This window comes from Paenibacillus xylanilyticus, from assembly GCF_013359935.1.
Taxonomy (GTDB): Bacteria; Bacillota; Bacilli; order Paenibacillales; family Paenibacillaceae; genus Paenibacillus; species Paenibacillus xylanilyticus.
The window spans coordinates 1-115,343 of the sequence record NZ_JABMCB010000202.1 but is presented as its reverse complement, the minus strand read 5'-3'; the positions used below and the strand labels follow the sequence as shown (position 1 = coordinate 115,343).

Here is a 115,343-nt window from a genome sequence, read left to right as displayed (position 1 = left end):
TCCCTGCTAAATTCAATTTACTCAAATCATTTCTACATGATTAAAGTAACGAATTTAAACCAGGGAGTTTACTTTTGAATACATCAGTGATACAGTTATTTCAATATTACTAGAAATAAGAAATAAAGACGAAAGGACAGATCGTTATGGAATATACATCGACTGGAATAGAACAAGCGGTCAAAATTCACAAAGCACTGGGTGAGCAAACGCGATACAAAATCATTCAGATTTTATCTGCTGAAAGCAATCTGTGTCCTGCTGATCTGGAAAATCGACTTGTAACCGTGGCCCTTTCCACGTTGTCTCATCACTTGAAGCAGTTGTCTGATTGTGGTCTGCTTACATCTCAAAAGAAAGGAACCTACATCTACTACAGCTTGAATACAGACACAGTTCAAAAATTTGCTCCCTATCTGCTGAACAGATAAAAATTTTATTCTATATTTCAATAAAACTAGAAATATAGAATAATACAATTAAACAGATATAAGATATAGAGCCTAACCCCTGGTCGATAAAAAATGATTGAAGCTGTTTGTCTCGTCTTTATTTCTATATTTCTAATAATATAAAATTAAAATAGGAAAGAGGTTATTTTCTCATGTCCAACACTTGGAAAATCTATGTACTTGCCTTAGTCAGCTTTCTTGTGGGAACCTCCGAATATGTCATCGCGGGTATTTTGGATCGTATTGCTGATACCATGCATATTTCGTTAATCGCTGCCGGGCAGCTGATCACCATATTTTCACTTGTTTATGCACTTGGCACACCGATTATCATTGCCTTGACTTCCCGCTTCGATCGTCGCAAGCTATTGCTCTACTTCCTTGGTCTGTTTGTTGCAGCCAATGTTCTCGCTTATCTCCTGCCAGGGTATGAGCTTTTCGTCGCCGCCCGTGTATTGATGGCTCTAGGGGCCGGAGTTGTTGTAGTAACCGCATTGACGGTTGCTTCCAAAGTTGCTGCTGAAGGCAAACAAGCGAGTGCTATCGCCACGGTCATCACTGGATTCACAGCCTCTCTGATCATTGGTGTACCTTTGGGAAGAGTCGTAGCAACCTCATGGGACTGGAAACTTGTTTTTGCAGGCATTGCCGTACTCGGTGTGATTGCCATGATTGTTATTGCATTATCCATTCCATCATCGGAAGGAGAAGCACCTGTCCCTCTGAAAAAACAGTTATCTCTGCTGAAGCAACCTCGAATTGGATTGGCGCTGCTGGTGACGTTTTTCTGGCTTGGTGGTTACTCCATTGCATATACTTACATTTCACCTTATCTGGTCTCTGTCGCAGGCATGAGTGAAGGTGTACTAAGTTCCGCCCTGCTTGCCTTTGGCATTGCAAGTTTGATCGGCTCCAAAGTTGGGGGATACAGCGCGGATCGTATAGGGGTGAAACGTACTCTTTTCATCGGTATGGCATTGCATATTGTCAGTTTGGTGATGCTGAACTTGACGGCCCACGCTTCTGTGACCATTTTCGCCATCCTCATTCTCTGGTCATTTGCAGCGTGGTCTTCCGGCCCAACTCAACAATATAATCTGGTTACCATGGCACCCGAATCATCAGGCATCATGCTGAGTCTGAACAGTTCGGTGATGCAGCTCGCAATGGCTGCCGGTGCTGGAATTGGCGGAATCGCCGTCAACTCAGTTTCGTTGTCATCCATTACCTGGATTGGTGCTGTCGGTGTAGCTATTGCATTGATCATCATGATGCTTTCTTATCGTCCTACCTCACTTAAACCTTCACAAATAGACGCAAATAACGCTGCATGAAAAAAAAGATGTGTAATTGAGTTTGTAGACAACAGCAAAAAGAGAGGGACTGTATACTTACAGGACCTCTCTTTTTCTTACTTATTCAACTATTATTGTGCTGTTACAGCGCCATCGATCGGGTACACGGCACCATTAATATAGGGAGCTTCATCTCCAAGCAGGAAGGCAACCAGGTTAGCGATTTCTTCCGGTTTGCCCAGGCGTCCGGACGGAATGCTGTCCACGGTCGCTTTGAACACTTCCGGATTGTCCTTGCCGAATTGGATGACCATTGGCGTCTCGATCGTTCCTGGCGCAATCGCATTTACCCGAATATTGTCTTTGCCATATTCAATGGCTGCGGTGCGCGTTAAGCCTACCACGCCGTGCTTGGTAGCTGCGTAAGGTGCAACTGCCGGAACACCAACAATACCTGCGGTCGAAGCTGTGTTCAGGATGGCACCGCCACCAGTTTTGAGCATTTCGGTAATCACATATTTCAGTCCATAAAATACACTTCTCAGGTTGATATCGATAATTTTGTCGAATTGTTCAATCGTATGTTCAATGAGCTTGACTCCAGGTCCTGCGATCCCTGCATTGTTGAAGAACATATCAATTCGTCCGAACTCTTCAACTGCTTTTTTCACATAATTCTCAACGTCACTGGCCTTGCTCACATCTGCTTGTACAAAAATAGCTTTGGCTCCGAGCTTCTCAATCTGTTTAACTGTTTCTTGACCGGTCTCTTCGACGAGATCAACAACCACAATGGATGCGCCCTTTTCAGCCAGCTTGAGTGCAGCTGCTTGACCCAATCCACTTCCTGCTCCAGTAATAATGGCTACTTTTCCTGTGTGACTCATTCTGATCTCCTCCATCTGTGTTAGTCATCTTGTCATCGGATCGGCTCATGGATATGAAGCGTAATTCAACAATTTGCGACATATGTAGGTTAAAACTGACATAAATCCTGCCTGACATTACCTATTTTAATAGACTTACGATATAAAAACAAACCAAATCATATGTGTGCATACCATGATATGGATCATATCCCTGCCATCTCGCGAAGGAGAGCTTTGATAATTCAATGAACATCATGCTCTCCATTCATGTGAGATGTATATTTCAAGCTTAAAAACAAACACATCTTTATCTAAGCAAATTGGTTTTCGCAAGTTCGATCAATTCATCGCCACGTCCGTTGAGAACCGCCTTCATCATCCACAAGGTGAAGCCTTCCGCCTGTTTGATGTTAATCTTCGGAGGCAAGGACAGCTCCTGACGATTCACAACCGCATCAATCAGGACAGGACCATCATGCTGAAGGGCACGCTCTACCGCTCCCTCCAGTTCGGCAGGATCTTCAACCCGTATCCCTTCCATGCCCATCGCCTGTGCAACCATGGCAAAGTTGGGATTCACCAGTTCCGTGCCGGATTCGAGGAATCCTGCTGCTTTCATCTCCAGTTCCACAAAGCTCAGTGCTCCGTTGTTGAACACGACAACTTTCACTGGAAGGTTATGCTGTTTCAATGTCAACAGATCCCCCATTAACATCGCAAGGCCACCGTCACCGGACAATGAGATGACTTGTCTTCCCGGATTGGCTACTTGAGCTCCAATCGCCTGTGGAAGTGCATTTGCCATGGTACCATGATTAAATGAACCGAGCAGTCTTCGATTGGGACTCATCTCCAGATACCTTGCCGCCCATACCGTCGGTGTTCCCACATCACATGTGAAAATCGCATTTTCACCTGCTGAATCACTAATGACTTTGGTTAAGTACTGCGGGTGAATAGGCTTCTTCCCCGGTTTTCCTATGGCAAGTTCATCGAGTTCCTTGCGTACTTTCATGTAACGGTCCACACTTTTTCTAAGATGCTTGTCATTGTGCTCGTCCGTCAATAAAGGCAGCACAGCCTCAATGGTCGCTTTGATATCCCCGCATAATCCATAATCCACCTTCGTGCGCCGCCCCAGATGAGAGGACTGGATATCCACTTGTAGCACAATCGCTTTCTCCGGGTAAAATTGACGATAGGGAAAATCCGTTCCCAGCATCAATAACACATCACAGTCCATCATGGCGTGATAACCGGATGAATATCCAATCAATCCAGTCAGTCCTACGGAATACGGATTATCATACTCCAAATGTTCCTTGCCCCGAAGAGCCATGACCATCGGAGATTTCAGTCGATCACACAGCTGCATAAGAGGTTCCCGTGCACCTGCGCATCCTGCCCCGCACAGCAACGTAATTTTTTTATCCTGATTCAGATAATCTGCCAATTTCCGCAGTTCCGGTTCTGAAGGATGCACCACTGGCTTGGTCACGTGAAAGACATGTTCAGGTACAGGCAGATCGGCTGCTTCAAGACCAGCTACATCTCCTGGTAAGACGATGACCGATACCCCGGAACGCGCCACCGCAGTTTGCATCGCCATGGTAACGGAACGAGGCATTTGTTTGGACGTAGTAATGACCTCGCAATAATGACTGCATTCCTGAAAAAGATATTCCGGATGAGTGGATTGGAAGTAATCACTGCCAATCTCATCGCTTGGAATATGAGCAGCAATGGCCAGTACCGGCACCCGGTTTCGGTGGCAGTCATACAAGCCGTTAATTAAATGCATATTTCCTGGCCCACTGCTGCCTGCGCAGACAGCGATACTTCCACTTACCTCGGCATCAGCTCCAGCGGCAAATGCAGCCACTTCTTCATGGCGAACATGAATCCATTCAATTTTGCCGGACCGCCGGATAGAATCCAGCACTGCATTCAGGGAGTCTCCCACGATACCGTATATTCGATTGATCCCTGCATTTAATAATGCCTCGACAAGTACGTCTGCGATTGTTTTTTTCATGCCAGATCTCCTTTAATCGCTTATTTTGAGTTATCCTTCCACCCCGTTAATATACCTATTCTTATACCCCGTTCTTTTGAAAATCGAATCAATTTCATATGTATTTATGGATATATAGACAGAAAAACCACCCCTACCTTCCGTGTACACGGAGCAATGTAGGAGTGGTTTGAGCATTCTATTTGTTTATCCATAATTTCAATATTTAGACCAATTCATTTTGGTTGATTTAAATGGCAGGCATAACGTTACCGCCGCTTACCGGAATGTAGGCACCTGTGATAAAAGAGGACAGATCCGAGGCCAAAAATGCAACTGCATTGGCGATCTCCTGGTCTTCACCCCGACGCTTCAGTGGAACCGATTGAGTGTAAGCTGCATCATGTCCAGGTTCACTATTGCGGTCACGCTCGCTTATTGTCCAGCCTGGGGCGACCTGATTCACGGTAATCTGATATTCACCGACTTCCTTGGCCAGTACCCGATACAACCCGTCCATCCCACGTTTGCCGGCAGTATAAGCTGATTGTGTCGCGAAGTTCTGCATGGCGCATTCCGTGTTGATGCCGATAAATCGACCGCCTTTGGCTTCTTTCATATAAGGAATGAAGGCTTTGGCCAGGTACACACTCTGCATTACGCAGGATTCAAATTGACTGATGTAGTCCTCAGGAGATTGTTCCAACACAGTTTTCCATTCATACTGAATGACTGCATTGGCAACCACAATGTCAACTCCGCCGAGACTGGACTGAATCCGATCACGCATCTGAATAGCAGTTTCCTGTCTCGTGATATCTCCTTGAACGATAACTGCTAGCTTCCCGCCCGCTTCAATCTCCCGTTGAAGTTCAAGTGCTTTCGTTTCATTGTTTATGTAATGCAGCGCGATATTTGCACCACAGTCGGCCAGCGTGCGGGCGATCACTCTCCCGAGTTGTCCAGTGGAGCCAGTCACCAGCGCGGTCTTGCCTGTGAGATCCAATTGCATGTAGACAGCACCTTCCTTGGTTCAAGATCTACCAATATATAAAATTCTTCATGACTAAAACGATTTCGATTATTCCATTTGCTTGCCATAAGGCTATCTTTTATGCCAGATCCTCATGCTGAATCAGATCAATTTCCTGAAAACGGCTAACTTCCTTTTCCCAACGTTCTTCCACATATTTGCGGTGAACCGGGTGATCATTATAAGCATCATAAGCCGCCTGATTGGCGAAAACCATTGAGAAACTGTAGTCAAACTCATTTTTGGAGCTTACCTGGCGCAGTACCTGAAAATTCTCCACACCCGGAATTACTGCAAGCGTATTCGCACTTTCCTTCAAAAAAGCTTCAGCCCCCGGTGTATCCTTGCCATCGTAAAGTGTAAACGTCACCATATGTGTAATACTACTCATCTCTATTTCCTCCTCCAATATGATTTCACTCTATTTCCTAGTTTACCTCTGATTGATATGTAAGCGCAATCCTTAATAAAATGGTTTAGAATTGGATCGTTCATATGCAGTCATATTCCCATTCTTGAAACACAGAAAAACCCCGAGAACAAATTCCCGAGGTTTTTCTTGTCATCTATGGACAGACTAGTTTTTAAGGTTGTATTTACGGTTGAACTTGTCAACACGACCACCGATGTCCACGTTTCTTTGTTTACCAGTGAAGAACGGGTGGGATGCGGAACTAGTGTCCACACGGATTACTGGGTAAGAGTTACCGTCTTCCCATTCCATAGTCTCGTTCGAGAATTTAGTCGAAGAGCTCAGGAATTTGTAATCAGCACTTGCATCGTAAAAAATTACGGTTTGTGTCTTTGGATGGATATCAGCTTTTGGCATAATCTATTTACACTCCTTTAAATGGGTACTTCTTTGAATAGAACTAAATTTTATTATACTCTTTTTTTGGACAAAGTACCAGCAGGATTTGAAGAAACGATAAAATTAATTTATAATACGCCACAATCCACACATGATTTAACTTTACGTTATACCTTTCTCCAGTACATTCAGCATGTACTCCAGAGCCTCCAATTCATCTCTTCCTCTTGTCTGCAATCTGACTACACTGCCGTGACGGATCGGAAGAAGCGCCATACCAAGCAGGCTTTTGACATCTACACGATGCTCATGATCAGACCCCACAAACGACAATGAAATATCCGAGGCAAAACGTGACGCTTGAGAAGATACAGACATCAAATCATCCCGGTGAAAATCAGAGTGAATCGTAAATTCATGTGTTCTCACAATCTTCAGTTCCTTTCGCTAAGTAGCTTACCAACTTGAGTGGTTTGTAATATTTTATATATTAAAATCTCCATGAATTATACCACGTTATGGAAGCTTGTATCATCCTTTATTGGCGAAAAAAAACAAAAAAAGAAGCCCCCAAAATCGGGACTTCCTTCGCACCGACTCACATGCCGTTTGGATATACCATCACTTTCAGACTGCCGCTCTTGTTGTGAAGTGCCCGTTCCATCGCTTGTTGAGTTTCATCCAAAGTGTAGCGGTCAGTGATCAAGGACATCACATCATGCTGACCAGAGCTTAGAAACTCAATACCTGCCGGATACGTGTTGGCATATCGGAAAATACCGTAAATATCAACCTCATTGTCCGCGATAAAAGGGACATTCAGTGCAATTTCGTCCTGTGCCGGCAAGCCTACGATGGCCAGTTTGCCTCCCCGCCTTAATGAATATAATGCAGATTGGAGTGCCTTGGGGTTCCCTGCAGTTTCCCACGCTGTATCAACGCCAACCCCGCTCGTTAACTCACGGATGACTGCGATAGCATCTTCGTTTCGCACATTAACGGTATGCGTGGCTCCCATCCGGCGAGCGGCTTCCAACCTGACCTCTTCCAAGTCCGTAACAATGATCTTGTCGACACCATAAGATTTTGCAGCAGCCACTGCCATCAGTCCGACTGGTCCCATGCCCATAATTGCAAGTGTTGTTCCAGGAGCCAGCTTACTGCGACGTGCTGCATGAATGCCCACTGAAAATGGCTCGTTCATGGCTGCTTCCTCAAAGGACAGATGATCCGGGATCGGAAAAACCATATCTTCTCGAATGGTCATGTACTGAACAAATGCACCATCCACCGGAGGCGTTGCAAGAAATTGTACATCAGGACACAGGTTATATCGTCCTTCCTTACAAGCCGGACAGCGTCCGCAAGTGACGCCTGGTTCAATAGCGACCCGATCCCCAACCTTCAACCGCGTTACGGTAGAGCCTACAGCGGCAACGATACCTGCGCATTTATGCCCGAGAATGATCGGCTCCTCTACTACAAATCTGCCGATTCTTCCATGTTCAAAATAATGTACATCCGACCCGCAGACGCCCACTGCCATGACCTGAATAAGAACTTCGTCCTCTGCAGGCTGTGGTACAACCTGTTCTTCGATGATGATTCGTCCCGGTTCAGTCATTACAGCTGCTTTCATAGTCTCTGGTAATTGATGCTGTCCCATACGTTTCCGCCTCCTTCTGGTTGCCGATAATGTCCCTTATAATTCAAGAATACACGGTATGTGTGCTTCCCGGCTCTATTAATAGATGGTTCGCCCCTGTTCGTCCTCAATGCCGCTCTTGCGATAGAAATACGTATTGATCATGTCCCGCCATTCTTTCGCATGTTCGGCCTGGTCTTCCTGACGCGAAGCGACCTTTTCAAATATTTCAGGATCTACTTTGCCCTCAAGCTTTCTCCATGTTTCTGCCAGAACTTCTGCCTGCTCAGCACCTAAGAAGTGTGTATCATAGATATGTTGAATGACCGTCTTGCCTGAATGCAGCACATGCGTGTAAGGAACATGGTGGAAAAATAATAACAGCTCATCGGGGCACGTTTCTACAGATTCATATCGTTCAGCGTTCTCCCGGTGATACTGCAAAGCATAGCCTGTACCGCTTTTCACGGTTCGATCTACACCAATACCGTGACAATCGGCAAAATGATACGTTCCCCATTTGGAATATTCATATCCATCCACATTGGGACCGTAATGGTGATCCGGATTAACCATCCAGCCTACTCCGAGTGGTGCCGTATAATTCTCATAAATGTCCAAAGAGTTTAAAAGCATGCCGGAGATCTGCCCAACCACCTCTTCATCGTGACCAAATGTAAGTCTGACCCATTCATCGGCGATCTCCTCAGAAGACAGCTCCGGATTCCAGGCAAGTCTGCCATATCCGTACAGATTGGCTTGGGCAAGCGGGTGTCCGGTCCAGCAGGCATCTGCACCAATATTGGATACGGCTGCAAAACCACTGTGAGGCCGGTTATACAGCGATCCATCTGCAATACGTTTAACTTCCGATCCTTGACCTTTGGCATACGTATCAAAATCCAAAACTACTTTCCACTGTGGAATCAGATAACACAAGTGCCGCTGCTGGCCCGTATACTCCTGAGTAATCTGAAATTCAAGGACCTGATTCGTCTTCTCCATCGCTCCAAACAGTGGAGAAACAGCCTCCCGAACCTGAAAATCCATCGGACCATTCTTGATCTGCAAAATGACGTTATCTGCAAATCGTCCATCCAGCGGCTTAAAGTGGTCATATGCAGCTCGCGCACGGTCCGTGGAACGATCACGCCAATCCTGCTTGCAGTTATAGACGAAGCAGCGCCAGATAACCAGCCCTCCAAATGGACGAAGCGCTTCAGCGAGCATGTTCGCTCCATCGGCGTGGTCCCGATTATACGTGAAAGGACCTGGGCGGTTTTCAGAATCTGCTTTGATCAGGTAACCCCCAAAATCTGGGATAGCGGCATATACCTTGGCGGTCTGGATATTCCACCATTCGCGTACCTGTTCATCCAGTGGGTCTGCCGTAAGCAATCCGCCAATCTCCATCGGGCTAGCATAATTGGCACTGAGGAACAGTCGAATGCCATAGTCTCTGAATTCGGATGCCACCCGGGCAACATCACTCAAAAAGCGTTCCGTCAGAAACAGCGTTTCACGCTGATGCACGTTGACATTGTTGATCGATATGGCATTGATACCGGTGGAGGCAAGCAGCCGTGCATAATCGCGAATGCGTCCGATATCACGTGTGAATTCTCCATTTTCATAGAAAATGGATTCGCCGGCATATCCACGTTCAATGCTGCCGTCAACGTTATCCCACTGGTTGATCATTCGCAGTGCATTGCGGGGCTGCTCGGTAATATAGCTCCATTTTTTCGCAGATGGATCTGTTTCACTTGAACGGCCTTGGTCCAGAACCAGCTCCCTAAGCAGATGGAATGTAGCATACAACGCACCTTGAGGTGTCTCTGCACCAACCCAAAGCCTGCCTTGTTCCTCGTCTTCTCGAATGACATACCCTTCGCCTTGAACCGCAGCACGCTCACTTTCACTAAAGGCTTGTGCAACGAATGGATTCTCTGACCATGTGCCAATCCATACACCTGGAGCATTCAAAGCCTGTTCATCCGCTTGGTTGGCAGCTGTTACAGTCTTCGCTTTCACACCAAACAGTTTCTCCAGTCCCTGAGTTAGTTCTCCCAGAGCGGTAGAGATAACTTTGTGATTCTCAATCGCATATATTCGTTCCGCCCAGGCTGGGGCAGCCTTAATGCTAGCCCCTTGACGACTATAATCACCTGAGAGATATCCCAGCCAGGCATCATACTGGGGGCCGGCCAAGCTTTTTTGAATGACTGAACGACTCATTGTACCGCCTCCTTGCTAGCATAGATCTGTTCCAAACGATTGCCCTTGCCTTCAAGCAGCCACAGAATGGATGTGACTCCGCGCGGATAGTATTTGCTGCCCACGGCAACACCGGACAGGATCTGGTCACTCCAGCACCAGTACGACTCTTCCGGATGCAGCAGCCAGTTCACATGCGCCGCATCGGATGCCTGACCTGATTCATCCCACTCCATGCCCAGTAATTCTCTGGTGATAAACTGGGACAGATATATTTTGCTTAACCATGAGTTATTGCTTGTCGAGGAGAGCTTCCATCCCCCATCCTCAAACAGACAAGTACCTGGTACTAGGACGGTTTTGAGGTGAGTTTGGAGTGCTTGCAGGTAAGGACCGAACCGGCCGTTAACATCGAGAGCACCTTCACAACCTGTAAAGTAAGGGAATACCAGACCTTCAATTGCCGGAATTATACGTGAATCGTTATTTTCCGCAATGACGGCTGGGATGTAGCCACCTTCCGTTAATTGGGCTGCAACACTCGCTGCACAGCGGTCAGCCTGACGGCCTGCCTGAAGGGATAGATCCGGGAGCTTCTCAGCGGCAAAGAGTTTTTCCAAAGCCACATATACTGCCCAGCATTTGCCCGCCAGATAAATATTGTTCCGCGATTGTCCAAGCGATACATCAAGGCTGTCATAAGTTGTTATTTCTGCTCCGCCGTTGGTTCGGCTGCTATCCAGTCCCATCAGTCCATTGCGCTGATCCTCATCCGGATGATCCCGGTTCAACATGCTATCGAAGCAATCCCGAATCACAGGAAGCATTTCCTTCACAAATACCTGATCCTTGGTCTGTTCGATGTACACCGTTGCACAGCACAGCCAGTTTACAAGCTCCTCATGGCTCATCTGAGAGAAACAATCGTCAATCCCCACGAGTTCATAAGCTGAATGTCCCGGACGAGAGAATACATTGGCTACACCAATATCATGGGTAAAGGTCAATCCGCCTGGATACTCCTTCTCTTCCCCAGGGAATCGAACCTGATCGGTATAACTGTAACGTTTAACAAACCACTCGAGCTCGTTACGAACCGTCCAAGGGTTCAAAGCGAGTTCGAAGTACAGCTGATCTGCTGTCAGATCAAGGGTATTCATCATCCGGTATTCCCCTTCATTGACGATCCAGAACGGTTCGCCATCCGCATCCAGCAGTTGTGTACTTGCATAGTAACTATGGATGGAATGAGCGAGCATGAATGCCTGATCATCCGACAAGGCAGCCGTTCCCAGACGCTGTTCTGCCTCCACACAAGAAGAGGTCAGTGCATCGAAACGATCCAGCGCATACTGCCCTGCCTCTTGAATATCCGCGAAATAGCGGGTGTACCAATACGTTGTGTCCAAACCCGAAGTGACAATTCCACCGCGATAAAAACATACCGCAAACCGATATGTACGCTTCTCTCCGGCTGGAACCTCCATCAACAGTGCAGCCGTACCACCCAGGCCAAAGGCCAAATTCTCCACGTGTTTTTCCTGTAAAATTTTATCCAATGTGAACCCGAGAGCTGGCCACAGACCGTCATCAGCAGACATAATCGCTGTCAGCCTGCCTTGTCCAACTCCTGTAAGCTTTCCACCTTCAGGTCCACCAATCATGCGCATCGCAGAGTACGGGTCATTACCCTGATAGCCAAAATATGCTTTGCGTGCCTGCTTCCCTTGCGTATTATCAATTGTCATCTCCACGAGCACCGCTGGCACCAAAGCGTCTTTTAATTCTTCGAGATCACCACTCTTCGGTTCGGGTACGGGACGTACAGGCGAATAAATCCGGAAGGTAAGATCTCCTGCTGTCCACGTATCGGTTCCGGACTTGAATTCACGCGTAATTTCATCATCCCGAAAAGTTGAGATCAAGGGACGTTGAGCTCGGGTTGAAGCTGCTGATTGTGACGCTGATCCTGCCTCATCTCCTGAAGCGTTATCCGGATTTTCCAGTTTTTCGACATCGTAACGTACACTCTCATCCTCGGTCGCTTCGAAGAACGGCAGTGCCTCATAATGTCCGCCATCACGGGATTGTAATCCGATATATATATTTTGGTCTGCAGGTTTTCCCAGCTCTAAGCCGAGACCACCTTTGGCACCCTTATATCCAAGTGTAAAACTTGCAAAAGCCCCAATCGGTGAATGATGGGCGTTATAAAAAATCGATTTGGATGTGCTCATGAACGATGACCCCTCTCAAAATGGTTTGCATGCGTTTTCATAGCCTCATCCTACCACGGGCATTCTGCTCTAGACCATGGACAAATCAATCGGATATTTACCCAAATCAAGCTGTTGTATTATAATAAATTAAAGCGATTACATTTTCAAATGTTGGCAAACGATCCGTTAGATCCAGCCTGTCATTTCGATTCATACTATTATAAAGGAGGTTTCCAATGACTTCTACGTACTTGCCTCCCGCTCTTGGTGAAAGTGTGCATGAAGTGTTCTACCCGGATGTGCAAACCACCGTCAATCTGTTCGCCATTCATCTGCGGAGTGTTGGATCGGACTGGAATTACCCGGCGCATGAACACCCCCAATACGAACTGAACTATGTGACAGAGGGTGTGCAGCACATGACGGTTAACGGGCAATTGTATGCACAAAAGGCTGGCGAGCTGCTCCTGATTCCTCCGGGAAGCATTCATTCCAGCCAAAGCCAGAACGGCCAGGGATTTACCTATTTCTGCATGCACTTTGATATCGATGATCAATTATTCCTCTCTTTACTTGCCCGAATCAAGCAGGTTCTCTTTCATTCAGACAGCCCGGTTACGTTAAAAATTGAGCCAGTACTGCAGAAATTAATGAATTCTGCAAATGAAAATACAGCTTCAAATACGATGGTACAGCGCATGCAGCTGCAGTCCGCCGTATTTGAATTGTTCGGCCACCTGTGGGAGGCTGTCTCCCACGAGGCTGCACACCTGTTCACCGAAGGATACGAACGAATTGAACTTGCCCACCAGATTCGCAATCGTCTGCAAGGGCTGGTCAGCCAGCAATTTAAACAAGGCCATGAATCGGACACCCACTATGGGATTGACGACATTGCAGCCGAGCTGGGAATCAGCTCCTCGCATTGTAATCGTGTGTTCAAACAGGTATTCGGTCAGTCTCCGCGTGTAGTGCTATCCGAGATGGTTCTGCATGAAGCGAAGGTTCTGCTTGGAAATCCGAAACTGTCGGTTCAAAGTATCGCAGCCATGCTCGGGTACAGGGATATTGCCCATTTTAGCCGCCAATTCAAGCGTTGGTCAGGCATGTCTCCTTCACGGTACAGACAGGAACAACCTGCCGTGCAGTGAGTCTGATTGTCAGTATCGCGAAGCAGAGGAGCGTGCAATCGTATAGATGAATGTAAACATTTCGATCCATATCATGGAGATTGAAAGCCGCTTATTGGATATATGCGCGAATCTTATTTTAACAGACGTTTAATCGTCTTCAGCTTGCCTTCATAAGGCGGGTACAAAATGGACAAATTCAGTTTCGTGCTTTTTTTAAGCACACTTTTCATGTGAGAGAAGGTTTCGAGGCTATAGCGTCCGTGATAAGAACCGATTCCCGAGTGCCCTACGCCGCCGAACGGTAATAACGGATTGGCGACATGGGTAATGGTATCATTAATACAGCCGCCTCCAAAAGATACTTCACTCAGCACTTTCTCCTGAATTTGTTCATCTGATGTAAACAGGTAAAGAGCCAGCGGCTTGGGACGTTTCAAAATTCCGGCTATCGCTTCATTAATGTGGCCATAACTGATGATCGGCAGAATCGGTCCGAAGATCTCATCCTCCATGCTGGCGGCTTCCCATGACTCGGCATCAATGAATGTGGGTTCAATGAAACGATCCACTTCATCGGAACGGCCGCCATAGATTACTTTGTTCTGATCCCGTTCGATCAGGTTCGTTAATCGTTTAAAATGAACTTGGTTGACGATTCGTCCGTAATCCGGATTGTGCTGAATGTCTGTACCGAAGAACGATTTTACCACTTCTTTCATCTCAGAGATCAGCTGTTCCTTCACCTGTTCATGCACAAGCAGATAGTCTGGTGCGATACAGGTTTGCCCTGTATTAAGCAGCTTGCCCCATATGATGCGCTGGGCAGCCACTTTAATGTCCGCCCTCTCGTCCACGATGACCGGACTTTTGCCACCAAGCTCCAACGTGACGGGAACGAGATTTTTGGCTGCTGCCTCCATGACAATTTTGCCTACCGGCACACTACCAGTAAAAAAGATATAGTCAAATGGCGCGTTAATAAGAGCTGTTGTTGTATCCTTCGCTCCTTCCACCACATGTACGTAGGCTGGTTCGAAAACCGAGGCGATCATTTCGCGAACAACTGCTGAGACGGCTGGCGTGTTTTCTGATGCTTTTAACACTGCGGTATTTCCCGCGGCAATGGCACCTATCAACGGTTCAATCAGAAGCTGAAACGGATAGTTAAACGGACCGATGATCAATACCGAGCCATATGGCTCGGGAATAATGTAGCTTTTGGAGCCAATTAGGGCCATGCGGGTTTTTACTTTGACGGGTTTAACCCATTTCTTCACTTTTCGTATGGTGTGTGTAATGCTGTCCATCATAAACCCGATTTCGGTCGTATATGATTCAAACTCACTTTTACCCAAATCCTGATACAGTGCTTCAGTTAGCCTCGACTCATACTTCTGAATAGCCTGTTTCAGATTAGTTAAACGTGCAGTCCGGGTTTCTGCCGAACGCGTGGCTCCCGAGTGGAAGAACTGATGCTGCTGCTCCAAAATGAGCTTTACCTCATGACTGTCTAGTTCACGCAAGGTACTCATATTTCAACTCTCCTCTACATATTATTGATGAAAGGTTTAAACGAACGAACATATTGACGCGGCTGTGTGCCTGTTTACATGAACGAGTGTAATTACTGGCTACAGACACTCTTTTTCGAGCGCTGCAACTAGTTCTTTCAAGCGCTCGACAGACGGCTTCAAGGAAGCGGAATAATAACGCTGAGTGCCTTTTTGTTCTACCGAGATTAGCCCTTTTTCAAGCAGCAATTTGAGATGGTGGGAAATCGCGGGCCTGGACAGGCTGGATTGTTCGGTGATTTCATTAACGGTCATCTGGCCTCGCTCGGTCAGTGTGAGTAAGATTCCTTGGCGGTGGTTATCACTAAGCACCTGGAACAAAGGAATGCAGGACTGGAAAATGGTTAACGCTTCTTGTCCCATGGTTTCACCTCGATCAGTTCATTATTATATTACTGGCTCTTTCCTAACTGTCAGTTGGTTTAAACATTTAAACGCATATGATTATTGTACCCTCATCGTGAACAAATCTCAATAATTCTACACTTTCGTCTAAAATGACATAAAAGCGCTTCCATACTACCATACTTGTATGGTAGTATGGCAATAAAGGAGTTGAAGTTGTGGAATATCCCCCAAAGTTCTCATCCAAAGCCGGTTTGTCATCTTCCATAAATGGTCTGTCGTCCAAGAGTAAGCAGTCCTCCTCGACACGGGATGTGGTCTATGCCACGTTGAAGCAATTGATTCTAAGTCTCAAGTTGCCTCCGGGAACGGCCATCTCCGAAAAGGAGATATCGCTCGAGTTCCAGGTTAGCCGGACCCCTGTACGGGAGAGTTTTGTAAGGCTTGCTCAAGAAGGTCTGCTTGAAGTGTATCCCCAGCGAGGTACATATGTTTCCCTGATTCAGGTAGATCTCGTAGAGGAAGCACGCTTCATGCGCGAACAGCTTGAACGAGCCGTGATTCGGCTTGCATGCTTGCAGTTTCCAGATCGGGAGATGCAGGCTTTGGAGCAAAACCTTGCTCAGCAGCAGGCATGTTTGCTCAAACCGGATGATGAACGAATGTTCCAACTGGACGAGGAATTTCATAGCACCCTTTTTGCAGGTTGTAACAAAAGCAAGACATGGACCGTGATCCAGCAAATGAACGTGCACCTTAATCGGAGCCGCATGCTTCGTTTGTCATCAGATCACCAGTGGGACCACTTGATCCATCAGCACCGGTCCATGGTGGAGGCCATTCGGCAGCATGATGCCAAGACGGCAGAGCGAATTATGCAGGAGCATCTTCATCTGACTGTCACGGATTTGGCCATCCTGCGGGATACATACCCTTCTTATTTTCAACAATGACAAGTCCTGCTCCTTCTAACTACACTTGATGAGGTGAACGTGATGAAAATGGTTTTTCGCTGGTTTGGCGAAGGCAATGATACGGTGACGCTTGATCATATCCGGCAGATTCCGGGTGTGGAAGGCATCGTATGGGCGCTGCATGATGTACCAGCAGGTGATGAATGGCCGATGGAGAAAATTTTGGCTGTCAAAGTAGCTGCGGATCAGGCAGGATTGCATCTGGATGTGGTGGAAAGTGTCAATATTCATGAAGATATTAAGCTGGGTCTGCCTACACGGGACCAATACATCGCCAATTACAAAAAAACGATGGAAAAGCTCGCTCAGGTTGGGGTAAAAGTCATCTGTTACAATTTCATGCCCATCTTCGACTGGCTGCGTACGGATCTTCATAAGGAAATGGAAGACGGCTCCACAGCCCTCTTCTATGAGAGCAGCAAACTTGCGGATATTGAACCGCTTGAGCTCGTTCGGCGTATTACTGAAAATTCCGCATTAACCATGCCTGGCTGGGAACCTGAACGGCTGCAGTACCTAACAGGTCTCTTTGAAGCCTATAAAAATGTGACAGAGGAAGATATGTGGGATAATGCCCGGTATTTCCTGCAGGAGATTATTCCTACGGCGGAGAGGCTCGGCATTCGAATGGCTATCCACCCGGATGATCCGCCATGGCCTATCTTTGGATTACCGAAAATTATTATCAGCCAGGATAATCTTCGCAAATATCTAAACCTTTATGACAGCCCTTCCAACTGTGTAACTTTATGCAGCGGCTCTCTTGGAGCGAACCCGGCGAACGATATTATCGGCATGATTCATGAGTTCCGGGACCGGATTCCGTTTGCTCATATTCGCAATGTCAAAGTGTATGAAAATGGCGACTTTATTGAAACCTCACACCGCAGCCAGGATGGTAATGTGGATATTGCAGGTGTGGTTGAGGCTTATCACGACATCGGTTTTGAAGGATATGCAAGGCCGGACCACGGACGTCATCTCTGGGGTGAACAGTGCAGACCGGGTTACGGTCTCTACGATCGCGCTCTGGGCATTATGTATCTCTGGGGCGTCTGGGATTCTCTGCAAAGGAGGGCAAAAGCATGAGCAACTATTTATCTGAACCATCTTCCCGTCTGAAAGGCAAAACGGCTGTAATTACAGGTGGTGCCGGTGTGTTGTGCCGTTCCATGGCTGAAGAACTTGCACGACACGGGGCCCGTGTCGCCATTCTCAATCGTACTGTATCTAAAGGCGAAGAAGTTGCTGCAGCAATTGAAGCTTCTGGTGGAATAGCCATTGCCGTTGCTTGTGATGTAACCCAATCGGATAGTGTGAAGGCCGCTGCGGCGACTGTACTGGAACAGCTGGGTCCCTGCGATATTCTGATCAATGGTGCAGGCGGTAATCATGCCAGTGCCAATACCACCAATGAAATTTTCAGAATGGAGGATCTCGAACAGCCTGAGGTTACTACTTTTTTTGACGTCAGTGTGGATGGGTTCCGTCAGGTGATGGATCTCAATTTTGTGGGATCTCTTATTCCTACCCAGATCTTTGCAAGGCAAATGATTGAGCGTGATGTTCCCGCTACTGTCATTAATATTTCGTCCATGAGTGCACCGTCCCCCATGACCAAAGTTCCAGCGTACAGTGCAGCCAAAGCGGCAATCAACAATTTTACGCAGTGGCTTGCCGTGCATCTTGCCGAATCGGGTATTCGAGTAAATGCCATCGCACCAGGATTTTTCCTGACAGAGCAAAACCGCAACCTGCTGCTTCATCCGGATGGCTCTCCTACGGAACGCTCCAGCAAAATCATTGCGCATACGCCAATGCGCCGATTTGGCAAACCGGAAGACCTGCTCGGTACGTTAATGTGGCTGGCAGATGAGAAACAGTCTGCATTCGTCACAGGCACCGTCATCCCTGTCGATGGTGGATTTATGGCATACGCTGGCGTATGAATGCTCTCTTAAACTTTTGAATATAAACGATAAGCTACACTAGCCAAATTTGGCTGATGTATCGCATGTAGACCCGAAACCAGTAGTGCAAACCCGGTTTCGGGTTTTTGCGTATTCAGAATAAGATCATCCAGCCAAGGAAAAGCTTGTATTAGTCCAAAAAAATGCTTGGCGGCCTAGTCGTTTTGAAAGAACAGATGACATGCACCCGTTTGCCAAGCGAAGGAAGGTGATACATACATGATGGAAGAAACATGGGTTGTTGCTGTACGCTCCATTATCGCTTTTTTGACCCTGATCATCTATACAAGAGTGCTTGGCAAACAGCAGATGGGCAACCTGACGTATTTTGATTACATTAACGGCATTACCATCGGCTCCATTGCAGGTACTTTTGCGACCGACTTATCCTCTAAAGCATGGATTCATTTCGTGGCTTTGACCATTTTCACCATAATAACGATCATTTTTCAATTCATTACCTTAAAAAATCGAACCATCTCCAAACTGATGGACTCCGATCCCACTTTAGTGATTCAGAACGGCAAAATCCTGGAACAGAATCTCCATAAAATGCGTGTGAAGTTTGACGAGTTAACCATGATGCTGCGGCAAAAAGATGTGTTTGACATTACGACATTGGATTACGCAATCCTTGAACCGAATGGCAGTCTCTCCGTTGTACTAAAACCTGAGAATCAACCTGTTACTGCCAAAGACATGCATATGCACCCACCCAAAAGTAAGCTGATGACCGAACTGATCATTGATGGTGTCTTGATCAAGCAGAATTTGAAGGAGCGAAACAAGGATATAAATTGGCTAACGGAACAGTTGAAAAAGCAAAATATCACGGTCCAGGACATTGCTTTCGCGGCTATTTTGCCTAACGATAAATTGTATATCGACCTTTTCAAAGATCAATTTCAAGAAAAAACGGATATGGGCGATTACAAGGGACCTTTCTAACGTTCAATATTTGCAAGGAGGCGGCTGAATGAAAACCCGTTTTTGGTTGCTGTATGTGGTTCCAATTTTTTTACTGATTTTGTTTGTGGCTATCATGGTCAGTGGACCCTTTCTCAAAAAGCCCTTTGGCGCAGATGATCGGTTGCTGGAATCCGTACAAACGCTGGAAAAGCAGGTGAAAGGGAAACAGTGGACTGAAGCCAAGTCTCAAATTGATTATGCGATGCAGGCCTGGGATCGAATCGTCAACCGCATTCAGTTCAGCGTGGAGCGTGAAACGATTTATGATATTCTGGGTACACTCTCACGGATTAAAGGTGGGGTTGCCGCCGAAGATGATAAGGCGATTATGGAAGAGCTCCATTATTTCTACGTATTATGGGAAAACCTTGGCGACTAATGGTGAGACAAATTCATTACGTAAAGGAAAAGGCACCTCCTTTATTTTAAAGGAAGTGCCTTTGTCTTGCGTTTAAACGTTTCGCTGACGTAATCCCCGTGAGCGTGGCTTGCGTACCGCACCCTCTTTGCGGAAAAAAAGACTCAGGGCGCCCTTCGCACACCAGAGAGAAAATAACGCAAATAGGGTTCCCCAAAACAGGGCCGGCAGGAAAGTCTGCTGTGCGAGATTGGCTGCATCTCCTGCCCGTGAAGGCTGCGTCCAGGACATCAGTCCGACATACATGGCACTCACCACGGACTCTTCCAGCGTCAGGAAAGCCAGTAACAGATAATAGAACTTCACTATTCTGGCGCCAAAAATCATCATCACGACATTCAGGGCAATGAACCCTGTGAGCCATAACATCCCGAACTCTCCTCTTACGTATAACAAAAGAGATACAAGTGCAACAGCAGTCATGATGCCCAAACCCCAGATGTGCAAGCCTTTGCGATACAAGTAGAATAGCAGCCAGGCAAATAGTGATGCCGTTATATATCCTGCCAGAGACACCAATATGGATCTGCCTGGTGTCAGCATGGATGAATAGGTAACGCCGCTGTGATCCGCGTATAATTCGATACGCAGAACTTTTCCTGATAATAGCAGGGTGACCAACGCATGGCCGAATTCATGAATCATCGTATCCAGATTTCGGAACAACGAAGAAAACGGAATAAAACGTGTGAGAAAAACGGAAGCCACCAGAAACAATATGGTTTTGAGCCATTTATTCAATTCTGTATCCCTCCTTGTCTCCGAGTAACAATTCCCAACGTTTATACTACGCTTCTTAGCTCAACTCGTTTCGTTCCATGAAATGGGCAGCACAATATTCCATCCACCAGCAGAAACTTCGATTGTGTCCTATGAAAAAAGAAGACATATCATACCGTCCCCTCTCTACTTCCAGTGTAACAAGCAGTCGATTTCGCATACGCTTCAGCGCATATTGAACAAATTGATCTGCAGTTTCAGTTTGCACTAGTGTAACATAAGCATACAGCGAATGGTCTACAGGTTCATCAAGCGGACTAACACCTGCACACGAAAACTCGGTCTCTACACCAGCTTGCTGAAGCAAGGATAGTGCCTTGAGCAGCTCCGCATCCACTTCTACTCCGTTCCACACCACTGTTTTCTTCGCTGATATCGTATGTTTTTCACGCTCCGTCCAGTGCATAAGCTCCTGCTTGCGTCTTCTCCAAAGATGGGGTGGCTGCTGACTTAGCAGAATTTCCTGTTCTTCACTTCGTTCCATATGCGTCTTCTCCTCCTGTAACCCCAATCGTTCTCCGGTCCCCTTATACAACGAAAAGAGCACATCACTGTGCTCTCTGCGTGGCAAAAGGCAAAGGAATGGCATCGCCATTCCTCAGCATGTTGTATCATTGTACCTCTTTCGATGACTAGCATCAAATGGATTTATGTTTATTCATTCAGTGCCCGTTCCAGGGCATCCAGATTCTGCTTCATAACACTGATATAGTCCATTCCTGCTGCAATCTCCTCTTCGGTTAATCCTTCAATCGGGTTCAACACAGCCGTTTGGGCACCGACTTCACTGGCGATGGTCTCGGATACTTTGGAAGATACCAGAGTTTCGAAGAAAATCGTTTTGACCTGGTGTTCCTTGGCAAAATCAATAACGGATGCCATCTGTGCTGCAGAAGGCTCTTGTTCTGGAGATAAACCCGCAATCGGCACCTGTTTCAGTCCATACTGCCGGGCAAGATACCCGAACGCTGCATGCTGAGTAATGAAATCTTTTCGTTTGCTGTCTGTCACAGCTGCTTTGAATTCCTGATCCAATGTTTCCAGTTTGGCAATGTACGCATCAGCATTTTGCTTGAACTGTTCAGCATGCTCCGGTGCAGCCTTCGCCAGTCCTGCTTCAATATTCCGCACCTCCTGAATGGCCAGAACAGGCGACAACCACACGTGCGGGTCAAGTCCACCATGATCATGTGTGTGCCCTTCTTCTGCCTCAGTATCATGTTCGTGGTCATGGTCTTCTGTAGCGGCTTCATTGGCATGCTCGTGATCGTGTTCTTCAGTGGCTGCTTCTTCACCATGATCATGATTATGGTCATGCTCTTCTGCAGTTGCTTCATCTGCACTTGACTCCCCATGATGATGGCCATCTTCTACTCCTTCAAGCAGATCAATGCCTTGGCTTGCTTCTACTTGTACAAGCTTGTCATTACTCAGAGTATTCTTCACTTGATCGATCCATGATTCCATACCAGCGCCATTATAGACGAGTACATCTGCTTTCTCGATGCTTGCTATATCCTGGGGTGTTGGCTCCCAGTCATGGGGCTCCATTCCGGCTGGAACGAGTGTATGTACATCAGCCAGATCGCCTGCTATATTTTTGGTGAACTCATACATAGGGTAGAAACTGACTTGTACGTCCAACTTCTTCTCAGTCGCTGCCGGAGCGTTTGCCGAAGCCGCATCCGATTCGGATGCCGTTTTCGTTTGACCGCAGCCGGCTGCAATAAGTGTGAGACTGAACAATAGTCCCAATGTTGATCTTTTACTGAATTTCATGTGGTATATTCTCCCTTGATTGTATGGATATAATTGCGTGCTGCTGCTTTCTTTCCTTGCGATGACGCTTACGGTTGTATTGTTGAATCAGCTTCTGTGCTGATATTCCAGTCAATAGAAAGGCCAGCAGAATGAGGGCGATCGTCCCTCCTGGGGGTGTATTCAAGTGGTAAGATGTTGTCAACCCGCCGAAGATCCCGATTAACCCGGTAAGGACGGCGATCACTATGGCTGCTGCGAAGCTGCGTGAGACTCTCAGAGCCAGCGCAGCCGGCAGCACAATTAGGGCAGATACAAGCAGTACACCGACAATGGGCATGGCTGAAGCAACCGTCAGACCCGTAAGTACTGCAAATGCAAACGATAAACCTTTGACCTGAATGCCTCCGATAGAAGCTGTCTCTTCATCAAACGTCAAATTGTATAAAGGTCTACGTAGTACAATGAAAAAAATCAAACCGGTCACACACACCGCCGCCATCATCCATAGCTGTGTATCGCTAACAGCTACAATGGATCCAAATAAATAGGAACTAAACGTCTTGGACAGACTGGATTTCAGACTCATAAGCACAACAGCTAGCGCCAAGCCTGACGTCATGATGATCGCTACAGGGACCTCACTGTAAGTCAGGTAATTACGCCGCAATTGTTCCACCAGCAGTGCGCCAATGACTGCGATGGCAAAACCACAAATGACTGGATCAAGGTTCAAAACTGAACCAAGTGCAACCCCGGCAAGTGAAACGTGAGACAATGTATCCGCCATTAATACCTGACGCCGAAGCATCAGATAAACACCCAGAATGGGAGCTATGATTCCAATCAGTCCGCCTGCCCAGAAAGCACGCTGCATGAATTCGTACTCAAACACTGCCATTCCTCGCTTTCTTGCCGTTCCAGGACAATGGTTCGATCCAATCGGTTGCCCATCTCTTCCAGACCATGTGTCACCATAATAATCGTCAGCCCATGCACATCTGCATAGTGACGCATCAGATTATGGAATCCTTCCCTGCTGCGGCGGTCCATTCCCGTTGTGGGTTCATCCAGTACAAGCACTTGGGGCTGTCCTGCCAAAGCTCTGGCAATGCATATTCGCTGTTTCTGCCCACCAGACAGTTCACCTATCCGCGTATTCCGGTGTTCCCACATGCCTACCTCTCGGAGACTTCTCTCCACGACAGCTTCCTGTTCAGCTCTGAATCTGCGGAAGAGACCAAGCTTGCGGTAACATCCGGATCGAACCAGTTCAATGATTGTACTGGGAAATCCGCTATTAAACGATGCCACCTGTTGGGGCACATATCCGATCTCCAGTTTGCTGCCACGGATGTTCTGAACATTCATATGTACCGTGCCGCTCCAGGGCTGTAACAGCCCCAGCAGCAACTTCAGCATGGTTGTTTTCGCAGAACCGTTCGGGCCGGTAATGCCTACGAACTCACCCACGTGAATATCCAGCGACAGATGGTCAATGACAGGCTCTTTGCCATAGCCAAAGACCACATCGCGCATGGAGGATAGAATCATGACGTTTCCTCTTTTCGCAAGTATTACGATGTAGAAAAGACAAAAAAATTTTACCTTGTTTCCCGGTGAATGGTCATTTTCTTCAAACGCGGTGAGTATTTTTTCAACTCAATCCGTTCAGGGTGGTTACGCTTGTTCTTCGTTGTCGTATAGTTGCGGTCTCCGCACTCGGTGCAGGCTAAGGTTACAATCACTCTCATGGTAGTGCCTCCTTTGGTTTAATCGTAATATTTACTATTTAATGATATTAATCCATGTTTTTTCTTTTGTCAACTCCATGAAGGGAATGGATCTCTAAGTTCTCTCCAGTTCATGTGCATCTCTTTTTCTGTGAGGTGCTTAAATGAAATGTAACAACTACTCAAGTCATAATAATCTTCTAAAATAATATTTTAATAATTAAAAATAAGCATAGCATCGTTTTTGATACTCAATCTCATAAAAAGTAAAAATTCGGTAAAGTATACTCTTAAAAAAATGAGTTTACTTTACCGAATAATAAATGCAGTGTCTCCGATATGTTTAAATTAATTTTGATGATTGAAATTTTCCCGGATTTAAGTTATAAAGAATGATTGATTTTTTCTCCCTGGCTAGCTGATTGTAACTTATTCCCAAGAATAACCATGTAGTCAGATAGGAAAATTCCGGGACAGAAATCATTAAGGATACATAAATTACAAGCAATGCAACTTTAAGTCCATCATTAAAATAGTTACCCTTTAATTTAAATATCGGATATAAGAAAAAAATACTGAAGAGAATAAAGCCAACAATACCACTATTAACTAATAACGTAGAGAAAAAATCGGTAGACCTAACATACCCAAATCCTACTCCAAACAATTTGTTGAAAAATGGCATATGAGAAAAGTAATCAAGGTGAGTGAACATAGAAGAAGATCTTTGACTTCCTGATTGAGAATCAATTTTACTAAAAAGTAAGAATTCGAGCACACTGGCAACTCTTTTGTAATTAAGGATTACTAATATTGTAGAAAAGTATATTAGTATTTGACAGTATCTATCTCTTAAGTGGTAACGCAAAACCCTATAGATAAAATAAATTAAAATCCCTAAAAATGCGGTCGAAGAGGTAGATAAAATTAATGCTATTAACATAGGTATGTGTAATAAAGGTTTTCGTAAATGTATTGCGAATATCCACAGAGGTAGCACAGTGAGCGCAAATGCACTTGGCTCGCCCGTTAGACTCTTCATTCTGAGGGTGTCTAATCCAAAAGCATCAGTTCTCTGACTCATGCTTCCTAATCTCGGGTCCCCGTTAATATCTAAAGCAAACACTCTGTTACTTAAAAAGTCTCCAGTAGTCCCGAATATTAAATAATAAAACCATTCGTAAAACCCATAAACAAGAAATATAGTCGTGCCTATAAATATGTACTTATTCCACTCCTTCTTATAAAAATACTTAGCGTAAAAGCAAATTATTGACGCAGCAATAAGATATATTGATTGAGTAAATAGGCTGGATCTTAAAAAGATATGCCCATTTTCGTTTACTAAAATAACATTATGAGCAAAATTGTAGTCATAGCCTCCATTCATTTTGAATAGAACAGTTAGTTGTGCTAAACCATTAAACAGGGTCAAAATATAAATAAAAATGATTATGTCTCTATAAAAAAAACTTGTTAACTTTTTGAGTTCGATATTGTTTTTTAATTTTATGCTAATAGCGAACAAAAGCACAAAAGCAACAGATAACAGGGATAGAAGTAGCCCTGGTGTTGTTCCTGGATTAGAGGGCATCAACACCCAAGAATTTATAGGCAATACAACTGCCCAAATTTTAAAGTAATTATTAAATGGATTAGGTTCAGATAAAGCTTTAATAGTTTTCACCTCTCATATTCGTTTGATACAAATTGTATCATGAAGCGAGTTTTGTATCAATGCCAAAGTCTATGTAGTAAATCAGTTTTTATACATATTTATTTTTACCTAAATGAACTTCATTATAAAAAATGACTTATCTTTAAGACCTCATACTTTCTATTATCGTCTTTAATCCGACATGACCCTTCTTTCGTTTGTCAACTTTCTGGTAAAGAGAATTATTAAATCGTAACAATTATGATTAAAATGGCAAAGCGTGTGTATGTTGCTGAATGTACAGGCATATAGTTTATTAAAAGTCCGGTTGTGGAGGTCTGCCTAATGAAGCTTGCGGCCAATCTGAAGCTCCTGTCATTCCTTATTCCCTGTGCCTTTCTTGTTCCCGTGATGATTACAATGGCTCCGGATCTCAAACAGGCATGGAACAGTGAAGCTTTGCAAAATATGAAAACAGTATTCATAGGCATCTTCCTTGAAGCAGTCCCATTTCTACTGATCGGTGTACTGCTGTCTTCGCTCATGCAATGGTTCGTATCCGAAGAAATGGTACGCAAACTCACACCAAAGAATCCTATTGGCGGTGTGCTGGTGGCTGGATTGCTCGGGATCATATTCCCTATCTGTGAATGCGGCATGATTCCAGTAGTACGGCGGTTGATGCATAAAGGAATGCCAGCTTATATCGCGGTAACGTTTATTCTTAGTGGTCCTGTTGTTAATCCGATCGTGTTTACCGCAACTTTACTAGCTTTTCCATCCCATCCCGAAATAACAATCGCCCGCATGGGACTGGCGTTTGCCGTCGCAGCTTCAATTGGGGGGCTGGTCTATCTTTTTGTTCGAAAGAATCCTTTACGTAAGCCAAAGGTTGCCGTGACAGAGGTCAAGACTCATCCTGGATTCAAAATGGCCCAACCCCATACGCATGCCGAAAGGCATGATCATAACCATACCCATGAGAAAAACTGGCGCAGCTTCTTCATTCATGCCGGAGATGAATTTGTAGATATGAGTAAGTACCTGGTCATTGGTGCACTGATTACAGCTTGCATTCTGACGTTTATCAGCCGCAGTGATCTGATTGCACTTGGGAACGGCCCTGTGGCCTCCTATGTATTTATGATGGGATTTGCATATGTATTATCTCTGTGCTCGACCTCTGATGCCTTTGTGGCTTCTGCGTTCTCTCATACTTTTGCGCTGGGACCGCTTTTATCATTTCTTGTTCTCGGGCCCATGCTTGATTTTAAGAGCACACTCATGTTGCTTTCCACCTTCCGCACAAGGTTTGTCATTGGGTTAAGCATGGCCATTATTGTTCTCGTCTTCGCCGGATCGTGGTTGATAAACCTTCTGGTATAGGATAAAAAACAAATTACATTCCGGTATTCATACATCATGAAGCAAGTGGAAAATTAAATTCTGCAGCATATATGTTCACTTCAATAATGATAAGAGGTGATTAGATGACTCATCCTGCATCCTTTCAAATCCATACTCCCAGCTCCAGAAGACATGCCGTTCAATGGTACTCATTGATTCGTGCCGTCTGGATTGGTGGTCTTGCCGTATACATCTTCCATTTGAACGCAAATGATTCTCTTCACTATTATCTGGCCCCCACGATGCAGCGACTGTTATTATGCAGTCCTATACCGCTTTTGTTCATCGCGGTCGTTATGGCTTGGCATGCACTCATTGGTCATGGTCAAGTCCATTGTGATTGTGAGCACCCTCCTCCGTCCGGGTGGTTTCGCAGTTCGATGACCTACAGTCTGATTATGTTTCCCTTACTGCTCGGTTTTTTGCTGCCCGATCAGGCACTGGGCAGTTCGATGGCTAGTCAGAAAGGCATGTCGCTGTCTTACACCCCGCCAGAAATCCGGCGTAAAGAGCCTGCACCCGAAGATACGGTCAAATTGGATATTCAAGATCTTGCACAAATTCAGACGACCGTTGTTTCCGGGTCAGCCAGTAAAGTGCAAGTGCAATTCATTCCTCCCGATGAATACAGCCGTGAATTCGCTGAGTTGGCCGAAAAATTGTATGCCGAATCGATCATCAAAGTATATCCAGAAATATTTTCAGAAACGCTTGGGACCATCGACATGTTTCAGCGTCAATTCGCCGGCAAGGAGATCTCCCTCACTGGATTTGTCTATCGTGATCAGAGCATGAATCACGAATCACACTTTGCGCTCGGTCGTTTCCTTGTCATGTGTTGTCCTGCAGATGCGGCGCCCTTTGGAGTCATGATTCACATCCCTGACGCTGATACATTCCCAACCGACAGCTGGGTACAAATAGACGGAAGCATCGGCTCCGCTCAGGTAAATGGCAAGGACACCATTGAGATTCGGGCAACGAAAATAATTCCTGTTTCCGAGCCATCCACCCCGTATATTTATACCAATGCGGATTCCGTAATGGCCTATGATAAACTGAAGGGCAAAAGAGAGGGATAGCTCAAGCTCAAGCTCAAGCTTAAGCTTAAGTTTAAGTTTAAGTTCTGGATCCATTCTCACTTTCAAAAACAAGGAAGAACCCGAAACCATAAAAATATGGCTTCGGGTTCTTCGGATTCAGGTTCAATATGAAAAACCTCTCGACATCACCTGATATTTATTCCGTTACGATATCATGAACGAGCACAGGAGCATCAGCATGATCTGCAATCGTAATATTTTCTTTGATCTTGGCGATCACGTCTGCCACATCCTCACGATTGGCATGGATCGTTACCAGTGACTCGCCAGCTTTGACCGGGTCGCCCACTTTTTTGTTAAGCATCAATCCTACGGCAAGATCAATCTCCGATTCTTTCGTTGCACGCCCTGCGCCAAGCAGCATCGCAGCGGTTCCGATTTCGTCAGCTACGATTCCGGCAACATATCCATCCTGATCAGCCGGGACTTCAATCAGATATTTCGCCTGTGGCAAACGATCAGGATGATCTACAACTGATGCATCGCCACCCTGGTTTGCCAGGAAATGCTTGAATTTCTCCAGTGCCTTCCCGTTCTGGATCACTTCTTTCAACTTCTCCTCAGCTTGTTCCAGGGAGTCTGCTTTGCCAGCGAGGAATACCATTTGACGTCCAAGAGCCAGACACAGTTCTTCCAGATCTTTCGGTCCTTTGCCTTGCAGCGTCAGAATCGCTTCTTTTACTTCGAGGGCGTTACCGATGGCCAATCCGAGTGGTTGAGACATGTCGGAGATAACCGCCATCGTTTTGCGCCCAACATTGTTACCGATGCTTACCATGGCATGTGCCAGTTCTTTTGCATCTTCGGTTGTTTTCATGAAGGCACCCGCACCTGTTTTCACATCCAGTACGATGGCGTCAGCACCTGCTGCAATTTTCTTGCTCATGATGGAGCTGGCGATCAGTGGAATGGAGTTGACCGTTGCTGTAACGTCACGGAGTGCATAGAGCTTTTTGTCAGCAGGTGTAAGGTTGCCGCTTTGACCAATAACCGCTACCTTGTGTTCGTTAACGAGCCTGATAAACTCTTCTTTCTCCAGCTCTACGTGGAAACCAGCAACGGATTCCAGTTTGTCCGTCGTTCCGCCTGTATGGCCCAGACCTCGTCCGGACATTTTGGCTACGGGAACATCCAGGGCAGCAACAAGCGGTGCTAGAACCAATGTTGTTGTATCGCCTACTCCACCCGTCGAGTGCTTGTCTACTTTGATGCCTTCAATGGCGGACAGATCAATCGTTTCGCCCGAATTTACCATCGACATCGTTAGATCTGCGCGTTCCTTGTCGGTCATATCCTTGAAAAATACTGCCATCGCCCAGGCGCTGACTTGATAATCCGGAATATCACCTTGTGTATATCCTTGAACAACAAAATCAATCTCAGCTGTCGTCAGTTCTTTTCCGTCACGTTTTTTGGCAATAATGTCTACCATTCTCATGATGATCTCTCCTTTGTTGTGGTGGGTATTTACACGGTCACTCCGATGGCAGAACAACCTTCCGACCGCTGTTATCCCCAAATTTTTCGATTCCCTTTTTATAAGGGGAAAATCCGGTGATAAAGGCGGACGCTTCACTTCTTCAGGTTCCTTCTGCCCTCTCCGTTATCGTGTAATTTTGTTTGTTGTTGTGGTGAAAACCTTGAGATAGAGTCGAGGCGCTTCGCTTCTTCAAAATGGATCCGTTTCCTTCACTACGTGCTAATAACAAGTTTCAATTCAAATCAATGGATATTAGCGTAATTTACAGCGTGATTGCTGTTTCAAGTGCGACAACCATCATGTCGTTGAACGTTTTTTGACGTTCTTCGGCAGTGGTTTCTTCGCCTGTCAACAAGTGGTCGCTCACAGTCAGGATCGTCAATGCATTCACGCCAAACTTAGCAGCAATGGTGTAAAGAGCTGTTGTTTCCATTTCCACGCCAAGTACGCCGTGCTGCATCAATTTTTCTGTAACGGAACGGTCGTCGCGATAGAATGAATCGGAGCTAAATACGTTACCGACATGGATCTTCAGACCTTTTGCTGTTGCACGGTCATATGCTTCTTTCAATAGGGAGAACGTTGCAATTGGAGAGAAATCATATCCGCCAAATACAAGCTTGTTCATGCTGGAATCCGTACAGGAAGCTTGTGCCAAAATGACGTCACGAACACGTACATGCTCCTGCATACCTCCACATGTTCCCACACGAATGAGGTTTTTGACGCCATATTCGCTGATCAATTCGTTGGCATAGATGGCGAACGATGGAATCCCCATGCCTGAACCTTGTACCGAAATACGGTGTCCTTGATATGTACCGGTGAAACCAAGCATTCCGCGAACTTCGTTGTAACAAACCACATCTTCAAGATACGTGTCTGCAATAAACTTTGCGCGCAGCGGGTCTCCTGGCAAAAGGATCGTTTCTGCGATATCTCCGGGTTTGGCTCCGATATGTGTACTCATGGTTAAATCTCCTCCAGTTTATCCATTGGTTTAGTGATGGCCAGGAACCGGAGCGGCCGCAGCTGCTCCATGGTTACCTGTACCATTCTTTATTAATTTATCTAGCGACTTGATTGCTTCCGTTGACCACGGAAATTTATTTTAAATCTTTCAGGAAGCTTGTACCGTATTCCGGCAGTTTAACACCAAAGTTGTCAGAAACCGTTGCGCCAAGATCGGCGAATGTGCTGCGCAGTTCAAGCTGCTTGCCCTTGCTGAAGCGAGGGGAATACACAAGCAATGGCACATACTCACGTGTATGGTCCGTACCACGGTACGTTGGGTCGTTACCATGGTCAGCTGTAATGATCAGCAGGTCATCGTTCGTCATTTTGTCAAAAATCTCAGGCAGACGCGCATCATAATCCTCCAGGGCTTGAGCATATCCTTGCGGATCACGGCGATGACCAAACAATGCATCGAAATCAACCAGGTTCAGGAAGCTGAGACCTGTGAATTCTTCATCCATCGTTTCGGACAACTTGTCCATACCGTCCATGTTGGACACCGTGCGAACAGACTTGGTTACCCCTTCTCCGTCATAGATATCTGCGATTTTACCAAGGGCAATGACGTCAAATCCTCCGTCCTTAAGCTCATTCATAACTGTACGGCCGAACGGTTTGAGCGCATAGTCATGACGGTTCGCAGTACGTTTGAAATTCCCTACTTCGCCAACAAACGGGCGTGCAATAATGCGGCCCAGCATGTATGGATCGTCGAGCGTGATCTCCCGGCAGAATTCACAGATTTCGTACAGCTCTTTCAAAGGAACCACATCTTCGTGTGCAGCAATCTGCAGAACGGAATCCGCCGAAGTATATATAATGAGGGCACCTGTTTTTACATGCTCCTCACCCAGCTCATCAATAATTTCCGTGCCACTGGCTGGCTTGTTCCCAATGACTTTACGGCCTGTCTTCTCTTCAATGCGCTGAATCAGCTCATCCGGGAAGCCGTTTTCGAATACTCGGAAAGGCGTATCAATATAGAGTCCCATGATCTCCCAATGGCCTGTCATGGTGTCTTTGCCCCGGGACGCTTCCTGCATTTTTGTATAATACGCTTTAGGTGAATCCGAGACAGGAATGCCCTCAATTTCTTTAATGTTGGACAGTCCGAGACTTGCCATATTAGGCATGTTCAAACCTCCGCGTTCACGTGCAATGTGACCAAACGTATCCACATCGTAATCATCAAATTCTGCCGCATCCGGCGCTTCACCGATACCTACAGAATCCATAACAATCAGATGTACTCTTTTAAATGTTGACATAACTTACGCACTCCTTCCAATAATCCGGGTTACAAGAACAGTCCGGTGATGATCGCAGACAGCACGCTGACAAGCGATGCACCGTAAAGCAGCTTCAGACCGAAGCGGGCCACCACATTGCCCTGTTTTTCATGAAGTCCCTTCACCGCACCAGCAATGATACCGATGGACGAGAAGTTGGCGAACGATACGAGGAAGACGGATACGATACCTGTTGTACGAGCAGACAGCGTAGTTTGTTTGGTCAGATCCAGCATGGCGACGAATTCATTCGACACCATTTTGGTTGCCATAATACTTCCCGCCTGAATCGCTTCCTTCCAGGGAACGCCCATAATAAACGCAAAGGGTGCAAACACATAACCAAGCAGTTCCTGGAACGAAATGCCGAGAACAGCACTGAATATCCCGTTAACGAGCGCTATCAGGGCGACGAATCCGATGAGCATTGCTGCAACAACGATTGCCACTTTGAATCCGTCCAGAATGTACTCACCGAGCATCTCGAAGAACGATTGTTTTTCCTCTTCCTGCACTTCCAATATATCTTCTTCCTCGGTTACCTTATACGGATTCACGATGGAAGCGATGATAAAACCGCCAAACAGGTTCAGCACAAGCGCTGTAACCACATATTTCGGATCGATCATGGACATATAGGCACCGACGATGGACATCGATACCGTGGACATGGCTGAGGCACACAACGTGTACAGCCGATGCTTTGGCAGCAAACCGATTTGTTTTTTAACGGATATGAATACTTCAGATTGCCCCAGAATGGCGGAAGCAACCGCGTTATATGATTCCAGTTTGCCCATTCCGTTGATTTTGCTTAATACCAGACCAATATATTTTATAACAAAAGGTAAGATTCGGATATACTGCAATATCCCAATGAGGGCGGAGATGACAACGATTGGCATCAATACGCTGAGGAAGAACGGTGTTCCTACGGTCTCTGCACCTACGGTAGTCAAATCACCAAATACAAACGCAATCCCTTCATTCGCATAATCAAGCAAACTTTTAAATACGGTCGCGAATCCACCAATCAGCCATGTGCCCACTCCTGTATTCAACAGAGCATAAGCCAGGATCACCTGCAAAACAATCATGACGGCCAGCGGCCGATAACGAATATTCTTTTTACCGTTGCTTGCGATATAAGCCAGTCCAAACACAACGAGTAAACCCAGAATGGCAATCAGAAATTTCATTGTATCTCTCCTTTGAAGGTAGTTAAGCCAGATGTTCGTTTCAACTCAAAGGCTCATACGGTAAGATTAAACTTTCAGAAAATTTGTGAAGCGCTTACAAATAATTCATTGGATAAGGATCAGGACCTGCTCCCCATAGCCGGAAAATACCGGATTCTGGAGAACAGATCATTAACCTTTAGAATTAATAAGAAGATGTGGACTGTCCACCCTGCATGATCTTCACGCCTGAGCTTGCTCCAATTCGAGTTGCTCCTGCTTCAATCATTTTTTGCATGTCTTCCAGACTGCGTACCCCACCCGATGCTTTTACGCCCATATCTGGTCCGACTGTGCGACGCATCAATGCGATATCTTCCGGCGTTGCTCCGCCTGTGGAGAATCCCGTTGACGTTTTGACAAAGTCAGCACCAGCTTTCACGGCTGCCTGACACGCGCGTACTTTTTCGTCATCCGTAAGCAGACAAGTTTCGATAATGACTTTCACCAACGCTTTGCCTGCAGCGGCTTGAACAACAGCACGAATGTCTTGCTCAACGTAATCGTCTCTGCCATCTTTCAGCGCGCTGATGTTGATGACCATGTCTACTTCCGTTGCACCTTTGGCAATAGCGTCTGTCGTTTCGAACGCTTTGGTTTCAGAAGTCGAAGCTCCAAGAGGAAAACCGATAACGGTACAAATATCCACGCCACTGCCTTGAAGCTGCTCTGCTGCATAAGAAACCCAACCCGGATTCACACATACAGAAGCAAATTGATACTGTTTTGCTTCTTCGGTCAGTTTGTCCATTTCACTTTGCGTAGCATCCGCACGAAGCAAGGTATGATCGATCATTTTGGCTAATTGAGCTGAAGTCAATTGAATCTCTCCCTTATCTGAACTGATTATTTATAGCCTTACACTAACATGAACATATGTAAAAATCAATATGAACTTTTGTTCATCCACTTTAGTAAGTGAAACAACGGTTATAGCTTCTGCCTAAAAAAGCAAAACATCCGCCGAATTTCCGTGGCAGATGTTGTCATCATATTGAACTAGAAACGGAGCAAAGCCTGCGCTGTATATTGGTCTGTTACCAAAATGTTAGCATAATGCCCTTTGAGCGCAGCGTGAATGGCTTCAATTTTACGTTGCCCCCCGGCAACAAGGATTGATTTTTCCTTATTCCGTAATTCGGCCAGGTCAATCCCTACGGTTCTGCTATTGATTTCTTCACTGATTAATTGTCCATCCGCATCAAAAAATCGTGAGCAGATATCGCCTGCACCCGAATTCATCAGCAATCGCTGTTCTTCCTCGTTAAAGTATCCAAGTTTAAACAGGAGTGCATCTTCCTTTACGGTACCCACGGTAAACATGGCAATATTCGCCTGTCTGCCGAGTTCAACGATTCTTCCGATGTGTCGGTCGGCTTCCACCATTTTTTTGACTTCGATATTGTCGAAAATCACGGGCAAAGGCAGGTATCGCGGGACGGTATGATACGCTTCTGCAAACAGATGCACGATCTCTGCCGCATACGTATTCACGTGTGAATGGCTTATGCCACCCTTTAGCTGCACCACTTCAACACCTTTAACCTGCTTGGCCCGAAGCTGTTTGGCTACCGCGTACATCGTCGTTCCCCAGGTCACACCAATAATGTCTGCATCCTGAACAGTATCCTGCAGGTAGTCAGCTGCTCTTTTACTAATATGTTTCTGTATTTCTTCATCACTCTTCAGTGGAGCAAAACAGACGAGTGCGGTATCCAGATCATATTTGGCTTTGAGTTCTCCGGCAATGATATCAATGTCCTCGAGCGGGTCCATAATTTCAATGCGCACATAACCGCGGTCTTTCGCATACTGGAGCAGCCGGGATACGGTTGGACGGGACACGCCCAGCCTGACGGCAATATCCTGCTGGCTGTAATCCGACTGATAGTACAATTTGGCTGCTTCAATGCTTAATCGTTGTTTCTCCAGATCCATTCCCATTTGCGCTCATCTCACTCATCCATGGTATCGTTAGAAATTCTTTCTCACATTGCTCACTCACAATAATTACGCTGCTAGTCCTGTTCATTATACATCATTCAGTACCAGGTCACTATTCCTCTTCTGAAGCTTGTTTTTAGGCAAGATACCCGAATAAAGGATTAAAAAGAGATCCATGATGCATACTACTGCGGTCGCTTTATCGTTTAGGAAATCATTCTTCACCAAAATACATTACTGAGAGGACGAATTGCATGCCCACCCTATTGTATATTACTGCCCATCCTCACGATCATGAGACCTCCTTCAGTATGGCTGCAGGTCAAGCATTCATAGAAGCATACCGGGAGAGCCATCCTTCGGATGAAGTTGTACATCTCGACCTGTACCGATCCAGCATCCCGCATATTGATGCAGATGTATTCAGTGGCTGGGGAAAACTCCAATCGGGCAGTGAGCTGACTGCGGAAGAGCAATCCAAAGTTAGCCGTCTGAACGAACTGTCAGATCAATTTGCATCAGCAGACAAATACGTTTTTGTTACACCCATGTGGAATTTCTCGTTCCCTCCGATCATGAAGGCTTATATCGACTCCATCTGCGTGGCTGGCAAAACGTTTCGTTACACGGAGCAAGGCCCAGTCGGACTGTTGACCAATAAAAAAGCGCTGCATATTCAGGCCCGCGGCGGCATTTATTCCGAAGGACCTGCGGCACAAACCGAATCCGGACATCGTTATCTGAGCATCATCATGTCCTTCCTCGGCGTTCCCAAACTGGAAGGAATTTTTGTGGAAGGCCATAATCAGTTCAAGGAACGGGCTGATCAGATTAAACAAGATGCGATTGAACAGGCTCGTAAGGTAGCGAAGCAGTTCTAAACCTCTATGTGAACAGTAAAGCCCGCTTGCCTCCCTTTCAGTTCATGGGTCAGCAAGCGGGCTTTTATATGATGACGATGTTATCCCTTACTGTTGACCAGCACGGGCACGACTTATGGTTTCTAGTTTTCGGGTTATGGCGTTACGGTCTACTTTCAGACCCCAGATCATTTCAATAATTTGTTCTTTCTCTTCCGGAGAATCCGCATGCTTGAGCTGCATTAACAGATCATGCATCTGTTCGTTAATGCCTTCAAACTGGTTCCAGAGATCCTGTCTTATTTCTTGGGAATCCAGATGACGATTAGCATCCACTTCTTCTTTTAGAGCTTGCAGAATGGAGTTTTTCCATTCATCATCGCCTAACTGTGCCGCTATGTTCAGGAGATCCAGATAATCGTCAACAAGAAGTGAGTTCAATTCAGCGTGTGTTTTCATCGTTTATTGCATCCCCTTTTCGCCTATTTACCAAGTATTATACTCGGTATTTCAGGATATGCAATAGTTGTCGGAAAAAGTTGCAGTATCTAGTGGTTCATGTCATGTTTTGACGAAAGCGATTGCTGAGACCTCAGGACTTGAGCTGCTGTAACAGCTGCACACGATAAGCTTCACTTTCAAGCGACTGAATCTCCTTGTATTGTTCAGCGGTAAGTACTTTGGGTTCGCCCGCTGCTTTTGCAATCATATACACTTTCGCACTCTCTTCCACCACTTGGGTCCGGTAATAGGCTTCCCTCAAATTTTTTCCCGTAGTAACCAGCCCGTGATTCACGAGAATAAGCGCTGAATGAACCTCTACCTTAGCTGCCACTGCATCGGCAAGCAGTTTGGTTGTGGGAAGAACATACGGAACAAACCCGATATCTCCTACAAGTGCAGACTGATCGGGGAAAAGGTGCGGCAGCTCATCGAACACGAGACTCAGTGCAATGGTATATGCAGGGTGAGTGTGAACGATCGCCTGGATGTCAGGGTTTACGCGATAGCTGTACAGATGCATCAATACTTCGGAAGAAGGACGTGTCGATCCGGCACGTGGCTCACCTGTCGCGATATCAACGGCAATCCATTCGTCGGGATCGATATCCTCAAGTGCATAACCACTCGGAGAGAGCAGCATCGTACCCTCTGCACGAGCACTCAAATTCCCTCCGGGACCTACCACCAGACCTTGTGCAACCGATCTGCGCGCATATTTTGTCAGCTCTTCTCTTACCTGCTGTTCAGTCATGTTCTTCCCCACTCCTTCTTATTCTTTTTAGTTGGACCCTTTTGCTAACTGCTGATTCAGACTTTGATAGATTTCATAGGCTTCCTGCCATGGTTCCCTATCCTCAGGCTCATACGTTTCCAGTGAGTAAGAAGCGGCCACGATGTCCCTGACCTCGGACGAACTGCTCACTTCGCCATGCGCCACCAATTGCAGCATGCAATTCCCTGCCGAAGCTGCCTCCACTGGACCCGCCACTACCGGGATTCCGGTTGCATTGGCCGTGAACTGGCATAGCAGACGATTTTGCACACCACCACCGACCATATGAATCACATGAGGTCTGCTCCCGGTGACAAGCTCCAGTTCATCCAGAGTCTGTCTGAATTCCAGCGCCAGGCTTTCCAGAATACAGCGTACAATTGCCCCGATCGAGTCCGGAATGGTCTGCCCGCTGGTTCTGCACTGACGACGTATTCGCTCAGGCATATCACCTGGTGGTAAATATACTGCATCTCCCGGCAGAACAAAGCATTGGTGTGCTGAAGCCGTGTCGGCCAACTGAACCAGTTCTTGATGAGTGAATGCTTTGTTTTCGCGTTCCCATTGCCTTTTGCACTCCTGCAAAAGCCAGAGACCGGATCGGTTTTTCAAGGTTCGCACCTTGCCGCTGACCGTTCCTTCATTCGTGAATCCCAGTTTGCGGCTCTGTTCATCGAGTATGGGGGCGTCGCGTTCCACACCCATTAATGACCACGTACCACAGCTGATAAAAGCAAAATTAGGATCTGATGCAGGAATGGCTGCGAGTGCAGATGCAGTATCGTGTGAGCCAACCGATATGACCTGCATCGGTCCGGTCCGCAGCTCCTCGCGAAGATCATCTGTCAGCTGTCCCAGCACCGTGCCTGCCTGTACCAGGGGCGGAAGTAATGTTTCAGGCACACCAAGACGGCCAAGCAATGATTCATTCCACTGGGCCTCTCCTGCATGCAATAAACCACTCGTACTGGCAATTGTATATTCACAAGCCTGCTGGCCTGAGAGATAAAAGTGAAACAAGTCTGGCATGAACAACATCCGCATATCCGGTCGTAAACCTTCAGCATTTTCCCGCAAACTTCCGATCAGTTGAAATATCGTATTGATTTGCTGTGGCAAAACGCCGGACATGGTGTATAGCTCCTCTTCATTGACAATACGCAGAGTCTCTTCCATCCATTTTGAATTACGCGGTTCCCGGTAATGACGGGGATTCGAGCACAATCTTCCTGCGCCATCCACCAGGCCATAATCAACACCCCAGGTATCCACAGCGATCGAACGTACCGGTTGAGTCAATTCTTGGGTACCCTTCCTAATACCTTGTTTAAGTTCATGGAACAGTCTTAGAAAGTCCCAATATAAACCGTCTCGGAGCTGCACGGGGTCATTGCTGAATCGATGCACTTCCTGTAACGAGATCTTATTTCCGTCAAAACTACCTCTGACAATCCGGCCGCTTCCAGCACCATAGTCAGCAGCAAGTACATGTGTTGCCTGAGTCCCCATCTCTCATGCCTCCTTCTTTTGAAGAACGCCACGTTCAGGTCAGGCTGAACATGGCGTCTGACATGCTGGCTTATCGGTATAAAGGTCCAAACACGCTGCATGCGCGATAATCAGCGCTTTCAGGTTCACTTGTTCCAAATAATCCCCAGGCTCGCGGACGGAATATTTCGGATTCAGGAACATTGTGCATACTCACCGGAATCCGCAGGATTGAAGCCAGTGTCAGGAGTTCGGCTCCGATGTGTCCATAGGAGATAGAGCCGTGGTTCGCGCCCCACTGATTCATCACTTCATAAACAGAGGTAAAGGCTCCTGCTCCGGTCAAAATCGGGGCAAACCAGGTTGATGGCCACGTCGGATCCGTCCGCTGATCCAGCGTATCATGCACTTCTTCAGGCAAATCCACGGTGTATCCCTGCGCGAGCTGTAGTACAGGGCCGAGACCTTTGACCAGATTCAGCCGAGTCATGGTTACGGGCATGCCGCCTTTGGTCAGGAAATCAGCGGAATATCCGCCGCCTCTGAAATATTCGACCGAGGCCGGTCTCCACGATGTTGCTTGCAGACAGCTCTGCACTTCTGCGTCTGTAATTTCCCAGAACGGCTTGAGGACCGGCTCGCCATCTTTTGACTGCTGTCCAGTTCCGTCTAATGCCGCAGAGCCCGAATTGATCAGATGCAGAATCCCGTCCTTTGCTTTCCCTTCCAATTGGTGTCCTGTAACCCGTGCAACCGAATCCGGGCTCCAGTAGGTCCGTACATCCGCAAAAATCTGCGCCGTATGGGTGAGCAGTGAGCCGAATAACATCGACACCCCGTTCAGACTGTCGTTTTCTGTGGCAACCAGATAAGGTGAACGTTTACCGTTCCAGTCAAAGGATGAATTCAGGATCGATTCCAGGAAATCACCATTAGGTGCGTGATCCGTCCATTGCCGCTGCCCCTGGAAGCCGGATACAATCGCATGGTGACCCATCGATTCCTCTGTGAAACCAAGCTCTGCCAATTTTGGATTGCCGGCCATGAGGTCACGTACGATTTGAGTCATTTTTACAACGGTTTCCCACTCATATTCTTTGCGCTTGCGGTCGGTCTGGAGGTGAGCCGGATTATTATCCGGTCCTTCACTGCAATTCTCTTTCACCCATGCCAGCGCCAGCTTGTATTCTTCGGGATCATAAATTTCTTCCTCAATCCGCCGGGTCAACTCGCTCATGTCCACATATTCGTTCCGCATGCCGAGATATTCTTGAAAAAACGAATCATTCACAATGGAGCCTGCAATCCCCATGGATACCGAACCAATAGACAGATAAGCACGACCCTTCATTGTAGCCGCTGCAAGCCCGGCTCGGCTGAAACGAAGCAATTTCACACGAACATCTTCAGGAATGGTGGTGTCCCCGCCATCCTGAACATCCTCCCCATAGATTCCAAATGCCGGTATCCCCTTCTGGGCATGGGCAGAGAGTACAGCTGCCAGATAAACCGCACCCGGTCGTTCCGTACCGTTGAAGCCCCAGATGGCTGTAGGAATCGAAGGCGACATATCCATTGTTTCCGTACCATAGCACCAGCAAGGGGTGACGGTGATCGTAACACCAACATTGGAACGGTTAAACAGCTCTGCTGCCGCTGCTGCTTCAGCTACACCGCCAATACAGGACTCGGCAACAACACATTCAACCGGGGTACCATCGGGATAACGAAGCTCTGCAGAGATCAGCTCAGCAACTGATGTCGCCATGCGCATCGTCTGTTCCTCCAGTGATTCCCGGACTCCCTTGCGTCTGCCATCAATAGTGGGACGAATACCAATCTTGGGAAATGCCTGTTTATAACGGTAATCCTGATGTGTCATACTAAACGTCCTCCTCAAATGTTTTCTGGATTGGTACGAATTGATTACACGTTGTCTTGTCAGGATGCAGTTAAAGCGGTCAGACCACGGCTTCAGTTGGCCCGATACCCATTGATGCGCCAGCCCGAAGCAAGAGATTCAGAATAATTGAATGCGTTTACATAATGCGATTTAACAAAATCCACTCTATTTATCGATTTCAATATGTAGTCCCCATGGCCGCGGAACAGAACTCGCTAGAGCAGAAAAGTACACGGTGATATGAAGTTTTATTCAAATAAAAAAGGTTCATTTCCAAGTTTGGGTTATCGGTAACCCTAACATAGCATGCACCCATATTGCTGTCAATTGGCATTTTCCTATAAAATGATAAGACTATGTTGCGGAAAGGTTAGATTCCATTGATCACTATTTATGATATTGCCAAGAAAGCCAACGTTTCTGCCATGACGGTCTCCAAAGTGATTAATCAAACAGGTCGAATCAGTACGGCCACCAGAGAACGTGTGCAGAAGGTCATAGATGAGCTCGGATATATCCCCAATTCGAATGCACGCAGTCTAGTACTTCAGCGAACACAGATGCTGTCTCTATTGATCACAGATATTACCAACCCTTTTTATACCACACTTGCCCGAGGAGCCGAGGATGCAGCCAATGCTCGCGGTTATCGGCTCTTGTTCAGTAATAGTGATGAAGACTACAACAAGGAAAAGAATTATGTGGAGACGATTCTGTCAACACGCGTGGACGGTGTACTTTTTGCACCTGCGGGGGATCGCTCTATTGACCACTTGAAGCAGTTACAGGAGAGGAACATCCCATTCGTCATTCTGGATCGTACCGTGCCTGGTATTACATCGGATGTGATTGCCGGGGACAGTCGGGAAGGCGCGCTTCTCTTAATCCGGTATCTTACGGAGCTGGGTCACCGGCGCATCTCTCTCGTCAACGGTTCTTCCGAGGTTTCTACTGCCAGACTAAGGGAAGAAGGCTATGTAGAGGGCTTACGAGAAGCAGGAATACCTTTTGATCCGGAGCTTGTCCTTCGGACCGGTTATCGCGATTTCAGTGACGAAGCTGGAATCAAGCGATTACTTGCACAACCGGAGAAACCAACAGCTATTTTTGCTGCCAATAATATGCTGGCCATTGGAGTTATTCGTCTTTTGCGTAAAAGAGGGCTTCGTGTACCGGAAGACATATCTGTCGTCTGTTTTGACGATTTGGATCTGGCTTCCGCTTTTGATCCCTTCCTGACCGTAGCAGCGCAGCCTGCATATGACTTTGGTGCGATCGGCATGCAAATGCTCATCGACAGAATTGAGGGAACGGCACAGCCTGAATCCCAAACGGTCATTCTGCCATCGGAACTGCGCATCCGCGCTTCAGCTTCTGTACCTCCCGCTATTAACTGATCACTTGAATTAAAAACAAGCTGCATAAGGAACTAATCATTTTTGTGCTCACGAAATACACAAACAGGACGCCACAGAGCTTTTCACTCCCGTGCGTCCTGTTTTTGGTACTTGAATATGGTCCGGGGTTCAACCCTCAGACTGAAGGGCCAGGGCCACTTCGCGAACAAGACCTGGAAACCAGTCCATCAGAGCTTCGAACGTATAACCGGCCTCTTCTGCCTTGGATGTCTCCATCGTCCATGATTCCGAGATGCCGAAGGGGGACATATCTTCTTCGGCGGTTTGGTGTAACACCTGGGACTGCATGCCTGTAACGGTCTCAATCAGATTCATCATGGCAGATAACGTAATGGAGCCTTTCGATGCTGCATTCACGGGTCCAGTAATCGTTGAATGCCCCAGCCAGGCGAGAAATCTTGCTGCTTCTGTTGAATTGATAAACCCAATCTCGGCTTCCGGATTCGGCATACCGATCGGTTTGCCTTTTTGCACATGCTCAATATGAAAATGCAGTCTTCTCGTATAATCATCAATTCCAAGTACAATTGGAATTCTCATCGCCGTAACCGGGAAGCTCGCTTCCTGAAAGAACACTGCTTCAGCAAGGCGCTTACCTTCCCCATATGAAAAATCTTCGTGGTTCCCATATTTCAATGGATACGTGTACGGGTCAAAATCCGCTTCCGTAAAACCGGGTTTGGGATCGCCATACACAGAAAGCGTCGATGTAAGTACATATCTTTGGGTGCGTCCCGCAAATGCTTCACATGCCGACTTCGCTGCATCCGGCGAGTAACAGATATTATCGTACACCACATCCCACATGTCGGTCTTTGCTGCCTCAGCCAGAGATTGCGGATCCTCCCGATCTATCTTGATCCGGTTCACTTCTGGCCCGAAGTCCACGCTCGTTTTGCCACGCGTCGCAACCGTAATTTGCGATTGGCCTTCCCACAGCAAATGATCAACCAGACGTTTGCCGAAGAATCGTGTCCCGCCAAGTATGAGTACTTTTCTCATCCGATAAACCTCCTACCCTCTTCTGGTGTTTCATTCATTATAACGAGGTTTGCCATGCTACAACAAATATACCCCATAACGCAACCGCTAACCTTGTCCTAAGCCAGGATAGTGAATGGCCAATTTTAAAAGCTGGTTTTCACAATATGGAGCATGGTATCGGCACCCTGTTGAAATTCATACCCCGTCTTTACTTCAGAAACCGTGCAGCCTTGTTTTTCAATCAGAGTCTTCAGCTCATCCATCTTCTCATAACGTATTCCGGAAAGCTCTACTGTAGGGAAAATCCGAAGCTCGTATCTGGTTACACGCAGCAGCTCAAGAATGGTTTGCGCATGAAAATTGAAGTCCAATCGATCTGCATACGTAAACAGAAAATGCGCGGATAACGTCAAATCGAATCGTTCATCAGCGAAAGGAAGGACGGGCAGTTCAGAATAGACATAGCGATCAGGAAATTCTCTCATATCTGCCGTAGAATCCTGTAGTGCACGTGTCCTAGCTTGTTTCAAACCATCAATCGAACCGAAATAGTCCCATCTGTATCTTTCACGCACCTGTTCCAATTGCTTGATGGTGTGCTCAATGTCCTGCTGCCCTTTGTATTCCAGATTATTAATCGCGAACTGGTAGGCAATATCCGATGCCATGGAATCCGCACCCTGTCTGCGGGAACGGCTGCTAAATGAACAAGCTCCGCCCGGACAATCCAGAATGGATCTGCCTCTGAGATCTTCCGGGGTAAGGCCGAACATCAGCATATATTCCTCGTAGGTCCTTCCAATAAAAATAATCTGCTCCAGTTCAAGGCTTAAGTCCTTGTTGCTCAGCTCTTCTCTACTCATCTCGTCTCAGCTCACTTTCTTGTTCTCGAATTAATCGTTCGGGAAAACCAGACCGATCTGCTTGCGGATCTGATCCATCACCTGCATGGTGGTATAGGAACGTTCATAGGTATTCATCTCCGATTCCGTTTTTCCCTGCTGAAGCAGGTTAACGAACTCCTCTACCTCATAATACATGGCCGGATAGGTCTGCTCGACGGTCAATGGTTCTACCGTACCGTCATTGTAGCGAATTTCCGCATGTTCAGGGGAGCCAATCTTATCGATGATGATGCTCCCGTGCTCTCCCATAATTTCGCTTGGTACATGGGAATTTGAGATTTTGGAGTAAGTCACTATGGCTTCCATCCCATCGTAACCGAGAAGCACGCTACCCTGACCGTCAACGCCCGATTCCAGCATCATCGCCTGGGCTTGAACCTGATTTGGCGCACCAAATAACGTGACTAGCGGGTACAGGCAGTATACACCCAGATCCATCAATGCGCCGTTTGCAAGTTCCGGTTTGAATGCATTGAGCACAATACCCTCTTTGTACTTATCGTAACGCGATGAATACTGACAGTATCCCGCTACATATTTGCGCACGGGTCCGATTTTATGTAGGTGCGCTTGTACCATTTTGAACGTGGGAACAAGCGTTGACTTCATGGCTTCCATCAGCAATAAATCATGATTACGCGCCGTGTCTATCAAACGGCGGACCTCAGCAGCATTGGCAGCCAGCGGTTTTTCACACAACACGTGCTTTCCGTTTTTTAGGAAAATCTCTGTCTGATCAGCGTGATACGTATTGGGTGTAGCAATGTAGACGGCATCTATCGCATTACTAGCAGCCATTTCCTCCAAGTCCGTAAACCGATACTCTGCATTATATTTATCTGAAAATGCATTCGCCTTATCAGCAGTCCGTGAATAGACAGCTGTCAGTTCAAAGCCCTTTACTTGTGAAGCAGCTTCTAGAAGCCTTTCTGTAATCCAGTTGGTACCTACCACTCCGAAACGAACCATTCTTACCTACCTCTTTCATGAATAAATTTCGCATGTACACCATCCTGCTCATTGTAGCATATTTCATTCCATGTGAAAGAAAGACGGGATGTCTTGCTATTGAAATCTTGCTTTTTCATGTTCAATTCGGTTGAACATTGTTCAAACAAGGGTATAATGTGTCGAGAGGTGATCCTATGGAACGTCAGGAAAAATCCCAATCCGATTCCATTCCCATAGATGAAATACGATGGACTGCCATTTTCAGCAATGACAGTGCCTACGACGGCAAATTTTATTACGGAGTCAAGACGACAGGCATTTTTTGCCGACCTTCCTGCAAATCCAAAGAGCCCAAATATACAAATGTGCTGGTTTTCAGCCATCCTGATGAAGCATTGGCGCAGGGCTTCAGACCATGCAAACGATGCAAGCCTACAGGTGAACGTGTGCCTGATCAGGAATGGATCTCTACGGTAACGGACTATATCGAACTTCATTATGCGGAAACTCTTACACTTGATGTGCTTGCCCAGATTAGCCATGGAAGCCCGTATCATCTGCATCGCGTATTTAAACGGATTACCGGAATGACTCCGGTGCAATATGTTCAGGAAAAACGAATGACTGAGGCGGCCGAATTACTGGTGAGTACCTCGCTAACGGTCACAGATATTGGTCACCGTGTAGGCATAGCCAATTCTGCCTATTTTATTGCTGTATTTCGCAAGCATACGGGACAGACGCCAGCCCATTATCGCGAACAGAGGCATCCCAAATGATGAAAACCAATCTGCTATATAAAACACCCAAAACATTGTTGAACAAAGGATCCGGTTTTCTCAACGGTTACACCCATACGCTCAATCCCTATACCGGTTGCTCTTTTGCATGTTCTTACTGTTATGTACGACAAATGCCCGTTTCCTTATTCCGCAAGGAGGATTGGGGAACTTGGGTTGATGTTAAACAAGAGGCTGCGAGCATACTCGTTAAGGAGTTAAAGCGTGCTCGCTCGAAAGGCAAGATTACGTTGTTTATGTCCTCAAGTACAGATCCATATCAGCCTGCTGAATATAAAGAGCAGATTACCCGTTCATTGCTGGAAGTCATGATCGACCATCCGCCGGATTTCCTGTTGGTTCAGACCCGGAGTCCTCTCGTAACGCGGGATGTGGACCTACTGCAGCAGTTAGGTGAACGTGTGCGTGTAAGCATAACGATCGAAACGGATCTGGATGAGATCCGTAAGCATTTCAGCCCCGCTGCACCACCCATTGCTGGAAGATTGCATGCACTGGAACAATTAAGGGATGCGGGCATCCCTACCCAGGTTGCGATTGCACCTGTGCTGCCCAGCAGCGAGAACTTTCCAACCATCCTGAGGCCGCTAGTTCAACGTGTATGCATCGATGATTATTTCATGGGCGATGGCAGCGAAGGCAAACGAACCCGAAGACTGGGTATGGAATCGCTCTATCAACAAATTGGCATGGAAGACTGGTATCATCCAGAAGCCTATCGCATCCTTGTGGAGCGTATGAAAAAGCATTTTGCGGACCATGAGATCTGGATCAGCCAGGCCGGGTTTGAGCCCTAGATAACGTTGTATGCCAAAAAGAGCCCTGCTTCCTTCAATGGAAGACAGGGCTCCTTTATTACTATATCGAGCGTGTGAACGATGTATTATTGATCAAGTGTATATAATGCCAAACCTTCAGGCAGTGCAGCAGGGCGCTGACAAGTGCTTCTCATTTTATAGAAAGTCTGCTCATCGCTTGAATCATGGAAGGCCCACATCGCTTCAAGAACGTGGTAGGCGAGGTCTCCACTCGCTCTGTGAGCGCGACCGCTTTGAGCGGCGTAGGCCATATCAGCTACACCAATTCCGCGTGTGTTCTCCTGGTATCCTGGAAGTAACGGAACTTCCGTCCAATCCTGTTCACCCAGCAACCGGTAGCGCACAGGGCCCCCAAACGTGTTGGGATCCGGTACCTGCAGAGTGCCATGCGTCCCATATACCTCTATCGGAGGCAATGCACTTCCTCCAAAAACATCGAAGCTGGTTATCAACGTGCCAATGGCTCCTTGCTCGAACTGCAGCAGTCCTGCCACATGCGTTGGAATGTCCACGGGGATGGTTTGCCCCCTCTTTTTCTCGCTGGTAATTGTACGCTCTTCCATTGCTTTGCCTGTCATGCCAGCAATCGAACTGATCGGCCCCAGCAATTGTACCAACGCTGTCAGATAGTATGGTCCCATATCGAACATCGGTCCGCCACCTGAGGCATAATAGAACTCCGGATCGGGATGCCAGTGTTCATGTCCACGGCTCATCATAAACGCTGTAGCGGCCACAGGCCTGCCGATTACGCCATCCTCCACCAGCTTGAGCGAGGTTTGGATGCCAGAACCGAAAAATGTTTCGGGTGCGCATCCAACCAGTAATCCTTTGCGTTTGGCCGCTTCAAGGACAGCCTGCCCTTCTTCCCGAGTGACTGCTAGTGGTTTTTCCACGTAGACATGTTTCCCCGCTTCCAGCGACCGCAGACAAACATCTGCATGGACAGCAGGAATCGTCAAATTGATGATCAGTTCAATCTCGGGATTGGCCAGCATTTCATCTACCGTGTATACATTGGGAACATTGTAGGCTGCTGCCTGCTCCTCGGCCCTCGTACGGTCAATATCCGCTACGGCAACCAATTCAAGAATTTCGAACCGATGACAGTTTTCCATATAAATACTGCTGATTTTTCCACAGCCAATAATGCCTACTTTCATAGTTTTCATGCATGTGGGCCCCCTTCACGCGGATCGGATTTGTGAAATGCTGATGAAGTATATCTTTTTTTCATATAATACTTGGTTATCATGGAATGAAAGCAAAATTAAGTTTGGTTATCGGCCATTCCCGTGTAAACTGCAGCTGCGTTCCCTGCGTTGTTCTTCGCAATTTCTTTGCCTGCCGCAGTCCATCTAAAGCCACTACGCATCATTTCAGTGACTTGCTCCATCTCTACGATGTCTGCATGATGACCGAGCGAGTTGTAGAATACACGGCCAGCACCCCAGCGTTTCGTCCATACAACAGGCATATCCACAGGTCCATTGGCTGAATGAGGACCTTCTACGACAGGAAAACGCGTTGTTGCCAGCACTTCCACTGCAGGGTCTACGTGCAGGTAGTACTGCTCGCTTTTTACCTGAAAATCTTCGATGTGGTCCAGCAGCGGACTCGAACCGCGCTTGATGTTTACCGTGTACTCCACGCCATCATTACCCGGGTGTGCAACCCACTGCCCGCCAGTCATGAACTGCCAATCCACGTTGTTCCGGAACGCGTCACACATCCCGCCGTGAATACCTGCCAAGCCTACGCCACTCTGAACGGCAGCCGATACGTTATTGACCAGCTCCTGTTCAATCTGTCCCATCGTCCACAGCGGAACAATCAGATCCAGACCGAGCAGTTTCTCAGCGTCTGCGTAAGCTTCCAATGTATTCGAAACTTCAACCTCAAACTGCTCTTCCTTCAGAATGCGTTCAAAAATCGCTGCTACCTGCTCCGGTTCATGTCCATCCCAGCCGCCCCATACAATCAGTGCCTTGCTCATCGCTATTCACTCGCTTTCGATTAGTTTGGTGTCGCTTTACATCTGTACCGTCTTCGCCTTTAAGCACATCGGTCGCATTCTTCTTTCTGCTTTTTGCATCTGCATTCATTCTGCCTTCCCAACTCACATCTCTTCAAGCGATACCCAGCGCCGCTCTGTGACGGAACGTTCCACGGCTTCCAGTACAGCCTGACAGGCGACCCCGTCATGGAAACTTGGTGAAGGCTGCCGTCCTTCGGAGATGGCTGTAACGAGTTCCAGCATTTCATGGGTAAACGTGTGCTCAAATCCAATCGTATGTCCGGCAGGCCACCAGGCCTCGGCATATTTGTGTGCCGGATCCGTAGCCAGGACACGGCGGAACCCCTGTACATCCTCTTCATCTTTTGTAAAATACACTTCCAGCTCATTCATCCGTTCAAAGTCAAATCGGACACTGCCCAGACTGCCATTGATCTCAAACGAATTGGTGCTGCGGTGACCTGCTGCAAAACGTGTAGCCTCGAAGCTGCCCAGCGCTCCTCCTGCAAATCGCGCCAGAAACAGTGTGGCATCATCAACAGTCACTTCGCCTTTCGGCGCATCTGCATTGGAGCTGCCCTTCGCACTAAGTCCAGTCATTTCGGAAGCAAGCGGACGTTCTTTGATAAACGTCTCGCTCATACCGATCACTTCCTTGAATTCACCCACGAGGAAGCGTGCGAGATCGATCAAGTGTGCTCCCAGATCTCCGTGCGATCCGGAACCAGCCACTTCTTTTTGCAGGCGCCAGACGAGCGGAAACGAAGGATCCATAATCCAGTCCTGCAGGAAAAACGCACGGAAATGGTAGATTTCACCCAAACGACCGCTCTGCACCAGCTCCTTGGCAAGCTGCACAGCCGGGGAGAAGCGATAGTTGAACCCAACCATGTGTGCCACTCCGGCGTCTTCTGCTGCTTGAAGCATCTCTCTTGAATCAGCGAGCGACAAGGCCAGCGGTTTCTCGCAAAACAGATGTTTACCCTGGCGTGCCGCTTCCAGTGCAATTTCCTTGTGAGCATCACTTGGTGCATTAATATCGATCAGATCAATATCATCACGCTGTACCAGCTCACGCCAGTCAGTTACACTTTCGGACCAACCGAACTGGCTCGCAGCTTCCTGCACTCCCTGTTCATTGCGACCGCAGATTACGGACATTTCCGGCTGCAGTGGTGCTGACGGGAAAAACATAGGCAGACTTCGATAAGCATTGCTATGGGCCTTCCCCATAAACTTGTATCCAACCATTCCGACACGTAGACGATTTGACATGGTTATTTCCTCCTTTTGGAATTCAAATCATGCTCTAGATTACTTGCGAATCGAAGAAGCCCGGATGATCAACTCCGTGGGTAATAATTCTCTGGGCCATTCGGACGGCGAGCCTGAAGCTTCTGTTGAAGCGCTTCCAACCAAAGATCCATGAATTAGCTTCGATACCGCGAGTTCCCCCATTTCATAAAAAGGAACCCTGACACTTGTTAGCGGTGGAACAGACATCTCGGCAGCATCGGAATCGTCGTATCCGACAAAAGCCGGAAAATTCTGAACCTCAATCCCGCGCTCACGCAATCCGTGCATAACACCGATAGCCATTCGATCATTAGCAGCAAAGACCGCATCGATCTCGTCTAGCCTCGCTGCGATTGTGGCGGCCGCCTCCACGCCGCTTCTTCTGCTGTAATTCCCCTCAAGCAGCAGATCAGGATCCAGCTCCATTCCCGCTTCTTTTAACCCAATCTGAACGCCCAGCAGCCGTTCCTGGCTGTTCGAATAACTGTCCGGACCGTTAAGAAAAGCAATTTTGCGATATCCTTGCTCGGTAAGGTGATGTACTGCGAGCCTGCTGCCCTCTACATGATCAGCATCCACTTCCAGGAAGGATTCGCCTGCAAAATGCTGATTCATTACGCAAAAAGGATGTCCTTCCTCCTGAAGCTGCTGCATGGCTGCCAGTTCTCCATGGTCATCTTTGGCACCAAGAATAATGCAGGCATCCACTTTCTGACGTCGGAACAGGTCGGCATAATTCATTACTTCGCCAGGTGATCTGAACATGACGAGCAGGTCCATGCCGCTGTCTCTGGCTTTATTCCCAATGCCGCTTAGCATTTCCGAGAAAAAGTAAGCGGAGAACAAATGTGCCTTCGGGACATAGGGTAAAACAACACCGAGATTACCACTTTTGCTTCTGGCGAAGCTGCGTGCTATTGCACTGGGCACATATCCAAGCTTCTCAGAAGCTTCCAGTACCTTGCGGCGAGTCTCCTCTTTGATCGGTCCAACGCCATTAAGCACACGGGATACCGTAGCTTCGGAGACCCCTGCAAGGTCAGCCACTTCTTTACGGGATGCCATGGATTTCACCCCCTTACATTATTGAATTATGATGTTATTGTGTAGAAGATGTTTTTATGTACGCGCGTACATTTTCTCATGTGTTGTAACCGTTGTCAATGCTTTTTACATAAAACAGAAAGAGAATCTGAACCTGCAGATTCTCTTTCTGTTTTGATTATTCATATAGCGAAAATCTCGTCCGACAAATTGTGAAAAGAGTCCTTTTGCCAGCTGACCCATCGTTCGTTTGGTGACCCTGAGACTCAGGGAATTCAGGGCTGTTTAAGTCGTTACACCATAATCAACGGATGATTGGCTAAACTCGGCTTGCTCCACTATTTTGGCCGGGCTCTGGATGCGATCCGAAGGTTCCGGCGTGGCCTGAAGCTCTCTTACCTTGTGCAGCACTTCCTTATTGGGCAGGAAATGTACTGAACGAATAAAACGGATCGTTTTGGTTTTGGCACGCATGACAATCGAATCCGTCTCGGCCCGGTCATCAGCAAGATAACGTACGCCGCCCAAAATTTCACCTGGCGTAACGCCAGTTGCCGCAAAGATGACATCTTCGGTGCCGATCATGTCCTCCATCGTTAATACTTTGTAAGGATTGTCAATGCCCATCTGAAGGCAGCGCTGAAACTCATCTGCATTGGCCGGCATTAACCGGCCTTGAATCTCGCCACCGAGGCATGAGAGTGCGGCGGCTGCCAGCACACCTTCAGGAGCGCCGCCGGAACCAACATACAGGTCAATGCCAGCCTCGGGGAATGCAGGAGCCATGGCACCGGCCACATCGCCATCGCTGAGGAACTTGATCCGTACGCCGACTTTACGCAGCGTTTTGATCGTGCTCTCATGCCGGACGCGGTCCAGAATCATGACGGTCAGATCCGAGATGTTTTTATTCAATGCGGCAGCTGCTTTCTCCAGTGTAACCTCAACCGGGTCTTCGATGCTGACCTTGCCGACCAGAGCAGGGCCTACGGCCAGTTTCTCCATATACATATCCGGTGCATGGAGCAGGTTTCCTTTTCCCGCCACTGCAATAACCGATAAAGCGTTGTTCAGGCCCTTGGCCACGATTTCTGTACCTTCGAGAGGATCTACAGCAACGTCTACCTCGGGTCCTTCAGCGTTACCCACTTCCTCGCCGATGTACAACATGGGTGCTTCATCCATTTCTCCTTCACCGATTACCACCGTGCCGCGAATGGACACGGAATCGAACATGGCGCGCATGGCCAAAGTAGCCGCTTCATCTGCACTATTCTTGTCTCCCCGCCCCATCCAGGGGGCTGAGGCTAACGCAGCCAATTCTGTTACTCGGACAATTTCCAACGCCAGTTCGCGTTCCATTTTTCCCACTTCCTTTCCAGTTTTCAAAAGCATACATTGAAAGCGGTGCTAAATCCATCGCAAATCCATATGAAATTGATCTATAATCAGGTCTATGTACTCCTACTGGGAATATATACCTTTTAAATTTGAAGTTAATAAGTTGTGAAATTTACTCTTATTTTTAATGACTTTTTAAAAAAAAGAACAATGTTTTAACGTTGATAAACCTAAAATTTGCATACCGTTTTTCGATCAAAACTCGATTATTCTCAGGCACAGGTTAACATAGACTGAAATCAGTACTTTCATTTCCTCAAACAAGGATAAATCAACATATATGCTGATATTACTCACGTTCAGGCCCTTTATCTGACCTTACAGCGAAAACGATTTACTCCAGGACGACTTTGACAAGATTACTCCATGTATTGAAAGGATTTCAAGAAGAAATTCCGCAATATATATTTGTATACTTTTGAATAAGAGCAGACTCGTTCATCAGATTGACCTTCTTTAATATTCTTTTTGCAATATAGATACAGCTTATAGGGGTCATTGAAAATAATTAGTTTACATAATATTATTTATGTAATTTAAATCATTGAAATCTGCCCTTTTCAATTTCGACATCTCTGTTTATCGGTTCGCGAGTTTCGAGCATCATTCGTAAGTTCATGTGAAGTAGACCCAAAAAAGACCAGAAAAGGAGAACATCTTCTCTGGTCTAAACTTTTCCAATTCGTTAATCATGCTGCACGACATTCGTATGCTCATTCTTAATTTCATTCGATGATAATGAATAAGGCTCACTGCAACTCTCCCCTGCCTTGCGCACCGCCCGTATTATACCTCCATATCCGGTGCAGCGGCACAGATTGCCGCATAATCCCGTTTCGATCTGTTCCTGCGTAGGCTGCGGATGCTGATCCAATAGTGCTTTGGTGGCAATGACCATCCCGGGCGTGCAGTAACCGCATTGGAAACCGCCTTCTTCAACAAAAGCCTGCTGAATTGGATGAAGACTATCAGGCTGCTCACCATGAAGTCCTTCAATGGTCGTAATCTCGCTTCCTTCACATTGATAAGCCATGACCAGGCAGGAATTGACCGGCTCGCCATCCATAAGCACCATGCATGCACCGCAGCGACCGACTTCGCAGGATACTTTCGTTCCGGTCAGCTTCAAATGAGTCCTAAGCACATCTACAAGCCGGGTCGTTTGAGCAATGTGCAGCTGCTTCTCTTCCCCATTCACAACAGCTGTCCATCTGTTTCCTAGTGGCTCACTCATGAGGGACTCACTCCTTCCTGTAAAGGTACATCAAGCGGTTTGACCAATTGTTCTCGCGGCACGGGCAATCGGTTCACCCAAACCCCCGTAGCCTGGTGAATCGCTGCAGTTATCGCCGGAGCAAGCGCCACAGATCCGATCTCTCCAATCCCTCTTGGCCCAAAAGGATCACCTTCCGGCAGGTCCTCAATAGCCTCGACCTCCAGGTTGGTATGAATATCCCGAATCGTTGGAATCAGGTATGTGTCCAGATTGGTTGTAAGATATCGACTATCCTGCATGACCGCATCTTCTGTTAATGTAAAACCAAGTGCCATCACACTCCCGCCTTCGATCTGTCCGATGAAGCCCATCGGATTAATGACAGGACCTGCGGCTACCATATGGCGTGTATCGAGCAATTTGGCTTCGCCAGTCAGGGTATTCACTTCCACCTCTGCCGCAACCGCCGCATACGTATATAAATAGTGACCACCCACCACATGATCCGGTGTGGTCGGATAATCGAAATGAGTATCAAAAATCCATTCTTCTTCTTCGCCCTGCTTCACCAGCTCTGCATATGGGATAACCAAACCTGAGGATACCACCGGATCCTTCGATGGCTCTAATGTTTCAGCAGCTGCACCGAGCTGTTCTTCCTTTTCTCCGTCTCTTTCAGAATGCAGCGTTGATTTGATGTCCGTTGCATCTTCAGGAAGCGCACCTTTGCGCCATACGCCACCAGCCCCTGTCACCAGTTCTTTGACGGGAATACCTGACAATGCAGAAGCAACCGACAGAACTCTGGAACGGAATGGTGTCTGTAATCGCTGCAGAGCCATCCAGGCCATGGTTGTTGAACGTGAAGCCGTACTCGAGCCGCTGTGAGGAACACGGTCCGTATCGCCAATGATGATGCTGAGATCGGCAGTGCTGCATTGAAACAGATCGCAGAGCATAATTTCCAGTGTAGCAACCAGACCCTGACCGAACTCTTCGTAACTGAATGCTGCCTCAATCTTGCCATCGGCATTCAGGGATAGACGTCCTCCCGCCGGATCTGGAATGCCGTAACCGAGTCCCGCACCGTGCATGGCGAGGGCTGCCCCCACTCCGCGTTTGATCCAAGGGGGCAGAGAATGATCCGCCGGGGGAGGCTGATGTTTTTGCCAAAGCTCTGAGCGATCCATCGCTTCCCATACTTGTGACAGTCCATCTGTAACCAGAATCCGCTGATTCAGCGGTCCCAGGTCGGTCTTCTCTCTCATGTTCCGTCTCCGAAACTCCCAGGGGTCCATGTTCATAATCTCCGCCAGCCGATCCATCTGTCCTTCCACCGCGAAGATAGCCTGATTGCCGCCGAATCCACGAAACTCCCCCGAGAGCCCATTATTGGTATACACCGACACGCCCTCCACATCCACATTTGGAATGGAGTAAGGTCCTAAACAATGCTCCGTGCAGAAGTTCAGCACAGGTGCTCCAAGCGTGGCATACGCTCCGGTATCTGCTGTAATGCGGACCCGGTGAGCCTGAATGATGCCTTCACGGCTGATCCCGGTTTGCATTTCGATTTTCATCGGATGCCGCTTCAGACCTGCACGAACGGATTCCTTACGGGAATTGTGCATTTTTACAGGGAGTCCACTTTTCAAGGCAAGAAGTGCACCATAAGGCTGTACGTTCAGTTCATCTTTCCCACCGAAAGAGCCACCAATGGGAGACGATACGACACGGATATTTTCTTCAGGACAGCCGATAATCCGCGCAAGCTGCATCCGGTCTTTGTACCCGTGCTGGGTCGCTGCGTAGACATTAAGCCTTCCTTCATCTGGAACAAACAGACCACCTTCAGTCTCCATATACGCGTGCATCTGACGAGGCGTATAGTACGTTTCCGTGACGATATGTTCACACGCAGCAAAGGCCTTCTCTGCATCACCACGTTTGATCTCGGTGCGATGAAGAACATTGCCCGGGCCATGCGCATGCAACTCTGGCGCGCCAGGGGCCAGTGCAGCCTCGGTGCTGTCCAGCGGAGTAAGCTCCTCATACTCAACGCGGATTGCATCCAGAGCCAGTGCCGCCCGTTCCGGGGAATCCGCAGCGACCGCAGCAATGGCATCACCGACATAACGTACGACATCTTCGCAAAATACAGGCTGATCCGGCGTCGCGATACCAAAACGATTCAATCCGGGTACGTCCTTGGATGTCAGAACGGCATATACCCCTTCCATTGCTTCTGCTTCAGTGGTGTCTATAGACAAAATGCGTGCATGCGGGTATGTGCTGCGCAGAACTCTTCCATGGATCATATCGGGTAGAGTCATATCTGTCAGATATTGAAGTTGCCCGGTTACTTTTGGAACCCCGTCGGGTCGCAGATGCCAGCGTTTACCGCTATATTCCCGATTCAGCAGCATGGTCTCTCTCCCCTTTTCTTGATTGAATTTGAACCATCTATATACGACAAAGGAATACTCAACACTTGACCGTTGTTCGGTTTGAACAACCTCAATTCTACCTATGGAGTGCTCCCCACAGCCCAGCTCCCAACAGATTACCAGCAGTCTGCTTGCGGTAATGTTCAGTAGCAAATGCATCGCTATAAGTCACGAATTCTGAAGCTGCAGTGCTTCCGAGAGCTGTGGCTTGCATGATGGAAGCTTCTCCGCTGCGAAGCAATTGCTCCGACTCCGGAAGGCGCATGGCCATGCCCGAACCCCCGCCTGCTGCAATCGCAACCTTATTCCATCGACCATCTGAACCCATCTCACCGTGAAAAGCGATCGTCACCAGAGACGCGCTGAACGTCTCCCGCCGACCCACCTTACGGTAAAATGCAATTTCTCTCTCTCCAGGTATTTGGAAATCAGTATCTGATTTGGACAACATGTTCATCGGGATACGGATGGAGATTAACACATCATCTGGATTGCGACTGCCGTCGCGTCCACCATTCAGCCAGGAGGCCAGAGAGCGGATCTCCATTCCTGCGTCCGTCAGCCAATGCAACTCTGCGTTGTATACAAGCAATGCGGGAAGGGTATCCCCCACTCCTGACACAATATTACCGCCGATTGTTGCTACATTTCGAATGGAAGGGGCTGCTATGTTATTTACAGCCTCTTGCAGTAACGGGAGCTGGCTCAGTAACCTGTCCTTGGCACAACTATTCAATCGGGTCAGAGCCCCGATGACGATTCGGTCTCCATCAACATGTACTCCACTTGCACCCGGAATATGAACCAGGCTAATCATATGCTCCGGTGCGGGGACCAGGCCGCCTTCCCACTGGGTCCGCAGCAATGTTGCGCCTGCTGCAAAACAATAGCGTCCCTTCAACCTGTTCTTCAACATCTGGAGTTCTTCCAGATCTCCAGGCTGCCATACCGATGGCATCGCTCCTGATCCATACGCTGGTATAACCATCGTTCCATCCCCTCTCTCTTTCTTCAATCTTCGGGACGTTGGTGTCACCAAGTAACACTTGGCATCGCTGGATCCATTCCGTCCAGGCGTGAACTCATGGCGCAAATTCATGCGGCATGATCCAAATAATTCTTCAAATCATATGGGACTGAAGGAACTACGTCAATTACCTTCACATCGTTTTGGATAAATGTATAAATACATCATGTCTTTTGTGCTTGATGCATTAATTATGATCAGAACCTCACACTTGATTTCTAGAATAACGATACAAATAACATCAAAAAAGGCCACCCAACTGTCTGGATGACCTATTCATGTCAAGATATAATCCACAAGGAGTATCTAATTCTGTTCAGTATTATTTATGGATTTGTATCCTACACAAACATTAATTCGTCAGATTTGATTCACTTACAAAATCCATAATGCGTTTTAGTTCCGGCTCGGTATCAGCGTCCCAGAAACAGAACTCAGGCAAAGCTACCTGTATACCCGTGTATTTGCCGTTACTCATAATTTTGCGAGCACCCTCATCTCCATGGAGGGATCGGAGGTGTCCTGCCATATGGGAGCGGAAGGCTACAGGCGGCTTGCTTCCCTCACTGTCTGCAGCAGCTGCGTAATCAGCCAGTTTGCTCGCAGCAAGGGCCGCAGATACCTGATTAATATCCTGTGCCCTCAATAAAGGTTGATCCCCCAAAAGAATCATAACTCCTTCCATACCGTATTCCATGGCTGCCTTTATGCCGCAATGAAGTGATGCCGCCATGCCACAAGCATAATCTGTACAAAGAGCAATTCGAAGTCCTGTCCCCGGCCTGTAGCTGTAGGAAGCTGAGTTAAGCAAGTTTTCGGGAATCCATGCCAAGGAATCTTCTGGCTTCACCACACAGATAACCTGTTCCAGCTCAGAATCCAATGCCGCCTGCAGTGACCAGGCTGCCAATGCTCTCCCATCCGGCATGGCAAGCGATAACTTATCTCGTCCAAGGCGGGTGCTCTTACCTGCCGCGAGCACAATGCCCGTCACTCGCATGCATATTCCCCCTTTGGACTGAACGATTTCCAGTGGACACAGCACGTCTGCAGGCGACCAGTTCTGCAGCAATACTAATGGCGATCTCCTCTGGACCATCTGCTCCAATACTCAGGCCAACGGGAGAATGAACATGCGGAAGTGGCGGTAAATCGTTCAGCAGGCGTGCTGTCCGTGTTTTGGACCCCATAATGCCGAGGTAAGAATAGTCACAGTCCGACATCAGCTCCAGGAATTCGCGTTCACGCGGGAACTGATGGCTCATCAGAATAACATAATCCCCGCTTTTTATATCCAGCACAGGTATGATCTCACGGGGAAAACCAAGAACGAACTCAACATTCGGGAATCGTTCAGCAGTACACAAGCCCTCTCTCCAATCGGCTACAATCACGCGAAATCCTGCTGCTCTGGCAAGCCTGGCTACAGGAATCGCGTCATTGCCCGCTCCGATCATAATCAGACGGGGTTTGGGCGTGTATAGCGTAGTCATCTGCGACGGCAGGTTCCAATCATCAGCTTCCGTTGATCCCCCGGTTTTCTCACGTTCTGCCGGTGCTGAACTGGAAGACACATTGGTTGCATCGATCAAGGGGACTGGGACAAGGGCAAGATGTGGGATATCAACTCGATCCGGATTCGAATCCATCGTGCTATCTATATCATCTGGAAAGGCATCCTGTTCATTGGTCAGCGGCCGGCCGGACTTTTCTGTACCACCCCCGTTAGTCACCAGCAATGGACGTAAGGTTAAATCATGTTTTCCACCTGTTGATATAACCCGTTTCCACCTATACTGAATGCAGGAATACTGATTCAGAAAGGTTCGGGTCAATTCCACAGCAGAGCCAGATTGGAAACACGCGTTCATTTCTGTTATTACGGTCCTTAGCTCCCTGCAGACAGGTTCAAGCATAATGATGATCAAGCCTCCGCAGCCAATCGTTTCGCCCCAGGAGAGATCATCCTCAGGTCGCATGTCGTATTCGGCAAATTCCATCTGTTCAGTATCCAGCACACGCTCCACACGTGCCTGAAGATCACTCTCCAGACACCCGGGACTGATACTGCCATACATTCTGCCATCTTCGGTCAAGAGCATAGAGACTCCCTGCTTACGGTAAGCATGACCTTCCACCTTGACCGCCGTCGCAAGTACACAGCGTGCTTCACGGGTCGCAATTGCACACAGATCATGCATATCCATATTCGTCTCCACCTTTCCGAATAGTCTTTATATCCACTCAAACTCACAGATTTTCTGAAACGCTGCGTAGGTCAGATTCTTTTCATCAAACGTGCAATGCTCTTATCCGATTCACGAAGTACGATGCCACGGTCGATTGTCTGGATTTTGCGGTTTTTAAGCACAATGCTTCCATCAATGATGACTGTGTCCACACAGCTTCGAGTTGCGGAGTAAACTACACGGGAATAGACATCCGTCTCATAGGAAGGGTACGTATGGAAATCATCCAGATCCAATAGCACCATATCTGCCTTTTTGCCAACTTCCAAACTGCCAATTTCCTTCGACAAGCCAAGCACTTCGGCACCCCCCATGGTTGCCATGCGCAGCACTGTACGTGCATCCATAATTGTTGGTCCATGGGGAACCTTTTGAATCAGTGCAGTCAGGCGCATCTCCTGAAACATATCCAGATTATTGTTGCATGGTGCACCGTCTGCACCGATACCTACAGCGATCTGGCGGTTGAGCAGGTCAGGAATTTCAGCTATGCCAGAGGATAATTTCATATTCGACCCGGGACAGTGGGTGACTTTTACACCACGCTTGCGAATAATTTCCTTCTCCTCTTCACTCAGCCACACACAGTGCGCAAGCACCAGACGCGGAGTTGCCAGACCGATATGATCAAGGTAGACAATATTACGCATGCCGCGTTCGTGTTCGACCAGTTCAATCTCGCCGCGATTTTCCGAAGCATGCGTATGCACCTTCACATGGTACTTGCTCGACAGATCACGTACTTCTACCAACAATTCTTCTGTACAAGAAACGACGAAACGTGGACAAAAGGCATATTGAATACGTCCGCCTCCAAAGCCGTTCCATTTTTCCAGCAAGTCGACACTTTGCTGCAGCGAAGTGGCTGTATTTTCACGCAGCGGCTCAGGGACTTCATCGCCATGGTCCATCATGACCTTGCCTGAAATAACTCGAATACCGCTCTGTGCCATCGCCTGAAAAGCCGAATCCGTATGATGTACGGTTTCCATGTCCAATATGGTCGTTGTTCCACTCGAAATCAATTCGCCGAGTCCAAGCATCGCCGAATAATAGACGGATTCCTCATCATGTGCTGCCTCAAGCGGCCAGATCCGCTGCCTCAGCCAATCCATTAGTTCGAGATCATCCGCACGGCCGCGGAAGAGCGTCTGGCACAAATGAATATGCGTTTGAATAAAACCTGGAAGCAGCACCTTGCCACGAGCGTCAATGACCTGATCTGCCTGAACGTCGATATGCTCGGCGATTTCTTTGATTTTGTTATCCTCAATCAGCAGATCGCCTGTAAATACGTCTTCTTCTGCATTCATCGTGACGAGCTGAGCGCCTTTCAGCAGGATTGTTCCCATGATAATCTCCCCTATCCGTATCTGTCTCTGTTCTGTTACTCTGCACCAATGCGAGGTCGGAACAACCTACCATCTAACCGCTGTTACCACCCAATAGCCATGCCGTCTCCTCGGGGATCAGCAGCCCCGCTGATCATGCCATCTTCACGGATAACGATGCCCTGCGATTGCCCCATAATATCATCCCAAGGCGCTCTGACTTCCACGTTATGCCCCCACTGGGCGAGCATCTCGCATACGTCATCATGATAACGGTTTTCCACTCGCATGGTGTCACCTTCTTCGCCCCATGTGCGTCCATACACCCAGCGCGGCAGACCGATGGCTTCCTGAATGTTAAGACCATAGTCGAGTACACCCGTGAGCACGGATAACTGCGTTTGAGGCTGTCCTTCTCCGCCTTGTGTACCTACGAGCATATAAGGTTTTCCGTTACGGGTGACAAGACCCGGCATAAGGGTGTGGAAAGAGCGTTTATTCGGTTCAAGCACATTGGCATCCATCGGATCAAGGGAGAAAAAGGACCCCCGATTCTGCATGATCACACCGCTGTCTCCGGGAACGTAGGCTGCACCAAAATCAAAATACAGACTTTGAATAAACGAAACGGCGTTGCCATCCTGATCAACAACAGCCGCGTAGGCTGTATCCTGCCCAATCGTCTTAGACAAAAAAGGCTGTGCTACCGGAGGAGCAGATTGGATCTCATTCCATAACTCATCCCCGTAAGTCTTGGATAACAGATGATTCAGCGGGATTTCCCGAAAGTCCGGGTCGGTCAGATATCGATCACGATCACGAAATGCCTTTTTCACCACTTCGGCCATCAGATGATAGAACTCCGGTGAAGTGCGTGCGACGGAAGACAGATCAATATGTTCGAGCATGTTTAACATCATCAGCATGGAGAAGCCCTGCGAGTTGGGCGGCATCTGGTGCACCTCATACCCACGGTACCCGGTGCTGACAGGCTTCACCCACTCCCCTTTGTGAGCTGCAAAATCCTGTGGTGCTAGCATGCCGCCATCCTCGCGAATGGCCGAAGTTAAGCGGTCTGCCAGTTCTCCTGTATAAAAAGTATCCCGTCCCCCCACCTGAATCAGGCGAATGGAGGCGGCGAGTTCAGTCTGGACGAGCAGCTCACCTTCCTGCAAAAGTGTACCAAAAGGGGCAAATACCGCTCGCAGCGGTGTGTGCCCCATAATGAAGTCTTCATCTCGTTCCAGCCAGAGGCGCAGATTGCGGGATACAGGGCATCCCTGCTCTGCATACCGCGCTGCCGGTTCAAGCAGCTGCTCCCACGGCAGTTTGCCGTAGCGGGACCAGACTTCCCACCAAGCATCCACCATTCCTGGAACCGTAATTGCACTGAGCACTCCGCGCTGAGGAATTACATTCATGCCCATCGCCTTGAACGTGTCGGCATGGATGCCTGCCGCTGAACGACCACTCCCGTTGTAGGCGGTAATCTCACCGCTGGCTCCATCGTGGATGAGGAAGAAGGCATCGCCTCCAAGTCCGGTCATGTGTGGATAAACTACGCCAAGAGCAGCGCTCACGGCAATGGCTGCATCATAAGCGTTACCGCCTTTCTGAAGAATCGAGCTTCCAACCGCGCTCGCCAGGTAGTGCGGAGAGGTGACCATCACCTCTCTGGAAACGGGCATGTGGTTTAGCATAAGGCTCCCTCCTTCCCGGCGTAAACGTCCAGTGCTGCCTGCACCGCCTCACCAGCAGGTAATCCATGCCGGTGACGCAGCAGCACGGCTTCCAGAGCAGCAAGCACATGCAGTACATTTTTGCGCTGACAGCTGAAACCCATCGTGCCGATCCGCCAGATTTTCCCCTTCAATGGTCCGAACGAGCTGGCGATCTCAATCCCGAAATCCTCCAGAAGCATACTCCGGACCGATTCTCCGTCGATGCCGTCCGGAATGTTAATACACGTAACTACCGGTAGTTTGCTGCTCAGGTCTCCATACAGCTGAAGTCCCATACCCTGAATTCCGGCTACCAGGGCGCGTTCATTGATCCGATGCCGCTGGAAACGGGCATCCAGTCCTTCCTGAAGCAGAATGCGCAGCCCCTCATGAAGACCGTAGAGCATCGAAGTTGCTTCCGTGTGATGATTCAAACGTGCAGAGCTCCAATAATCCTGCAGCTGGCTCAGGTCGAAATAGTTGCTTGCAATGGTTCGCCCTTCTGCCCTCGCGCTTGCTGCGTCACGGAGTCCGCGTTCGACGGTTTTGCGGCTCAACAGTTTTTTCTCAACGCGGCTGTTGTACGTTAATGGTGCCATTCCGGAAGGAACGGACAAACACTTCTGCGTTCCACCCATCACTGCATCCAGGTGCCAGGCATCCGTCTCAACGGGTGTACCGCCTATTGTAGCGACCGCATCAACGACAAGGAGAATATCCAATTCACGGCACACTTTGCCGATCTCCGCAAGTGGCTGCATCTGTCCAGTGGATGTCTCCCCATGAACCATTGCGACCAGGCTTGGCTTGTGGACATGAATAGCCTTGATTACCTCTTCGGGATCAAATACCGAGCCCCACGTTGTTTCAATAAATACAACATCAGCACCGCAGCGCTCCGATATTTCCACAAGCAGATGTCCAAATCGCCCGTAAATGGGGACCAGTACTTTATCTCCTGGCTGAATCAGACTGACCAGCACAGCTTCAATGCCGGAGCGGGACGTCCCGTCCACCGGATAGCACCATTCATTATTTGTTATATATAACTCACGCAGCATGGCCATCGTTTCATTCATCAGGGAAGTGAACTCCGGATCGAACTGTCCCAGGATCGGGAAGGACAATGCCCTTAGAACTCTTGGATCGACTTCAACTGGCCCCGGCGTCATGATCGTTCGCAAGGACGGGGACAATTCTCTATAGTTGGACATGTTCACTCAACTCCCGTAACCGTATTTATAGAGTAGCTGAACCAGGACCCGAAAACCTCGCATCAAGTCCTCCTCAGCTGTATATTCAAGTGGATTATGACTAATTCCGGCCTGACTTGGTACAAAGATCATGGCTGTCGGGCAAGCTGGCTGGAAAATTTGCGAATCGTGCCCTGCCCCGCTTGGCATATGGATATAAGACAATTGTTCCTGCTCGCAGATCTTCTGAATGTCCGATGTGATCTGTTCGTTCATTGGAATCGGTGTAACCGACAAATGCTCTTCCCAGTTCAGCTCCAGCTGCAGTTCTGATGCTATCCGGCTAAACTCCTGGAGCATATCGTGCCAGCAGCGGTCTATGCTCCCCTGCCGAGTATGACGAATATCGAGAGAAAATACGGCCCGCGCCGCAACCACATTTCCTACACCAGGTTCAGCGGTGATTCGCCCAACGGTTGCCACGAGCGGTTCTCCTGCTGCCATAGCAATCCTTCTAACCGCCGTGATCATCTCCGCTGCACCTGCAAGTGCATCCTTCCGCCAGGACATGGGTGTAGTTCCTGCATGATTCGCTTCACCGCAGACTGTAATGCTAAATCGCTTTTGTCCTACAATATCGGAAACAATGCCAATGGAATGACCTAGCCGTTCAAGAACCTGGCCTTGTTCGATGTGAAGTTCGATAAATGCACCGTATTTTTGAGATGCCGGTCTATAGCTGCTGTCCGGTCCGAACCCAGCATCACGAATCGCTTGTGAAAATGAAACCCCGTTTATGTCCCTCAATTGTTGAACCTCTTCAAGAGAGGTGACACCCGTTATACTCCGTGATCCCCAATAGGCAAATGGAAACCGGCTTCCTTCCTCTTCGCAAAGCGATACAACTTGAAGCGTTCGTTTCGGTGCGCCGAATTGCTGCTGCAAGTACTCCAGGGCGAGTACCCCTGCCGCTACCCCCAAGGCTCCATCGTACTTGCCGCCGTACACGACAGAATCGATATGTGACCCGGTCACTATGGGGAGGTGTTCACCACCATCTTCAGAATCTGTACCTTTTAGCGTGCCATATAGATTGCCTGATTGGTCGAACTCGGGAATCAATCCCTTCTCCTGCATCCGTGCAGCCAATGCTTGCTGCACCTCACACCAGGCTTCGTCGTACAGCAGGCGAGTAACCCCGCCCTTGGCATCAGCACCAAACGTCGACAGCCAATCCAGCATGGTTTGCAGTTTCACTTCTGCCAATTGAGGCAAAGGAACAATCGGCTCTTGCGTACCGGATGCCAGGTACATTCCAAACTCTGTCATGATGCTCCCTCCGTTCCGCGCATGCCAATCGTTCCATATGACCCAGCAGCAATAAACTGTCCTGCAGGTTCATGGGACAACCCTGCTTCTGCACCGTACACTCGGAAGCCCCGGCAGTACACTTCCTCAATGGTGCAGGCAAACGTACGTCCAACATAAGGACTCTGTTTGTGGGTATACAGCAGGTCTTCCGTTTTCAATGTGGTGCTTTTATTCCAATCAATCAACACCAGATCCGCATCCTTGCCAATGGCAATTTCCCCTTTGCTCTCAAGCCCAAGCCTCCTGGCAGGCTGCAAAGCGAGAACCCTTCCGAGTAAAGGCAAGTTTATATGTCGGCGAAGATATCCTTCATCCAGCATGATCAGCAATGTGCTCTGCGCGCCGGAAATGCCGCCCCATATTTCGAAAAAGTTACTGGACTGTTTCATGGAGGGCGGGCACGGAGAATGATCCGATGCAATGACATCAATGAGTCCCAATGTCAGTGCATCCCATAACTTCTCCTGTTCAGCACGGCTCCGGAGTGGTGGGGCACACTTCGCTACAGCGCCCAATTGAACAACATCCTGGTCCGTGAGTGTCAGATAATGCGGGCAAGTTTCCGAGGTAACATCCTGCCCACGTCGCTTGGCCTCTGCAATCAATTCCAATGCTTCTCTCGTGCTGATATGCACAAAATGCAATGGGCATCCGGTCTGTTCTCCGTATTGAAGCGCCCTGCTCACTGCCAAGACCTCAGCTTTTGCCGGACGGGACTGTACATAATCCATTGGCCCGGTCTTTCTCTCGGCAATACTTCTTGCGCCAAGCTCTGCAACCATTCCTTCGTCTTCTGCATGAAGAGCGAGTACATGATTTAGCCTGGCAATTTCGTGCATTCCGTCCAAAAGGGTATGGTCATCGGCTCTCGCAAAAATGTCTTCCCCTTCTCCGCCCGGCTCGGACATAAAAGCCTTGAATCCAGCTGCACCAGACTGGGCTAAATGGGTCAGCTGCTGTCGATTACCGGGAACAAGTCCTCCCCAAAATGCATAATCAACATAGGACTGTCCTTTGGCTGCTTTCATTTTCTTATCCCACGCTTCCGGGCTTGTCGTTGGAGGCACTCCATTTAACGGCATATCGACATAGGTTGTAATTCCGCCCGCAGCGAGAGAAGCCGATCCGGCGCGGAATCCCTCCCAGCTTGCCAGTCCCGGTTCATTGAAATGAACATGAATATCCACGACACCAGGCATCGCCGTCAAACCAGCTGCTTCTATGATTTCAGTTCCATCATCCGCCTTCAGATCCGCTGACAGAGCCGTTATTTTCCCATTTGTAATACCGATATCCAGTTCATCAACATGATCTCTTAACACGACCCGGGCCCCCCGGATGATTGAATCATACTTTGTCATTTGGATGCCCTCCCCTGCGTCAGAACCAACGTTCGAATTTCTTCAGCTCCCCCGATATGTACTGTAACCTCCTGGAGCGATCAATAAAGGAATATGATAATGGCTCGCTGCATCGGATACGGCAAAACGAATCGGTACAACCGTCCATAGTGCCTGCCCTAACTCTTCGAATGAACGCTGTGCATAATAATCCTCAACATCGAAATGAAGCTCATACACGGCCTGCTCCAGCTTGCCTGCATCCAGCAACGGTACGTCCAGACGTCCATCGCCGTTGGTCACCGATTCAGCCACTTTCACCTTGAACTCCTTCTCTTCATCCTTGTGCAAAACATACAGCTCAACTCGAACCCCTGCAGCCGGAACTCCCTTGGATGTGTCCAGCACATGCGTTGTTATCCGTCCTCCTGCTGTCGGCATTATAATCCACCCTCTCTCTTGGAGCCATCGCCCGCTGATTCGAGATCATTCCTTGTCATTGAGAAACCCTGGAAGCCATAAGGCGGTCTGGGCTCGGTATACACCTTGCCGTCTCCTTCCTTCACTTCCTCAAGCACCGTATCCCAAGTTCGATTATTGGATTCAAAGGAGACTTCACTCAGTTGCCCGAACCGCTTCAACAGACGAAGTCCAATATGATACAGCAGGTGTTGAATGGATGCAGAACGGCATTCATGGAAAACAGCAGCAGCTACATCACTTACCTGCTCAGCAGCCACGTAACGTCCACGGGAATCATCCATTCCATCTTTGGGATCGTCGTATCGCCAGTTGATATCCAGGAAAATGAACAACGGACGATCCATCGCCTCAGGCAACGTTGTATATTCGTCCCGGACAAATCCGGAAAATTCACTGCCCTTGACCTTGATCAATCGAAGATCGGCCACACCACTGAAATGATTACTCCATTCAATTTGTTGACCATTTCGTTCTGCCTCTATTGCGGCTGTGGCCCGATCATTCTGGGAATACCGGAATACCAGCGCACTCGATCGATAACTTCCATCAACCCCGATGGGAACATCTGCAAAAGGAATCTGATCTGCCGTCATCTGTACCTTCGTCATTTGAGAATACGTCTCGAGCAACCGCTGACTGACGTAAGCTAGAAAACCCTCAACTGTAGCCCCCGTGTAGCTCGCAGCGTGTTTGAGAATAAAGTTCTTCATGGAGTCCGTGGCAACGATAAGAGAATTATCTCCTTCCGTAAAAGAAGGCAAAAATTCATCTCCCTGCACAGCTACCTTTATGTTCATGCCAAACAGAATGTTGCTTCGCCCGGTAAAAGGGGATTCCGGAATCGGACTGATGCCGGTCAGGGGTTTGGCGTAGGATCGGTACAACCATACATCCCCTTTGCCGTAATACATGGTTCGTTTCGGCATTGCAGCAGTCTTCGCCACCAATTCATGTTCATGGCCAATTTGTGCAAGCCACTGTTCCAGACGAATGGATGCAATCTTGAATACTTCCTTCAGAGCCGTCTGAAATTCTTCTTCCCTGCCTCGCCCGTTACGCTGACGCATGGACTCGAGTATGGAATGAGCGGTATGACCTTTCACCGCTAATATAAACGGAAAGCCGAATCGGCTTGTATATTCCTTGTTTAATTGGCTTAGTTCGCTATACATCTCCGGGGAGAGCGAATCAAGTCCAGCGCCGGCTTGTTCCTGTACGGAATTGCTGCTCATGCTAATCCTTGCTCCAAGATCGGGATGGTTGCGAAGCAGCTGCAGTATGACCTTGTCTTCGGATGTTTCGACTACATTTTTCATTACATTTATCATGTGTTCCATTGAATCAAAGGGTCGCAAAGTCCAGGAACGTTCCGCCACCCACGGTGATTCCTCAAATAATCCACCAAAGGTATGCACGAACTGCGTGACAGACCAGCTGTTAACGAGTTTAATGAGATCGCTCATGTTAGAACCTCCGGTCTTCTGTAGATTGATGTTTTTCATTTTAAGGTTCAAGATAGGATGCAGCAACAATATTTACGCAATTTTGTAATATAACATAACATCACAATAGGGATTTGTTATCTGTGCACGGGATTTAGGGTTTCTATGTCATAAAACCTAAAAAAAGACCGTACATCCTGTAAGGGAAGCACAGTCTTTTGCTCCTATATTGGTGTTATTGTAATGATGTACAAAACCATTATTCTTGCATGGCTTCCGCCTTGAAACACTTCATCTGGACCTAGCCATCATTTAGTTATTGCATAGCAGCTGCTTATGCTCGTGCTGTTGTTTTATCACGACCAAACTTGCGGAACGTAAATACCAGTTTTAATTTTAGCAGGTCATTCGTTTTCTTGAAGTCCATCTGAAGCAGGCTTCCGATTTTCTCCATCCGGTAGGTAATGGTATTTCGGTGTACGAACAGCTGCTTGGCAGCTTCATTGATAAGTCCGTCATTCTCAATAAATGATTCCAGCGTGTTCATCAATACCTGGTTCGGGTCACCGTCTCTGGCCAGTAAGGGCTCCAGTACCTTATTGCAGTAGTTCTCCATAATGTTATCCGGGACATGTTGGAACACATAGGCGAACTCCAGCATTTCGAACTGCAGTGCACGGTCTTTCATCCCGAAGCGACGAGCCAATTGCCGGGTATCCAGACACTCTTGATAAGCTTCGCGCAATGATTTGGGCTCATGCTTCATCTTACTGATCCAGAACCGTGGAGCAGATGCCCCTCTTGCCTCCTGGGCAGATAACACATCCGCGAAGCGGCTCAATAGAAAACTTGATAATTCTTCACCATAGTCTCGGCCGGTCGGACATGTATATATGGAAAGGATCCCATCTTCCATCTGAAAATGCTGTGAAGCCGTAAACTGCATGAGTGGATTATATTGCAGTTCCCGATGAATTTGTTTCAACAATTTTCCCTCGGCAAAAACAGAAGGTTCCAGTGTAATGAGTACGCATTGATACGTACCCTGGAACAGGTGAACGCCTTTGTTCTCACTAAGTCTGGTCAATTCCTCTACAGTCATTTTGTTATCGAGGTACTGGGTTAACAGGGTACGCATCTCATCCTGTACGGTCGGATTAATGTGTTCGCGATACGTCATATCCATATAAAAAGCCAGTACGTCCGCAGCCTGTTGGAATAATTCTTCCTCCGCCCGAAGAGAGAGCGCCGAGTCTGTGAACACAAGCAGAAACCCGTATTCTTCATCATTTTGCTTGATCGGAACACGATGACAACTGCCCTGATTCCATTTCACGCGATGCATGACGGATTTCCATGGCCAGCCCTGTGCCAACGCATCACCAGCAATGCCTTCGCTGCCATAGAGCACATGCCCCCGAGAGCCAATGACCGCCAGCGGGTAATTTAAAACGGTCGCAAGCTCTGCAAATACATTACGATGCTGCTGCTGTTGCAATGCAAACTGCATCAGTTTCTTCTGTTTTTGCACGACTTCATGGAGCAACCTGTGGCTGCGTTCGTGTTCCGCTTTGAACAAGGCATTCATCTGATCGGAAAAGGTGAATTGAAACGGGAGTTCCAATAGTGGCAGGCGCAGACGATCCGCTTCCTCAATAATCCCTTGCGGAATGGACTGCCAGAAACGCCCAAGCTTAATACCGAGTCCAGCACAGCCGCGGTCATTCAGGCGGCGCATTAAACGCAGTGCATCTGTCTCATTGTCTTTCATGATAAAAGCGGTTGTGAATAACAATTCTCCGGATTTGATCCAATCCGCTATATCTGGAGCGTCCATGACATTAACGGATTTCATCATCCGTGAAGTCCCTTCCCCGCCGGCAACCAGTCTGGCCTCGGACAACGGGTATACCTGTAAAGCCTCTTTAACCGTAAGTTGCATGGACACTACCTCCCATATATATAACTAATGATGTTACATTATACTCTTATCATGGAAAAACAAGCTCAAATTTGCGATTTCATGCTTTCCATTTTGAGAAAACCGTATGATTTGTTAAGTATTATAACATCATTTTTAATTTCATAGCTTACATGAGAAAAAAATAAAACCCATGACAACATCGCAGCCTTGGCTCTGCAACCTGTCATAGGTTTTAAATTTTCATTTTGGAATGCTCGATTTACGAATATCTAGTTCATATTTCAAGTGTTTCCGGACTTAGCCATAACTTCATCCGGGATAATACCTCTTTGATATTTAGCGGCTTGCTAATATAGTCCGAGGCTCCTGCCGCGATACATTTATCACGATCTTCTTTCATGGCTTTGGCCGTTAATGCGATGATCGGCAGCTGCGTAAGATTCAATCGTTGCCGAATCTGACGCGTGGTTTCGTAACCATCCAATTCAGGCATCATAATATCCATCAAAATGATATGGGGATTGGCTTCCCCGCGTTCCAGCATCTCCAGACATTCATACCCATTCTGTGCAGTAATGACCTGCATGCCATACTGTTCAAGTGCATTGGCGAGTGCATACACATTGCGGATATCATCGTCCACGACGAGAACTTGACGGCCATTCAACAACGATTCTTCCAGAGGGGTAAGTAAAATGTCATCTTGCGATGAGTTTGAAAAAGAGGCCTTCATTGCTGCAGGTGTTGTTGTAGCTACCTCGTTCAAAAACAGTCTTGAAGCGCTCGCCGTTTCGGGCTCCTCCCGTTTCAATGGCAAGAACAGGGTAAATACGCTTCCCTGCCCTTCAAGGCTAGTCGCAGATATGGAACCTCCCAGCAGCGCCGCAAGCGATTGTGAGATGGAAAGTCCCAGCCCCGTTCCGCCGTATTTGCGTGCAGTAGCTCCATCAGCCTGCTTGAATGCATCAAAGATCTGTAACAGCTTATCGTCCGGGATACCGATCCCTGTATCACTAACCGAGAATGCAATCACATCCGTTTCCGCTGCCCCTGCTTCAGAGCCTGCCAGATTCATTCTGGAGATGGTCAAGGCTACTTCACCCTCATGCGTGAATTTGAATGCATTCGAGAGCAGATTTCTTAAAATCTGATGCAAGCGCATCTCATCCGTCACAATAGATTCCGGCAAATCGCCTTGCATCTGGATACGGAAGTCGATTCCTTTCTGCTCGGCAGTTTTCAGAAAATACTGATTCATCATTTCTGGCAGCACGTTGAGATAAACATCGTCCAGATCAATGTCCATCTCTCCGGCTTCCACTTTGGACAAATCGAGAATATCATTGATGAGATTAAGCAGATCTTTACCGGATGTATGAATAACAGATGCATATTTTTGCTCTTCACTACTCAAGTGCTGATGTTTGTTCTCGGCAAGAATCTCCGACAGGATTAACATACTATTAAGCGGAGTACGAAGTTCATGAGACATGTTAGCCAAAAATTCGGATTTGTACCCCGAACTGGTTCGCAGCTGATCTGCCACATTGGCAAGCTCGCTGGCAGACGTTTCAGCTGCTTTTTTTTGCACTTCCAGACGCTCGTTTAACATATGCAGTTCTTCCGTCTGCATTTGCAGTTCCTCTGTCTGTGACAGCATCTCTTCAGTCTGTGCTTGAAGTTTCTCGGACTGAGCCTGCAGCTCTTCGTTCAGGACCTGGGATTCATCATATAACTGCTGTAATTCCATACGTGTTGCCGTCGAATGAAGGGAAACACCGAATATCTCGATTAGTTCCTTAAGCTGTTCCAGTTCATTCTCCTGTAAAGGTTTTAATGAAGCGAGCTCAACCACCGCTATGGTTCGGCCCTCGAAGATAACAGGTACCACTGTCAACGATGTTGCAGATGCATGGCCCAACCCGGAAGAGATTCGGATATAGTTCTGCGGCAAATCGTTCATGCGCATTATCCGTTTTTCTACTGCGCTTTGACCTACGAGTCCCTCGCCTGGAGCGAGGGAAACTTTGCCAAGAGATCGCTCTTTTTCTCCGTCTGCCGCATACGCAGCTACACGCAGCAGCCGATTATCTTTCCAATAGTAAAGAACACCGTACGGAACTTCCAGCAGGATGGCAAGCTGATTCAGGAACAGGCGTGACAGTCCCTCAAGATTGTTGGGATTCTGCAAGAGAGTGGCGATACTAGTAATCTGATCCTTCACCCGATTCTGTTCCTGCACCTTATCCAGCAATAGGTTGGTCTCACGACCAAGGTCACCCACTTCATCCTGTGTTCGCACATGAATCCGCTCTGTCAGGTTGCCACCCTTGGAAATATCGCTGATGGTTTGTTTGACTTCCCGTAGTGTTTTGACAATATTACCGGAAACCATAATAGCTGCTCCAATGGAGAATGCGGCAATCGCAGTCCATAAGGTGTACATGATCGTAAGCAGCGTGGAGCTGCGTTCAGCAAGACTATTTACACGGGCTTCCGTTAAGGCAATCTCTGTATTGCGGAAACTTGAAAGTTGAGCCCGAAGTAGATCGATTTCATTTTTACCGGGATCGGATTGAAAAAACGCAACCACCTTTTCCTGATCACCTTGTCTCTTCAATTCAATAGAAGGTTCGCCTGCAATTTCAATCCAGCGTGTAATATGGGTTTTAATCGTTTGCAAACTCTGTTGCTGGGAGGGATTATCACTAATCAACCCGTACAGCTGATCATAATTCGAATTCCACTCCGAAAGTGCTTGATTATAGGGATCGAGGTAACTGTCTTTTCCTGTAAGCATGAATCCTCGCTGTCCGGTTTCCATGTCGAGAACATCTTTCTCAATGGCATTGGTCAGATTATGCACTTCCAGGTCGTGGTGGCTTATAAAATCATTTTCTTTTTGCAATTCATTAATTTGAGCCGATAAAACGAGCAAGGCAGCACCGAATAACAGTACAACCACAAGATAGCCCAACAGAATTTTGGAGCGTATCGTAAATCTTCTCTTCTTCGACAACTCGGAAACCTCCAATGAAATAAACAATTCACCGAACAATAAATTAGATCTGCATATGTAGTTTATCTGGATACGTGAAGTCTGACAAGCATTATATCCGCATATTACCTATTCTGAATCCGTATATTCCGAGTATATGAATTAGAGGGTTAAACGCATTTTGATCTAAATTTCCGTAGTCTGAATGTTATGGGGCTTAGAGGTGAGATCAGATGTGGCTTTAAGGGAAAATTGTTTCTATTTAAACTCCCCCAATAAAAAAAGCGACCTGCTTAAGCAGGTCGCTTTTTTCTTTCATCTTGCTCTCATATCTATTTTCCTAAGATGTTTAAATTATGCTTTCGGTGCAATCATCTTAGCCGGATCAACATACTGATCGAACTGTTCTTCAGTCAGCAAGCCTGTTTGCAGAGCAGCCTCTTTCAGTGATAATCCTTCCTTATGAGCCAGCTTCGCAATCTTGGCTGCATTCTCGTAACCAATGTGCGGATTAAGGGCAGTGACCAGCATCAGCGAGTTGTTAAGGTTATGTTCAATTTGACCCAAATTAGGCTCGATGCCGACAGCACACTTATCATTAAAGGCAATGATGGAGTCCGCTAGCAGTTGTACGGATTGCAGGAAATTATAAATGATGACCGGTTTGAATACATTCAGCTCAAAGTTACCCTGGCTTGCCGCAAATCCGATCGCAGCATCGTTCCCCATCACTTGCGTCACGACCATGGTCAGTGCCTCGCTCTGGGTCGGATTCACTTTTCCTGGCATGATGGAACTGCCCGGTTCGTTCTCCGGAATACGGATCTCCCCGAGACCACTGCGTGGACCACTTGCAAGCCAGCGAACATCATTAGCAATCTTCATCAGGTCAGCTGCAAGCGCTTTAACTGCACCATGGGCGTAAACCACTTCGTCATGACTTGTCAGTGCGTGAAATTTGTTGGGTGCTGATACAAAATCCTTGCCTGTATGTTTGCCAATTTCCTTGGCAGTATAATCACCAAAATCAGGATGGGCGTTAATTCCCGTTCCTACAGCTGTACCTCCAATCGCAAGTTCCTTCATATAATGAACACTGTCGCGAATCATGCGCTCACTCTTGTCCAGCATGGCTTCCCAGCCACTGATTTCCTGACCAAGGGTAATGGGTGTAGCGTCCTGCAGGTGGGTACGTCCAATTTTGATAATATCCTTAAACGCTTCGACTTTGTCTGCAAAGGTCGATTTCAGTACAGCAATCGCTGGCAGAAGCTGATCTTCAACTGCAAGCACACCGGCAACATGCAGAGCAGTCGGGAACGTATCGTTAGAGCTCTGGGACATGTTCACATCATCATTCGGGTGCAATCGTTCTTCCTTGCCCTTCTGTTCGAGCAGCTGGTTGCCCAGATTGGCGATGACTTCATTCACATTCATGTTGGATTGCGTACCACTTCCGGTCTGCCATACTACTAGAGGGAAATGATCGTCAATTCGGCCAGCAATAATCTCGTCCGCTGCATACGCAATGGCATCCGACTTGGCAGCAGACAGCTTGCCGAGCTTATGGTTGCTCGCTGCAGCACTCTTTTTCAAAATGGCAAGCGCACGAATGACTTCCATCGGCATATGTTCGCGCCCAATCGGGAAGTTTTCCTTGCTGCGCTGTGTCTGAGCGCCCCATAATCTGTCGGCTGGTACTTTCATTTCTCCGAGTGTATCTCTCTCAATGCGGTATTCCACTTGATTTTCCTCCTCCAAATAGTTGGTCTGGGTCTCTCGTAAGCGTGTATCTCTTTGTCATATTATACATGATTGCCCTTCAGATTTTCACCTTTTCGACAAAATTGTAAGCGCAACTCAAAATGCGAAAATCATATTATTTTACGAGTAAATCGGATAAAGGCGGCTGGTTTGTTCAAATATTTCACCAGGCTCAAGCGCGATCAATCCCATCTCCTCGGCTGGTATACCTTGTACATTCGGGGCATTGACCAAGTTCATCTGGGGTTCAGGACAGAAAAATCCGCCTTCCGTATTGTTGTTCCAGATCATCCAGTGTTTATATGAAGCGCCTACATCATAAACGAACTTGTCCCCTGTACGCTGATTTGTAAGCTCCATGTAGTTTCGACCATTCTGTGGTTCGGCTGTATAGTGATTGTCCATGGCCTCAAAGAACGGGCTGACACCCTCAGCCTTTAACTTTTCCTCATTCGGTGAAAGCGGTTGAAATTGGCCGGTAGGCAAAGAACGCTCATTCAGTTCGCGACGCTGACCAATGGTGATTTTTGTGGTGTAGTCCGACACTTGGCTGTCCGGTACAAACGCGACATTAATGGCAGTATGGAAAGCAAACAAATTCGGCATGCGTTCTTTGCCGTTATTGCGAACATTCAGCTGCTGTTGAAGCCCGGTGCTGCCAAGGGAATATCGAAGGGTTACCGTAAACGTGAACGGCAGATATTTGTGGAAAAGATGCCCCTCTTTAACTTCCTGGCTGAGCAGAATATAACTCTCCAATTCATTGGTTCCGTACCCTTCAACCTTCCATTCCGCCTCATGCAAAAAGCCGTGCAGATGATTGCCCGTAGCCGGCTCGTTCACTGGCAATTGATAGACTTCGCCATTCCATGGGAAGCGGCCATCTTCATAACGGTTCGGTGGAGACAAAATTGGAATACCGTATACCGCTGGCGCAGCTTTGAATGCATCCATATTATTTAGATCCGGCTCACGTAGATAGCGATGACCACGCTCTGTATCACGAAACGCAACCAGGTTGGCACCCACGCTTGGAATTACAGCCGCCTCAAATTGATTAAAACGAAGCCAGACCGCTGGAATTCCGCCAAATTGCTCTTCATACGCTGTATTCTGCTGTGTCATTGTTATATGTACCTCCTGCATTCTAAGGTTATATTATACGGCTCGAATATATCACGACTGGGCACAAAATACCAATCTATGATATAGAACATTTTCATCATCAGACGACAAAAAAGACAGCTGCGCTGCTCCGCGGCTGTCCTAATGGCAATCCTTACCCGATTAATCAACATATTTGCCGTGATCCGGCACAGCATTCTGCTCAAAGTCCAGATCAAGCTGCTCGAGCGAATCGCGCAAGAAATCTCCAGTCAGTGAATGGCCATGGCCGGTAACCGCCACTCTGGGTTCCAATCGGCGGATCGTATGAACCGATCGGTGGGCTTCATCCCAATCTGTTGTAAAGTATGCTGGTGGACCATGCATCTGTTGGTCCTGCAGCAGCACACTCCATAGTGACTCCTGCTTCACCGAGATAATGGCGTCTCCTGCAATAAGGATGCGGTCTTCCTCGCGGAAAAGCGACACATGTCCAGGCGTGTGGCCTGGCGTATGCACCCACTGCCAACCGGGCATTCCAGGTATTGTGTGATCTTCCGGCAGGCTGAATATTCGATCATCCAGGTTGATTGCTTCATTGGGATATGCGAATGACAATCTAGCCATCAAGCCACCACCTACGGAAGGGTCCGCTGGAGGATAATCTTTTAACCCTGTTAAATAAGGTAATTCTAGCGGATGAGCGAAGACGGGTACTCCCCAGAACTGCTCAAGCTCAATTACAGTACCCACATGGTCAAAGTGGCCGTGTGTCAATATAATGGCGGACGGCGGTCCCTGAAACCGTTCTGCTGCAATGCGCACAATATGATCCGTGAATCTCGCCATTCCGGTATCCACGAGTACCCAATTCCTGCTTCCCTGTTCACCGATGAACACAACATTAACAAATAATGTACGCAGACTGAGGATATCGTGCGCGACTTCTTCAAGTCCTGTCATTCCTGCTGTGATCAGATTCTCAGATGTCATCCACGGTTACCTCCCATTCAGGCGATTGTCCCTCTGTTTGCCATCCATAGACTGCCCCTTTTTGGCATATCTATTCCCTTTTCTCATAAAAATAGACGATGCATACCCTGTTTGAGCACACACCGTCTAGTATAGTCCGTTAATTCACATAATAGAACATCTTCCTCTGTTCTGATTATGCCGGATAGGCATCCAGAGCCGCGTCAAGCAGCTTGTCGTACAGATCATCATCGTTTTCCAGCAGCTCGTCCATACGCAGGAGTTCTTCTTCATCGCCGGATTGCTCCGTGAAATGAAGACTGTAATCCCAGTCCTTCCCGTTCTTGCTCATAAACGTCACCTCGTAAATGGACTTTTCCCCTTCTGCACGAAAAACGGTTGTTCCAATATAGGATTTCTCGTCTTCCCGACGCATCTCGGCACGAATAATTTCGATATTCACCATCATACACTCCTTTAATCTCTCATCTCTAACAGGTCTACATCATATATGGTAAACCTAGTTTGGTAATTATTATTGGTTAATTGTACAATATATATCGTAGCAACGTATACCTTATTCAATGAAGGAACCTCAATGTACCCTTACATACACGAAATGAGGGGCTTAATGTTCCAGCGAGAGAGCTACAATACGTTATATAACAGGAGGAGAATATAGCATGAATAATTTCGAGCTTAATCTACAGCAATACGCAGAACTGGCCGTCAAAGTGGGAGTAAACGTTCATCCTGGACAAACACTCGTTGTCAATGCACCAATCACTGCAGCACACTTTGTGCGTCTGATTGTGAAGGCAGCTTATGAAACAGGTGCCAAGCTGGTCAAAGTAAACTGGAGTGATGAAACCGTAACACGTCTCCACTATGATCTTGCACCGGATGAAGCCTTCTCCATTGAACCGAAATGGTTTGCAGGCGAAATGACTGAACTTGTTGAAGAAGGTGCAGCCATTCTGCATGTCATCGCGGAAAATCCCGATCTCTTGAATGGTGTAGCTCAGGATCGTATTGTGACAAGTCAAAAAGTGCGCGGAAAAGCACTGGAGAAATATCGTGCATATCAGATGGCTGATAAATTCAGTTGGTCCATCGTTGCCGTTCCTTCCCCGGAATGGGCTGCAAAAGTATTCCCGGATCTTCCTGCAGAGCAGCAAATCGATAAGCTGTGGGATGTGATTTTCAAAACGGTTCGCATTGGAGAACAGGATGCTGTTTCCGAATGGAAAACACATTTACAAAACCTTGATTCTCGTGCCGATCTGCTCAACAAGAAAAAATACAAAAAATTGCATTATACTGCCCCTGGCACAGATTTAACCATTGAGCTTCCTGAAGGACATATCTGGGTATCCGGTGGCAGCATTAATGAGCAAGGTCATGTCTTCGTTGCTAATATGCCGACGGAGGAAGTGTTTACTGCACCACTGAAAACAGGAGTTAACGGTACCGTACGGAGCACCAAACCACTGAGCTATGGCGGCAACCTTATCGACGGTTTCTCTCTTACATTCGAGAATGGCCGAATTGTTGACTTTACGGCTGAACAGGGACATGATGCACTCAAAAACCTGATCGAAATGGATGAAGGTGCACATTATCTGGGTGAGGTAGCCCTCGTTCCCCATCAATCACCGATTTCCGATACGAACATTTTGTTCTATAACACCCTGTTTGATGAAAATGCATCTAACCACTTGGCGATTGGTAACGCCTATGCGTTCTGTCTGGAAGGCGGCAAAGCCATGTCGAAGCAGGAGTTAATCGATGGTGGATTGAACTCAAGCCTTACCCATGTGGATTTCATGGTAGGATCGGCAGAAATGAACATTCACGGTGTTACTTCCGAAGGGAAAGAAGAACCCATCTTCCTGCAAGGGAACTGGGCATTTTAATAATAACGGTTCATGGAGAGAGGAGATCACTCCTCTCTTTTCCTGCGTCAGCGGGTAAATTCACAGAACATGGAGGTCACTACAATGTTAAGTTTTGAACAAAAACTGGATCGTTACGCAGAGCTGGCTGTCAAAGTGGGTGCCAACGTTCAACCCGGGCAAATCCTGGTGATCAGCGCGATGATTGATACAGCTGAGTTTGTGCGTCTTCTTGTTCGTAAAGCCTACGAAGTCGGTGCCAAACAAGTCATCGTAAAATATGGAGATGAGACCGTAAATCGGCTGCGGTTCGAGATGGCTCCGCAAGAGTCATTTCAGGAGCCGCCAAAGTGGCATGCGGCTGAGCTTGAAGAGCTAGCAGCGAACAACGCTGCCTTTTTGACCGTCCTCTCTTCGAGTCCGGATCTGCTCAAAGGGATTGATCCAGAACGAATCTCTACCCATCAGCGTACATACGGGCAGGCGATGGCCAAATATCGGCAGTATCAGCAGGCCGACAAAATGAGCTGGACCGGAGTAGCCTGTCCTTCACCGGATTGGGCAGCAAAGGTATTCCCTAACCTGCCTGCCTCGGAACAGATGAAGCAGCTGTGGGAGGCCATTTTCGCCGCTGTCAGAGCCGATCTGGATGACCCTGTTCAAGCCTGGGAACAGCATATAGACCGGTTGGAACATAAAGCGGTTCTCCTAAACACCAAAAAGTATAAAGCATTACATTTTGTCTCACCTGGAACCGATCTGACGGTTGAACTCCCTGAAGGGCACATATGGGCGCAAGCGGGTAGTGTTAATGAACAGGGAACCCGTTTCGTTGCCAATATTCCGACGGAGGAAGTGTTCACGGCTCCCAGCAAGCATGGCGTCAATGGCAAGGTTTCAAGCACCAAACCACTTAGTTATGGCGGCAGCATTATCGATCGCTTCTCGCTTACATTCGAGAATGGCCGTATTGTCGATTTTCATGCAGAAGAGGGTCAGGATACACTGGAACGACTCATTAACATGGATGAGGGCTCTCATTATCTTGGCGAGGTGGCATTGGTGCCCTTCCATTCACCGATCTCCGAGAGCCGCATTCTATATTACACCACGTTATTTGATGAGAATGCTTCATGTCATCTGGCCATCGGCAGTTCCTATGCTTTTAATATGGAAGGCGGCAAAGCCATGTCTCCCGATGAACTTGCTGCCCGTGGCATGAACTCCAGCATTACGCATGTAGACTTCATGATGGGTTCCCCGGAAACCAATATCTATGGCATTACGGCAAGCGGAGAACGGGAAGCAGTCTTCCTGAATGGGGATTGGGCATTCTAAGCATTTTCCATTCCCTAATAATCTCATATTGATGTTGATTAGGCTGCCTCGCTGACCACAATTCATGGTTGGTGAGGCAGTCTCCTTGTGGTATGTGAGTTCACGCTTTCTCCTATTGTCGGAGCAACCTCCCATTGTGTCATTTCCATATAATGTTGTAAAATGTAATGATACCAATGTTTGTGGATTGTTCACCAGAAAGGAGAACATCATGGCCAATCGGCTCCAGTTACTCTTGGCCTCAGATTTCCATAATTTGAGCCCCACACTTCAGGAAGAAGTGTATTACGAATACTATAATATGGTTCATGGTCTCATCGTTTATATCATCAAGGAACGTACTGCAGCAGAAGATATTATCCAGGAAGCATTTATCAAGATTATTAAAAACAAACCTATTTTCGAGAACGAAGTCAAACTGAAAGCCTGGCTCAAGGTCGTCACCCGAAACACGGCTATTAATTATCTGAGAAAAAATAAAAATAACCGTAACCAACTGGATACGGATAGTGTTTTTATAGATATGGAGACAATCAATCAGACAGCAGCATCCGTAGAGAGCACTGTGGAGACGCAAATGATGCAGGAATCCATTGAGTTCTATCTGGAACAACTGAAACCCGAATATCGAGTGCTGGTAGAGCTGCGCTGGAAAGAAGGATTGTCCTATCGGGAAATGGCTGAGCTGCTGGACACTTCGGAAGAAATCGTGAAACAACGTTTGTTCAGGGCCCGAGGCAGTATCAAGAAGCAATTACATAAGGAATGGGGTGGGACCATTGAGCAAAGGCAAGTCAGATAGGCATGTTGAACATTTAAATTCAGAGCTGGAGGAAGAATATTTCGATGCCGCGTTTGATCTGGCGTTTGATGAAGCCTTCCATCAGGCTGTCTCTGCTCCCCCTACCTCCAATACGGAACCTATGCGTCAATCCTGGCTGCAAGTTCAAAGGGAAATTACGCGAATTGGCGTAAGAAAAAAAAGAATGCGCACTTTGCGCTTATCTATTGTGGTGGCTGCATCGTTAACGATCGGTGGTGTCATCTTCAGTTTGCCATCCGGGACACAAGCCGTTTCACCTTTTGTCCAGTCGATCAAGGATTGGGGCAACGGTGTAAAATCAATCGTGATTGAGGATCGTACCACTCAGCTCGGAGCGGATCCTTCAACCGCCAAAACAGCGCCTCCACCTGAACGTGGAATTAATGAGGCTCCCCAAATTTTTACTGGCGATGAGGCTGAGGAATTTGTGCAACAATTTGAGGACAAATCCATCGTCCTTGAAGAGGTAGTCGTAACGGAAGAAATAGCTCGCTCGGGATTCAAGGGTGACTTTTTGTTGTCAAGAGCTATACCCGAGCGTTTTAAAAAGGTTAAATATGAGCTGATTCTGAATCCTGATATCCCGGTTAATTCTGACGATTATTATAAAACCGATCGGATGAGGGTCCGCTATATGGGTGAAGGCAAGAATGGTGAAGAAGAGATTATCCAATTTGACTATGTCAATGTCATGCCTGGACAGGTCATTGAAGGTCCAATGCTCCGTGAAACCAATGTTGTAAAATTAGCTGACGGTAGCGATGCTTTTGTATACATCGGCCCACCCTATAACACATTTCAATGGATGATGGGTTCGGTAAACATGAGTTTATTTGGGACCGTTACACAAGATGAAATGATTGCAATAGCCAATGATCTGCAGGAACAGAAATTTCCTGGCAGTACCCAATAATCAATCAAAATAATACGTTACTTGAAATATCTGTTGTAGTCTCGGGTTTGGTTCCGTCATCAGCTGTATGTTTACTGACAACCCGATAGTAATAACCTGTGATGACTGTCCAACTGGACTGAGCATAAAGGGATTGCGTTTGTGTCTTCTTTTTGGAACTGGTCCGATAGGTCACCCATTCCGAGCCGGTCCAACGTTCCAGTCGATACTCGACTTGAAGGGATTTCATTTCCTTGAAGGTTGATGTCGTTGTAGTTACGTTTGCTGTCAGGCCGCCTCCGGGTGCAACGTTACCATCGGCCTGATAGATATATTTTAGAGCTGCCAGGGAGTGAAAACTTGGTTCCAGTGGCGGTGGTGGTGCAGTAAGTGCTCTAGACGCCAGATTTGGACTAGCCACGACGATACTTCCGGCTGGGATGGATAGGATTGCAGGGATCGATAATGCAGCAGCAAGTGTAACTTTTAGGATGGACGACAACCTCATTTTCCACATATTCATTCCTCCTCAAATGCCAGATTTGATTTTGTGTAAGGTATAAACGGATGGAGTGGCTTGCAGGTTTCAAAAAAAAGACGCTCCGACTTTTGATGTCGGCAGCGTCTTTCTTTCTTGCGTTGAATCTGTGGGCAGGTTAAAACCCAAATTGAAACGTAAACAATTCAGCTTTCGTATAGGCATATTAAGGAGTTAAGGAGTTTCCACTCCCCCGTTCATAACTCAATGATCTTCGTTGCGATATTTGCACAAAATTCACTGTCATGTTCCACAAAAAGAAGCGTTGGAGAGTGCTCTAGAAGCAGGTCTTCAATTTGCATGCGAGAGATGACATCAACAAAATTGAGCGGTTCATCCCACACGTGCAAGTGTGCCTCCTCGCTGAGGCTTTTGGCAATCAGTACTTTCTTTTTCTGGCCAGCACTATAGGTTGAGATATCCTTATCCAATTGCAGTCTCGAGAAATCCAACTTTCGTAATATAGATTTAAAGAGGCTCTCGTCAATACCCGCAATAGACGCGTACTCTGATAAGCTTCCAGCGAGACCAGATGTATCCTGTGACACATACGAAAACCTAACCTGAGGATCTTTGCGAAGATGACCTGTATATGAAATATCCTCTCCGCAAATCAATTTAAGGATACTTGATTTACCAGATCCATTTTTACCATAAAGAGCAATACGGTCCCCTTTTTCAACCGTAAAACTTATGTCCTTACACACTGTATTGGAACCATATGCAATCGACACATTTTCCAGTTGAATAATTTCATTTTTGTGAAAGTCCAATTGATGAATCTGCAGCCTTTCTGCACTTTCAATATTTTTGAGGAGTTTGGACTTTTCTTGAATGGCAGACAGCTGCCGCTGCTCAATGTTTTTGGAACGTTTCATCATTTTTGCAGCCTTGTGCCCAATATAGCCTTTATCCACCTTAGAGCCGGAGTTTCTTGTACCATTTTTGGATTTTTCGACTTCATGGGACCAGCCCCCGGTCCGTTTGGCTGAGTCAGATAAACGTTTAATGTCTTTTTTCAGTTTTTCGTTGCTTGCCAGTTCATATTCATCTTGTCTCTTTTTATTTTCCCACCAAGCGGAGAAATTCCCTTTTTGAATCTCGATGTTTGTTTTATTGATCGAAAGAATGTGATCTACACTGTTATCCAGAAAGGAACGATCGTGGGATACCAGGATAAAACCACTTTTCCTGCTCAGATAATCACTGACGAGCTTTCTTGCATGCAGATCGAGATGATTGGTAGGTTCGTCAATAAGCAAAAATTGATTTTCCTTCATGAACAACGCAGCCAGCATGACTTTCGTTTGTTCCCCATTGGATAAGGAATCAAATGGCCGATATAAAACGTCCTCGGAAACCTGCAAAAGGTTAAGCTCTCGCACGAGTTCCCAATGCTGATAATCTGGATGAACATCACTAATCACATCGAGAGTCATCGAGTCTTTATGTTTAACATGGAAGGGAAAATACTCAAAATGAACATTTGAAGAAATCGTACCACTGTATTCATATTTACCGAGCAGCAGGTTAAGGAACGTCGTTTTCCCTCTCCCGTTTCTTCCGGTAAAGCCCAGTTTCCAATCGGAGTCCAATTGAAAACTCACATTTTCAAATATGTTATCGTAACTGCCATCATAGGCAAAAGTCAGGTTTGAAACGTTTATTATTGACATAAGGGATCATCCTTTTCATTTATGTTAAGTAGCTAAATGAATGAGGTTATGACCAAGACATGGTTCCCTTATTTTATCCGATCTTCTATAAATCCAAGCATTTGAAACTTAACGCCAGGTGCATCTATACATAGACGGATAAAGCTCCGAATTCCGATTCGTGATTTGGTGAACCGTGCCAATGTTCATATCCAGTGACAGGTTCACATAAACATCTACAACCTCTAATTCAGCCATAACTCTATCCCCCTTTAAAATCATATGACTTCAGATACCAAAAACTTAACATGGATATGAATCAGGGGTCAAGGATGATGAGATTTACTTATAGAAGATCACGTGCAAAGTTCATAGCCACCCAAGGACAAGAGCTTGCTCCCTTTATATAGCGTGTCTATTCGGCAAGGCTGCAATCCGCCAAAACTTCCGGTTTATAGCGCATACTGTCCGCCTCCGTAATCTTTCGAATGACTCTACATGGGACACCAGCTGCGAAGGAATCTTCCGGGATGTCCTGAGTCACCACACTTCCAGCACCAATCACGCATCGATCTCCGATGGTGACACCTCCACATACAGTGACATTGGCCGAAAGCCACACATCGTTTCCAATAATAACAGGCTTGGCATAACAAAGGGACTTAAGAACACCGTTCTGATCGAGCATTTGCCGACGCTCGGAGGCAATAAGCGGGTGGATGGGTGTAACAATGGTTACATTTGGCCCAAAACTGGCATCATCTCCGATGGTAACCCGGGCATCATCCTGAACAGTAAAGTTGTAGTTGGCAAAAAAATGATTTCCGATTTCTGTATGAACCCCATAATGAAAGAAAACGGGTCCTTGAATGAAGCAATGCTCCCCCTTTCGACCAAGTAGCTGTGTCAGAATCGCTTCACGTTCCTCTGTCTGATCCTCGAACATGTGGCTATATTGATGGCTAAGATTGTGAGCACGAAGTTTCATGGCCTTCAGCTCCGCATTGCCAGGACAAAATAAAATACCCTTTAATATCCGTTCTTCTTCAGTCATATTTTTAACTCCCATTTAATTGATGTTTTTAGGCTTATAAAAAATATAAACATTCCACTTTATATCTCTACTTTATAATGTCTATTTATAAAGTAGGTGAAAAATGAATAAGTTCATGATACTAATAGCCATCCTTATATTCTTCAATCAAACAAATCATCGATCGAGCGGATTGGTTTTACTTCCATAGACTGCTTCGACGCGGCTAAACTTGCATAGGCGCCAGCCCAGATGACTACGGCTAAAATAATGTAGACCATTTTCTCACCTCCCCAGGTTGCCATCATTATAACTCCTCTCTGGATGTAATCATTTTACGCCAATAATAAATACACTTTATAAAGATTATGAATTAAATATGCAGGATATCGTTATCCTTTGTCAATACTCATCATAAGCCAATGGTACGACGGTACAATCACCCCCAACTCCCCTGTGATTTCTTGTATGAACAAAAAAGCCGCTGCAATAGCGACTTGAGATGTATTATATGTTGGAGCTTCTCGACAATAATAATTTTCACGCCAAATGACAAGCTACAAAATGATTCCCGCCAACGTTGCGATATTCCGGAACCTGTTGTTTGCAAATGTCTGCTACCCATGGACAACGCGTATGGAATTTGCATCCCGCTGGCGGATTTACGGGACTCGGAATATCCCCTTTCAGGACAATTCGTTCGCGCTTCAACTTCGGAATCGGTACAGGTACTGCAGACAGCAATGCCTTGGTATATGGATGCAATGGGTTACTGAAGAGTTCATCCCTCGGTCCCGTCTCGACCATCGATCCCAAATACATGACCCCAATTCGGTCACAGAGATGTTCAACCACACTCAAATCATGAGAGATAAACAAATACGCAAGTCCGCGTTCCTGTTGAAGCCGTTTGAACAGATTAATAATCTGTGCCTGAATGGATACATCAAGTGCCGAGACCGGTTCATCCGCAATGATCAATTTGGGATTCATGACCAGCGCGCGTGCAATGCCGATTCGCTGTCGCTGTCCACCGGAGAATTCATGAGGAAAGCGATCAATATGGTATGATGACAGGCCGCAAGCGGCAAGTACCTCCTTGACTAGATCTCGTACTTCTCCTTCTGTTGCCAGCCCATGATCCAGCAGCGCTTCACCAACGGCATCACCAATACGTATGCGTGGATTAAGGGAACTGTACGGGTCTTGAAAAATGAGCTGGAGCTGGGGACGAATCTTTCGTACCTCTTGCAGAGACAAGCTGTGAAGGTCCACACCTTGAAAACGAATCTGCCCATCGGTTTTTTCCGTTAATCGAACGATGGATTTCCCAACCGTGCTTTTACCGCTTCCAGACTCTCCAACGAGTCCAAAAGTCTCACCTTCATGAATGGTGATACTAATATCATCGACAGCTTTTACATGTGCCACAGTACGATTCAGTAATCCTTTACGTACAGGAAAATATGTCTTGAGATGTTCGATTTCGAGTAAAGGCTCAGACATGGCTAACAACCTCCTCATACAACCAGCAGGCTGCCTTTTGACCTTGTCCAAGTTCCTGGAGTGCAGGCATACGTGCAGTGCATATAGGCATGCAGTGCTCACAACGATCAGCGAAGTGACATGATTCTGTCAGTGATAACGGATCAGGCACATGCCCGGGGATGGAGTACAATTCCTCCTGCCTTTGATTGATCACCGGTTTGGAGCGCAGCAGTCCCTGGGTATACGGATGTTTGGGGGATTCAAACAATTGCACAACCTCCCCTTCTTCCACTACTTTGCCCGCATACATCACTACCACGTAATCAGCCATTTCGGCAACAACTCCCAAGTCATGCGTAATCATCAAAATGGAAGTACCCGACTGTGATTTGATCTGATGCAGCATATCGAGGATCTGAGCCTGAATGGTTACATCCAGTGCAGTGGTAGGTTCATCTGCGATCAGCAACTTTGGATGACAAGAGATGGCAATGGCGATCATGACCCGCTGCAGCATCCCCCCACTTAATTCGTGAGGATAACTGTTGGCAATCTGTTCTGGGCGAGAGATTCCCACTTCGGCAATCAGTTCAACCGCTCTGGCGCGAGCCTGCTTTTTAGTCATTCTCAGGTGTACAATTAGCGGCTCCATAAGCTGCTCCCCAATCTTCAAGACGGGATTCAGCGAAGACATGGGTTCCTGGAATATCATTGAAATTTCATTTCCACGGATCGTACGCAAGGAGGACTTGCTCTCACGCAGCAGGTCCTTTCCGGCAAAACGAATGGCTCCTCCCACCACCTTACCAGCCGGTTCTTCGATCAGCCCCATGATGGACATGGCTGTTACACTTTTACCGCAGCCGGATTCGCCAACAATGCATACCGTCTCTCCTTCACGTACTTGTAGACTTACGCCATCCACGGCTTTGACATGTCCTTCTTCTGTGTAAAAATGCGTTTCGAGTTGTTCAATTTCAATCATATTTTGCATGGCGGAGTACTCACCTTCTCTTCTGTTTGGGATCTAGAACATCTCGAAGACCATCACCAAAGATGTTTATGGCGATTACGGTAACAAATATGGACAACCCCGGCGGAATCCACAACCACGGATGTTGTTGAAAATCTATCATGTTGTTGGCGGCATCAATCATGTTGCCCCAGGTTGGCGTAGGCGGCATGACCCCGAGTCCAAAAAAGCTGAGTACCGACTCGCTAAGAATGGAACCCCCGATATTCAGGGTAGCCATCACGATCAGCAAAGGTACGATATTGGGCAGCAGATGATGAAACAATTTGCGGCGGTCCCGTAATCCAAGCACGATAGCGGCCTGCATGAATTCCCTCTCCCGCAGACTCAGCATCTGTCCGCGCACCATTCGGGCCATGCCCGGCCAATTTACAAAACTAAGCATCAGCATAACGATATACATTCTTGAGTCCGGTGGAACTTTCCAATCCGACAATAACGCTCCGAAAATGAACAGAAGCGGAAGCCCGGGAATCGTAAGCAGCAAGTCGGCGATGCGCATGATGACTTGATCCACAATCCCGCGGTAGTAACCTGCAATGGCTCCAAGCAGAGAGCCAATAAATACGGATAGCACCATCGAAGCCAAACCAACCGTCAGTGAGATTCGTCCAGCCATTAATACCCGGGTCAGCACATCTCTTCCCAGTGCGTCCGTCCCCAGCCAGTGGTGGATACTCGGAGCTTGTTTCATTGCGGCCATATTAATTTTGTTATCCGTATAGGGTGAAAATAATGGCCCAATAAAACATGCGATAAACATGAACAGAACGACTACAAACCCACCAACGGCAAGTTTGTTTTTGAGAAGGCGTTTTAGCGACAACCTCCACAACGAAGATCTGGGTGCAACCCGAACAGGCATGGAAGCTTCTGCAGCACTGCTGGTTACAGATGTTGAAGATGTCATAATTACAGCCTCCCTATTGCAGACGGACACGCGGATCTGCAATGTGATACAGCACATCGGACAGAAGCGTTCCAATCACGGTCAGAATCGCGATAAACATCGTGAAACCCATAAGCAGCGGATAATCCCGCAGCGAGAAAGATTGCATGTATAATTGACCGATTCCAGGCCAACTGAATATCTTCTCAATAATCAGTGAACCCCCGAATAAGGACGGAAGTTCAAAACCGACCAGGGTTATCGCAGGCAACAAAGCATTACGCAGAGCATGGGTGTAGAGCACTTTGCTTTCTTTTAACCCCTTGGCCCGTGCCGTACGAATGTAGTCCTGTTTGATCACATCAATCATGTTGCTGCGGAAATACCGTGTAAGCGACCCTACACCAAGCAGCGTCATGACGATGACAGGCAGGGTCATGTGGTGAATCACCTCTTTGACATACGCCAGACCGGTTGCATTGCTGCCCGTAGTGATCATGCCGCCGGGAGGCAACCATTTTAGGTCAACAGCCAGCATTTTGATCAGAAATAATCCGATAAAAAATGAAGGCACTGACATGGCGGCAAATATGCCAATCATGACAAAGTTATCAAACCACGAATACTGCTTGTAAGCGGCAATGACTCCGACAACAACTGCAATAAACCAGGTGAGGAACGTGGTTACTGCAGCCAGCAGGAATGAATTCCAGATGTATTCGTTGAACAACGCAAGCACTGGCTTCTGCTGTGCTAGTGAATAACCAAAGTCCCCGTGCAGGGCATTTTTCATCCAGATGAGATACCGCTCAATCACGGGCTTGTCCAATCCGTACAGTTCCCGTAGCTCGGCCTTCCGTTCGGGACTCAGCTTGATATTGCTGGAGATATAGTCTCCGGGAGTGAGGGCGTACAGACTGAAGATTAAGACGGAAGCTGCCAGCAAAATAACGACCATGTACGTCATCCGTTTCACAATGTAAGTGCTCATATCTGGCTCCTTATCAATGCATCCCCTGTATCTGCAGCATCGCAAACACAAGGGACGATTTGTGTAGTTCGTATTTTATTTCAGAGACCATTCTGGCAAGCTGGTTGCAATGCCGCGGTATGGACTGACAGAGAGCCCATCGATACGACCGTTATAGGCATAGACCGTTTTTTTGTAACTTGTGAAAATGACGGGCAGCTCATCATTCAGCAATTGGTATAACTCTTGATATACTGCCTTCCGTTCCTCGATGTCTGTCGTAGCCAGACCTTTGTTGTACAGTTCTTTCACTTTGGGATTGTCATACCCCTTTAGTTCTCCATCCACAAATTGCTGAAGTCCGTCTGAAGGGTCTGTGAGCATCGGAGTCGAGAATGAAGCCACGTCGTAATCGCCGCTTTCGACTTTCGATACGAGTGAGTTAAAATCAGCAAAGACTTCAGGCTGGAATTCGACTCCAATGGCTTCAAAGTTCTCCTTGGCTACAGCGATAAATATATCGGTGGCGGGACTCTTGGTTCCAAGGAAATGAAGTGAAAGTTTCTTCCCGTTTTTCTCACGAATACCATCGGTACCCTTGGCCCATCCTGCTTCGTCCAGTATTTGATTTGCTTTGTCCGGATCATATGCATATGGATTAATGCCCTCTTCCGTATAAGACCAGGAGATCGGTGAAGCGGGAATGTTGGCTACGGCACCTGCGCCCTGGTTGGCATCCACATAAATGGATTGGCGATCAAGGCCGTAGGTGATGGCTTGCCGAACTTCTTTTTCCTGCAATTGTTCATGCTCCAGATTAAGCTGCAAATATCCGTAAGTGCTTGGTGTGTAAGGCAGCAGATTAAGGTAAGGGATATTCTTCAGCTTGTCGATATTTTCCTGGGTAGCCGTGAACGATGTAAAGTCGATCTCTCCCGTTTCGATGAACTGCCAGGTATCGCCTTCCGAAGTTTTATAGATGAAATGTTCCGTTTTCGGTTTACCTTTGTAGTAATATTCATTGGCAACGAACCGTACTTCCTGTCCTGGAATGAATTTTTCAAGCTTATAAGGCCCATTGCCTACCGGATTGGAATGAAGATTTTTAATATAATCCAGCTTCCCGAATTGGTAGTCTTTGCCGTAATAGGCTTTGGAGAGTACTTCCGAACCAAGCGTAAGCAGTGCTGTTGCGTTCGGCTTTTCCAGAGTCACCGAAATGGTCAGTGGGTCAATGACTTTAATCCCCTCAATATGGTCCGCTTTTCCCTCGGTATAAGCTTTGCCACCCTTAACTTGTGATGAGAAAATATCAAATCCGCCGTCATAGGACTTATCATGAAGTATCGTCCACGTAAAGGCGACATCGTCAGCCGTGAGCGGTGAACCATCACTGAACTTGGAATCTTGTCTCAGGTGGAATGTGTATGTAAGCTGATCGTCCGATACATCCCAGCTTTCGGCCAGATCCGGGACAGGCAGCCCTTTCTCATCCACCGTAACCAGCGAAGCAAACAGCAAGGAAGCCACATTGCCGTCATAGCCGCTCTGATGGAAATAAGGTGTAAATGCGCCGCTTGGATCGGTGAGGCCTACAATAATCGTATCGGACCTCTTTTTCGCCGTATCGGGCAGCTGATTCAGGTCCGTGGCCTGGAATGGAGCATCCAAAGCAGATGCCGCAACTGGAGTCGCCTGCGTACCCGAATTCGTCGTTCCGTTTCCGGAAGATGTTGTCTCTGTACCCGCACCACCGGAGCATGCAGACAACAAGAGTGTGCTGCTGATTACCAACGATGCCCATGATATTGCTTTTGATCTCATAATGCCCTCCCGATTTGTCATCACTCTTATATTTCTCGCTCAGCCGTTACTAATTTCTAAAATCATTTAAAATATGTACAATTCCTATGAAATTAGTAAGGTATAAGTTCGATAAGCCCTATTATAAGAACGCCATTCGGTTCTGTAAATAGAGAACCACAAAAAAATATTTATATTAAACCCATTAATATCCACTTTAAAGCGATAAAATAGCCGTATGAATTGCACGGATTACCTGAAAATATTTCTGTTCCGTGACAATAACCATACGGCTACTATGAGATAAAATTTTTTAGTAAAAACCACATTTTGATAAAGCTTATTGTTCCAAGTATTTCAGTACGTTGGGCAGAATTTGCTCCAAAGCACGAGGACGAAGTGTATATTCCACCAGACTTTCACCTTCGAAGTGTGCATACACCAGTCCAGCTCCGCGAAGTTTTGAGAGATGATCATGCGTGATTCCTTTCGAGAGCTTCAGATGGCGAACAATTTCAATAAACGAGCGAGGCCCTTGAGTCAGATAGCGCAGGATTTTCAGCCTGTTTTTCTCTCCGAGACTGCGAATAACCCGCAAATGGTGGGTAGGGATATATTCCTGATCTCCTGTATAAATTCGTGAGGCATAATGGCATACGATTGTATCTCCAAAAGATAAAATTACATTTAGGGGCTGAAAATGAAATTGTGGCACAAGCAGCACTCTCTCCAGCCCGTTGATCGGACGGAACATTAAACCGTTGGTTGCGTCGTCCAGCACCTCCTCCTGAGGAAAGAAGTTTAACTGGTTGCTGCGGTGTTGTGCCTCTTGCTGCAGGTCCTGCAAAACCGACTGATCCACCAAGCGGAAATATTGCCGGTTCCACTCCGTTAATACATAAAGCATCTTGCTTCTGTACGCACTCAAGTCGTCTGGATAGGGGAAGCTGTATCGAGCAAAAATGTTTTCTAGTTCTTCCTCTGCAAGCTGTCTGAACCAATCTATAAACGATTCTGGCTGCTCTGCCTCAGTTCGCAAACAGACAAGCAGATACATCCATTTCCAATCATCATCCACTTTCATGTCCTTCAAGACATCGACAAGCTCGGATGAGAGCTTCTCTTCGGTTTCCTGAGCCCAGCTTGGCGATAAATCAATCTTTTTATGAGATTTCCGGCATATGTATGTATGCAAACTGGCCATAAACTCAAACACGGGTGTAAAACCAACTTCAATGCAATAACTCAAGTGTACTCCCTCCTATCTTGCAAAGTTGTTTTATTATAACCTGTTTCCTGTCATGCACGCCACGATGAACAAACAAAAAGACCGTGCAGTGACATCACTGCACGGTCTCCTTATGAAGGCATATCGGAGTCAGAACCATTCATCAGATTAAGCCCCTTCTTCCTCAACCAACATCTCCAGTTTGATCACATTTACCCGTGAAATTCGCTTATGCTCCGTCTCCTGAATGACGAAAACATATCCTCCATATTCCACGGATTGACCAACCTCGGGCGGGATAGCGTCTACTCTGGAGTAGAGCCATCCACCAATCGTATCGTAGTCGCTCCGATCCATGTCCAGTTCGAACCGCTCACTGACTTCTTCAATCAGCATCATGCCGTCAATGGAGTATTCCATCTCATCCACTTTCTCAATGGCAGGTCGCTCCTGATCAAATTCATCCTGGATCTCGCCCACGATCTCTTCCATAATGTCCTCCAGCGTCACCATCCCGGAAGTTCCTCCGTACTCATCAATCAAAATCGCAATCTGTGTCTTGCTGCGCTGCATACGCTTGAGCAGATCACTGATGGGTGTCGAATCCGGTACGGCGAGGATCGGACGAATCACGGAAATCGTGTCTGTGAGCTGAGACCGCATCAGATCTTTGATGTGAATAAAGCCAATAATGTGGTCCTTGTCACCGTTATAGACCGGATAGCGGGTCCGCATGCTTTCACTGGCAATTTCCAGGTTTTCAAGCATGGACTGATTGGCGTTCAGACAAATCATTTCCGTCCGCGGAATCATAATTTCACGGGCGGTTGTTGCCGTAAAATCAAATATATTATCAACAAGCGCCAATTCAGTATTGTCAATTAAACCGCTCTTATTGCTTTCTTTCATGAGAATGCGTATTTCATCTTCGCTATGCGCCGAGTCATGTTCCGAAGCAGGTGCCATTCGAAACAATCTCAGCAGGCTGTTCGCCATTCCATTTAGAGCCCAGATAAAGGGATACATTAATTTGTAAAAGAACGTAAGCAGTGCCGCAGACCATAACGTCACCGTCTCGGATTTGCGGATTGCCATCGTCTTGGGAGCAAGTTCCCCGAGTACAATATGCAAAATCGTAATAATAACAAAAGCAATTACAATTGATATTCCGTGTACGTATACCGGACCGAGTCCAAACGCGGTAAACATGGGCTCAAGCAAGTGAGCAATAGCAGGCTCTCCAAGCCAACCCAGTCCTAGCGAAGCCAGCGTTATGCCCAATTGGCACGCAGACAGGTAAGCATCCAGGTTACGTACAATATTGGAAGCATAGATCGCTCTTTTGTTGCCTGCTTCCACCAAAGCTTCAATTCGGCTGCCGCGCACTTTCACCATCGCGAATTCTGCCGAGACAAAAAAACCATTCATTAATACAAGCAAAGCAATTAAAAATAAATTTAATATACTCGGTAAGGGGTCACTCAAATTGTCATCCTATTCGCCGTCATTCTTCGGCAAATAGGTCCACCTCCTTCGAAAATGTAGGATATTAGCCATTCTGCCGCTCATATGCAGTTTCAACTTCCCAATGCTTCCACCTCCATCTTTGTTCTGTCGAATAAAAGGATATGCTTCTTTTATTATATAACTCTAGACTACACAGTCAATCCGTGTCCTATGACAACGAAATGGTGATAATCAGCTATTTACTTAACAAAAGTAGCGAATACGCCATTTTGTTTACGTTTTGCTAACTAAATAAAAGAGTATTCCCACTCGTGTTCAGACTCCGGGAATACTCTTTATTGTACGTATCTGCTGCGGAAGAAACTATGATTCCATTTTCACAGGAAAACCGGTAGACGTGTCCCAACGCCAAAGAGGTTTTTTTCCTGTTTCGTTCCACAGTCCTCCAATCCAGGATTCCTCTCTTGTTAATTCTGCCCAATCCACTTCTCCAGCCAATACCTGGTTGCCGAGTTCTGTTAGAGATAACACGCTGTAACGGAATTTTTCATCATGCTGTGTAAAATCAGGAAAAGTATCCACTCCACTGATGTGTAGTAAGGCATGTGGTTCCTTGGTCATTCTTCTCAGATGTGCCCAATATTCCAAATCCCCCATGCCCAAGACATGCAGCCGATCACCCACGTGTTTAAATAATGGATAAGGATTCTCCACACCCTGCCTCACAGCTTCCAACGTCGTTTGTTCAATGACACCCAGACCATTCGATAGCGATGGCATACGGGACAAATGAGCCTCGAAAGCAGCATGGGCAAACGGGTGAATTGAAGTATCCTGTTTCAAGTAATCCATATGATCTCGAATATCGGGAGAGGTGTACGCTTCCCAGAACTTGCTGCCTGCCTGAATTTCCCCCGTCCCCAACATATGCCAGGTGCCTGACAAACGCCCAATCTGTCCAGGTGTAAGCTGACCGAGTCCCCGAAAGTGCTCTATCTCCGGATAAGCATCAATACACAACAGATTCAGTTTGGTATCCCCCAGTGACTGACCTTTAAAATAGTGGAGCAGGTAAGATAACATCGCCTGATCATAGAGATCATATTCAAACCATAGTACAATTTCCTTATATTCATGGAATGCATGAAGCTTGCGTTCCAGCTCCACAATTTGCAGGTATTCCGTCTGCGGTATCCCCAATTGATGTTCGAGATAGGCTGCACGCTTGCTTCTCTCCATCTCGTTCCCCATATCTCTGGCTACAGGGCCAAACGTGTATAGTTCGCGCCAGACCAGTACCTCTCCTTCAATTCCACTTTGTCGCAAACGATCAGCTGCATGGTCTCCATTCGTAATATGTAGCATGCCTTTTCCCCCTTCATGCAGTTCTCTGAATACGGAGATAACGTCCGCAACAGGTATTGTCTGCCTAAGCTTCGCCCGGGCATCATACAGCCTTTTCTTCAGTGCCGGGATAGACACGCTGAGGAAATCGGATATTTCCTTAAGTGAATAGCCCTGAAAATAAAACATGTCCACCACATGCCTCATGGATGACGGCAAACCGGTAATGGAATCGCGCAGAATGCGGTGCACTTCCTTTTGTAAGACCAGTTGTTCCGGGTTATGTGCCTCATCGCTTGCCTCAGCCGTGTCCTGTATTTCCTGTACTGGGTAAGTGGCGTGCTGTCTGCGCCTTAACCAGCGGTAGCACTGCCTTTCAACGATCACTTTGAACCATCCGGGGAAAGCTTCAGGTTTCTCCAGCTTCGACAAATTGGCAAAAGCTTCGGTGAACGCCTCCTGTACCACATCTTCAGCCCAGAAAGCATCCTCCAGTTTGTGATAGGCCACAGCGAGCGCCATCCCGCGGAACTGTTTCATTAATTGCTCATACGCCTCAGCTTCACCCCGGATGGCTCCCTCGATCCACGTTTTCATGATGTAAACTCCTTTCTGTGAGCGTTGTGCTTGGCCCGTATATGTATAAGTGCCATGATTGCAGGTAATGGTTACTTTGATCTTAATTATATCTAAAAAAACTGTCCCGCCTGTGGATGAAATTCCACAAGTGGGACAGCCTGATTGTTTTTTATGTGTATGCACGACCCCGTTTAATACCGGATTAGCGTCTGCTTGGAGCTTGAGGATAGTTTCCAATTACACCTGGATATTGGTACAACAAAGGCTCATCAAACGTAGCATAATCAAAGTTAACCATTAACAGCATAATCCGTCTTCCCGTCTTTGGATCACTGATGATGATATGATCACGTCCTGCCGCTTCGATAATTCCTTGGAAAATGCGTGCATTCCACTCTTTGTTGCCTTCATATGTCATGTAGAACGTACCGAATTTGCCGAGATTCAGACGCAAAATGTTTTCAATGTAGGATTGTTCAAACTGCGGTGCAGTTGTTGTGACGACCCCACCCGCTGGCGTCATTGGACTGCCACTGGATACGAGTGGAGGTACACTTGTGGAGCTTGGCGATACCATACCTGGTGTCGGCGACATCGTAGGCATGCCGTTACCGATTTTGTAAGATGTTCCTTGGACTTGCGAGTTGGCCTGTTGGCCCAGTGCCTGCGTTGTTGGTTGATATGGTTGGTTAATCATTGTAATTCCTCCCCAATTTTAATAAACTTCCGGACAGTCTTCACCTGTCGGACTGAAGAAACAATGCGCCTTGAAACGGCCTGTATTTTGCTGGTTATACCACGTTGGTGGACAGTCGCCCACAGGTCGGAAGAACCAAAGGGAATTGCTGGCCGGCCAAATCCGTTCTCCATTGATCACTCGTTGGGCCAGACGAATCTCGGATTGCCTTGCCCGCTGATAAAAATAGCCTTTTTGGGTCGACTCAAAGCCCCCTGGGTTCTGGAATACCATACGGTTAATATCACGAATGTCCCCAAAATCCAGGCAATCCACCAGTACCCGGTTCACACCCACATTCCCTACTAGCAGCATGCCCTGTTCGCCGTCACCCTCAGCCTCTGCCCTCATCAGTCGAGCCAGCAGCCTGACGTCTTCTGAGTTGGCTTTAATAACAGCCATAATCTGTTTCCTCCCTTGCTTCAGCTCTTCATCACCGTACATCGTATTGTGCAGGAGCCTATTCGGTGACACGAATTTATCTTTTTTCCACAAAAAAATCCCGGAACCTCACTACCTGTGAAGTCCCGGGACAAAATATTTCCTATATAAACCGCCTATTAAGGCTTGGCATTAATCCAATAATCATACGCATGGACCATGTTACCTTGATAGGCTTCATATTCCGTTAGCAGATCAGGCAGCTTCGCAAGCTCACGTTCCATCTCGGCCGCACCGGTATCGTAAAATGAAATATGGGTGCCTTCGTAATTTTCTTTCATCTCCACCGAAATCAGCAGCGGCTTGCCCAGACGATCGGCTATCTCCATTTCCTGGCTGACCACCGCCGCAATCCCATTGGACCCTTCAGCCTTGTTGCGGAAAGCCATGAGAGAGACATGATCCAATGTACGAATCATAAACTCACTAACAGACATGTCCTCTCCTGGCAAAGGAAAGGTATCCAACCATACAGCCAGATCGGCACTGGTTTCCAGACTGCTATCCTTTTTCGTTTCTTCCTGGAAAAAGGCGATATTGGCGGACCACTCTGCCAGGAGAGCATCCCGATCAGAATTCCACTCCGGCAGGGTGTATGGCTCAATATCCAGGTGAATACCCTGAAACCGCTCATCCGGTTCGACTTCAGCATTATAATTTTTCACATAATTAATCAGGCGTTCAATACGCGGCCGGTTCTCTGTTCTTCCCCAGATGGGATGACCGCCCATGGCGTGAATCTCAATGCCTTGTGCCCGGGCCCGTTTAACAAAACTCCGATAACTTGAATAAGGCTGATCCAGATCAAGCCGGACATATAAGAAATTGATATGCTGCTCTGCTGCAAATTCAAGGATATGCTGGCCGCCATCATCCATTACCTGAGAAGCCTCCCAGATGTAGGTTCCGCGAATCTCCGGCTGAAGCGCCGGCTTTTCCGGTGCCGACTGTTCTTCCGGTTCAAGCTGTCCCCAGTACACAATATCATGCACGGCAGAGCCGGCATATGAAGTATGATCACGTAACGTTTCTGCTACTTCTGCCATCACACTTTCCAATTGGGCTGCGCCCTTTCCGGCGAATGAAGTAAACTCTTCCCCAGGCATCGGCTTCGTATTCACGCCAACCGTCACAGAGGCACCACTGGCATCAGCCCAATTCATTTCCTGCTCTATCAGTTGTATAATTCCGTTGTTTCCTTGTGCATTATCGCGGTAAGCTAATAAAGTAACATGGTTAAACTTTTCCATAAACCAACGTGATAACGGCACGTTATCTGCATCATCTGTCGTTCTGGTACCAGCGACCGTGTAAGAATCCAGCCAAAATGGCAAATCGACATTCACGGCGATTGCCTCATACTGCTTCATGTGATCAAGCAATAGCTCCATATTGGCGACCCAGGATTGAACCAGTGGCTCAGCCTCCTCTTTCCATGTAGGCAGAACATAAGGTTTGATATCCAGATGAATTGCATCGAATCGCTCATCTACACTGGCTCCCTGATTATATTCACTAACCCACGAGGCCAACCTTAACATGGGTGCTTCACGACCAGTCACTGCCCACGACGGATCGCCTCCGAGCGCTTCAACATCGATTCCAGCAGCACTGGCTTTGGCGATAAACGTACGGTAAACTTCATTGGACAAATTCATATCCACATTTACATAGAGTCTGTTAATCTTATGTTTAGCTGCGTTAGCCAGCAGCTCGTCTCCTCCATCGTCTTGGACAGACTTGGCCTGCCATACCCAGGCTGCCCGTATGTCGGTGCCAGCCTCTACTGGCGAAGCAAACCCTGTCATTATAATCCCTCCAATCAGCAGTAATAGTCCGATGATCTTCCGGGATGGATTCCCGAACATATACTCCCTCCATTCCTGTACTGTTGTAAAATCACATTCATTATAGCAATCGACTTCTGAAATTCAAATAAGCCCAAGTGCTTAACTTGGGCTTATGGCTGCTATAAGGTTCAATTTGTACAATAGACCGAGTGAATCCCGGTTCTAGTCCTCATATATCATTTTTCGGGTCATGCCCCCATCAATCATCAGATTGGTACCTGTGACAAAGGTATTGCCTGGATCCGACAAATATAAACATGCGCGGGAGATATCCGAAGGGACGCCTACTCGGCCAGCCGGATGCTGTTCATGGTCTTCGGGTTTCAATTCGTCTACGCTACCTGTCTCGATCCATCCCGGACTGATACAATTGACCCGAATGCCGTCCTTGCCAAGTGAGACTGCCATCGCATGTGTCAGAGCAACAATGGCCCCTTTTGATGCTGCATAAGCCTCCGTTTCAGGTTCAGACATAAACGCCCGCGTCGATGCCATGTTTATGATAGAGCCTCCATGTTCATTTTGTTTCATATGTTTGGCCGCTTCACGGCTCGCCAGAAAGCAGCTCCTTACATTCGTATTGAGCACATCGTCCCATTCCTCCAAGGTCAGCTCATAGGGAGACTTCCATCTCGCCACTCCGGCATTGTTCACCAGTATATTGATTTGTTTGTATTCTTCCATGGTTGTTTGGATCAGATTCGCAATATCCTTCTCCTTGCGAACATCGCACTGAACAAAGATCGCTTCTCCGCCTTCATTGCGTATGGAAGCTGCAGCTGCTGCTCCTTCCGCTTCCTGGAAGTCGGCCAGTACAACTTTGGCTCCTGCAACCGCGTACGCTTCAGCCACGCTGCGTCCAATACCCTGGGCTGCTCCTGTAACTACAACGACTTGATCTGTAAATGACATCATTAACTCCTCCTCTATTGAGAGGTTTCTGTCATCGCATATGAATATGTCGAATCAAGAAACCTTATTTTAAAAGTCTTTCTCCTTATATAGAAACACGATACCACCTTTAAGAAACGCTTGTCCAAGAAAAAGAGGATTAAAAAAAGCTTACGCCACTATGGCGCAAGCCAGCCGGATTATCCGCGTACACGTTCTGAATACAGGCGGTTGTAGCGCTCAAAGCCAATATACCGCGTTCCTTTGAAGGAAAGACGACCTTCATCTCCCTCGGAGCATAATCCGTACTCTTCACCGTTCACCTTGAATTCGAGCCGATCTCCACTCTCTACTTCAAAGGTAATGTAATACAGCGTACGGGCTGAACTGCCTTGTTCAGCTTGCGACTGACTGATCTGCATTCTTCTGCCCGTTATTTTGGAAGGTACGGTCAGCAGAGGTTCTGCGTTGTTGCGTCCCCATCTCCATACTTCTTTCCCCACGGACAAAAGCACAATCCCTATAATCAGAACAAACACGACCGGAAAGACGGTTCCGAAAAAATCAAACATCCAGGATGATTCAATGCCCATGTCTCTCCCCTCCGTTCTTACACCTAGGACAGCCAGAGTCTTGACCCGTCTCCTGTAAATATATATGCGCGGGTAATAAGGAACTTGTTATCCGATTCAAATTGTAAGCTCGCACATACCTGCTCTATAATTTGCATTCTGGAGTTCAAAAGTGGTTTAACAAAAAAAAAGCCCCCAATCGGGGGCAAACCACAATATACTTCATATTTTACTGCTTAGACAGTTACGCGTACATTAAATTCATAAATCCGCGGGTTGCTTCTGCACCTTCCGTTTGCTCGGGTTCTTCAGTCTTTGCGTATTGCGCCATGCAGGCCTTCACTTCTTCCTCTGTCGTGCAGCGGTTGGCATCATCGCATGTGTAGCATAATTGAAGCATATATCTTGTTAATTCGTCCGCCTGCGTGAATTGAGTTTGTTCATTGGTTCTCATCTTCATCACTCCCATCTCTTCTTGAATTCAATATAACATCATTTGAGGGTTACTTTTGTGATTTATTTCACAAAGTATAAAAAAAGAAAAGAAACCCTTCGGTTTCCTTCTTCAAACGTATATTACCCCTTGAAATTACAGCACTTTCCAGTGTATGCCGCCATCCACGGTTTGCAGCAGCAGAGACCTCTTGGTATCCGTATTCTCGACCAGAATCCAGCCCAGTTTCGAGGACACCATCTGCAGTTTCACGATCTCCGGATAGTCTTCCAGAATCCCGACCAATACTTTACTGCCCGGAAGTGCCTTCCAGCTTTTCCCTGCATCCTTCGTCTGATACGTTGTCCCTGACTGGACTGCCCATCCTTCTGATGCATTCAGGAAAGCTGGAGTCAGGTTGCGATTGACTCCCTTTTGTTTATTCAGACCGAATGTAGATAGAGTCCAACTCTTCCCGCCATCAGCCGTGAAAAATCCGTGCTGCTTGGTATAATCCCCACTGGAACAGGATAGGGGCATCCAGGCTCCCTTCGCTTCTCGACCAAAAAACTGAGGGGACCCAATGTTGAAATTTCCACATCCGTTGAAATCGTTTCGGTCAAAAAATGTCGGCCCTGTCTTCCAGTTCTCACCGCCATCTGTCGTAACATAAAGCTTCGGAGTTCCGAATTCCAAGGCTGTCAGGAAACCGTGTTTCGGGTCAGAGAAAGTCAGGCCGGTGGTGTATCCGCGTGTCGGAATCTCCGCTGTAGTTGGCCCATCGTCCTCATCACTGGATGACATCTCCTTCCAGGTGATACCGCCATCTTCGGTAACAAACAGCTTTTTGTCCTGCTTGCCAATGGAAGTATCCACTGTAGTCAGAATCCAGCCTTTTTCCGGGGATACGAATGAAATGGCCGTGACTTTGTCCGTCTTGGACAAGGAAGACAAGCTCCAACTTGCTCCGCCATTATTCGTGCGAAGCACCATTGTATCGGTTCCGCCCATTCCTTCACGTACAATCCACCCATGGGTGCGATCCACAAAATAAATGCTCTGTCCATACTGCGGATTCGCCGGAAACTGCACATTCTCTGAAGGTGAAATGTTCGACCAGGTCACCCCCTGATCCTGGGTGTAATACAAACGCAACTCGTTCCTTGTCACCCCCCATGCCAACCCTCCGTTGTCATTAAGCAGCTGGAAGTCGGTCAAACGCGTTTGGATCTGATATTTTGTCATATCTGTTGTTTGCGTAGTGTTTTCAGGGGGCACAACCGTTAATGTCTGACCTGTATTTCCGATCTCTTCCTGCTCTTGGGGCGGTTCAGCCACCGGTGTCTGACCTGAGTCGGTGCAGGCAGCCAGTACGGCAGCTAATCCTATAGACAGCAATGCTGTCTGCGCGATTTTGGTCCATTGCAAACGCAAGTGGGGTTCACCTCTCTCATCCAATAGCAGGCGCGCATGCCTGTCCAATCGGTGTTCATTTTACGATTCATTCGAATCCACTTCTCCCATTCTACCACAAACCGTGTCGAAAAGGCTCATCTTGGCTTATAGGGCGTCCGAAGGTAACCGCAACCTCATACTCGTTCCTTGGTTGCATAAACATGACGTACTTTCGACGCAATCTTCCTCAAACAGACAACAAAAGCGAAAAAGTTTATAGACATCGCTTTCTTTTAGAACATTTATACCTTAATATGGATGGAAGTCTACCCCAAAAAGGAGAGGATATGAACATGGTAAACAGTGCAATGCTCAAACCAAGCCGTGTCGTTATTATTGGCATGGGTGCGGTGGGAACAACAACGGGATACACGCTAATGTTAAGACAGCGCTCATCCGAGTTGGTATTTGTGGATGTGAATCATGATAAGGCTACAGGCGAAATGCTGGATATGAACCACGGGCTTCCGTTCACCGGAGGCGTGAAAGTATGGGCTGGTGACTATTCGGACTGTAAGGATGCAGACATCATTATCATTACGGCTGGGGCTTCCCAGAAGCCTGGCGAAACCCGTATTGATCTGCTGAAGAAAAATGCAAGCATTTTCAAAGAAATCATTAAACGTATTACCGAGGTGAATTCTCACGGTATTTTGCTAATTGCCACCAATCCTGTAGACATATTGTCCTACACTTCCTGGAAACAGAGCGGCTGGCCTGCTTCAAGGGTGATTGGCTCCGGCACACTGTTGGACAGCGCCCGTTTCCGCTACCTGATTGGCAAGAATAAAGGGATCGATCCACGCAGCATCCATGCCCACATTATCGGGGAACACGGGGATTCCGAAGTACCTGTATGGAGTCTTGCCAATGTTGCAGGAACGGATCTCGAACTGGATGAGGAAACGCAGCAGGATATTTTCGATCGTACCAAAAATGCCGCTTATGAGATTATTAATGCCAAAGGAGCCACTTCCTATGCAATTGCACTCGCACTGGATCGCATTGTGGCAGCTATTCTGGGCAATGAGGGTTCGGTGCTGAATGTATCCACATTGCTTAACGATTACAATGGCGTGTCCGATGTCTATCTCGGAGTTCCATGTGTGGTAGATCGCAACGGAGTGCGTGAAATTTTGCCACTTCCATTGAATGAGACAGAGAAAATTGCATTTCAGGCTTCAGCGAACAAATTGAAGGAACAGATTGACGGATTGGAATAATGTCATTATTTTAATATAACCAAAGGACCATCTGAATCTGCCGTTGTTGGAGATTTAAATGGTCCTTTGGTATGTATTCATCCATTGGTAATATTATCCTGATAACGAGAAACATCATTTTGATTGCATTTGGTTTACATAATATTTATTCTGTTCAGTTCAAAGTGTTTGATTTCTATCCTCCTATTCCGGACTTTGAAGTGATAAAAGTAAAACGGTAAAAAGACCTATCCTCTAGGACAGGTCTTCGTCATTCAGATTATCTTTCACCCACAAATTCAGGGAGTTTGACGTCCAGTAATGCCATCGCTTCTTCCTTCTCGCGACTGGTGACGTGGGTATAAACGGTCGTAGTTTGAATCGATGCGTGACCGAGCAGCTCCTGAACGGTACGCAAGTCGGCGCCGCGCCTAAGCATCATGGTGGCGAACGAGTGGCGCAGTTTGTGGCTGGAATAGTGCAGACGCTGATGGGTCGGAGACTCTTGCTGGAAGCGTTCAAACGTTTCTGTTGATATGAGCTGAATACTGCGAATCGATAATCGCTTCCCTTTTTGAGACACAAAAAGTGCCTCTTCCTTCGCCCGCCAAGGAGACAATCGCTCTTCCACAGCCAGGGATAACAGATCTGCAACCATTTCCGGAACAGGCAGTGTGCGCCACTTACGGCCCTTACCGAACACGTCCAGCGTGCGGCGTTCCGCATTATAATCTTTGCAGTTAAGCGCGTGCACCTCACCAACCCGTAATCCCATATAACCCATCAATAGAAAGATAGCGAGATTACGTGTACGATACTTTCCTTGCACGGATTGGAGAAATCGTTCCAGACCGCTTTCGTCCAGAAAGACAGGTGCACGATTTTTCTCGGTTTTGGACTTTTTGATCCCCGAAGCCGGATTATTCGTCAACACTTCCAGTTCAATTAGCGACTTGAAGAAGCAGTTTATCGCTGCATGTTTGCGATTTCTCGTAGCGTCACTAACTCCACGTTCGCGTGCACGTGACAGAAAAGACAATACATGCAGCTTTTTCACCTGTTCCAGTGACTTTCCCTGAATAGATGCGAGAAACTCGGCAACGTCGCCTGTATATGATTTTACCGTGTACCCCGTGTATCCGGCGTCCTTCATCCATATGTGAAAAGCTTCAAGTTCGTCCGCATACTGCTCCCGAATCTCGTCAGTCATCATCCGTATTCGTCACCACAATTCAATTATTATTGTATAAGTCGAAGAAAAGTTTCTCACATCAGAACACTACGAAAACAGAAGAACGTTCTATCTTAATCTACAATTACGACGTCGATCAATGGACTGATTTCTTCCGGTCGCCCTTCACTGCGTGTAAGCACAAATGACGGCAGCGGACTTTCGTGCAAACCGTTAACCGACTCACAGATCTGTACATGCAGGTCCATGTACAATGTCTCACCTTCCCCTGATACATCGATCACGGGCCAATCCTTCTCGGCACATGCCGGCCAGTTGGCCAGTTCATGAACAGGTACGACGCTCAACTGCTGTACAGCTGGGGCGACCCGGTAAACTCCTCTTAATTCAGGATCCTCACCAAGCTTGTCCACTGCAAGTGTGGAAGCCGCTTGCTTGTCGGGTGCGGAGTAGAGTGAATAACACCATGGAGACACACCCCACGCGATAGCCATAAGCCCTTCCGCTAGTAAATTGTCCGAAAGGTCACCTTCTCCGAAATGTTCAATCAAGTTATGGTCTCCAGTACCAATAAGTTGTTCCACTCGTTTCGACATACGTGGCAGGTCCGCTAAAATAAATCCACCACGGCCATAACCGTCAAAAACATGATGATCCCTGCTCCATTTGGATGAAACGGCAGATTGATGCTGAATTGCTTCTGATGGAAACAATGTTATGAATACCGTTACAACCTGTGCATATTTTACCATAGCCTCTTGTTCAGGCTCCAGGGGGCCTTCGGCAATCCGGGGTGTTTTTCGGTGCAGCGAAATCCGCAGTTCATATTCTCCTTCTGCAAAATCGGTCCATCCCCATTGTACAGGCTGCTCGATACCTTCTATGGAATTTAATGAAATCGTGCTTTCAGGTTTCAAAAAAACAGAATATTGAACCGAGCCAAGCTCCTGACCATATATGATCACAGCGTCATCCGGGTGGATCGGTGCATCAAGCTGCTGTGCAATGACGGATACCTTGCGTCCGTCTTTCAACCTGCGCCCCGGGTCGACTTCCAATTGAAAGGCATCTTTCTCCTCAGGATGTGAGATATTCACCTTTGCCTCTGCAAGTACGATAGAGTCTGCCAGTGCAAATCCGAAATTCGGATTCATGTGAAGCTGATTGGTATGTATTGGTGTGTTCATAGTACATCCCCTCTCCTATGTCTGATGGCATGTCACATCCCCCAATATATTTCATATTTTATCTGACCGCAACCCTAGCTGGCCGTGCAAGTACGAACTTGCGTCTTATGACCTACTGGATATAGCTCCAAAACCAATAGCCTTTTCTCGTATTCCTTTCCAGCTCTTTATAATAGAAAAAGACCCCGTACTGCTTCGCAATAACGAATCAGTACGGAAGAAAGAATATAACCTGTTTTTAAATAGTGCACCAGCATGAATCCAGCGCTCAGGTTTTCGATGACTGTAATGTCGACTATATGTGAAATAAATGGTCAAACCGATATTTGCCGTATTATTTTGTGCTATTAGGGCGAATAATATCGATCTGATGGAGGGGATAGAATATGAAAATCGTTTTAAAATAAAACTGCGTATAATTTATATTATGCGTAGTTTTTTAACGTCTTATTTTCGATAAAAATGATTTATTATTCGTTGTTAGTTGCAGTTATGAGAATGGAGGCTATTTTCGTCCGTTTTCACTGTCCTCAGCATGCGAATCGTGTCTTCATATGAGATGGGCAGGCACCAAAAACATGTCAAAGAGCCACATTGATCAATGCGGCTTATCTTTCTAAATGTTGTGGCTTTAAGATTTAAGCTTGCCCCTGTCTATCTTTTCTTCGTTCGTTACTTCTGTTGCTCCCCTTTTCGTTTGGCGCGAAATCTTCTAACCTTCATTAGATTGCCACACATCTTGTCATCACAGTATTTCTGCGTGCGGCTCCGGGTATCATCGTAGAAGACCCAGCGGCAGTCTGCATTTTCACAGATTCGAATCCTCGCTCCTTCACCTTGTGTGAGTGTTATGGCAAAATCAGCGGCGACCTCTGCCATCACCTGCTGCCAATGAGCTCCCACAGGAATCCACTCCACTCTCAACTGCTGTTCGTCAACGCTGAGCTTTCGATGTCCACGTCCTTTCTCCATAATAGCGTTCAACCACTCCCGTTCCTCATCCGTTAATGATGCTCCTTCAGAGAGACGGGTTGCCACAGCCTGTAATTCATTTCTGAACTTTCTCATGGATGTCTCATCTTCAATAGAAGCAGGTATCGATGCCTGCAAGCGCCACTGTTCTAGAAACCATTGCTGCCATTCGGGCTTGGCCAATCTATCTTCCGATCGATCTCCGCCACGCCAGTCGTGATAATCACTGTTTACAAAGTCTGTCCAAAGTCTGTCCATTAGTACCTCCGCGAAGATGTAACGATCTTAATCAATAATTGGTGGTTACATTCAACTTATTTTATGTTACATTAATTGTAACGACATTTAAGTACTTTAGCTAGTTACCACGAATTCAGGGAGGAATATGAATGAATACCATGGCAACAGATCTATTGCTGATTCAAAAAGATGACACATGGGATCAATGTAATTGGATTGTACCGTTGGCTAAGGCGCTGGAAGGACTCACAGCCGAGCAGGCTGCCTGGATTCCTCCTTCCGGTGGACTAAGCATCTGGCAGTTGGTTAACCATATGTATTATTACAATAACCGCTTGTTGTATCGGATTCAGGGAACTACACCTTCTCAGCCCGCAGCTGACGACAACGTCTCCACTTTTGGGGATTCAGGGGATCCCTTAAATACCGATGGCTGGAACCAAGTCATACAAGATACGCATAGCGTATCTGCCGAGCTTCGAGCACAGATAGCCTCTCTACAGCAATCCGATCTCGAAGCTCCTTATATGAATACAGAGGAAAAGCTGGGACATGAACTCGCCCGCTGGGTTTTACACGATGCATATCATGCGGGACAGATCGTACTGCTCCGCAGGCAGCAAGGAAGCTGGAATATCGTCTTCTAAAAAAACACTTGAACTGCTAGCGCTTACAGGAATAAGATGAACTTATTAATGTTACAACTTGTACACACACTATAAATTGAATAGGATCTTCGGGGTAGGGTGCAATTCCCAACCGGCGGTGATGTTCTTCGGAACCAGCCCGCGACTCGCTGTTGACTGCTATGGACGACGGCGACTGACTTGGTGTGACTCCAAGGCCGACGGTACAGTCCGGATGAGAGAAGATCAACACATGACATATCCCTTCAGGGGAAGGTTTCTTTCCTGATGATATGTCCATGGATGAGCCCCCGTTTATTTGGTGTATGCCAAAACGGGGGCTTTTGTCGATTTTGCCAACTGAAGATTCCGTGTTCTGACGAAGGAGTCCTGAATATGGAAAAAACCCAACATGCATCAACTGTTTATCGTAAGGAACGAAGCAACACCGGATTTTGGCTCGTTGTTCTCGGTGCAGCCCTTTGGGGTGTGGATCCGTTGTTCCGCATTATTTTATTACAAACGATGACCTCTACCCAAATTGTACTGGTGGAACATATCATTGTGAGTCTAATCGCTATTCCGGTCCTCTGGAAATTCCGCGCCGATCTGAAAAATCTTCGAGCCCGCCACTGGATTGCCGTCATCTTTATTTCATGGGGTGGCTCAGCACTGGCAACGGTTTTATTCACGCTGGCACTTACACACAATGATCCGAACACGGTACTGTTACTGCAAAAGATGCAGCCTATCTTCGCGATTGTTTTGGCCAAGATACTGCTGAAGGAAACATTACCGCGCCGTTTCGGCTGGTTATTCATTGTTGCTCTTATAGGAACTTATCTGCTTACGTTCGGATTCACGCTTCCGCTTGGAAACTGGAACAACTGGATTCACGCAGGCAGCCTGTTGTCCCTTGGGGCAGCGGCCTTATGGGGTGGCTCTACCGTAATGGGACGACTGATGCTGGGGCAAACCCGTTATGAAACGGTCACCTCCCTTCGCTTCGTCGTAGCTCTCCCGCTGTTGATCTTTATGACCTGGAACGAAGGTGCTGCATGGACATTACCTTCGGGCACAGGCGAACAAGCGGCTGTTGCGCTTAACATTTTGGGTCAGGCCCTATTGCCTGGATTACTGAGTTTGCTGTTGTATTATAAAGGTCTCTCATCCACCAAAGCCTCGGTGGCCACACTCGCGGAGCTTAGCTTCCCGATGGCGGGTGTGCTTGTAAACTGGATTGCTTTCCGGACGCTTATCACTTGGGAACAATTACTTGGATTCATTTTGATCTGGGTTGCCCTGTTCGCCATATCCAAACAGCAGGAACGATCCTCCACAGCTGCAGACGCAGCTCCAAAGCTTCGGACAGACTAATTAAAATGATATAGATAAATGAAAAGGCACTGACGCATCTCCATAGATGTGCAGTGCCTTTTGTCTTTTAACAATTCCAGTGGTACGATGACATATGGAGTGAATGTTGTAGTCATTAATATATTTGGAGAGGAACGATCATCATGTCTTCATTTTCATATACTTCCTACGATGCCATTGGTTTGGCTGAACTGATTCGAGCACGGGAAGTTTCCCCGGTTGAATTGTTGGAAGCGGCTTACGCACGTTTGGAAGAAGTTAATCCGCAGCTTAATGCGGTCATTCGTACATATGAAACACGCGCTCGTACGGAAGCGGGCTACGTCCGCCCGGGCGAACAGCCTTTTGCTGGCGTGCCATTGCTCCTTAAGGACATTTCCCAATCGCTGGAGGGTGAGATTCTGACTTCAGGTTCTCGTCTGCTGAAGGATCATCGGGCATTACGCAATTCAAATTTTGTAACCCGTCTCCGTGATGCCGGCTTTGTAATTATTGGACATACGAATACACCGGAATTTGGCCTGAAAAATATTACCGAGCCACGTCTTCACGGGCCGAGTCGCAATCCATGGAACACAAACCACTCTCCTGGAGGTTCAAGCGGCGGTGCCGCAGCAGCTGTTGCTTCGGGAATTGTCCCGCTGGCCGGAGCCAGTGATGGTGGTGGGTCGATCCGGATTCCTGCCTCCTTCAGCGGGCTATTCGGACTCAAACCCACTCGTGGACGGACACCTGTAGGACCAGGAGTTGGTCGCCAATGGCAAGGTGCATCCATCGATTTTGCGCTATCCCGTACCGTGCGAGACAGTGCAGCACTGCTGGATACGCTCCAGGTGATTCAGCCTGAGGCTGCGTTTCATGCTCCTCTCTTTCCGGGCAGTTATTTGGCCGATATGAACTATCCTCATCAACGCAAACTGAAGATTGCATATACCACGGATTCACCAGTAGGCACCCCGGTAAGTGATGATGCCAAGGAAGTCGTATTCAAACTCGTCCGCTGGTTGGAAGAACAAGGTCATCACGTTGAGGAAAAACTGAGTCCGGTCAACGGCGTTCGATTGATGGAGAACTACTATATGATGAATAGCGGTGAAATGGCGGCAATGATCTCTTCCATGGAACATGCTATGGGCAGACCCTTGACCTCGGGCGATATGGAGATTGAATCCTGGGTACTGGCTGAAGCGGGCAAAAAGGTATCGGCCGCAGAATTCGTTCATAGTCTTGCTGAATGGGACGTGGCTGCTGCGCAAATGTCAGCGCTATTTGAACGGTATGATTTTTATGTAACACCCGTTAATGCTTTTCCAGCACCTAAAGTTGGAGAATTAACACCTCATGAAGAGCAAATTCAACATCTGATGCAGATTAGCGAATTGGACAAGCTGCATCAGCAGCAATTGATCTATGAGATGTTTGAGCCAAGTCTCACCTATACCCCATTCACCCAACTCGCCAATCTGACAGGTCAGCCAGCGATGAGTGTTCCCTTACACCTCACGCCTGATGGCTTGCCAATGGGAGTGCAGATTATGGCAACCAAAGGGCGTGAAGACTGGCTGCTTCATCTGGCTGGTCAGTTGGAAACATCCGGACTCTGGATTGGCATGAACGGGAATCCGCTTTTCCCTGCTTAAAGTAAGGAACAGGATAGCGATCCAACTCCGTTACCGCTTGAGTAAATCACTAGGTATCGGAGTTTGGATATGGAACTATTTATAGGAAATCAAGAAAGCACGTTATGCATACTCGTTTTTTTATGATGTGATTGTTAAACACTATTTGGAGATAGTTAGCTTTAACTACCTGTTAGTTTACATAATATTAATTATGTTTAATTTAACTTGCACAATTGATGATAATAATTTTTAAATTTGAAAATCGCATCCCTCAAAAGGAAAATTTTTTTCAGATGAGTTTGACTGCGTTGTTGATTGCGTCTGGTTGATTCTCTGTAAGACGGATGAGTTGCTGCAATTGCTATGTCTAGCGAAAACTAACCGTAGTTACTATCGTCAAAGTCAAAGACCGTTAATTTAGTCTCAATAACAAAATTATAAGGATGAAAATCATAGAATGACTTTCATAACAGAGCAAGTCATTGTCGGATTACTCAACGGCTCCAGTGGCGCCGATTCGAAGATCCACATCCACATCAAACTGGGCTCGGGATAGTTCTTCACCCCAATCAGCCTGTGCTTCTTTGTATAAGGGGTAATGATAAGCCCTGGCATATAACCCAAACCCGACAGGATCAATATTATAATCCTGGCACTTTTTGATGAGCGTCTCCAAGTTCTTTTTCATTTCCTTGCCCAGTTTATTTGCCATTTCCTCGGAATTTTGCAACAGTTCAAATTCAAGGAACTTCTCAGTTATACTGATAATCGAATTTACTTTAATTTTGAATTGAAATCTGCCATTTTCATGAGACGATTTAATTTTTACGGATATGTCGCCTAATGAAAAACTCACTTTGTCGATGTTAAAGGGCATGGACTGTTGTAAATCGTCGATAGCAAAAGTGAGGCTGACTCCTGGCTCAGCTTCATTTTTCAAAATGTGAAGAAGGGACGTTTCCTGATAGGTCAGAGAAGTGCTGTACTGCCCTTTATGGGATAAAAGAGTTGTTCCTTTTAACATGATCTTGTTATTTTCGATCTTGATTTCCGAGATGGAAGGTGTCATCGCTCGGTCATACAATTGTCTATGTAGCTCCTGCGCGGTTGTTTTTACAGTGGCTGAACTATTACTTCCTGAATCGACTATCGCTCTTATGAATAAAGGTAACGACGGTTGATCTTTCGGTTGCAATTGAAAAATATCCTCAATAGGACCATCAAAAGCAACGATGCGATCGGTAATCGTATTGCGAGGATCGCGGAACGTGACATCAAGAACTTTAAACCAATCCTTATATTGAAGCAATTGTTTCCCTACAATAATGACTTGAAAATTACGTCCCGCAAGCGAACCCGGAAATTGGGCATCCTGCTGATTTCTCGACTGTCTTAAACCTTCTGCTATTCCTCCCCCTTCGCGGGTTTTCTTCTGAATATCTTTACTGAATACGGGGGCTGAAATGTAATAATGTAGCTTTTTATCTTTGACATCTAATCCAAGAGCAAGGGGAACCGTTGCATCTTCTAAATTGGTTTTGTCATTGGCGCAACCTGCGAGCGCAGCCAATACTATACAGGACACACTCAAGATAATGAATTTTCCGAACCATCTCATGTGTGTTTCCCCCTTCCCCTCTTTTTGCGGATCGCTACATACAGAAGAACACATGCAGGCAGAGCAAATTCCATGATAAATCCAATAAAATTAAGTGTGTAATTTATTGTGGCAGATTCAATAAAGCTAGGCCGATAGAGGAAAAAGCTAATTTCAATAACAATACACCACACGGCAAGGTGGTATCTTTCCTGCCCTATTCCCACCAGCGACGCTGAGCATCTCGATACAAGATACATGGAGGGAATCCATATGCATGAGAATACAAACAGATAAAATGCAATGAACACTACCTCCACCCGCTCAATAAACTGAAATTCAATGGACTTCATTATGCTAATTACTGGATCGTTATACACCCCGATCTCATCAGGGCTAAAATAAACGTAACAAATCAGGGTAATCCCCAAGTAAACGATACAAGTGAGCGTGTTGGAGATGATCATGGCAGGTAGTGCTTTTTCTTTGTTAACGAGATGAGGGTAGAGAAACAAAACCAGACCGATGCCGAGCATCGGATAGATCATAAATTTTATGGAGGAAAGAACAGGAAACCATCCTTCTTTAAAGAGGGGCAGTAAATAGAGCCAATGTGCACGACTCAGCGTCGACACATAAATGAACGGAATCCATAAGGAGAGCATCGTGACAATTTCGCTGTACCGTCCGATCGCCTGAAAGCCATGCTGCGCAATCTGAAATGTCGGGATGAGCAGCAGCAGGACTAGAACATAGATATACGTACTCGGCAATAACCATAATTTAATGACAAGTGAAGCAATCATATAACCGTCATATGCCAGAAGCAAATAATAGGCCATAAATATAAAAGAAGCTACTTTTGCTGCCCACACGCCGATATAACGCTGAATTAATTCGAGTATTGTACTGTTTGGATTATATTTCATTAACTTAACGATCGCAATGGAGGCTAATGCTGCCAGACCCCAGCCCAAAAAAATCACCATCCAGCCATCTGTCCCTGCATGCCTTGCAAGCTCTCTTGGTATAGACAAAAAAGCAACACTGATTTGGAAAGTAGAAATAATAAGAATGAATTGAAGCATAGTTACCGGCCGTAATGACTTCATCTCTATTTATTCTCCTTCCATCCTCTGCTTTTCCCTTGTCTTTTTGACTGGCGTGATTTCGTGCTTACGGGGCGATTGTTCATCATCCACAACGGTACCCGCAGTAAGGTGTCCTTCCAATCCATGGCCCTAAATGGAGCAATAGGCGTGCTATAGGATGTATCGAGTGAGTTTAATGTTATTAATCGGCCGATGAAACTCATCATGCCCACGACTAGTCCGACGAACCCGAACCAGGTAGCGAGAATCATCATCATGAATCGCATGATCCGTACAGCTGCCATCATGTCTTGATTGGGAATAATAAAAGAGGAGATCGCTGTAAAGGTCACCACGATAACCATTACATTACTGATTAATCCAGCCTGCACAACTGCCTGTCCAATGACAATACCGCCAACGATTCCTACCGTTTGTCCTACTGGAGCGGGAAGACGAACTCCCGCTTCCCTTAGCATTTCAAGTGTGATTTCCATAATGATTGCCTCAACAAATGGCGGAAACGGAACTTGTCCACGTGACTCACCAAGCGTTAATAGCAGCTTCAATGGTATAATCTCAAAATGAAACGAAATCACGGATATAAAAAAACCAGGTAAAAAAATAGCGATAAAAAAAGCAAAGATGCGCAATATTCTAAGAAACGACGAAATGGACCATCTCGAACTGTAATCATCAACCGTTTGAAAAAAAGACATGAATGTAGCCGGTGCAACCAAAACGCTTGGAGAACCATCGACTACAACGACACAACGCCCCTGCAGTATTTGAGAAGCGGCTGTATCCGGCCTCTCTGTCGTAATGATCTGGGGAAGCAAGGCAAGCGGTTGGTCCTCAATAAATTCTGCCAATTCTCCGGTGTTAATAATAGCATCCACATCAATGGATTGAATTCGTTCTTCAAGCACTTTAATAATGTCCGGCTTGGTCACATCTTCCAAATAAAGTAAAGAGACTGCCGTTTGTCCTCGTTTTCCAACAATATATCTCTTCACCTTTAACTCTTTGTCCGCAATATAACGGCGGATCATGGCTATATTCTGAGAACCGGTCTCTATAAAACCTTGATGTGCCCCTTTCAGTGAGGGCTCCTGCTGAGGATCCTCAATAGCGCGTTGCGGCAATCCTTTTGTATCCAATGCATAGGCAGTACTGCGACCCTCAATAAACAACACGCTGTATCCGAGTATAATGGAAAGTTTGAGTTCATCCCACTGGGAGTACGGTTTAACATAACCCACCGTAGTAATGAAATCTTCGGCTGGGTTCCCCACTTCAAGCTGAAGCGGGGATAGAACATCATGATTAAGCGACGTTTTGTCTGTCAATTCTTCCATATAGACGATGGCAGCTTGTTCTCCGGTTTGTTTGATGCATAACCTTCGAATGATCAGATCGGGAGTATCCGTAAAGATTTCTTCAATTCTGCGAATGGATTCGTTCAGGCTTTTGGTGATGTTTTCCTCTTTCGTATTCGTGGCAGATTGTTCATCCACTACGTATACCTCCCTTCTTCCAGCAGCATTTCCTTATTATGACGATTATTGCTATCGATATGCATTGCGCCAAGTTCCAGTTCAGAGTTTTCTTTGAATTGAGATATGAACGTGATACCTAAAACGAAAAAAAGCCGCTATATTGGTATTATCCCCTTTTAGTAGACAAGAGAAAAAAGACATCTGTTAAGATGGACTTAATCTTGCCAAACGAAGGGGATTTTTTTATGGCTAAAAAAGGACAAACTTTCCGGCGGTACTCCTTGGAATTGAAATTGGAGGC

Annotated in this window: 102 protein-coding genes and 1 riboswitch; of the genes, 22 read left to right on the top strand and 80 right to left on the bottom strand. The window is 47.0% G+C overall.

All coding sequences use genetic code 11. The features are described 5' to 3' along the window. The first annotated feature begins 146 nt into the window (after positions 1–146). Positions 147–431 carry an ArsR/SmtB family transcription factor gene (locus HP552_RS27370; protein WP_175398540.1) on the top strand — a complete coding sequence of 95 codons (285 nt, stop codon included), beginning with the start codon at positions 147–149 and terminating at the stop codon, positions 429–431. Between the two features lie 173 nt (positions 432–604). Next, a complete protein-coding gene (locus HP552_RS27365; RefSeq protein ID WP_175398539.1) occupies positions 605–1,786 on the top strand; it encodes an MFS transporter in 1,182 nt (393 codons plus the stop codon). Positions 1,787–1,878: 92 nt separating this feature from the next. Here HP552_RS27365 and HP552_RS27360 read toward each other — a convergent pair whose 3' ends face one another. From HP552_RS27360 to HP552_RS27320, 9 genes are all read right to left on the bottom strand, one after another. Then, positions 1,879–2,634 (bottom strand): SDR family NAD(P)-dependent oxidoreductase, encoded by a 756-nt coding sequence (locus tag HP552_RS27360; protein WP_175398538.1) that lies wholly within the window; start codon positions 2,632–2,634, stop codon positions 1,879–1,881. Positions 2,635–2,923: 289 nt separating this feature from the next. Next, the gene (poxB, locus tag HP552_RS27355) at positions 2,924–4,651 is read right to left on the bottom strand and encodes a ubiquinone-dependent pyruvate dehydrogenase (protein ID WP_175398537.1); all 1,728 of its coding nucleotides are present in this window, start codon (positions 4,649–4,651) and stop codon (positions 2,924–2,926) included. 229 nt (positions 4,652–4,880) lie between these two features. After that, the gene (locus HP552_RS27350) at positions 4,881–5,642 is read right to left on the bottom strand and encodes an SDR family NAD(P)-dependent oxidoreductase (RefSeq protein ID WP_175398536.1); all 762 of its coding nucleotides are present in this window, start codon (positions 5,640–5,642) and stop codon (positions 4,881–4,883) included. A gap of 100 nt (positions 5,643–5,742) precedes the next feature. Next, the gene (locus HP552_RS27345; protein WP_175398535.1) at positions 5,743–6,054 is read right to left on the bottom strand and encodes a Dabb family protein; all 312 of its coding nucleotides are present in this window, start codon (positions 6,052–6,054) and stop codon (positions 5,743–5,745) included. Positions 6,055–6,240: 186 nt separating this feature from the next. Further along, positions 6,241–6,492: a type B 50S ribosomal protein L31 gene (locus tag HP552_RS27340; RefSeq protein WP_095287054.1), complete on the bottom strand. Its 252-nt coding sequence runs from the start codon at positions 6,490–6,492 to the stop codon at positions 6,241–6,243. A gap of 144 nt (positions 6,493–6,636) precedes the next feature. Then, entirely contained in the window at positions 6,637–6,903 is a 267-nt protein-coding gene (locus HP552_RS27335; RefSeq protein WP_312884356.1) for an HPr family phosphocarrier protein, read from the bottom strand. Positions 6,904–7,072: 169 nt separating this feature from the next. After that, entirely contained in the window at positions 7,073–8,140 is a 1,068-nt protein-coding gene (gene gutB / locus HP552_RS27330) for a sorbitol/xylitol/iditol dehydrogenase GutB (protein WP_175398534.1), read from the bottom strand. Between the two features lie 78 nt (positions 8,141–8,218). Continuing rightward, a complete protein-coding gene (locus HP552_RS27325; RefSeq protein ID WP_175398533.1) occupies positions 8,219–10,357 on the bottom strand; it encodes an alpha-glucuronidase family glycosyl hydrolase in 2,139 nt (712 codons plus the stop codon). Beyond that, positions 10,354–12,573 carry a glycoside hydrolase family 52 protein gene (locus HP552_RS27320; RefSeq protein ID WP_175398532.1) on the bottom strand — a complete coding sequence of 740 codons (2,220 nt, stop codon included), beginning with the start codon at positions 12,571–12,573 and terminating at the stop codon, positions 10,354–10,356. The genes HP552_RS27325 and HP552_RS27320 overlap by 4 nt, the downstream gene beginning before the upstream one ends. A 218-nt stretch (positions 12,574–12,791) precedes the next feature. Between HP552_RS27320 and HP552_RS27315 the strand changes: the two genes are divergently transcribed. Continuing rightward, complete coding sequence (locus HP552_RS27315) at positions 12,792–13,706, top strand: AraC family transcriptional regulator (protein WP_175398531.1); 915 nt, start codon at positions 12,792–12,794, stop codon at positions 13,704–13,706. Between the two features lie 113 nt (positions 13,707–13,819). Here HP552_RS27315 and HP552_RS27310 read toward each other — a convergent pair whose 3' ends face one another. Continuing rightward, positions 13,820–15,220: an aldehyde dehydrogenase gene (locus HP552_RS27310; protein ID WP_175398530.1), complete on the bottom strand. Its 1,401-nt coding sequence runs from the start codon at positions 15,218–15,220 to the stop codon at positions 13,820–13,822. 99 nt (positions 15,221–15,319) lie between these two features. After that, complete coding sequence (locus tag HP552_RS27305; protein WP_175398529.1) at positions 15,320–15,622, bottom strand: ArsR/SmtB family transcription factor; 303 nt, start codon at positions 15,620–15,622, stop codon at positions 15,320–15,322. Positions 15,623–15,870: 248 nt separating this feature from the next. On the opposite strand from HP552_RS27305, the gene HP552_RS27300 reads away from it, so the two are divergent. The 5 genes from HP552_RS27300 (at position 15,871) to HP552_RS27280 (ending at position 19,896) form a co-directional block, all read left to right on the top strand. Further along, positions 15,871–16,557: a GntR family transcriptional regulator gene (locus HP552_RS27300; protein ID WP_376768996.1), complete on the top strand. Its 687-nt coding sequence runs from the start codon at positions 15,871–15,873 to the stop codon at positions 16,555–16,557. A 42-nt stretch (positions 16,558–16,599) separates the two neighbouring features. Then, on the top strand, positions 16,600–17,667 hold the full coding sequence (uxuA, locus tag HP552_RS27295) for a mannonate dehydratase (protein WP_175398527.1): 1,068 nt from the start codon (positions 16,600–16,602) through the stop codon (positions 17,665–17,667). Further along, on the top strand, positions 17,664–18,527 hold the full coding sequence (locus HP552_RS27290; RefSeq protein ID WP_175398526.1) for an SDR family oxidoreductase: 864 nt from the start codon (positions 17,664–17,666) through the stop codon (positions 18,525–18,527). Before uxuA ends, HP552_RS27290 begins: the two co-directional genes overlap by 4 nt. 240 nt (positions 18,528–18,767) lie before the next feature. Continuing rightward, positions 18,768–19,496 (top strand): DUF421 domain-containing protein, encoded by a 729-nt coding sequence (locus tag HP552_RS27285; RefSeq protein WP_175398525.1) that lies wholly within the window; start codon positions 18,768–18,770, stop codon positions 19,494–19,496. 28 nt (positions 19,497–19,524) lie between these two features. Further along, positions 19,525–19,896: a DUF4363 family protein gene (locus tag HP552_RS27280; protein WP_175398524.1), complete on the top strand. Its 372-nt coding sequence runs from the start codon at positions 19,525–19,527 to the stop codon at positions 19,894–19,896. Positions 19,897–19,968: 72 nt separating this feature from the next. On the opposite strand, the gene HP552_RS27275 is transcribed toward HP552_RS27280, so the two are convergent. From HP552_RS27275 to HP552_RS27245, 7 genes are all read right to left on the bottom strand, one after another. After that, positions 19,969–20,676 carry a M50 family metallopeptidase gene (locus HP552_RS27275; protein ID WP_175398523.1) on the bottom strand — a complete coding sequence of 236 codons (708 nt, stop codon included), beginning with the start codon at positions 20,674–20,676 and terminating at the stop codon, positions 19,969–19,971. Positions 20,677–20,731: 55 nt separating this feature from the next. Next, the gene (locus HP552_RS27270; RefSeq protein WP_175398522.1) at positions 20,732–21,199 is read right to left on the bottom strand and encodes a hypothetical protein; all 468 of its coding nucleotides are present in this window, start codon (positions 21,197–21,199) and stop codon (positions 20,732–20,734) included. A 170-nt stretch (positions 21,200–21,369) separates the two neighbouring features. After that, positions 21,370–22,494 (bottom strand): metal ABC transporter substrate-binding protein, encoded by a 1,125-nt coding sequence (locus HP552_RS27265; protein WP_175398521.1) that lies wholly within the window; start codon positions 22,492–22,494, stop codon positions 21,370–21,372. Continuing rightward, on the bottom strand, positions 22,481–23,374 hold the full coding sequence (locus tag HP552_RS27260; protein WP_175398520.1) for a metal ABC transporter permease: 894 nt from the start codon (positions 23,372–23,374) through the stop codon (positions 22,481–22,483). The genes HP552_RS27265 and HP552_RS27260 overlap by 14 nt, the downstream gene beginning before the upstream one ends. Beyond that, positions 23,320–24,027 carry a metal ABC transporter ATP-binding protein gene (locus HP552_RS27255; protein ID WP_175398519.1) on the bottom strand — a complete coding sequence of 236 codons (708 nt, stop codon included), beginning with the start codon at positions 24,025–24,027 and terminating at the stop codon, positions 23,320–23,322. The genes HP552_RS27260 and HP552_RS27255 overlap by 55 nt, the downstream gene beginning before the upstream one ends. 50 nt (positions 24,028–24,077) lie before the next feature. Continuing rightward, positions 24,078–24,227: a 50S ribosomal protein L33 gene (gene rpmG, locus HP552_RS27250; protein WP_024631975.1), complete on the bottom strand. Its 150-nt coding sequence runs from the start codon at positions 24,225–24,227 to the stop codon at positions 24,078–24,080. A gap of 322 nt (positions 24,228–24,549) precedes the next feature. Beyond that, positions 24,550–25,893: a hypothetical protein gene (locus HP552_RS27245; RefSeq protein ID WP_175398518.1), complete on the bottom strand. Its 1,344-nt coding sequence runs from the start codon at positions 25,891–25,893 to the stop codon at positions 24,550–24,552. Positions 25,894–26,208: 315 nt separating this feature from the next. On the opposite strand from HP552_RS27245, the gene HP552_RS27240 reads away from it, so the two are divergent. Together HP552_RS27240 and HP552_RS27235 are read left to right on the top strand one after the other, a co-directional pair. Beyond that, positions 26,209–27,249 (top strand): permease, encoded by a 1,041-nt coding sequence (locus tag HP552_RS27240; protein WP_175398517.1) that lies wholly within the window; start codon positions 26,209–26,211, stop codon positions 27,247–27,249. Positions 27,250–27,353: 104 nt separating this feature from the next. After that, positions 27,354–28,352: a TIGR03943 family putative permease subunit gene (locus tag HP552_RS27235; RefSeq protein WP_175398516.1), complete on the top strand. Its 999-nt coding sequence runs from the start codon at positions 27,354–27,356 to the stop codon at positions 28,350–28,352. A 157-nt stretch (positions 28,353–28,509) separates the two neighbouring features. Here HP552_RS27235 and HP552_RS27230 read toward each other — a convergent pair whose 3' ends face one another. From HP552_RS27230 to deoR, 6 genes are all read right to left on the bottom strand, one after another. Then, the gene (locus HP552_RS27230) at positions 28,510–29,811 is read right to left on the bottom strand and encodes a pyrimidine-nucleoside phosphorylase (RefSeq protein ID WP_175398515.1); all 1,302 of its coding nucleotides are present in this window, start codon (positions 29,809–29,811) and stop codon (positions 28,510–28,512) included. A gap of 304 nt (positions 29,812–30,115) precedes the next feature. Next, positions 30,116–30,823: a purine-nucleoside phosphorylase gene (deoD, locus tag HP552_RS27225; RefSeq protein ID WP_175398514.1), complete on the bottom strand. Its 708-nt coding sequence runs from the start codon at positions 30,821–30,823 to the stop codon at positions 30,116–30,118. A 136-nt stretch (positions 30,824–30,959) separates the two neighbouring features. Next, positions 30,960–32,138: a phosphopentomutase gene (deoB, locus tag HP552_RS27220; protein ID WP_175398513.1), complete on the bottom strand. Its 1,179-nt coding sequence runs from the start codon at positions 32,136–32,138 to the stop codon at positions 30,960–30,962. Positions 32,139–32,167: 29 nt separating this feature from the next. Continuing rightward, on the bottom strand, positions 32,168–33,358 hold the full coding sequence (locus tag HP552_RS27215; protein ID WP_175398512.1) for a NupC/NupG family nucleoside CNT transporter: 1,191 nt from the start codon (positions 33,356–33,358) through the stop codon (positions 32,168–32,170). A 184-nt stretch (positions 33,359–33,542) separates the two neighbouring features. Further along, positions 33,543–34,193, bottom strand: coding sequence for a deoxyribose-phosphate aldolase (gene deoC / locus HP552_RS27210; protein WP_175399129.1), 651 nt, complete (start codon positions 34,191–34,193; stop codon positions 33,543–33,545). Between the two features lie 203 nt (positions 34,194–34,396). After that, a complete protein-coding gene (gene deoR / locus HP552_RS27205; RefSeq protein ID WP_175399128.1) occupies positions 34,397–35,335 on the bottom strand; it encodes a DNA-binding transcriptional repressor DeoR in 939 nt (312 codons plus the stop codon). A gap of 260 nt (positions 35,336–35,595) precedes the next feature. Here deoR and HP552_RS27200 point away from each other — a divergent pair, with 260 nt between their 5' ends. Beyond that, positions 35,596–36,222: an FMN-dependent NADH-azoreductase gene (locus HP552_RS27200; protein WP_175398511.1), complete on the top strand. Its 627-nt coding sequence runs from the start codon at positions 35,596–35,598 to the stop codon at positions 36,220–36,222. Between the two features lie 87 nt (positions 36,223–36,309). On the opposite strand, the gene HP552_RS27195 is transcribed toward HP552_RS27200, so the two are convergent. The 4 genes from HP552_RS27195 to HP552_RS27180 form a co-directional block, all read right to left on the bottom strand. Beyond that, on the bottom strand, positions 36,310–36,660 hold the full coding sequence (locus HP552_RS27195; RefSeq protein WP_175398510.1) for a hypothetical protein: 351 nt from the start codon (positions 36,658–36,660) through the stop codon (positions 36,310–36,312). A 133-nt stretch (positions 36,661–36,793) separates the two neighbouring features. Then, a complete protein-coding gene (locus HP552_RS27190) occupies positions 36,794–37,456 on the bottom strand; it encodes a class II aldolase/adducin family protein (protein ID WP_175398509.1) in 663 nt (220 codons plus the stop codon). Positions 37,457–37,483: 27 nt separating this feature from the next. Next, positions 37,484–38,986 carry a rhamnulokinase gene (locus HP552_RS27185; protein ID WP_175398508.1) on the bottom strand — a complete coding sequence of 501 codons (1,503 nt, stop codon included), beginning with the start codon at positions 38,984–38,986 and terminating at the stop codon, positions 37,484–37,486. Between the two features lie 70 nt (positions 38,987–39,056). Then, positions 39,057–40,847 carry an L-fucose isomerase gene (locus HP552_RS27180; RefSeq protein ID WP_175398507.1) on the bottom strand — a complete coding sequence of 597 codons (1,791 nt, stop codon included), beginning with the start codon at positions 40,845–40,847 and terminating at the stop codon, positions 39,057–39,059. 401 nt (positions 40,848–41,248) lie between these two features. Here HP552_RS27180 and HP552_RS27175 point away from each other — a divergent pair, with 401 nt between their 5' ends. Then, positions 41,249–42,265: a LacI family DNA-binding transcriptional regulator gene (locus tag HP552_RS27175; RefSeq protein WP_175398506.1), complete on the top strand. Its 1,017-nt coding sequence runs from the start codon at positions 41,249–41,251 to the stop codon at positions 42,263–42,265. A 129-nt stretch (positions 42,266–42,394) separates the two neighbouring features. Here the strand turns inward: HP552_RS27175 and HP552_RS27170 are convergent, their stop codons facing one another. The 3 genes from HP552_RS27170 to HP552_RS27160 all read right to left on the bottom strand — a co-directional run bounded on the left by HP552_RS27170 (position 42,395) and on the right by HP552_RS27160 (position 45,144). Beyond that, positions 42,395–43,288 carry an NAD-dependent epimerase/dehydratase family protein gene (locus tag HP552_RS27170; protein ID WP_175398505.1) on the bottom strand — a complete coding sequence of 298 codons (894 nt, stop codon included), beginning with the start codon at positions 43,286–43,288 and terminating at the stop codon, positions 42,395–42,397. A 125-nt stretch (positions 43,289–43,413) separates the two neighbouring features. After that, on the bottom strand, positions 43,414–44,133 hold the full coding sequence (locus HP552_RS27165) for an SAM-dependent methyltransferase (protein ID WP_175398504.1): 720 nt from the start codon (positions 44,131–44,133) through the stop codon (positions 43,414–43,416). Positions 44,134–44,163: 30 nt separating this feature from the next. Then, positions 44,164–45,144, bottom strand: a complete 981-nt coding sequence (locus HP552_RS27160; protein WP_175398503.1) for a Gfo/Idh/MocA family protein — start codon at positions 45,142–45,144, stop codon at positions 44,164–44,166. 176 nt (positions 45,145–45,320) lie between these two features. On the opposite strand from HP552_RS27160, the gene HP552_RS27155 reads away from it, so the two are divergent. Both HP552_RS27155 and HP552_RS27150 read left to right on the top strand, forming a co-directional pair. After that, entirely contained in the window at positions 45,321–45,905 is a 585-nt protein-coding gene (locus HP552_RS27155) for a bifunctional transcriptional activator/DNA repair enzyme AdaA (RefSeq protein WP_175398502.1), read from the top strand. Further along, complete coding sequence (locus tag HP552_RS27150; RefSeq protein ID WP_175399127.1) at positions 45,905–46,723, top strand: SPL family radical SAM protein; 819 nt, start codon at positions 45,905–45,907, stop codon at positions 46,721–46,723. The genes HP552_RS27155 and HP552_RS27150 overlap by 1 nt, the downstream gene beginning before the upstream one ends. Before the next feature lie 86 nt (positions 46,724–46,809). Here the strand turns inward: HP552_RS27150 and HP552_RS27145 are convergent, their stop codons facing one another. The 23 genes from HP552_RS27145 to HP552_RS27035 form a co-directional block, all read right to left on the bottom strand. After that, complete coding sequence (locus tag HP552_RS27145) at positions 46,810–47,916, bottom strand: Gfo/Idh/MocA family protein (RefSeq protein WP_175398501.1); 1,107 nt, start codon at positions 47,914–47,916, stop codon at positions 46,810–46,812. 98 nt (positions 47,917–48,014) lie between these two features. Then, a complete protein-coding gene (locus tag HP552_RS27140) occupies positions 48,015–48,740 on the bottom strand; it encodes a ThuA domain-containing protein (protein ID WP_175398500.1) in 726 nt (241 codons plus the stop codon). Between the two features lie 123 nt (positions 48,741–48,863). Then, the gene (locus HP552_RS27135) at positions 48,864–50,036 is read right to left on the bottom strand and encodes a Gfo/Idh/MocA family protein (RefSeq protein WP_175398499.1); all 1,173 of its coding nucleotides are present in this window, start codon (positions 50,034–50,036) and stop codon (positions 48,864–48,866) included. Positions 50,037–50,075: 39 nt separating this feature from the next. After that, positions 50,076–51,122, bottom strand: coding sequence for a LacI family DNA-binding transcriptional regulator (locus HP552_RS27130; RefSeq protein ID WP_175398498.1), 1,047 nt, complete (start codon positions 51,120–51,122; stop codon positions 50,076–50,078). Positions 51,123–51,386: 264 nt separating this feature from the next. Further along, positions 51,387–52,463 carry a class II fructose-bisphosphatase gene (gene glpX, locus HP552_RS27125; RefSeq protein ID WP_175398497.1) on the bottom strand — a complete coding sequence of 359 codons (1,077 nt, stop codon included), beginning with the start codon at positions 52,461–52,463 and terminating at the stop codon, positions 51,387–51,389. Between the two features lie 724 nt (positions 52,464–53,187). Further along, the gene (locus HP552_RS27120) at positions 53,188–53,736 is read right to left on the bottom strand and encodes a (2Fe-2S)-binding protein (RefSeq protein ID WP_175398496.1); all 549 of its coding nucleotides are present in this window, start codon (positions 53,734–53,736) and stop codon (positions 53,188–53,190) included. After that, positions 53,733–56,144, bottom strand: a complete 2,412-nt coding sequence (locus HP552_RS27115) for a molybdopterin cofactor-binding domain-containing protein (RefSeq protein WP_175398495.1) — start codon at positions 56,142–56,144, stop codon at positions 53,733–53,735. Before HP552_RS27115 ends, HP552_RS27120 begins: the two co-directional genes overlap by 4 nt. A gap of 97 nt (positions 56,145–56,241) precedes the next feature. Next, the gene (locus tag HP552_RS27110) at positions 56,242–57,264 is read right to left on the bottom strand and encodes an FAD binding domain-containing protein (RefSeq protein WP_175398494.1); all 1,023 of its coding nucleotides are present in this window, start codon (positions 57,262–57,264) and stop codon (positions 56,242–56,244) included. A gap of 280 nt (positions 57,265–57,544) precedes the next feature. Further along, the gene (locus HP552_RS27105; RefSeq protein WP_175398493.1) at positions 57,545–58,192 is read right to left on the bottom strand and encodes a nucleotidyltransferase family protein; all 648 of its coding nucleotides are present in this window, start codon (positions 58,190–58,192) and stop codon (positions 57,545–57,547) included. Then, the gene (locus HP552_RS27100; RefSeq protein ID WP_175398492.1) at positions 58,158–59,399 is read right to left on the bottom strand and encodes an XdhC family protein; all 1,242 of its coding nucleotides are present in this window, start codon (positions 59,397–59,399) and stop codon (positions 58,158–58,160) included. Before HP552_RS27100 ends, HP552_RS27105 begins: the two co-directional genes overlap by 35 nt. A 71-nt stretch (positions 59,400–59,470) precedes the next feature. Then, a complete protein-coding gene (locus HP552_RS27095; RefSeq protein WP_175398491.1) occupies positions 59,471–60,793 on the bottom strand; it encodes a 5'-deoxyadenosine deaminase in 1,323 nt (440 codons plus the stop codon). An 83-nt stretch (positions 60,794–60,876) separates the two neighbouring features. Beyond that, positions 60,877–62,472: a gamma-glutamyltransferase gene (gene ggt / locus HP552_RS27090; RefSeq protein ID WP_175398490.1), complete on the bottom strand. Its 1,596-nt coding sequence runs from the start codon at positions 62,470–62,472 to the stop codon at positions 60,877–60,879. Continuing rightward, positions 62,466–63,707 carry a (S)-ureidoglycine--glyoxylate transaminase gene (locus HP552_RS27085; protein WP_175398489.1) on the bottom strand — a complete coding sequence of 414 codons (1,242 nt, stop codon included), beginning with the start codon at positions 63,705–63,707 and terminating at the stop codon, positions 62,466–62,468. Before HP552_RS27085 ends, ggt begins: the two co-directional genes overlap by 7 nt. Positions 63,708–63,713: 6 nt before the next feature. Next, positions 63,714–65,015 (bottom strand): Zn-dependent hydrolase, encoded by a 1,302-nt coding sequence (locus HP552_RS27080; protein ID WP_175398488.1) that lies wholly within the window; start codon positions 65,013–65,015, stop codon positions 63,714–63,716. After that, a complete protein-coding gene (allB, locus tag HP552_RS27075; protein WP_175398487.1) occupies positions 65,012–66,418 on the bottom strand; it encodes an allantoinase AllB in 1,407 nt (468 codons plus the stop codon). The genes HP552_RS27080 and allB overlap by 4 nt, the downstream gene beginning before the upstream one ends. A 42-nt stretch (positions 66,419–66,460) precedes the next feature. Next, on the bottom strand, positions 66,461–66,838 hold the full coding sequence (uraH, locus tag HP552_RS27070; protein ID WP_175398486.1) for a hydroxyisourate hydrolase: 378 nt from the start codon (positions 66,836–66,838) through the stop codon (positions 66,461–66,463). Continuing rightward, positions 66,838–68,343 carry a factor-independent urate hydroxylase gene (pucL, locus tag HP552_RS27065; RefSeq protein ID WP_175398485.1) on the bottom strand — a complete coding sequence of 502 codons (1,506 nt, stop codon included), beginning with the start codon at positions 68,341–68,343 and terminating at the stop codon, positions 66,838–66,840. Before pucL ends, uraH begins: the two co-directional genes overlap by 1 nt. A 313-nt stretch (positions 68,344–68,656) precedes the next feature. After that, positions 68,657–70,264: a PucR family transcriptional regulator gene (locus tag HP552_RS27060; RefSeq protein ID WP_175398484.1), complete on the bottom strand. Its 1,608-nt coding sequence runs from the start codon at positions 70,262–70,264 to the stop codon at positions 68,657–68,659. A gap of 256 nt (positions 70,265–70,520) precedes the next feature. Then, on the bottom strand, positions 70,521–73,265 hold the full coding sequence (locus HP552_RS27055) for a CHASE3 domain-containing protein (RefSeq protein ID WP_175398483.1): 2,745 nt from the start codon (positions 73,263–73,265) through the stop codon (positions 70,521–70,523). Positions 73,266–73,598: 333 nt separating this feature from the next. After that, positions 73,599–74,987, bottom strand: a complete 1,389-nt coding sequence (gene fumC / locus HP552_RS27050; protein ID WP_175398482.1) for a class II fumarate hydratase — start codon at positions 74,985–74,987, stop codon at positions 73,599–73,601. A 141-nt stretch (positions 74,988–75,128) separates the two neighbouring features. Next, the gene (locus HP552_RS27045; RefSeq protein WP_175398481.1) at positions 75,129–76,133 is read right to left on the bottom strand and encodes an aldose 1-epimerase; all 1,005 of its coding nucleotides are present in this window, start codon (positions 76,131–76,133) and stop codon (positions 75,129–75,131) included. 162 nt (positions 76,134–76,295) lie between these two features. Beyond that, positions 76,296–77,105: an MBL fold metallo-hydrolase gene (locus HP552_RS27040; protein ID WP_175398480.1), complete on the bottom strand. Its 810-nt coding sequence runs from the start codon at positions 77,103–77,105 to the stop codon at positions 76,296–76,298. A 175-nt stretch (positions 77,106–77,280) separates the two neighbouring features. Beyond that, positions 77,281–77,550 (bottom strand): hypothetical protein, encoded by a 270-nt coding sequence (locus tag HP552_RS27035; protein WP_175399126.1) that lies wholly within the window; start codon positions 77,548–77,550, stop codon positions 77,281–77,283. Positions 77,551–77,767: 217 nt separating this feature from the next. On the opposite strand from HP552_RS27035, the gene HP552_RS27030 reads away from it, so the two are divergent. The 4 genes from HP552_RS27030 to HP552_RS27015 all read left to right on the top strand — a co-directional run bounded on the left by HP552_RS27030 (position 77,768) and on the right by HP552_RS27015 (position 82,053). Next, positions 77,768–79,000, top strand: coding sequence for an aminopeptidase (locus HP552_RS27030; RefSeq protein WP_175398479.1), 1,233 nt, complete (start codon positions 77,768–77,770; stop codon positions 78,998–79,000). An 84-nt stretch (positions 79,001–79,084) separates the two neighbouring features. After that, entirely contained in the window at positions 79,085–80,317 is a 1,233-nt protein-coding gene (locus tag HP552_RS27025; RefSeq protein ID WP_175398478.1) for an aminopeptidase, read from the top strand. 211 nt (positions 80,318–80,528) lie between these two features. After that, positions 80,529–81,119 carry an RNA polymerase sigma factor gene (locus HP552_RS27020; protein ID WP_175398477.1) on the top strand — a complete coding sequence of 197 codons (591 nt, stop codon included), beginning with the start codon at positions 80,529–80,531 and terminating at the stop codon, positions 81,117–81,119. Next, positions 81,097–82,053: a hypothetical protein gene (locus HP552_RS27015; protein ID WP_175398476.1), complete on the top strand. Its 957-nt coding sequence runs from the start codon at positions 81,097–81,099 to the stop codon at positions 82,051–82,053. The genes HP552_RS27020 and HP552_RS27015 overlap by 23 nt, the downstream gene beginning before the upstream one ends. 4 nt (positions 82,054–82,057) lie before the next feature. Here the strand turns inward: HP552_RS27015 and HP552_RS27010 are convergent, their stop codons facing one another. From HP552_RS27010 to HP552_RS26920, 20 genes are all read right to left on the bottom strand, one after another. Further along, on the bottom strand, positions 82,058–82,549 hold the full coding sequence (locus HP552_RS27010) for a hypothetical protein (RefSeq protein ID WP_175398475.1): 492 nt from the start codon (positions 82,547–82,549) through the stop codon (positions 82,058–82,060). 218 nt (positions 82,550–82,767) lie between these two features. Further along, a complete protein-coding gene (locus HP552_RS27005) occupies positions 82,768–84,246 on the bottom strand; it encodes an Lsa family ABC-F type ribosomal protection protein (RefSeq protein WP_175398474.1) in 1,479 nt (492 codons plus the stop codon). Positions 84,247–84,354: 108 nt separating this feature from the next. Further along, positions 84,355–84,483 carry a hypothetical protein gene (locus HP552_RS35490; protein ID WP_281366171.1) on the bottom strand — a complete coding sequence of 43 codons (129 nt, stop codon included), beginning with the start codon at positions 84,481–84,483 and terminating at the stop codon, positions 84,355–84,357. Positions 84,484–84,640: 157 nt separating this feature from the next. Beyond that, a complete protein-coding gene (locus tag HP552_RS27000; protein ID WP_175398473.1) occupies positions 84,641–85,279 on the bottom strand; it encodes a sugar O-acetyltransferase in 639 nt (212 codons plus the stop codon). Between the two features lie 143 nt (positions 85,280–85,422). Next, the gene (locus HP552_RS26995; protein WP_175398472.1) at positions 85,423–85,566 is read right to left on the bottom strand and encodes a hypothetical protein; all 144 of its coding nucleotides are present in this window, start codon (positions 85,564–85,566) and stop codon (positions 85,423–85,425) included. A gap of 232 nt (positions 85,567–85,798) precedes the next feature. After that, entirely contained in the window at positions 85,799–86,764 is a 966-nt protein-coding gene (locus tag HP552_RS26990; protein ID WP_175398471.1) for an ABC transporter ATP-binding protein, read from the bottom strand. After that, positions 86,757–87,740 (bottom strand): ABC transporter ATP-binding protein, encoded by a 984-nt coding sequence (locus HP552_RS26985; RefSeq protein ID WP_175398470.1) that lies wholly within the window; start codon positions 87,738–87,740, stop codon positions 86,757–86,759. The genes HP552_RS26990 and HP552_RS26985 overlap by 8 nt, the downstream gene beginning before the upstream one ends. Before the next feature lie 10 nt (positions 87,741–87,750). Further along, complete coding sequence (gene opp4C, locus HP552_RS26980) at positions 87,751–88,644, bottom strand: oligopeptide ABC transporter permease (protein ID WP_175399125.1); 894 nt, start codon at positions 88,642–88,644, stop codon at positions 87,751–87,753. Positions 88,645–88,702: 58 nt separating this feature from the next. Beyond that, positions 88,703–89,659, bottom strand: a complete 957-nt coding sequence (locus HP552_RS26975; RefSeq protein ID WP_175398469.1) for an ABC transporter permease — start codon at positions 89,657–89,659, stop codon at positions 88,703–88,705. A gap of 75 nt (positions 89,660–89,734) precedes the next feature. Then, positions 89,735–91,462 carry an ABC transporter substrate-binding protein gene (locus HP552_RS26970; protein WP_175398468.1) on the bottom strand — a complete coding sequence of 576 codons (1,728 nt, stop codon included), beginning with the start codon at positions 91,460–91,462 and terminating at the stop codon, positions 89,735–89,737. Positions 91,463–91,781: 319 nt separating this feature from the next. Then, the gene (locus tag HP552_RS26965) at positions 91,782–92,690 is read right to left on the bottom strand and encodes an ArsR/SmtB family transcription factor (RefSeq protein ID WP_246311084.1); all 909 of its coding nucleotides are present in this window, start codon (positions 92,688–92,690) and stop codon (positions 91,782–91,784) included. 147 nt (positions 92,691–92,837) lie between these two features. Next, a complete protein-coding gene (locus HP552_RS26960) occupies positions 92,838–94,154 on the bottom strand; it encodes a hemolysin family protein (RefSeq protein WP_175398467.1) in 1,317 nt (438 codons plus the stop codon). Positions 94,155–94,499: 345 nt separating this feature from the next. Continuing rightward, positions 94,500–96,077, bottom strand: a complete 1,578-nt coding sequence (locus tag HP552_RS26955; RefSeq protein WP_175398466.1) for a sigma-70 family RNA polymerase sigma factor — start codon at positions 96,075–96,077, stop codon at positions 94,500–94,502. 184 nt (positions 96,078–96,261) lie between these two features. Then, a complete protein-coding gene (gene gerQ / locus HP552_RS26950) occupies positions 96,262–96,756 on the bottom strand; it encodes a spore coat protein GerQ (RefSeq protein ID WP_175398465.1) in 495 nt (164 codons plus the stop codon). Between the two features lie 18 nt (positions 96,757–96,774). Beyond that, positions 96,775–97,197, bottom strand: a complete 423-nt coding sequence (locus HP552_RS26945) for a cell wall hydrolase (protein ID WP_175398464.1) — start codon at positions 97,195–97,197, stop codon at positions 96,775–96,777. 158 nt (positions 97,198–97,355) lie between these two features. Beyond that, positions 97,356–99,104 carry a hypothetical protein gene (locus HP552_RS26940; protein ID WP_175398463.1) on the bottom strand — a complete coding sequence of 583 codons (1,749 nt, stop codon included), beginning with the start codon at positions 99,102–99,104 and terminating at the stop codon, positions 97,356–97,358. Positions 99,105–99,248: 144 nt separating this feature from the next. Continuing rightward, entirely contained in the window at positions 99,249–99,998 is a 750-nt protein-coding gene (locus HP552_RS26935) for an SDR family NAD(P)-dependent oxidoreductase (RefSeq protein ID WP_175399123.1), read from the bottom strand. Between the two features lie 179 nt (positions 99,999–100,177). Beyond that, positions 100,178–100,570 (bottom strand): DUF2500 domain-containing protein, encoded by a 393-nt coding sequence (locus HP552_RS26930; RefSeq protein WP_175398462.1) that lies wholly within the window; start codon positions 100,568–100,570, stop codon positions 100,178–100,180. Between the two features lie 223 nt (positions 100,571–100,793). Then, positions 100,794–101,003 carry a hypothetical protein gene (locus HP552_RS26925; protein ID WP_175398461.1) on the bottom strand — a complete coding sequence of 70 codons (210 nt, stop codon included), beginning with the start codon at positions 101,001–101,003 and terminating at the stop codon, positions 100,794–100,796. Positions 101,004–101,138: 135 nt separating this feature from the next. After that, on the bottom strand, positions 101,139–102,416 hold the full coding sequence (locus tag HP552_RS26920) for a VPS10 domain-containing protein (protein ID WP_175398460.1): 1,278 nt from the start codon (positions 102,414–102,416) through the stop codon (positions 101,139–101,141). A gap of 314 nt (positions 102,417–102,730) precedes the next feature. On the opposite strand from HP552_RS26920, the gene HP552_RS26915 reads away from it, so the two are divergent. Continuing rightward, a complete protein-coding gene (locus HP552_RS26915) occupies positions 102,731–103,660 on the top strand; it encodes an L-lactate dehydrogenase (protein WP_175398459.1) in 930 nt (309 codons plus the stop codon). A gap of 259 nt (positions 103,661–103,919) precedes the next feature. Here HP552_RS26915 and HP552_RS26910 read toward each other — a convergent pair whose 3' ends face one another. The 3 genes from HP552_RS26910 to HP552_RS26900 all read right to left on the bottom strand — a co-directional run bounded on the left by HP552_RS26910 (position 103,920) and on the right by HP552_RS26900 (position 107,248). Further along, on the bottom strand, positions 103,920–104,852 hold the full coding sequence (locus HP552_RS26910; RefSeq protein WP_175398458.1) for a tyrosine-type recombinase/integrase: 933 nt from the start codon (positions 104,850–104,852) through the stop codon (positions 103,920–103,922). Between the two features lie 92 nt (positions 104,853–104,944). Beyond that, positions 104,945–106,018 (bottom strand): hypothetical protein, encoded by a 1,074-nt coding sequence (locus HP552_RS26905; RefSeq protein ID WP_175398457.1) that lies wholly within the window; start codon positions 106,016–106,018, stop codon positions 104,945–104,947. Positions 106,019–106,690: 672 nt separating this feature from the next. Further along, a complete protein-coding gene (locus HP552_RS26900) occupies positions 106,691–107,248 on the bottom strand; it encodes a CGNR zinc finger domain-containing protein (RefSeq protein ID WP_175398456.1) in 558 nt (185 codons plus the stop codon). Between the two features lie 131 nt (positions 107,249–107,379). Here HP552_RS26900 and HP552_RS26895 point away from each other — a divergent pair, with 131 nt between their 5' ends. The 3 genes from HP552_RS26895 (at position 107,380) to HP552_RS26885 (ending at position 110,873) form a co-directional block, all read left to right on the top strand. Continuing rightward, on the top strand, positions 107,380–107,877 hold the full coding sequence (locus HP552_RS26895; RefSeq protein WP_175398455.1) for a DinB family protein: 498 nt from the start codon (positions 107,380–107,382) through the stop codon (positions 107,875–107,877). An 81-nt stretch (positions 107,878–107,958) separates the two neighbouring features. Then, positions 107,959–108,107, top strand: a riboswitch (FMN riboswitch). 145 nt (positions 108,108–108,252) lie between these two features. Then, complete coding sequence (locus tag HP552_RS26890) at positions 108,253–109,233, top strand: DMT family transporter (RefSeq protein ID WP_175398454.1); 981 nt, start codon at positions 108,253–108,255, stop codon at positions 109,231–109,233. A 143-nt stretch (positions 109,234–109,376) separates the two neighbouring features. Beyond that, positions 109,377–110,873, top strand: a complete 1,497-nt coding sequence (locus tag HP552_RS26885) for an amidase (protein WP_175398453.1) — start codon at positions 109,377–109,379, stop codon at positions 110,871–110,873. Positions 110,874–111,345: 472 nt separating this feature from the next. Here the strand turns inward: HP552_RS26885 and HP552_RS26880 are convergent, their stop codons facing one another. The 3 genes from HP552_RS26880 to HP552_RS26870 are packed head-to-tail and all read right to left on the bottom strand — an operon-like array spanning position 111,346 to position 115,060. Further along, positions 111,346–112,473 (bottom strand): Ger(x)C family spore germination protein, encoded by a 1,128-nt coding sequence (locus tag HP552_RS26880; protein ID WP_175398452.1) that lies wholly within the window; start codon positions 112,471–112,473, stop codon positions 111,346–111,348. After that, a complete protein-coding gene (locus HP552_RS26875) occupies positions 112,470–113,564 on the bottom strand; it encodes a GerAB/ArcD/ProY family transporter (protein WP_175398451.1) in 1,095 nt (364 codons plus the stop codon). The genes HP552_RS26880 and HP552_RS26875 overlap by 4 nt, the downstream gene beginning before the upstream one ends. Before the next feature lie 2 nt (positions 113,565–113,566). Beyond that, positions 113,567–115,060 (bottom strand): spore germination protein, encoded by a 1,494-nt coding sequence (locus HP552_RS26870; protein ID WP_175398450.1) that lies wholly within the window; start codon positions 115,058–115,060, stop codon positions 113,567–113,569. Positions 115,061–115,343 lie beyond the last annotated feature (283 nt).

Bases quoted from the DNA above. Each gene is read 5' to 3' on its own strand.
- HP552_RS27240 (WP_175398517.1), top strand. From the start codon at position 26,209: ATGAAGCTTGCGGCCAATCTGAAGCTCCTGTCATTCCTTATTCCCTGT.
- HP552_RS26975 (WP_175398469.1), bottom strand. From the start codon at position 89,659: ATGAGCACTTACATTGTGAAACGGATGACGTACATGGTCGTTATTTTG.
- HP552_RS27120 (WP_175398496.1), bottom strand. From the start codon at position 53,736: ATGAGTGAGCCACTAGGAAACAGATGGACAGCTGTTGTGAATGGGGAA.
- HP552_RS26880 (WP_175398452.1), bottom strand. From the start codon at position 112,473: ATGAGATGGTTCGGAAAATTCATTATCTTGAGTGTGTCCTGTATAGTA.
- HP552_RS27140 (WP_175398500.1), bottom strand. From the start codon at position 48,740: ATGAGCAAGGCACTGATTGTATGGGGCGGCTGGGATGGACATGAACCG.
- HP552_RS27135 (WP_175398499.1), bottom strand. From the start codon at position 50,036: ATGTCAAATCGTCTACGTGTCGGAATGGTTGGATACAAGTTTATGGGG.
- deoB (WP_175398513.1), bottom strand. From the start codon at position 32,138: ATGTCAACATTTAAAAGAGTACATCTGATTGTTATGGATTCTGTAGGT.
- HP552_RS27030 (WP_175398479.1), top strand. From the start codon at position 77,768: ATGAATAATTTCGAGCTTAATCTACAGCAATACGCAGAACTGGCCGTC.
- HP552_RS27130 (WP_175398498.1), bottom strand. From the start codon at position 51,122: ATGGCATCCCGTAAAGAAGTGGCTGACCTTGCAGGGGTCTCCGAAGCT.
- HP552_RS27110 (WP_175398494.1), bottom strand. From the start codon at position 57,264: ATGAATTTGCGCCATGAGTTCACGCCTGGACGGAATGGATCCAGCGAT.
- allB (WP_175398487.1), bottom strand. From the start codon at position 66,418: ATGACAAAGTATGATTCAATCATCCGGGGGGCCCGGGTCGTGTTAAGA.
- HP552_RS27145 (WP_175398501.1), bottom strand. From the start codon at position 47,916: ATGAAAACTATGAAAGTAGGCATTATTGGCTGTGGAAAAATCAGCAGT.
- rpmG (WP_024631975.1), bottom strand. From the start codon at position 24,227: ATGAGAGTGATTGTAACCTTAGCCTGCACCGAGTGCGGAGACCGCAAC.
- pucL (WP_175398485.1), bottom strand. From the start codon at position 68,343: ATGAGCGATCTCATTAAACTCGTTAACAGCTGGTCTGTCACGCAGTTC.
- HP552_RS27230 (WP_175398515.1), bottom strand. From the start codon at position 29,811: ATGAGAATGGTAGACATTATTGCCAAAAAACGTGACGGAAAAGAACTG.
- HP552_RS27365 (WP_175398539.1), top strand. From the start codon at position 605: ATGTCCAACACTTGGAAAATCTATGTACTTGCCTTAGTCAGCTTTCTT.
- HP552_RS26915 (WP_175398459.1), top strand. From the start codon at position 102,731: ATGGTAAACAGTGCAATGCTCAAACCAAGCCGTGTCGTTATTATTGGC.
- glpX (WP_175398497.1), bottom strand. From the start codon at position 52,463: ATGGAACGCGAACTGGCGTTGGAAATTGTCCGAGTAACAGAATTGGCT.
- HP552_RS26910 (WP_175398458.1), bottom strand. From the start codon at position 104,852: ATGATGACTGACGAGATTCGGGAGCAGTATGCGGACGAACTTGAAGCT.
- HP552_RS27315 (WP_175398531.1), top strand. From the start codon at position 12,792: ATGACTTCTACGTACTTGCCTCCCGCTCTTGGTGAAAGTGTGCATGAA.
- HP552_RS27150 (WP_175399127.1), top strand. From the start codon at position 45,905: ATGAAAACCAATCTGCTATATAAAACACCCAAAACATTGTTGAACAAA.
- poxB (WP_175398537.1), bottom strand. From the start codon at position 4,651: ATGAAAAAAACAATCGCAGACGTACTTGTCGAGGCATTATTAAATGCA.
- deoR (WP_175399128.1), bottom strand. From the start codon at position 35,335: ATGGATCTGGAGAAACAACGATTAAGCATTGAAGCAGCCAAATTGTAC.
- gerQ (WP_175398465.1), bottom strand. From the start codon at position 96,756: ATGATTAACCAACCATATCAACCAACAACGCAGGCACTGGGCCAACAG.
- HP552_RS27235 (WP_175398516.1), top strand. From the start codon at position 27,354: ATGACTCATCCTGCATCCTTTCAAATCCATACTCCCAGCTCCAGAAGA.
- HP552_RS27270 (WP_175398522.1), bottom strand. From the start codon at position 21,199: ATGGAACGAAGTGAAGAACAGGAAATTCTGCTAAGTCAGCAGCCACCC.
- HP552_RS27285 (WP_175398525.1), top strand. From the start codon at position 18,768: ATGATGGAAGAAACATGGGTTGTTGCTGTACGCTCCATTATCGCTTTT.
- HP552_RS26955 (WP_175398466.1), bottom strand. From the start codon at position 96,077: ATGAAAACGTGGATCGAGGGAGCCATCCGGGGTGAAGCTGAGGCGTAT.
- opp4C (WP_175399125.1), bottom strand. From the start codon at position 88,644: ATGCCTGTTCGGGTTGCACCCAGATCTTCGTTGTGGAGGTTGTCGCTA.
- gutB (WP_175398534.1), bottom strand. From the start codon at position 8,140: ATGGGACAGCATCAATTACCAGAGACTATGAAAGCAGCTGTAATGACT.
- HP552_RS27165 (WP_175398504.1), bottom strand. From the start codon at position 44,133: ATGAGTAGAGAAGAGCTGAGCAACAAGGACTTAAGCCTTGAACTGGAG.
- HP552_RS27180 (WP_175398507.1), bottom strand. From the start codon at position 40,847: ATGACACATCAGGATTACCGTTATAAACAGGCATTTCCCAAGATTGGT.
- HP552_RS27035 (WP_175399126.1), bottom strand. From the start codon at position 77,550: ATGGTGAATATCGAAATTATTCGTGCCGAGATGCGTCGGGAAGACGAG.
- HP552_RS27105 (WP_175398493.1), bottom strand. From the start codon at position 58,192: ATGCGAGTGACGGGCATTGTGCTCGCGGCAGGTAAGAGCACCCGCCTT.
- HP552_RS27020 (WP_175398477.1), top strand. From the start codon at position 80,529: ATGGCCAATCGGCTCCAGTTACTCTTGGCCTCAGATTTCCATAATTTG.
- HP552_RS26890 (WP_175398454.1), top strand. From the start codon at position 108,253: ATGGAAAAAACCCAACATGCATCAACTGTTTATCGTAAGGAACGAAGC.
- HP552_RS26935 (WP_175399123.1), bottom strand. From the start codon at position 99,998: ATGTCATTTACAGATCAAGTCGTTGTAGTTACAGGAGCAGCCCAGGGT.
- HP552_RS26930 (WP_175398462.1), bottom strand. From the start codon at position 100,570: ATGGGCATTGAATCATCCTGGATGTTTGATTTTTTCGGAACCGTCTTT.
- HP552_RS27320 (WP_175398532.1), bottom strand. From the start codon at position 12,573: ATGAGCACATCCAAATCGATTTTTTATAACGCCCATCATTCACCGATT.
- HP552_RS27350 (WP_175398536.1), bottom strand. From the start codon at position 5,642: ATGCAATTGGATCTCACAGGCAAGACCGCGCTGGTGACTGGCTCCACT.
- HP552_RS26925 (WP_175398461.1), bottom strand. From the start codon at position 101,003: ATGAGAACCAATGAACAAACTCAATTCACGCAGGCGGACGAATTAACA.
- HP552_RS35490 (WP_281366171.1), bottom strand. From the start codon at position 84,483: ATGGCTGAATTAGAGGTTGTAGATGTTTATGTGAACCTGTCACTGGAT.
- HP552_RS27265 (WP_175398521.1), bottom strand. From the start codon at position 22,494: ATGAAATTCAGTAAAAGATCAACATTGGGACTATTGTTCAGTCTCACA.
- HP552_RS26970 (WP_175398468.1), bottom strand. From the start codon at position 91,462: ATGAGATCAAAAGCAATATCATGGGCATCGTTGGTAATCAGCAGCACA.
- HP552_RS27340 (WP_095287054.1), bottom strand. From the start codon at position 6,492: ATGCCAAAAGCTGATATCCATCCAAAGACACAAACCGTAATTTTTTAC.
- HP552_RS27305 (WP_175398529.1), bottom strand. From the start codon at position 15,622: ATGGGACAAGAAGCGTTAACCATTTTCCAGTCCTGCATTCCTTTGTTC.
- HP552_RS27280 (WP_175398524.1), top strand. From the start codon at position 19,525: ATGAAAACCCGTTTTTGGTTGCTGTATGTGGTTCCAATTTTTTTACTG.
- uxuA (WP_175398527.1), top strand. From the start codon at position 16,600: ATGAAAATGGTTTTTCGCTGGTTTGGCGAAGGCAATGATACGGTGACG.
- HP552_RS27260 (WP_175398520.1), bottom strand. From the start codon at position 23,374: ATGGCAGTGTTTGAGTACGAATTCATGCAGCGTGCTTTCTGGGCAGGC.
- HP552_RS26985 (WP_175398470.1), bottom strand. From the start codon at position 87,740: ATGCAAAATATGATTGAAATTGAACAACTCGAAACGCATTTTTACACA.
- HP552_RS26885 (WP_175398453.1), top strand. From the start codon at position 109,377: ATGTCTTCATTTTCATATACTTCCTACGATGCCATTGGTTTGGCTGAA.
- HP552_RS26995 (WP_175398472.1), bottom strand. From the start codon at position 85,566: ATGATGGCAACCTGGGGAGGTGAGAAAATGGTCTACATTATTTTAGCC.
- HP552_RS27005 (WP_175398474.1), bottom strand. From the start codon at position 84,246: ATGTCAATAATAAACGTTTCAAACCTGACTTTTGCCTATGATGGCAGT.
- uraH (WP_175398486.1), bottom strand. From the start codon at position 66,838: ATGCCGACAGCAGGAGGACGGATAACAACGCATGTGCTGGACACATCC.
- HP552_RS27370 (WP_175398540.1), top strand. From the start codon at position 147: ATGGAATATACATCGACTGGAATAGAACAAGCGGTCAAAATTCACAAA.
- HP552_RS27185 (WP_175398508.1), bottom strand. From the start codon at position 38,986: ATGGGGACTCAGGCAACACATGTACTTGCTGCTGACTATGGTGCTGGA.
- HP552_RS27290 (WP_175398526.1), top strand. From the start codon at position 17,664: ATGAGCAACTATTTATCTGAACCATCTTCCCGTCTGAAAGGCAAAACG.
- HP552_RS26900 (WP_175398456.1), bottom strand. From the start codon at position 107,248: ATGGACAGACTTTGGACAGACTTTGTAAACAGTGATTATCACGACTGG.
- HP552_RS27040 (WP_175398480.1), bottom strand. From the start codon at position 77,105: ATGACATCTGAGAATCTGATCACAGCAGGAATGACAGGACTTGAAGAA.
- deoC (WP_175399129.1), bottom strand. From the start codon at position 34,193: ATGATCGATCATACCTTGCTTCGTGCGGATGCTACGCAAAGTGAAATG.
- HP552_RS27095 (WP_175398491.1), bottom strand. From the start codon at position 60,793: ATGGGAACAATCCTGCTGAAAGGCGCTCAGCTCGTCACGATGAATGCA.
- HP552_RS26895 (WP_175398455.1), top strand. From the start codon at position 107,380: ATGAATACCATGGCAACAGATCTATTGCTGATTCAAAAAGATGACACA.
- HP552_RS26905 (WP_175398457.1), bottom strand. From the start codon at position 106,018: ATGAACACACCAATACATACCAATCAGCTTCACATGAATCCGAATTTC.
- HP552_RS27170 (WP_175398505.1), bottom strand. From the start codon at position 43,288: ATGAGAAAAGTACTCATACTTGGCGGGACACGATTCTTCGGCAAACGT.
- HP552_RS27255 (WP_175398519.1), bottom strand. From the start codon at position 24,027: ATGATTCTATCCTCCATGCGCGATGTGGTCTTTGGCTATGGCAAAGAG.
- HP552_RS27160 (WP_175398503.1), bottom strand. From the start codon at position 45,144: ATGGTTCGTTTCGGAGTGGTAGGTACCAACTGGATTACAGAAAGGCTT.
- HP552_RS27060 (WP_175398484.1), bottom strand. From the start codon at position 70,264: ATGCAACTTACGGTTAAAGAGGCTTTACAGGTATACCCGTTGTCCGAG.
- HP552_RS26990 (WP_175398471.1), bottom strand. From the start codon at position 86,764: ATGTCTGAGCCTTTACTCGAAATCGAACATCTCAAGACATATTTTCCT.
- HP552_RS27200 (WP_175398511.1), top strand. From the start codon at position 35,596: ATGCCCACCCTATTGTATATTACTGCCCATCCTCACGATCATGAGACC.
- HP552_RS27115 (WP_175398495.1), bottom strand. From the start codon at position 56,144: ATGCTGCTGAATCGGGAATATAGCGGTAAACGCTGGCATCTGCGACCC.
- ggt (WP_175398490.1), bottom strand. From the start codon at position 62,472: ATGCTAAACCACATGCCCGTTTCCAGAGAGGTGATGGTCACCTCTCCG.
- HP552_RS26940 (WP_175398463.1), bottom strand. From the start codon at position 99,104: ATGTTCGGGAATCCATCCCGGAAGATCATCGGACTATTACTGCTGATT.
- HP552_RS26945 (WP_175398464.1), bottom strand. From the start codon at position 97,197: ATGGCTGTTATTAAAGCCAACTCAGAAGACGTCAGGCTGCTGGCTCGA.
- HP552_RS27195 (WP_175398510.1), bottom strand. From the start codon at position 36,660: ATGAAAACACACGCTGAATTGAACTCACTTCTTGTTGACGATTATCTG.
- HP552_RS27215 (WP_175398512.1), bottom strand. From the start codon at position 33,358: ATGAAATTTCTGATTGCCATTCTGGGTTTACTCGTTGTGTTTGGACTG.
- HP552_RS27325 (WP_175398533.1), bottom strand. From the start codon at position 10,357: ATGAGTCGTTCAGTCATTCAAAAAAGCTTGGCCGGCCCCCAGTATGAT.
- HP552_RS27025 (WP_175398478.1), top strand. From the start codon at position 79,085: ATGTTAAGTTTTGAACAAAAACTGGATCGTTACGCAGAGCTGGCTGTC.
- HP552_RS27010 (WP_175398475.1), bottom strand. From the start codon at position 82,549: ATGTGGAAAATGAGGTTGTCGTCCATCCTAAAAGTTACACTTGCTGCT.
- HP552_RS27155 (WP_175398502.1), top strand. From the start codon at position 45,321: ATGGAACGTCAGGAAAAATCCCAATCCGATTCCATTCCCATAGATGAA.
- HP552_RS27360 (WP_175398538.1), bottom strand. From the start codon at position 2,634: ATGAGTCACACAGGAAAAGTAGCCATTATTACTGGAGCAGGAAGTGGA.
- HP552_RS27000 (WP_175398473.1), bottom strand. From the start codon at position 85,279: ATGACTGAAGAAGAACGGATATTAAAGGGTATTTTATTTTGTCCTGGC.
- HP552_RS27100 (WP_175398492.1), bottom strand. From the start codon at position 59,399: ATGGATATGCATGATCTGTGTGCAATTGCGACCCGTGAAGCACGCTGT.
- HP552_RS27190 (WP_175398509.1), bottom strand. From the start codon at position 37,456: ATGACTGAACAGCAGGTAAGAGAAGAGCTGACAAAATATGCGCGCAGA.
- HP552_RS27085 (WP_175398489.1), bottom strand. From the start codon at position 63,707: ATGTCCAACTATAGAGAATTGTCCCCGTCCTTGCGAACGATCATGACG.
- HP552_RS27345 (WP_175398535.1), bottom strand. From the start codon at position 6,054: ATGAGTAGTATTACACATATGGTGACGTTTACACTTTACGATGGCAAG.
- HP552_RS27045 (WP_175398481.1), bottom strand. From the start codon at position 76,133: ATGACACAGCAGAATACAGCGTATGAAGAGCAATTTGGCGGAATTCCA.
- HP552_RS26875 (WP_175398451.1), bottom strand. From the start codon at position 113,564: ATGAAGTCATTACGGCCGGTAACTATGCTTCAATTCATTCTTATTATT.
- HP552_RS27080 (WP_175398488.1), bottom strand. From the start codon at position 65,015: ATGACAGAGTTTGGAATGTACCTGGCATCCGGTACGCAAGAGCCGATT.
- deoD (WP_175398514.1), bottom strand. From the start codon at position 30,823: ATGAGTACACATATCGGAGCCAAACCCGGAGATATCGCAGAAACGATC.
- HP552_RS27310 (WP_175398530.1), bottom strand. From the start codon at position 15,220: ATGAGTACCTTGCGTGAACTAGACAGTCATGAGGTAAAGCTCATTTTG.